The 113559-nt window shown below is 73.8% G+C and carries 92 protein-coding genes, 3 tRNA genes and 1 pseudogene (2 of these 96 only partly in view); 40 read left to right on the top strand and 56 right to left on the bottom strand.

The window, feature by feature from the left end; all coding sequences use genetic code 11:
• The 4 genes in view from ACZ4SV_RS22635 to ACZ4SV_RS22620 are tightly spaced (at most 4 nt apart) and all read right to left on the bottom strand, a layout consistent with a single transcriptional unit that may run on beyond the window.
• Positions 1-278: the 5' portion of an oligopeptide/dipeptide ABC transporter ATP-binding protein gene (locus tag ACZ4SV_RS22635; RefSeq protein WP_468006149.1), read on the bottom strand. Its footprint begins 727 nt before the window's first position; only the first 278 of its 1005 coding nucleotides appear in the window; its start codon is at positions 276-278; the stop codon falls past the left edge of the window.
• A complete protein-coding gene (locus ACZ4SV_RS22630) occupies positions 275-2245 on the bottom strand; it encodes a dipeptide/oligopeptide/nickel ABC transporter permease/ATP-binding protein (protein WP_468006148.1) in 1971 nt (656 codons plus the stop codon). The genes ACZ4SV_RS22635 and ACZ4SV_RS22630 overlap by 4 nt, the downstream gene beginning before the upstream one ends.
• Positions 2245-3201, bottom strand: a complete 957-nt coding sequence (locus tag ACZ4SV_RS22625; RefSeq protein WP_365879959.1) for an ABC transporter permease — start codon at positions 3199-3201, stop codon at positions 2245-2247. The genes ACZ4SV_RS22630 and ACZ4SV_RS22625 overlap by 1 nt, the downstream gene beginning before the upstream one ends.
• Before the next feature lie 4 nt (positions 3202-3205).
• Positions 3206-4828, bottom strand: coding sequence for an ABC transporter substrate-binding protein (locus ACZ4SV_RS22620; protein ID WP_468006147.1), 1623 nt, complete (start codon positions 4826-4828; stop codon positions 3206-3208).
• 195 nt (positions 4829-5023) lie between these two features.
• Between ACZ4SV_RS22620 and recO the strand changes: the two genes are divergently transcribed.
• The 3 genes from recO to ACZ4SV_RS22605 are packed head-to-tail and all read left to right on the top strand — an operon-like array spanning position 5024 to position 8013.
• Positions 5024-5770, top strand: coding sequence for a DNA repair protein RecO (gene recO / locus ACZ4SV_RS22615; protein ID WP_365879955.1), 747 nt, complete (start codon positions 5024-5026; stop codon positions 5768-5770).
• Positions 5771-5797: 27 nt separating this feature from the next.
• Positions 5798-6646, top strand: a complete 849-nt coding sequence (locus tag ACZ4SV_RS22610) for an isoprenyl transferase (protein ID WP_365879953.1) — start codon at positions 5798-5800, stop codon at positions 6644-6646.
• A 38-nt stretch (positions 6647-6684) separates the two neighbouring features.
• Positions 6685-8013: a histidine-type phosphatase gene (locus ACZ4SV_RS22605; protein WP_468006146.1), complete on the top strand. Its 1329-nt coding sequence runs from the start codon at positions 6685-6687 to the stop codon at positions 8011-8013.
• On the opposite strand, the gene ACZ4SV_RS22600 is transcribed toward ACZ4SV_RS22605, so the two are convergent.
• The 4 genes from ACZ4SV_RS22600 to ACZ4SV_RS22585 all read right to left on the bottom strand — a co-directional run bounded on the left by ACZ4SV_RS22600 (position 8010) and on the right by ACZ4SV_RS22585 (position 11129).
• Complete coding sequence (locus ACZ4SV_RS22600; RefSeq protein WP_365879950.1) at positions 8010-8420, bottom strand: Fur family transcriptional regulator; 411 nt, start codon at positions 8418-8420, stop codon at positions 8010-8012. The genes ACZ4SV_RS22605 and ACZ4SV_RS22600 overlap by 4 nt on opposite strands.
• 62 nt (positions 8421-8482) lie before the next feature.
• Positions 8483-9385, bottom strand: a complete 903-nt coding sequence (locus ACZ4SV_RS22595) for a metal ABC transporter permease (protein WP_397942909.1) — start codon at positions 9383-9385, stop codon at positions 8483-8485.
• On the bottom strand, positions 9385-10155 hold the full coding sequence (locus ACZ4SV_RS22590) for a metal ABC transporter ATP-binding protein (protein WP_365882492.1): 771 nt from the start codon (positions 10153-10155) through the stop codon (positions 9385-9387). The genes ACZ4SV_RS22595 and ACZ4SV_RS22590 overlap by 1 nt, the downstream gene beginning before the upstream one ends.
• A 17-nt stretch (positions 10156-10172) precedes the next feature.
• Positions 10173-11129: a metal ABC transporter substrate-binding protein gene (locus tag ACZ4SV_RS22585; RefSeq protein WP_468006145.1), complete on the bottom strand. Its 957-nt coding sequence runs from the start codon at positions 11127-11129 to the stop codon at positions 10173-10175.
• A gap of 160 nt (positions 11130-11289) precedes the next feature.
• Between ACZ4SV_RS22585 and ACZ4SV_RS22580 the strand changes: the two genes are divergently transcribed.
• Positions 11290-12672: a glycine--tRNA ligase gene (locus ACZ4SV_RS22580; protein WP_397942913.1), complete on the top strand. Its 1383-nt coding sequence runs from the start codon at positions 11290-11292 to the stop codon at positions 12670-12672.
• 64 nt (positions 12673-12736) lie between these two features.
• Here ACZ4SV_RS22580 and ACZ4SV_RS22575 read toward each other — a convergent pair whose 3' ends face one another.
• Positions 12737-13792, bottom strand: a complete 1056-nt coding sequence (locus ACZ4SV_RS22575; protein WP_468006144.1) for a chitinase — start codon at positions 13790-13792, stop codon at positions 12737-12739.
• Between the two features lie 173 nt (positions 13793-13965).
• Between ACZ4SV_RS22575 and ACZ4SV_RS22570 the strand changes: the two genes are divergently transcribed.
• Positions 13966-15003 (top strand): aldo/keto reductase, encoded by a 1038-nt coding sequence (locus tag ACZ4SV_RS22570; RefSeq protein WP_468006143.1) that lies wholly within the window; start codon positions 13966-13968, stop codon positions 15001-15003.
• Positions 15004-15028: 25 nt separating this feature from the next.
• Positions 15029-15622: a TetR/AcrR family transcriptional regulator gene (locus ACZ4SV_RS22565; RefSeq protein ID WP_468006142.1), complete on the top strand. Its 594-nt coding sequence runs from the start codon at positions 15029-15031 to the stop codon at positions 15620-15622.
• A gap of 70 nt (positions 15623-15692) precedes the next feature.
• On the opposite strand, the gene ACZ4SV_RS22560 is transcribed toward ACZ4SV_RS22565, so the two are convergent.
• On the bottom strand, positions 15693-17147 hold the full coding sequence (locus ACZ4SV_RS22560) for an MFS transporter (RefSeq protein WP_468006141.1): 1455 nt from the start codon (positions 17145-17147) through the stop codon (positions 15693-15695).
• Positions 17148-17353: 206 nt separating this feature from the next.
• Here ACZ4SV_RS22560 and dusB point away from each other — a divergent pair, with 206 nt between their 5' ends.
• Complete coding sequence (gene dusB, locus ACZ4SV_RS22555; protein WP_365941665.1) at positions 17354-18487, top strand: tRNA dihydrouridine synthase DusB; 1134 nt, start codon at positions 17354-17356, stop codon at positions 18485-18487.
• An 8-nt stretch (positions 18488-18495) separates the two neighbouring features.
• Here the strand turns inward: dusB and ACZ4SV_RS22550 are convergent, their stop codons facing one another.
• From ACZ4SV_RS22550 to ACZ4SV_RS22540, 3 genes are all read right to left on the bottom strand, one after another.
• Positions 18496-20256 carry a sulfatase-like hydrolase/transferase gene (locus tag ACZ4SV_RS22550; RefSeq protein WP_468006140.1) on the bottom strand — a complete coding sequence of 587 codons (1761 nt, stop codon included), beginning with the start codon at positions 20254-20256 and terminating at the stop codon, positions 18496-18498.
• 116 nt (positions 20257-20372) lie between these two features.
• Entirely contained in the window at positions 20373-22310 is a 1938-nt protein-coding gene (locus ACZ4SV_RS22545; RefSeq protein WP_468006139.1) for an amylo-alpha-1,6-glucosidase, read from the bottom strand.
• Complete coding sequence (locus tag ACZ4SV_RS22540) at positions 22307-23791, bottom strand: amylo-alpha-1,6-glucosidase (RefSeq protein ID WP_468006138.1); 1485 nt, start codon at positions 23789-23791, stop codon at positions 22307-22309. The genes ACZ4SV_RS22545 and ACZ4SV_RS22540 overlap by 4 nt, the downstream gene beginning before the upstream one ends.
• Positions 23792-23911: 120 nt before the next feature.
• Here ACZ4SV_RS22540 and ACZ4SV_RS22535 point away from each other — a divergent pair, with 120 nt between their 5' ends.
• The gene (locus tag ACZ4SV_RS22535) at positions 23912-25132 is read left to right on the top strand and encodes an ROK family protein (RefSeq protein WP_468006137.1); all 1221 of its coding nucleotides are present in this window, start codon (positions 23912-23914) and stop codon (positions 25130-25132) included.
• A 451-nt stretch (positions 25133-25583) separates the two neighbouring features.
• Entirely contained in the window at positions 25584-28304 is a 2721-nt protein-coding gene (gene ppdK / locus ACZ4SV_RS22530) for a pyruvate, phosphate dikinase (protein ID WP_468006136.1), read from the top strand.
• Positions 28305-28430: 126 nt separating this feature from the next.
• Here the strand turns inward: ppdK and ACZ4SV_RS22525 are convergent, their stop codons facing one another.
• The 3 genes and pseudogenes from ACZ4SV_RS22525 to ACZ4SV_RS22515 all read right to left on the bottom strand — a co-directional run.
• A complete protein-coding gene (locus ACZ4SV_RS22525) occupies positions 28431-28787 on the bottom strand; it encodes a hypothetical protein (RefSeq protein WP_365882978.1) in 357 nt (118 codons plus the stop codon).
• Positions 28788-28803: 16 nt separating this feature from the next.
• Entirely contained in the window at positions 28804-29787 is a 984-nt protein-coding gene (locus ACZ4SV_RS22520; RefSeq protein ID WP_365882982.1) for a transcriptional regulator, read from the bottom strand.
• An 87-nt stretch (positions 29788-29874) separates the two neighbouring features.
• A pseudogene (locus ACZ4SV_RS22515) lies at positions 29875-30054 on the bottom strand (helix-turn-helix transcriptional regulator); the annotation flags it as partial.
• Between the two features lie 277 nt (positions 30055-30331).
• Here ACZ4SV_RS22515 and ACZ4SV_RS22510 point away from each other — a divergent pair.
• Positions 30332-30697: an ATP-binding protein gene (locus ACZ4SV_RS22510; RefSeq protein WP_397981293.1), complete on the top strand. Its 366-nt coding sequence runs from the start codon at positions 30332-30334 to the stop codon at positions 30695-30697.
• 36 nt (positions 30698-30733) lie between these two features.
• Here ACZ4SV_RS22510 and ACZ4SV_RS22505 read toward each other — a convergent pair whose 3' ends face one another.
• Together ACZ4SV_RS22505 and ACZ4SV_RS22500 are read right to left on the bottom strand one after the other, a co-directional pair.
• Positions 30734-31177 (bottom strand): excalibur calcium-binding domain-containing protein, encoded by a 444-nt coding sequence (locus ACZ4SV_RS22505; RefSeq protein ID WP_468006135.1) that lies wholly within the window; start codon positions 31175-31177, stop codon positions 30734-30736.
• Positions 31178-31310: 133 nt separating this feature from the next.
• The gene (locus tag ACZ4SV_RS22500) at positions 31311-31862 is read right to left on the bottom strand and encodes a DUF4232 domain-containing protein (protein WP_468006134.1); all 552 of its coding nucleotides are present in this window, start codon (positions 31860-31862) and stop codon (positions 31311-31313) included.
• A 209-nt stretch (positions 31863-32071) separates the two neighbouring features.
• On the opposite strand from ACZ4SV_RS22500, the gene ACZ4SV_RS22495 reads away from it, so the two are divergent.
• From ACZ4SV_RS22495 to ACZ4SV_RS22485, 3 genes are read left to right on the top strand one after another with little or no spacing between them, the layout of a single operon-like run.
• A complete protein-coding gene (locus ACZ4SV_RS22495) occupies positions 32072-33328 on the top strand; it encodes an ABC transporter substrate-binding protein (protein ID WP_365883641.1) in 1257 nt (418 codons plus the stop codon).
• Positions 33325-34227, top strand: coding sequence for a carbohydrate ABC transporter permease (locus tag ACZ4SV_RS22490; RefSeq protein WP_468006133.1), 903 nt, complete (start codon positions 33325-33327; stop codon positions 34225-34227). Before ACZ4SV_RS22495 ends, ACZ4SV_RS22490 begins: the two co-directional genes overlap by 4 nt.
• Complete coding sequence (locus tag ACZ4SV_RS22485; RefSeq protein ID WP_397942256.1) at positions 34220-35053, top strand: carbohydrate ABC transporter permease; 834 nt, start codon at positions 34220-34222, stop codon at positions 35051-35053. The genes ACZ4SV_RS22490 and ACZ4SV_RS22485 overlap by 8 nt, the downstream gene beginning before the upstream one ends.
• 33 nt (positions 35054-35086) lie before the next feature.
• On the opposite strand, the gene ACZ4SV_RS22480 is transcribed toward ACZ4SV_RS22485, so the two are convergent.
• The 11 genes from ACZ4SV_RS22480 to ACZ4SV_RS22430 all read right to left on the bottom strand — a co-directional run bounded on the left by ACZ4SV_RS22480 (position 35087) and on the right by ACZ4SV_RS22430 (position 48393).
• Positions 35087-35854 (bottom strand): SDR family NAD(P)-dependent oxidoreductase, encoded by a 768-nt coding sequence (locus ACZ4SV_RS22480; protein WP_468006132.1) that lies wholly within the window; start codon positions 35852-35854, stop codon positions 35087-35089.
• A 77-nt stretch (positions 35855-35931) separates the two neighbouring features.
• Entirely contained in the window at positions 35932-36516 is a 585-nt protein-coding gene (locus tag ACZ4SV_RS22475; protein ID WP_468006131.1) for a TetR/AcrR family transcriptional regulator, read from the bottom strand.
• Between the two features lie 32 nt (positions 36517-36548).
• Positions 36549-36908, bottom strand: coding sequence for a nitrite reductase small subunit NirD (nirD, locus tag ACZ4SV_RS22470; protein WP_468006130.1), 360 nt, complete (start codon positions 36906-36908; stop codon positions 36549-36551).
• Positions 36905-39514: a nitrite reductase large subunit NirB gene (gene nirB / locus ACZ4SV_RS22465; protein WP_468006129.1), complete on the bottom strand. Its 2610-nt coding sequence runs from the start codon at positions 39512-39514 to the stop codon at positions 36905-36907. The genes nirD and nirB overlap by 4 nt, the downstream gene beginning before the upstream one ends.
• Positions 39515-40738, bottom strand: a complete 1224-nt coding sequence (locus ACZ4SV_RS22460) for an NAD(P)/FAD-dependent oxidoreductase (RefSeq protein WP_468006128.1) — start codon at positions 40736-40738, stop codon at positions 39515-39517.
• Positions 40739-41018: 280 nt separating this feature from the next.
• Positions 41019-41681, bottom strand: a complete 663-nt coding sequence (locus tag ACZ4SV_RS22455) for a class F sortase (protein ID WP_397981305.1) — start codon at positions 41679-41681, stop codon at positions 41019-41021.
• Positions 41682-41805: 124 nt separating this feature from the next.
• Positions 41806-42351 (bottom strand): hypothetical protein, encoded by a 546-nt coding sequence (locus ACZ4SV_RS22450; protein WP_397942269.1) that lies wholly within the window; start codon positions 42349-42351, stop codon positions 41806-41808.
• Positions 42352-42787: 436 nt separating this feature from the next.
• Positions 42788-44437 (bottom strand): M4 family metallopeptidase, encoded by a 1650-nt coding sequence (locus ACZ4SV_RS22445; RefSeq protein WP_468006127.1) that lies wholly within the window; start codon positions 44435-44437, stop codon positions 42788-42790.
• Positions 44438-44605: 168 nt separating this feature from the next.
• Positions 44606-45436, bottom strand: coding sequence for an arylamine N-acetyltransferase family protein (locus ACZ4SV_RS22440; RefSeq protein WP_468006126.1), 831 nt, complete (start codon positions 45434-45436; stop codon positions 44606-44608).
• 46 nt (positions 45437-45482) lie between these two features.
• Positions 45483-47678, bottom strand: a complete 2196-nt coding sequence (locus ACZ4SV_RS22435) for a molybdopterin oxidoreductase family protein (protein WP_468006125.1) — start codon at positions 47676-47678, stop codon at positions 45483-45485.
• 103 nt (positions 47679-47781) lie between these two features.
• Positions 47782-48393 carry a SanA/YdcF family protein gene (locus tag ACZ4SV_RS22430; RefSeq protein ID WP_365875752.1) on the bottom strand — a complete coding sequence of 204 codons (612 nt, stop codon included), beginning with the start codon at positions 48391-48393 and terminating at the stop codon, positions 47782-47784.
• 347 nt (positions 48394-48740) lie between these two features.
• Between ACZ4SV_RS22430 and ACZ4SV_RS22425 the strand changes: the two genes are divergently transcribed.
• The 5 genes from ACZ4SV_RS22425 (at position 48741) to ACZ4SV_RS22405 (ending at position 55576) form a co-directional block, all read left to right on the top strand.
• The gene (locus tag ACZ4SV_RS22425; protein WP_468006124.1) at positions 48741-49526 is read left to right on the top strand and encodes a sirohydrochlorin chelatase; all 786 of its coding nucleotides are present in this window, start codon (positions 48741-48743) and stop codon (positions 49524-49526) included.
• 82 nt (positions 49527-49608) lie between these two features.
• On the top strand, positions 49609-50886 hold the full coding sequence (locus tag ACZ4SV_RS22420; RefSeq protein ID WP_468006123.1) for a deoxyguanosinetriphosphate triphosphohydrolase: 1278 nt from the start codon (positions 49609-49611) through the stop codon (positions 50884-50886).
• 94 nt (positions 50887-50980) lie between these two features.
• Positions 50981-52246, top strand: coding sequence for an NAD(P)/FAD-dependent oxidoreductase (locus ACZ4SV_RS22415; protein WP_468006122.1), 1266 nt, complete (start codon positions 50981-50983; stop codon positions 52244-52246).
• A gap of 47 nt (positions 52247-52293) precedes the next feature.
• On the top strand, positions 52294-54204 hold the full coding sequence (gene dnaG, locus ACZ4SV_RS22410) for a DNA primase (protein WP_468006121.1): 1911 nt from the start codon (positions 52294-52296) through the stop codon (positions 54202-54204).
• A gap of 139 nt (positions 54205-54343) precedes the next feature.
• On the top strand, positions 54344-55576 hold the full coding sequence (locus ACZ4SV_RS22405) for an RNA polymerase sigma factor (protein WP_365875762.1): 1233 nt from the start codon (positions 54344-54346) through the stop codon (positions 55574-55576).
• Positions 55577-55625: 49 nt separating this feature from the next.
• Here the strand turns inward: ACZ4SV_RS22405 and ACZ4SV_RS22400 are convergent, their stop codons facing one another.
• The 4 genes from ACZ4SV_RS22400 to ACZ4SV_RS22385 form a co-directional block, all read right to left on the bottom strand.
• Positions 55626-57554: an ABC transporter ATP-binding protein gene (locus ACZ4SV_RS22400; RefSeq protein ID WP_468006120.1), complete on the bottom strand. Its 1929-nt coding sequence runs from the start codon at positions 57552-57554 to the stop codon at positions 55626-55628.
• Positions 57554-59287: an ABC transporter ATP-binding protein gene (locus tag ACZ4SV_RS22395; protein WP_468006119.1), complete on the bottom strand. Its 1734-nt coding sequence runs from the start codon at positions 59285-59287 to the stop codon at positions 57554-57556. Before ACZ4SV_RS22395 ends, ACZ4SV_RS22400 begins: the two co-directional genes overlap by 1 nt.
• Before the next feature lie 146 nt (positions 59288-59433).
• The gene (locus tag ACZ4SV_RS22390; RefSeq protein ID WP_365875768.1) at positions 59434-60873 is read right to left on the bottom strand and encodes an FGGY family carbohydrate kinase; all 1440 of its coding nucleotides are present in this window, start codon (positions 60871-60873) and stop codon (positions 59434-59436) included.
• 156 nt (positions 60874-61029) lie between these two features.
• Positions 61030-61335, bottom strand: coding sequence for a YtxH domain-containing protein (locus tag ACZ4SV_RS22385; RefSeq protein WP_468006118.1), 306 nt, complete (start codon positions 61333-61335; stop codon positions 61030-61032).
• 158 nt (positions 61336-61493) lie between these two features.
• Here ACZ4SV_RS22385 and ACZ4SV_RS22380 point away from each other — a divergent pair.
• The 3 genes from ACZ4SV_RS22380 to ACZ4SV_RS22370 all read left to right on the top strand — a co-directional run bounded on the left by ACZ4SV_RS22380 (position 61494) and on the right by ACZ4SV_RS22370 (position 61898).
• Positions 61494-61566 (top strand) — tRNA-Asn (locus ACZ4SV_RS22380).
• A gap of 6 nt (positions 61567-61572) precedes the next feature.
• Positions 61573-61645, top strand: a tRNA-Asn gene (locus ACZ4SV_RS22375).
• A 176-nt stretch (positions 61646-61821) separates the two neighbouring features.
• Positions 61822-61898, top strand: a tRNA-Ile gene (locus ACZ4SV_RS22370).
• A 402-nt stretch (positions 61899-62300) separates the two neighbouring features.
• Here ACZ4SV_RS22370 and ACZ4SV_RS22365 read toward each other — a convergent pair.
• Positions 62301-63044, bottom strand: coding sequence for an ANTAR domain-containing protein (locus tag ACZ4SV_RS22365; RefSeq protein WP_468006117.1), 744 nt, complete (start codon positions 63042-63044; stop codon positions 62301-62303).
• A 129-nt stretch (positions 63045-63173) separates the two neighbouring features.
• On the opposite strand from ACZ4SV_RS22365, the gene ACZ4SV_RS22360 reads away from it, so the two are divergent.
• Both ACZ4SV_RS22360 and ACZ4SV_RS22355 read left to right on the top strand, forming a co-directional pair.
• Entirely contained in the window at positions 63174-63557 is a 384-nt protein-coding gene (locus ACZ4SV_RS22360; protein WP_468006116.1) for an STAS domain-containing protein, read from the top strand.
• The gene (locus ACZ4SV_RS22355) at positions 63554-64507 is read left to right on the top strand and encodes an anti-sigma factor RsbA family regulatory protein (protein ID WP_468006115.1); all 954 of its coding nucleotides are present in this window, start codon (positions 63554-63556) and stop codon (positions 64505-64507) included. The genes ACZ4SV_RS22360 and ACZ4SV_RS22355 overlap by 4 nt, the downstream gene beginning before the upstream one ends.
• 63 nt (positions 64508-64570) lie before the next feature.
• Here ACZ4SV_RS22355 and ACZ4SV_RS22350 read toward each other — a convergent pair whose 3' ends face one another.
• The 5 genes from ACZ4SV_RS22350 to ACZ4SV_RS22330 all read right to left on the bottom strand — a co-directional run bounded on the left by ACZ4SV_RS22350 (position 64571) and on the right by ACZ4SV_RS22330 (position 73739).
• The gene (locus tag ACZ4SV_RS22350; protein ID WP_365942080.1) at positions 64571-65608 is read right to left on the bottom strand and encodes a rod shape-determining protein; all 1038 of its coding nucleotides are present in this window, start codon (positions 65606-65608) and stop codon (positions 64571-64573) included.
• Positions 65609-65767: 159 nt separating this feature from the next.
• On the bottom strand, positions 65768-70249 hold the full coding sequence (locus tag ACZ4SV_RS22345) for an SAV_2336 N-terminal domain-related protein (protein WP_468006114.1): 4482 nt from the start codon (positions 70247-70249) through the stop codon (positions 65768-65770).
• A complete protein-coding gene (locus ACZ4SV_RS22340; protein ID WP_365880483.1) occupies positions 70239-71300 on the bottom strand; it encodes an AAA family ATPase in 1062 nt (353 codons plus the stop codon). The genes ACZ4SV_RS22345 and ACZ4SV_RS22340 overlap by 11 nt, the downstream gene beginning before the upstream one ends.
• A 136-nt stretch (positions 71301-71436) precedes the next feature.
• Positions 71437-73236, bottom strand: a complete 1800-nt coding sequence (locus tag ACZ4SV_RS22335; RefSeq protein ID WP_468006284.1) for a VMAP-C domain-containing protein — start codon at positions 73234-73236, stop codon at positions 71437-71439.
• The gene (locus ACZ4SV_RS22330; RefSeq protein WP_468006113.1) at positions 73236-73739 is read right to left on the bottom strand and encodes a CU044_2847 family protein; all 504 of its coding nucleotides are present in this window, start codon (positions 73737-73739) and stop codon (positions 73236-73238) included. Before ACZ4SV_RS22330 ends, ACZ4SV_RS22335 begins: the two co-directional genes overlap by 1 nt.
• Before the next feature lie 221 nt (positions 73740-73960).
• Between ACZ4SV_RS22330 and ACZ4SV_RS22325 the strand changes: the two genes are divergently transcribed.
• Positions 73961-77632: a S8 family serine peptidase gene (locus ACZ4SV_RS22325; RefSeq protein ID WP_468006112.1), complete on the top strand. Its 3672-nt coding sequence runs from the start codon at positions 73961-73963 to the stop codon at positions 77630-77632.
• On the opposite strand, the gene ACZ4SV_RS22320 is transcribed toward ACZ4SV_RS22325, so the two are convergent.
• On the bottom strand, positions 77607-78986 hold the full coding sequence (locus tag ACZ4SV_RS22320) for a carboxyl transferase domain-containing protein (RefSeq protein WP_468006111.1): 1380 nt from the start codon (positions 78984-78986) through the stop codon (positions 77607-77609). The genes ACZ4SV_RS22325 and ACZ4SV_RS22320 overlap by 26 nt on opposite strands.
• Positions 78979-80424, bottom strand: a complete 1446-nt coding sequence (locus ACZ4SV_RS22315; protein WP_468006110.1) for an acyl-CoA synthetase — start codon at positions 80422-80424, stop codon at positions 78979-78981. The genes ACZ4SV_RS22320 and ACZ4SV_RS22315 overlap by 8 nt, the downstream gene beginning before the upstream one ends.
• A 219-nt stretch (positions 80425-80643) precedes the next feature.
• Between ACZ4SV_RS22315 and ACZ4SV_RS22310 the strand changes: the two genes are divergently transcribed.
• The gene (locus tag ACZ4SV_RS22310; protein ID WP_468006109.1) at positions 80644-81525 is read left to right on the top strand and encodes an ATP-grasp domain-containing protein; all 882 of its coding nucleotides are present in this window, start codon (positions 80644-80646) and stop codon (positions 81523-81525) included.
• A 44-nt stretch (positions 81526-81569) separates the two neighbouring features.
• Here ACZ4SV_RS22310 and ACZ4SV_RS22305 read toward each other — a convergent pair whose 3' ends face one another.
• Entirely contained in the window at positions 81570-82127 is a 558-nt protein-coding gene (locus tag ACZ4SV_RS22305; RefSeq protein WP_468006108.1) for a hypothetical protein, read from the bottom strand.
• 151 nt (positions 82128-82278) lie between these two features.
• On the opposite strand from ACZ4SV_RS22305, the gene ACZ4SV_RS22300 reads away from it, so the two are divergent.
• Positions 82279-83052: an IclR family transcriptional regulator gene (locus ACZ4SV_RS22300; protein ID WP_468006107.1), complete on the top strand. Its 774-nt coding sequence runs from the start codon at positions 82279-82281 to the stop codon at positions 83050-83052.
• Positions 83049-83894 carry an SMP-30/gluconolactonase/LRE family protein gene (locus tag ACZ4SV_RS22295; RefSeq protein ID WP_365879266.1) on the top strand — a complete coding sequence of 282 codons (846 nt, stop codon included), beginning with the start codon at positions 83049-83051 and terminating at the stop codon, positions 83892-83894. Before ACZ4SV_RS22300 ends, ACZ4SV_RS22295 begins: the two co-directional genes overlap by 4 nt.
• A 25-nt stretch (positions 83895-83919) precedes the next feature.
• On the opposite strand, the gene ACZ4SV_RS22290 is transcribed toward ACZ4SV_RS22295, so the two are convergent.
• Complete coding sequence (locus ACZ4SV_RS22290) at positions 83920-85143, bottom strand: MAB_1171c family putative transporter (RefSeq protein WP_468006106.1); 1224 nt, start codon at positions 85141-85143, stop codon at positions 83920-83922.
• Complete coding sequence (locus tag ACZ4SV_RS22285; RefSeq protein ID WP_468006283.1) at positions 85140-85817, bottom strand: toxin-antitoxin system, toxin component family protein; 678 nt, start codon at positions 85815-85817, stop codon at positions 85140-85142. Before ACZ4SV_RS22285 ends, ACZ4SV_RS22290 begins: the two co-directional genes overlap by 4 nt.
• Before the next feature lie 211 nt (positions 85818-86028).
• Here ACZ4SV_RS22285 and ACZ4SV_RS22280 point away from each other — a divergent pair, with 211 nt between their 5' ends.
• The 5 genes from ACZ4SV_RS22280 to arfA are packed head-to-tail and all read left to right on the top strand — an operon-like array spanning position 86029 to position 91679.
• A complete protein-coding gene (locus tag ACZ4SV_RS22280) occupies positions 86029-87387 on the top strand; it encodes an extracellular solute-binding protein (RefSeq protein ID WP_468006105.1) in 1359 nt (452 codons plus the stop codon).
• Positions 87384-88328, top strand: a complete 945-nt coding sequence (locus ACZ4SV_RS22275) for a carbohydrate ABC transporter permease (RefSeq protein WP_365879260.1) — start codon at positions 87384-87386, stop codon at positions 88326-88328. Before ACZ4SV_RS22280 ends, ACZ4SV_RS22275 begins: the two co-directional genes overlap by 4 nt.
• Positions 88325-89164, top strand: a complete 840-nt coding sequence (locus ACZ4SV_RS22270; protein ID WP_365879258.1) for a carbohydrate ABC transporter permease — start codon at positions 88325-88327, stop codon at positions 89162-89164. The genes ACZ4SV_RS22275 and ACZ4SV_RS22270 overlap by 4 nt, the downstream gene beginning before the upstream one ends.
• Before the next feature lie 17 nt (positions 89165-89181).
• Positions 89182-90144, top strand: a complete 963-nt coding sequence (locus tag ACZ4SV_RS22265) for an arabinan endo-1,5-alpha-L-arabinosidase (RefSeq protein ID WP_468006104.1) — start codon at positions 89182-89184, stop codon at positions 90142-90144.
• 14 nt (positions 90145-90158) lie between these two features.
• Entirely contained in the window at positions 90159-91679 is a 1521-nt protein-coding gene (gene arfA / locus ACZ4SV_RS22260; protein ID WP_365879254.1) for an arabinosylfuranosidase ArfA, read from the top strand.
• Here arfA and ACZ4SV_RS22255 read toward each other — a convergent pair whose 3' ends face one another.
• Positions 91680-94634 (bottom strand): glycoside hydrolase family 35 protein, encoded by a 2955-nt coding sequence (locus ACZ4SV_RS22255; protein ID WP_468006103.1) that lies wholly within the window; start codon positions 94632-94634, stop codon positions 91680-91682. It lies immediately after the preceding gene.
• Between the two features lie 75 nt (positions 94635-94709).
• On the opposite strand from ACZ4SV_RS22255, the gene ACZ4SV_RS22250 reads away from it, so the two are divergent.
• The 3 genes from ACZ4SV_RS22250 (at position 94710) to ACZ4SV_RS22240 (ending at position 96581) form a co-directional block, all read left to right on the top strand.
• The gene (locus ACZ4SV_RS22250) at positions 94710-95168 is read left to right on the top strand and encodes an RrF2 family transcriptional regulator (protein ID WP_365874311.1); all 459 of its coding nucleotides are present in this window, start codon (positions 94710-94712) and stop codon (positions 95166-95168) included.
• Positions 95169-95245: 77 nt separating this feature from the next.
• The gene (locus tag ACZ4SV_RS22245; RefSeq protein ID WP_468006102.1) at positions 95246-95458 is read left to right on the top strand and encodes a hypothetical protein; all 213 of its coding nucleotides are present in this window, start codon (positions 95246-95248) and stop codon (positions 95456-95458) included.
• Between the two features lie 166 nt (positions 95459-95624).
• Complete coding sequence (locus ACZ4SV_RS22240) at positions 95625-96581, top strand: arabinan endo-1,5-alpha-L-arabinosidase (RefSeq protein WP_398217114.1); 957 nt, start codon at positions 95625-95627, stop codon at positions 96579-96581.
• Positions 96582-96863: 282 nt separating this feature from the next.
• On the opposite strand, the gene ACZ4SV_RS22235 is transcribed toward ACZ4SV_RS22240, so the two are convergent.
• The 8 genes from ACZ4SV_RS22235 to ACZ4SV_RS22200 all read right to left on the bottom strand — a co-directional run bounded on the left by ACZ4SV_RS22235 (position 96864) and on the right by ACZ4SV_RS22200 (position 106912).
• Positions 96864-98405 (bottom strand): pyridoxal phosphate-dependent aminotransferase, encoded by a 1542-nt coding sequence (locus tag ACZ4SV_RS22235; protein ID WP_468006101.1) that lies wholly within the window; start codon positions 98403-98405, stop codon positions 96864-96866.
• A 101-nt stretch (positions 98406-98506) separates the two neighbouring features.
• Entirely contained in the window at positions 98507-99655 is a 1149-nt protein-coding gene (locus tag ACZ4SV_RS22230) for an aldose epimerase family protein (protein ID WP_468006100.1), read from the bottom strand.
• Between the two features lie 26 nt (positions 99656-99681).
• Positions 99682-100926: a multiple monosaccharide ABC transporter permease gene (gene mmsB / locus ACZ4SV_RS22225; protein WP_365874301.1), complete on the bottom strand. Its 1245-nt coding sequence runs from the start codon at positions 100924-100926 to the stop codon at positions 99682-99684.
• Positions 100923-102485 (bottom strand): multiple monosaccharide ABC transporter ATP-binding protein, encoded by a 1563-nt coding sequence (mmsA, locus tag ACZ4SV_RS22220; protein WP_397967425.1) that lies wholly within the window; start codon positions 102483-102485, stop codon positions 100923-100925. Before mmsA ends, mmsB begins: the two co-directional genes overlap by 4 nt.
• A 34-nt stretch (positions 102486-102519) precedes the next feature.
• On the bottom strand, positions 102520-103629 hold the full coding sequence (gene chvE, locus ACZ4SV_RS22215; protein WP_365874297.1) for a multiple monosaccharide ABC transporter substrate-binding protein: 1110 nt from the start codon (positions 103627-103629) through the stop codon (positions 102520-102522).
• A 5-nt stretch (positions 103630-103634) separates the two neighbouring features.
• The gene (locus ACZ4SV_RS22210; protein WP_365874295.1) at positions 103635-104636 is read right to left on the bottom strand and encodes a hypothetical protein; all 1002 of its coding nucleotides are present in this window, start codon (positions 104634-104636) and stop codon (positions 103635-103637) included.
• Positions 104637-104747: 111 nt separating this feature from the next.
• Positions 104748-105752 (bottom strand): zinc-dependent alcohol dehydrogenase, encoded by a 1005-nt coding sequence (locus tag ACZ4SV_RS22205; RefSeq protein WP_365874293.1) that lies wholly within the window; start codon positions 105750-105752, stop codon positions 104748-104750.
• Positions 105749-106912, bottom strand: coding sequence for a mandelate racemase/muconate lactonizing enzyme family protein (locus ACZ4SV_RS22200; protein ID WP_397942334.1), 1164 nt, complete (start codon positions 106910-106912; stop codon positions 105749-105751). Before ACZ4SV_RS22200 ends, ACZ4SV_RS22205 begins: the two co-directional genes overlap by 4 nt.
• 199 nt (positions 106913-107111) lie before the next feature.
• Here ACZ4SV_RS22200 and ACZ4SV_RS22195 point away from each other — a divergent pair, with 199 nt between their 5' ends.
• Complete coding sequence (locus ACZ4SV_RS22195) at positions 107112-107993, top strand: SCO2400 family protein (protein WP_468006099.1); 882 nt, start codon at positions 107112-107114, stop codon at positions 107991-107993.
• 218 nt (positions 107994-108211) lie between these two features.
• Complete coding sequence (locus ACZ4SV_RS22190) at positions 108212-109369, top strand: serine hydrolase domain-containing protein (protein WP_468006098.1); 1158 nt, start codon at positions 108212-108214, stop codon at positions 109367-109369.
• Positions 109370-109496: 127 nt separating this feature from the next.
• Here the strand turns inward: ACZ4SV_RS22190 and ACZ4SV_RS22185 are convergent, their stop codons facing one another.
• Together ACZ4SV_RS22185 and ACZ4SV_RS22180 are read right to left on the bottom strand one after the other, a co-directional pair.
• On the bottom strand, positions 109497-109916 hold the full coding sequence (locus ACZ4SV_RS22185) for an organic hydroperoxide resistance protein (protein ID WP_468006097.1): 420 nt from the start codon (positions 109914-109916) through the stop codon (positions 109497-109499).
• Positions 109917-110032: 116 nt separating this feature from the next.
• Complete coding sequence (locus tag ACZ4SV_RS22180; protein ID WP_365874283.1) at positions 110033-111067, bottom strand: NADP-dependent oxidoreductase; 1035 nt, start codon at positions 111065-111067, stop codon at positions 110033-110035.
• A gap of 89 nt (positions 111068-111156) precedes the next feature.
• Here ACZ4SV_RS22180 and ACZ4SV_RS22175 point away from each other — a divergent pair, with 89 nt between their 5' ends.
• Positions 111157-111594 (top strand): MarR family winged helix-turn-helix transcriptional regulator, encoded by a 438-nt coding sequence (locus ACZ4SV_RS22175; RefSeq protein WP_365874281.1) that lies wholly within the window; start codon positions 111157-111159, stop codon positions 111592-111594.
• 79 nt (positions 111595-111673) lie between these two features.
• A complete protein-coding gene (locus ACZ4SV_RS22170; RefSeq protein WP_365874279.1) occupies positions 111674-112468 on the top strand; it encodes an EI24 domain-containing protein in 795 nt (264 codons plus the stop codon).
• 179 nt (positions 112469-112647) lie between these two features.
• Here the strand turns inward: ACZ4SV_RS22170 and ACZ4SV_RS22165 are convergent, their stop codons facing one another.
• Positions 112648-113229, bottom strand: a complete 582-nt coding sequence (locus ACZ4SV_RS22165) for a TetR/AcrR family transcriptional regulator (protein WP_468006096.1) — start codon at positions 113227-113229, stop codon at positions 112648-112650.
• Positions 113230-113331: 102 nt separating this feature from the next.
• Between ACZ4SV_RS22165 and ACZ4SV_RS22160 the strand changes: the two genes are divergently transcribed.
• Positions 113332-113559, top strand: the 5' portion of a protein-coding gene (locus tag ACZ4SV_RS22160) for a beta-glucosidase H (RefSeq protein WP_468006095.1). 2214 nt of this gene lie beyond the right edge of the window; the window shows 228 of its 2442 coding nt (coding positions 1-228); its start codon is at positions 113332-113334; its stop codon lies off the right edge, out of view.

The following is a 113559-nucleotide window of genomic DNA, read 5'->3' as shown; positions in this document are numbered from 1 at the left end:
CCCGCGCCCACCACGGCCCGGCGTTCGGCGGCCGGCATCGTCCACAGGTCCCGGCCGCCGAACGCCACCGTCCCGGACACCGGCCGCTCCACGCCCACCAGCACCTTGGCCAGCGTCGACTTCCCGCACCCCGACTCGCCGACCACGCCGACCGTCTCGCCGGCCGCCACCGTGAGGCCGGCGCCGGTCAGGGCGTACACCCGGTCCCGCCGGAACAGGCCGCCGCCGCGCGCCCGGTGGACGACGTGCGCGTCCCGCACCTCCACGACAGCGGTCACTGCAGGGCCTCCTCGCTCTCGGCGGACGTCGGCTCCACCGCCGGGTGGTGGCAGGCGGCCGTGTGCGCGGGCGTGCCCGTGAGCACCGGCACGGTCCGGTGGCACACCTCGGTGGCCAGCGGGCAGCGGTCGGCGAACCGGCAGCCCGCCGGGAAACCGGCCGGGGCCGGTACGACGCCCTGGATCTGCGTCAGCCGCTCCGCCGCCGACTCCAGCGAGAGCACGCTGCCCAGCAGCCCGCGCGTGTAGTGGTGGGCCGGCGCGGCCACCAGGTCGGCGGTCACCCCGCTCTCCACGATCCGCCCGCCGTACATCACCGCCACCCGGTCGGTGACGTCGGCGACCAGCGCCAGGTCGTGCGAGACGAGGACCAGCGCGAAGCCCAGTTCGGCGCGCAGCCCGAGCAGCAGCTCCATGATCTGGGCCTGCACGGTGACGTCCAGGGCGGTGGTCGGCTCGTCGGCGATGATCAGCCTCGGCTCGCGGGAGAGGGCCATCGCGATGAGGACCCGCTGGCGCTGCCCGCCGGACAGCTCGTGCGGATAGCTGCGCAGGGTGCGCTCCGGTTCGAGGCCGACCAGCGACAGCAGCTCCCCGGGGCTGCGGCGGCCGCCGCGCCGGACGAGCTGCCGCAGCTGGGCGCGGATGGTCATGGCGGGGTTCAGCGAGGACAGGGCGTCCTGGTAGACCATCGCCATCTCGTGGCCGAGCAGCCGCCGCCGGACCCGGGCCGGCTCGGTGAGCAGGTCCCGCTGCCGGAACCGCACCCGCCCGCTGATCCGGGCGCCCCTCGGGGCCAGGCCCATGACCGTGAGCGCGGTCAGCGACTTGCCGCAGCCCGACTCGCCGACCAGGCCGAGCACTTCCCCCGGGTACACCTCGAAACCGACGCCGGCCACGATGTCCACGCCCCGGTGCCGGTCCGGGAAGCCGATGGCGAGGTCCTCCACGGCGAGCACCGGCTGCCCGCTCCGGTCGGGCTGCGGCCGGGCCCGGGCGCGCAGCCGCCGGGCGGCCTCGGCGAGGCCGGGCAGCCGCAGTACCCCGCCGGTGCCGGGCTCTGGCGTCCCCGGTGCCTCCCGCGCCGCCGGCACCTCCCGCGGCGCGGGCGCGGCCCACGCGTCCGACACGCCCTCGGAGAGGATGTTCAGCGCCAGCACGGTGCACAGGATCAGCAGTCCGGGGAAGACGGTCGCCCACCAGCCGCCGGTCAGCACCATGTTCCGGCCGTCGGCGATGACGCTGCCCCAGGACGGGTCCGGCGGCCGCACGCCCGCGCCGATGAAGGACAGCGACGCCTCGAAGACGATCGCCTCGGCGACCTGGACCGTGCAGAACACCAGGACGGGCGCGGCGCAGTTGACGGCCACGTGCCGCAGCACGATGTGCGGGGTGCGGGCGCCGATCACGCGCTCCGCGGTGACGTAGTCCTCGCCGTACTGCTCCAGCACGTTCGCCCGCACCACCCGGGCCACCGGGGGCGTGAACAGGAAGGCGATCGCGCAGATCAGCACGCTGATGCCGCCGCCGAACACGGCGACCAGCACGGCCGCGAGCGCGATGCCCGGGAACGCCATCACCACGTCCAGGCAGCGCATCAGCGTCTCGTCGACGGCCTTGCGGGAGGTCGCGGCGACGGCCCCGAGCAGGGCCCCGGCGACGAGCGCCAGCGCGGTCGCGCCCAGCCCGATGGCGAGCGACCAGCGGGCGCCGTACAGCAGCCGGCTCAGGATGTCCCGGCCGAGGCTGTCCTGGCCCATCCAGTGCGCGGCGGACGGCGCCCCGGTCCCGCCGGCCGGGTCCTGCTGGTCCAGCGGGTCGTCCGGGGCCAGCACCGGGGCGAGGACGGCGACCAGGACGACCACGGCCAGGAAGCAGACGGCGGCCCTGGACGGCAGCGGCAGCCGGCCGCGGGGCCGGACCCGGGGCCGCGACAGCCGTTCGGCGAGGCGCGCGCGTGTGACCATCAGCCCGCCCTCAGTCGTGGGTTGACCAGCAGATACAGGATGTCGATGACGAGGTTGACGACGACGAACCCGGTCGCGGTGGTCAGCACGACACCCTGGACCACCGCCGGGTCGCCGTTCTGCACGGCGTCGATCATCAGCTTGCCCATGCCGGGCAGCGCGAAGATCGTCTCGATGACGACGGCGCCGCCGAGCAGATAGCCGACCCGCAGCCCGAGCACGGTCAGCGGGTTGACCAGGGCGTTGCGCAGCACGTTCCGGCCGACGACGACCCGGGGCGGCAGCCCGCTCCCGATGGCCGTGCGGACGTAGTCCTTGTCCAGTTCCTCCACCACCGAGGTCCGCACGATCCGGGTGAGCTGGGCGGCGACCGGCAGGGACAGGGCGGCGGCGGGCAGGGCCATGGTGCGCAGCCAGCCGGTGACCGAGTCGGCCGGGTTGACGTAGCCGCCGGTCGGGAACCAGCCCCGGTCCACGGCCAGGTACTGGATCATCAGCAGCGCCAGCCAGAACCCGGGCGCGGCCACCCCGACCAGCGACACCACCCGGATGACCTGGTCCGGCAGCCGGTCCCGGTACACCGCCGCCGTCACCCCGCCGGCCAGCGCCAGCACCACCGCGAGGGCGAGGCCGAGGAAGGTCAGCTGGAGGGTGAGTGGCAGCGCCGTGGTGACCTGTCCGGCCACCGGGGCACGGGTCAGGGCGCTGGTGCCGAGGTCGCCGTGGAGCAGGTCGCCGACGAAGTGGACGTAGCGCACGGGCAGCGGGTCCAGCAGCCCGTTGCGCGCGCGGAAGTCGTGGAGCTGCCCGGGGGTCGGGTTGGCGCCCTGGAAGAACGCGGACGCCGGGTCGACGCGGGAGAACCGCATCACCAGGAACACGAAGAGCACGATGCCGAGGAGCAGCGGCACGAGCAGGGCGATCCGGCGCAGCAGGATCCGTACGACGGCCGTCATGCCGTCAGGCCCACGTGGCCTGGAGGAGGTTGACGCCCGGGTAGGGCTGGGCCCTTATGCCGGTCAGCTCGCGCGGGTTCCAGGCGGTCATCAGCTCGTTGTGGACGACCGGGTAGAGCACGGCCTGTTCGGCGACGAGGTCGATGTAGTCCTGGACCATCGCCTTCTTCCGCGCCGGGTCCGGCTCCCGGGTGGCCCGGTCCATGGCCGTGAAGAGCCGCCGCGCGGCCGGGTCGTCGGCCCACCGCGTATAGCGCATCCACAGGTTCCCGGGGCCGTGGTTGTAGCGCATGATCAGGTCGGCGTCGAGGCCGAACTGGTTGGGGTTGGAGGCGGCGGCCACCACCTGGTAGTCCTGCCGCTGGTCCAGCTTGGTGAAGACGGCCGTGGTCTCCTGCGGCGCCAGGGTGGTCCGTACGCCGATCGCGTCCCAGGAGGACTTGACGGTCGGCAGGCAGTCCACGACCCAGCTCACGTTCACGGCCATGAGGGTCACGCTCAGGCCGCTCACCCCGGCGGCCCGCAGCAGCGCCCTGGCCTTCGCCGGGTCGTGGCCGTAGACGGTCCGGGCCCGCCGGTAGCCGGGGTTGTGCGTGTCGAGGAACGAGGACGCGGGCCTGCCGTGGCCCTTCAGCGCGACCCGCACCATCTTCTCGCTGTCGATGGCGTAGTGCAGGGCCTGCCGCACCCGGACGTCGTCGAAGGGCTTGTGCCGGGTGTCGAACATCAGGAAGAGGTTGTTCATCCCGGCCCCGCCGGCCACCTTCATCCCGCCCTGCTCCAGGCGCGGGATGTTGGCGTAGGGGATGTTGTCGGCGATCTGCGCCCCGGCGCCGGTCCCGGAGATCCGCGCGACGCGGGACGCGGCGTCCACGATCGTCAGCCAGTTCATGCGCTTGAAGGCGGGCCTGCGGGGCCCGTTGTAGGCGGCGAACGCCTCGAAGACGGTGTTCGACTTCGGGTGGTGCGCGCTCTGCCGGTACGGCCCCGAGCCCACGGCCAGCCCCCGGACCGCGTCGTCCCAGGCGCCCGGCCGGGAGTAGACGTGCGCGGGCATGATCTTGGCCAGGGTGAGCCGGGAGAGCCCGTCCGGGAACGGGAACCTCAGCCGCAGTTCGACGGTCCGGGGGCCGGCCGCGCGGACGGATTCCAGCCAGGAGGCGAAGAAGCCCTGGGCGAGGGTCTGCGTCTTCGGGTCCAGGATGCGGTCGAAGACGAACACCACGTCGTCGGCGGTGACGGGCCTGCCGTCGTGGAAGACGGCGCCGGGGCGGAGCGTGAACCGCCAGGTGGTGGCGTGCGGATCCGCCGGCACCTCGGTGGCGAGCGCGGGATACGGCACCCGGGTGATCGGGTCGGTGTCCAGCAGCCCCTCGTAGATGTGGTGGTTGGCGGCCATCGCGAACGCCGACGCGGTCTGTGTCGGGTCCCAGCTCCCGTCGTTGCCGTACCCGATGACGGCGGTCAGTGTCCGGTCCGCGCCGCCGCCCCCGCCGCCGGTGTCGTTGGTCGACTCCGGTCCGGCGGAACAGCCGGCCAGCAGCGCGCCCGCGCCCAGCGCCCCGGCACCCGCCAGGAACGACCGGCGGCGCGGTGCCGGTACGTCGGGGATCACGTCGTCGCGCACGGGTCCTCCAGCGGGCCGGTGTGGGGAGGGGTGGGATACGACGTCCTACGTCCTACGTCCGGCCGGTAGCGCGACCATAGGAGCGGCCGTGGAGGCGGTCAAGACGGCGCACACGAATGGATCAGCCGTCCCAGGTCACACCGCCGGAGGCCGGATCCGGCGCCCGGGGCCGCGCGGGTACGGGACAATGGCCCCATGAGTCTGTTCCGCGACGACGGCATCGTGCTGCGCACCCAGAAGCTGGGCGAGGCGGACCGGATCATCACCCTGCTCACCCGCGGGCACGGGCGGGTGCGGGCGGTGGCGCGGGGCGTGCGCCGCACCAAGTCGAAGTTCGGGGCCCGGCTGGAGCCGTTCTCCCACGTGGACGTGCAGTTCTTCGCGCGCGGCAGCGAGCTGGTCGGGCGCGGGCTGCCGCTGTGCACGCAGAGCGAGACCATCGCTCCCTACGGCGGCGGGATCGTCACGGACTACGCCCGCTACACCGCCGGGACGGCCATGCTGGAGACCGCCGAGCGGTTCACCGACCACGAGGGCGAGCCGGCCGTGCAGCAGTACCTGCTGCTGGTCGGCGCGCTGCGCACCCTCGCCCGGGGCGAGCACGCGCCGCACCTCGTCCTCGACGCCTTCCTGCTGCGCTCCCTCGCCGTGAACGGCTACGCGCCCACCTTCGGCGACTGCGCGAGGTGCGGGATGCCCGGCCCGAACCGGTTCTTCTCGGTCGCCTCCGGCGGCTCCGTGTGCGCCGACTGCCGGGTGCCCGGCAGTGTCGTGCCCTCCCCGCAGACCCTGGTGCTGCTCGGGGCGCTGCTTACGGGAGACTGGGAGACGGCGGACGCGTGCGAGGCGCGCCACGTCCGCGAGGGCAGCGGGCTGGTGTCCGCCTACCTGCACTGGCACCTGGAGCGCGGGCTGCGCTCCCTGCGGTACGTAGAGAAGTAGTCGCACGGTCGAGGAGACGAGAAGCAGATGGTCGTACGCGGGATCCTGGGGCGCCGGCGGCGCGAGTACAAGGCGCCGGAGCCGCACCCGTCCGGTGCCCGTGCCCCCAAGCTGCCGGGCGAGCTGGTGCCGAACCACGTCGCGATCGTCATGGACGGCAACGGACGGTGGGCGAAGGAACGCGGCCTGCCGCGCACCGAGGGGCACAAGGTCGGCGCCGAGCGGGTGCTGGACGTGCTCCAGGGCTCCATCGAGGTCGGCGTCCGCAACATCTCGCTGTACGCCTTCTCCACCGAGAACTGGAAGCGGTCGCCCGAGGAGGTCCGCTTCCTGATGAACTTCAACCGCGACTTCATCCGCAAGAGCCGGGACCAGCTCGACGAGCTCGGCATCCGGGTGCGCTGGGTGGGCCGCATGCCCCGGCTGTGGAAGTCGGTCGCCCGGGAACTCCAGGTCGCCCAGGAGCAGACCGAGGGCAACGACCTGCTCACCCTGTACTTCTGCATGAACTACGGCGGGCGCGCGGAGATCGCCGACGCGGCGCAGCGGCTCGCCGAGGACGTGCGGGCGGGCCGGCTCGACCCGTCGAAGGTCGACGAGAAGACCGTCCAGAAGTACCTGTACTACCCGGACATGCCGGACGTCGACCTGTTCCTGCGCCCGAGCGGCGAGCAGCGCACCTCCAACTACCTGCTCTGGCAGAGCGCCTACGCCGAGATGGTCTTCCAGGACGTGCTGTGGCCCGACTTCGACCGCCGTGACCTGTGGCGGGCCTGCGTCGAGTTCGCCTCCCGCGACCGGCGCTTCGGCGGGGCCGTGCCGAACGAGGAACTCCTCGCCATGGAAGCCGCCATGCGCGGCGATTCCACCTCGTAGTCACCGGCCGTTCACCCGGGGTGCCGAGGATGCGGCTCATGAGACGTCTCCTCCCCGTGCTCGCCCTCGGCACCCTCCTCCTCACCGCGCTGCCCGCCCACGCCACGCAGGACGGCCCGGCGCACCGCGAGAGCTACGGCACGAAGGCGCCGTACGCGCCCCGGCAGGGCCGGCACGGCTACCAGCAGGCCCCGGCCGGTTTCGTTCCCGTCTTCACCGAGAACGTCTCCCGGCACGGGTCCCGCGCGGCCAGCGACAGCGACGACGCCGACCTCGTCCTCGCCCTGTGGGACCAGGCCCGCGCGGAGGACCGCCTCACCGGCCTGGGCCGGGAGTTCGGCCCGAAGGCGCGCGCCCTCCAGGCCGCCATGGCCAAGGTCGGCTACGGCAACCTCAGCGGGCGCGGCCGGCAGGAGCTGGCGGACACCGCCGTGCGCCTGGAGCGGCGGCTGCCGGCGCTGTTCACGCAGATCGCCGCCGACGGCGAGCGGATCGACGTGGTCAGCTCCGGGCAGGGCCGGGCCGTGGACAGCGGCACCGAGTTCACCGCCGCCCTCGCCGCCGCCGACCCGGAGCTGAAGCCGCTGATCGGGCCGGCCCGCACCGACAAGGACCTGCTGTACTTCCACAAGGCGGCCGGCGGCGCCGCCTACCGGGACTACATCGAGCACGACCAGCGCCTCAAGGACACCCTGGACGGCATCACCGGCCGGCCGCAGACCCGCAAGGCCGCCCACAGCGTCCTGCGCAAGCTGTTCCAGGAGCCGTTCGTCGCGCGGATCGCCGACCCGGTGGGCGCGGCCCGCGCCGTCTACAACCTGTACGCCATCGCGCCCGCGATGAGCGAGGAGAGCCCGGACGGCCGGGGCTGGGGCATGGAGCGCTTCCTGTCCCCGGCGGACGCGGCCTGGTTCGGCTACCTGTCCGACGCCGAGGACTTCTACGAGAAGGGCCCCGGCTTCGCCGGCAGCGACATCACGTACAAGATGGCGGACGTCCTGCTGGACGACTTCTTCCGGCAGGCGGAGGCCAAGCGGGCCGGCACCAGCGACCTCGGCGCCGAGCTGCGCTTCAGCCACGCCGAGGAGATCATCCCGCTGGCCGCGCTGATGGGGCTGCCGGGCAGCACCGAGCCGGCGGCGCCGGACGAGCCGTACACCTACGCCGGCAACTCCTGGCGCGGTGCCTCGGTCTCCCCGCTGGGCGCCAACATCCAGTGGGACGTCTTCGCCAAGGGCGACCGCTATCTGGTCCGCATGCTCTACAACGAGAAGGAGACGGCCTTCAAGGAGGGCTGCCGTCCGGTCGCCAAGGGCAGCGCCTTCTACGACCTGGACGAACTGGAACGCTGCTTCGGCCGGCGCTAGCCCGCCGCGCAGTCCGCGCAGGTGCCGAAGATCTCCACGGTGTGGGCCACGTTGACGAAACCGTGTTCCGCGGCGATGGCCTCCGCCCACTTCTCCACCGCCGGGCCCTCCACCTCCACCGCCTTGCCGCAGGCGCGGCAGACCAGGTGGTGGTGGTGTTCGCCGGTCGAGCAGCGGCGGTAGACCGACTCGCCGTCGGAGGTGCGCAGGACGTCGACCTCGCCGGCCTCGGCGAGGGACTGCAGGGTGCGGTAGACCGTGGTCAGACCGACGGAGTCGCCCTTGTGCTTGAGCATGTCGTGCAGTTCCTGCGCGCTGCGGAACTCGTCGACCTCGTCCAGGGCCGCTGCCACGGCTGCACGCTGGCGGGTCGCGCGGCCCTTCACGGGCGGTCCGGCGGTCGTCACCGTTGTCTCCTTAGCTGCCTCGCTCCTGCCCGGGCCATTGTGCCAGCCCGGGCGGACAGCGGTCAGGCGCCGACCTCGTCCGCGGCGCCCCGCGCGGCCGGAAGGGTGCACTCCGCCGGGTCTCCGGCGGGCTGTGCCGCCGCCGCCGCGCGGGCGCGCCGCCGGGCCAGCGGTGTGGCCAGCGCGGTCAGCGCGATGAACGCGGCGATGGTCAGCAGGACGATCGTGGCACCGGGCGGCACGTCCTGGTAGTACGACGTGACCGTGCCGCCGACGGTCACCGCCACCCCGATCGCCACCGCGAGCGCGAACGTCACGGCGAAGCTGCGGCTGAGCTGCTGCGCGGCGGCCACCGGCACCACCATCAGCGCGGAGACCAGCAGCAGCCCGACCACCCGCATGGCGACCGTCACCGTGACCGCCGCGGTGACCGCGGTCAGCAGGTTCAGGGCGCGCACCGGCAGACCGGTGACCCGCGCGAACTCCTCGTCCTGGCTGACCGCGAACAACTGCCGGCGCAGGCCCAGCGTGACCAGCAGCACGAACGCGGCCAGGACCACGATCGCCGTCACGTCGGACGGGGAGACGGTGGAGAGGGAGCCGAACAGGTACGACGTCAGGTTGGCGTTGGAGCCTCCCGGCGCCAGGTTGATCAGCATCACGCCGCCGGCCATGCCGCCGTAGAACAGCATGGCGAGGGCGATGTCGCCGCGGGTCCGGCCGTACCAGCGGATCAGCTCCATCAGCACCGCGCCGAGGACCGAGACGGCCGTCGCCATCCACACCGGGGACGTGGACAGCAGGAAACCGAGGCCGACACCGGTCATGGCGACGTGCCCGATGCCGTCGCCCATCAGGGCCTGGCGGCGCTGGACCAGGTAGATGCCCACCGCGGGCGCGGTGATGCCGACCAGCACGGCGGCCAGCAGCGCCCGCTGCATGAAGGCGTAGTTCAGGAAGTCCATCAGCTCAGCAGTCCCGTGCGGATCGGCGCGGCGCCCTCCGGCGCGTGCGGGTGTACGTGGTCGTGGCCGGGCAGGGCGTGCTGGCCGACCGCGCGCGGCGGCGGGCCGTCGTGCAGGACGCAGCCGTCGCGCAGCACCACCGCCCGGTCGATCAGCGGCTCCAGCGGGCCCAGCTCGTGCAGCACGAGGAGGACCGTCGTGCCGGCCTCGACCTGCCGCTCCAGCGTCCGGGCCAGCACCTCCTGGCTGGCCAGGTCGACGCCCGCCATCGGCTCGTCCATGATCAGCAGGTCGGGCTCGGCGACCAGCGCGCGGGCGATCAGCACCCGCTGGTGCTGGCCGCCGGACAGGGCGGTCACCGTGTCCTTGGCGCGGTCGGCCATGCCGACCTGCTCCAGGGCGCGGTGGACGGCCGCCCGGTCGGTCCTGCGGAACGGTCCGAAGCGGGTGCGGGCGAGGCGGCCCGAGGCGACGATCTCGGTGACCGTCGCCGGGACGCCGCCCGCGGCCGTCGTGCGCTGCGGCACGTAGCCCACGCGCGCCCAGTCCCGGAAGGACTTGCGCGGGGTGCCGAAGAGTTCGACCGTGCCGCCGGTGGCGGGCACCTGGCCGATGATCGTGCGGATCGCCGTGGACTTGCCCGAGCCGTTGGCACCGAGCAGCGCGACGACCTCGCCGCGGCCGACGGTGAGGTCGATGCCGCGCAGCACGGGACGGGCGCCGAGTTCGGCGGTCACCGCGCGCAGGGCTATGACGGGTTCGCTGGTCATCTCGTCTCCCGTGCTGCTCACTTGGCGCCCAGGGCCTGCCGCAGGGCCGTCAGATTGGCGTGCTGGACCGCGAAGTAGTCCTTGCCGCGGGACGTGCCGGTGATGCCCTCCAGCGGGTCCAGGACGTCCGTGCGCAGCCCGGAGTCGGCGGCGAGGGTCTTCGCGGTCTTGTCGCTGACCAGGGTCTCGTAGAAGACGGTGGAGACGCCGTCGGCCTTGGCGATCCTCTCCAGGTCCCGGACCCGGGCGGCGCTCGGCTCCGACTCGGGGTCGAGACCGTTCACGGCCTCCTCCGTGAGGCCGTAGCGCTCGGCGAGGTAGCCGAAGGCGGCGTGCGTGGTGATGAAGACCTTGGTCCGGGTGTGCGCGAGGCCGTCCGTGAACTCGGTGTTCAGCTCGTCGAGCTGCTTGACCAGGGCGGCGGTGTTCTTCTTGTAGTCGGCCGCGTGCTGGGGGTCGGCCCGCTCGAAGACCTTGGCGACGCCCTCGGCGACCTGGGCGTAGCGCACCGGGTCGAGCCAGACGTGCGGGTCCCGGCCCGCCTTCTCGCCGTCCTCGTGGCCGTCGTGCCCGGCCGCGTGCCCGCCGACCTCGTCGCCGTGGCGCTCCAGGGTGGTCAGGGTGGCCGCGTCGATCCGGGTCTTCACCGGGGCCTGGGCCACCGCCTCGTCCACCGAGGGCTGGAGGCCCTTCAGGTACAGGACCGCGTCGGACTCCTCCAGGGAGGCGATCTGCCGGGGGCTGAGTTCCAGGTCGTGCGGTTCCTGGCCGGGCGAGGTGAGGGTGGTGACGTGGACGTGGTCCCCGCCGATCCGCTCGGCGAGGAAGGCCATCGGGTAGAACGACGCGACGACGTCGAACCTGCCGGTGTTGCCCGCCGCCGTGTCCGTGGAGCAGGCGGACAGGGTGGCGGCCCCGAGGGCGGTGACCGCGGCGACCGCGGCGGCGGGTATGAGGCGTCGTCGTACGTTCATGACAGTCATTTTCAACAAAGATGGAAACCGTTGTCAACAACGCTCGTCAGACGGTCGGGACAGGGGCCGATTTGGTCGTGGGGGAGCCTGCGCCGGTAACCTGAATCATTCGCTGGAAGCATCTCGCTTCAACGCCCGTCGTCGTAATGAAGAGAGCACCGTGGCCGCCGACAAGATCGACACCATCGTCAGCCTGAGCAAGCGCCGTGGCTTCGTTTACCCCTGCAGTGAGATCTACGGCGGACAGCGTGCCGCCTGGGACTACGGACCGCTGGGTGTCGAGCTCAAGGAGAACATCAAGCGCCAGTGGTGGCGCTACATGGTGACGTCGCGCGAGGACGTCGTCGGGATCGACTCGTCCGTGATCCTGGCCCCGGAGGTCTGGGTCGCCTCCGGCCACGTCGCCACGTTCACGGACCCGCTGACCGAGTGCACCTCGTGTCACAAGCGGTTCCGCGCCGACCACCTGGAGGAGGCGTACGAGGAGAAGAAGGGCCACGCCCCGGCGAACGGCCTGGCGGACGTGAACTGCCCGAACTGCGGCAACAAGGGCCAGTTCACCGAGCCCAAGCAGTTCTCCGGTCTGCTCTCCACCCACCTCGGCCCGACCCAGGACTCCGGCTCCGTCGCCTACCTGCGCCCGGAGACCGCCCAGGGCATCTTCACCAACTTCGCCCAGGTGCAGACCACCGCGCGCCGCAAGCCGCCGTTCGGCATCGCCCAGATGGGCAAGTCGTTCCGCAACGAGATCACGCCGGGCAACTTCATCTTCCGCACCCGCGAGTTCGAGCAGATGGAGATGGAGTTCTTCGTCAAGCCCGGCGAGGACGAGCAGTGGCAGGAATACTGGATGGAGCAGCGCTGGAACTGGTACACCGGCCTGGGTCTCCGTGAGGAGAACATGCGCTGGTACGAGCACCCGAAGGAGAAGCTCTCCCACTACTCCAAGCGCACCGCCGACATCGAGTACCGCTTCCAGTTCGGCGGCAGCGAGTGGGGCGAGCTGGAGGGCGTCGCCAACCGCACCGACTACGACCTGACCGCGCACTCCCAGGCCTCCGGCCAGGACCTGTCGTACTACGACCAGGACGCCGGCGAGCGCTGGATGCCGTACGTCATCGAGCCGGCGGCGGGTGTCGGCCGCACCATGCTGGCCTTCCTGCTCGACGCCTACGTCGAGGACGAGGCGCCGAACGCCAAGGGCAAGATGGAGAAGCGGACCGTCCTGCGGCTCGACCACCGGCTGGCCCCGGTGAAGGTCGCGGTGCTCCCGCTGTCCCGCAACCCGGAGCTGTCGCCGAAGGCCAAGGGTCTCGCCCAGGCGCTGCGCCAGCACTGGAACATCGACTTCGACGACGCCGGCGCCATCGGCCGCCGCTACCGCCGCCAGGACGAGATCGGCACGCCGTTCTGCGTGACCGTCGACTTCGACACCCTGGAGGACAACGCCGTCACCGTGCGCGAGCGCGACTCGATGAAGCAGGAGCGGGTCTCCCTCGACCAGGTCGAGGGCTACCTCGCCCAGCGCCTCCTGGGCGCCTAGTCACACCGCCGGATGCCGGGCGGGCCGGTCTCGGCCCGCCCGGCATCCGTGTGTCCGGGCCCGCTCAGCGGCCCTGGAGCGCCTTGACGTTGTCGCCGAACGTCCAGTTCTTCGAGCCGTCCCAGTTGACCGACCACGTCATCAGGCCCTTGAGGGACGTCCCGTAGGTGCGCCACGCCTGGGAGACCAGCGACGGGGACAGATAGCCGCCGCCCGCGCCGGGCTGGGCGGGCAGCCCCGGGACCTGCTTGTCGTAGGGCACCTTCACCGTCGTGCCCTGCACCACCAGGCCCTTGTTCAGGCAGTCGGTCTGCGCGGTGAAGCCCTGCACGGTGCCGGCCGCGTACGAGTCGCCGGAGCAGCCGTACATGCTGCCGTTGTAGTACTGCATGTTCAGCCACCACAGCCGGCCGTTGTCCGCGTACTTCTTGACGATCGGCAGGTAGGCGCCCCAGATCGAGCCGTAGGTGACGCTGCCGCCGGTGACGTACGCCGTCTCGGGCGCCATCGTCAGGCCGAAGTTGGACGGCATCTGGGCGAGGATGCCGTCGATGATGCGGATCAGGTTCGTCTGGGACGCCGACAACTGGTTGATGTTCCCGCTGCCGACCAGGCCCGTCTCGATGTCGATGTCGATGCCGTCGAAGTTGTACTTCTTCAGGATCGGCACGATGGTCGCCACGAACCGGTCGGCGACGGCCGGGGAGGACAGGTCGATGCCGGCCGCCGCCCCGCCGATGGACAGCAGGATCGTCTGGCCGGACGCCTTGGCCTGACACATCTCGGCGGGCGTGGCCACCTTCACGCCGGCGTCCATCCCGTCCTCCCACAGGGCCGTGCCGTCGGAGCGGATCACCGGGAAGGCCGCGTTGATCACGTTGTAGCCGTGGGCGGCGATGCGGGAGTCGGTGATCGGGGTCCAGCCGAAGGGCGGGTGGACGCCGTTGGCGGAGCCGTCCCAGTTCTCCCAGTAGCCCTGGAGCACCTTGCCCGCCGGCCGTGACTTCACCGCGCAGGTGTCGGCGGCGGCGGAGGCGGAGGGCGCGGCGGCGATCGCGAGCGGGGCGAGGACGGTGGTGGTGAGGGCGGCGGTGAGCAGGCGCAGGGTGCGGCGGAGCATCGGGCCTCCCGGCAGGGGGATCGGTGGGGTGTCAGAGGCATGACACTGTCGCCATGACAGTGCGCTGGTCCAGACCTTTCGTCAAGAGGTCTGGACCACATGCGTCGGCATCGATGACAAGTATCGAATGACAGATATTGAAATCTGTCAGCCGTCATGGCAGGGTGGAGGGCATGACGACGCGAACCCACCCGATGCCCACCAGCGCCCTCGGCACCACCGGCCCCCGGGTCTCCGCCCTCGGCCTCGGCTGCATGGGCATGTCCGGCGCCTACGGCGCGTCCGACCGCGCCGAGTCGATCGCCACCGTGCACGCCGCCCTGGCGGCCGGCGTGACCCTGCTCGACACCGGCGACTTCTACGGCATGGGCCACAACGAACTGCTGATCGCCGAGGGGCTGCGCACCGCCCCGGCCGCCTCGCGCGAGAACGCGCTGCTCAGCGTCAAGTTCGGCGCCCTGCGCGACCCGGACGACGGCTGGTCCGGCTTCGACGGCCGCCCGGCCGCCGTCAAGAACTTCGCCGCGTACTCCCTCCAGCGCCTCGGCGTCGACCACATCGACATCTACCGTCCCGCCCGGCTCGACCCGGACGTGCCGATCGAGGAGACCGTCGGCGCCATCGCCGAACTCGTCGAGAAGGGCTGGGTCCGGCACATCGGGCTCAGCGAGGTCGGCGCGGACACCATCCGCCGGGCCGCCGCCACCGCCCCGATCACCGACCTCCAGATCGAGTACGCGCTCATCTCCCGGAGCCCCGAGCGGGAGATCCTGCCCACCCTCGGCGAACTGGGCATCGCCGTCACCGCGTACGGCGTGCTCTCGCGCGGGCTGCTCTCCGGCCACATCACGGCCGGCCGGCCGCTGGGCGCGGACGACTTCCGCGCCCACTCGCCCCGCTTCCAGGGTGACAACCTGCGGCACAACCTCACCCTGGTCGACGCCCTGCGCGCGATCGCCGAACGCAAGGGCGTCACGGTCGCCCAGCTCGCCATCGCCTGGGTGCTCACCCGGGGCGCGCGGTACTCCACCGAGATCGTCCCGCTGATCGGCGCCCGCACCCGCGAGCGGCTCGGCGAGGCCCTCGGCGCCCTGGACGTGACCCTGGACGCGGCCGACCTCGCCGTGATCGAGGCCGCCGTGCCGGCAAACGCGGCGGCCGGCGAGCGGTACGCGGCGGAGCAGATGGCCATGCTCGACAGCGAACGCTGACCCGGGTGCCGGGTACCGTCTAGACATGCCACCGACCAGCGAGATCCTGACCGCCGAGCGCATCCTCGAAGCCACCGAGGAGGTGCTGCGCCGGCACGGCCCGGCCAAGGCCACCGTGGTCGACGTGGCCCGCGCGCTCGGTGTCAGCCACGGGAGCGTCTACCGGCACTTCCGCACCAAGGCGGCGCTGCGCGAGGCGGTCACCAAGCGCTGGCTGGACAAGACCACGCGGCAGCTCGCCGGGATCGCCGCCGCCGAGGACCGCGACCCGGAGCAGCGGCTGCGGGACTGGCTCGCGACGCTCTTCGCCGCCAAGCGGCAGAAGGCGGGCGGCGATCCGGAGCTGTTCGCCACCTACTCCGTGCTCGCCGACGACCTCGGCGGCGCGATCGGCGACCACGTGGCCGACCTCATCGCCCAGCTCGCCCGCATCGTCGCGGCGGGCGCCGCCTCGGGCGCCTTCCACGCGCCCGACCCGGCCGCCGCGGCCCGGGCCGTCTTCCACGCCACGGGCCGCTTCCACGACCCGTGCTACGCCCGGGAGTGGACGGCGCCCGGCATCGAGGAGGAGTTCGAGGCGGTCGTGGGACTCCTGGTGCGCGGACTGCGCCCGGCGTAACCGGCAGGCGGCCACCGCCTGGTGCCGGCCGCCCGGGTGCGTCCGTACGGCCCGGGCCCCGCGCCTCGGCTCAGGCCCGCTCCGCCGCCGTTCCCGCGGCCGGGCGTAGCTCCGCGGTCTCCAGGCTCGCCGCCGTGTGTTCGGCGGTGCGGCGGGCCCAGCGGCCGCTGGTCAGCAGGCCGAGGACGAGGACGGCCAGGCCGCAGCCGGTGAGGATCCACCAGCCGGGGCGGGCCGCCGTGACGAACACCTGCCGGTACGGCGAGGCCCCTATGCCGGACGCCAGGACCGCGCCGACCACCGCGACGCCGAGCGTCTGGCCCAGTTGCCGGCTGGTGGAGGCGACGGCGGCGGCGACGCCCGCCTGGGTGCGGGGCATGCCGGAGACCGCCGTGTTGGTGATCGGCGCGTTCACGAAACCGAAGCCGATGCCGAACAGGACGTAGGCGAGCAGCAGGGTGGTGTCCGACGTCTGCGCCTCGAACGCGGCGAACAGGACACCGCTCGCGGTCATCGCCGTACCGGCCAGCAGCAGGGGCAGCCGGGGGCCGCGGGTGCCGACGAGGCGGCCGGACAGCGGCGCGCACAGGAACGTCGGCACGGCCATCGGCAGCATCCACAGGCCCGCGTGCAGGGCGTCCAGGCCCCGCACGTTCTGCAGGTACAGGGTGGACAGGAACAGGAAGCCGCCCAGCGCCGCGAACGCGCTGATCGCGATCACGGTGGCGCCGGAGAACGGCGCCGAGCGGAAGAACCGCAGGTCGATGAGGGGTTCGGCGCGCCGGGGCTCGTACCACAGCAGGGCCAGCAGCGCGGCCACGGCGAGCACGGCGAACGGCACCACCGGTCCGGCGCCCGACTCCGGCGCCTCGATGATCGCGTACGTCAGCGAGCCGAACAGGGCGATCACCAGCACCTGGCCGACCGGGTCGGGGCGGCGGGCCCGGGGCGCGCGGGACTCGGGGACGCAGCGGAAGGTGAGTAGGAGGGCGGCGAGGCCGACCGGGAGGTTGACCCAGAAGATCGAGCGCCAGCTCACCGACTGCACCAGCAGCCCGCCGACCAGCGGGCCGGCCGCCATGGAGATGCCGACCACCGCGCCCCAGGCGCCGATCGCGCGGGCGCGCTCGCGGGCGTCGGTGAAGGTGTTGGTGATGATCGACATGGCGACCGGGTTGAGCATCGAGCCGCCCACCGCCTGGATCATCCGGAAGACGACGAGCAGCTCCAGGTTCGGGGCCAGGGAGCAGAGCAGGGAGCCCGCGGTGAACACCGTCAGGCCGGCCATGAAGACGCGTTTGCGTCCGATCCGGTCGGCCGTGGAGCCCGCCAGCATCAGCAGCGAGGCGAGGACGAGCGTGTAGGCGTCGATCGTCCACTGCAGACCGGAGGTGGTGGCGTGCAGGTCGCGCTGCATGGCGGGCAGCGCCACGTTCAGCGCGGTGTTGTCGAGGCTCACGATCAGCAGGCTCATGCAGCAGATGGCGAGCACGAGCAGGCGTCGGCGATGGCTCAACTCGGGCATGCGCGTCATCGTACGCCGATTTCGATAGTGCGTCTAACTAATGAGTGGTGCACGGGTCTGCCGGCCCGGCCGGTGCGCCGGGCCGGGACGAGGGCCGGCCGGCGCGGCTCGCGGGACTTCCGGGCGGAGTGCCGGCCGAGTGGGGGACAATGGGTGACCGTAGTCCCGTGCCGAGTGCCCCCGTCCACGCCTCCGGAGTCCTGACGATGACCCACCCGCTTCCCATCGGCCCGCACGCCGTGACGCCGCCCGTCGTGCTCGCACCCATGGCGGGGATCACCAACGCGCCGTTCCGCACCCTGTGCCGGGAGTTCAGCGGTGGCCGGGGGCTGTTCGTCAGCGAGATGATCACCACTCGGGCGCTGGTCGAGCGCAACGAGAAGACCATGCAGCTGATCAGGTTCGACGCGAGCGAGCAGCCGCGCTCGATCCAGCTCTACGGCGTCGACCCGGCGACCGTCGGCAAGGCCGTCCGCATGATCGCGGAGGAGGACCTGGCCGACCACATCGACCTGAACTTCGGGTGCCCGGTGCCGAAGGTGACCCGCAAGGGCGGCGGCTCCGCGCTGCCGTTCAAGCGGAACCTGCTGCGGGCGATCCTGCGCGAGGCGGTCACCGGCGCCGGTGACCTGCCGGTGACCATGAAGATGCGCAAGGGCATCGACGACGACCACATCACCTACCTCGACGCCGGCCGGATCGCCGTCGAGGAGGGCGTGACCGCCATCGCGCTGCACGGCCGCACCGCCGCCCAGCACTACGGCGGCACCGCCGACTGGGAGGCCATCGCCCGGCTGAAGGAGCACGTGCCGGAGATCCCCGTGCTCGGCAACGGCGACATCTGGTCGGCCGAGGACGCGCTGCGCATGGTGCGGGAGACCGGCTGCGACGGCGTCGTGGTCGGCCGTGGCTGCCTGGGCCGGCCGTGGCTGTTCGCGGACCTGGTCGCCGCGTTCGAGGGACGCGCCGGGGACCGGGTGCGGCCCGTGCTGCGCGAGGTCGCCGACGTCATGGTCCGGCACGCCACGCTGCTCGGGGAGTGGCTCGGCGACGAGTCCAAGGGCGTGGTCGACTTCCGCAAGCACGTCGCCTGGTACCTGAAGGGCTTCGCGGTCGGCTCCGAGATGCGCAAGCGGCTCGCGATCACCTCCTCGCTGGCGGAGCTGCGGGCCGGGCTGGACGAGCTGGACCTCGACCAGCCGTGGCCGGCCGGCGCGGAGGGGCCGCGCGGCCGTACGTCCGGCAACAACCGGGTGGTGCTGCCGGACGGCTGGCTGACGGACCCCTACGACTGCGCGGGTCTCGGCGAGGACGCGGAGCTGGACACCTCCGGCGGCTGAGCCGGCGGTCAGCCCTTCCTCGGGTGCGGTGTCGAGCCGTAGGCCCGCAGGAAGCGGTCCCGGAAGGCGCTCATCCGCCACACCGGCGCGTCATGGGCCGGGCGCAGGCCGTCCGTCCAGTGCCAGGCGTCGGTCTTGTCCAGGATCCGCGGGTCCTTGGCGACGATCGACACCGGCACGTCGCGGCTGGCGTGGTCGCCGCTGACCCGGGCGATGGGCTGGTGGTCGCCGAGGAAGACCAGCACGGTGTCGTCGGTGCCGTACCGCTCCAGCCACTCGGTGAGCGCGGTCACCGAGTACCGCACCGACCTGCCGTACGCCTCGCGGGAGCGGGCGGTGTCGGCGATGACGTCGGCCGGGTCGTCGCCGGCCGCCGCCATGGGCCCGAAGACCGAGCCGTCGCCGAGCCGGTCCCAGTCGGTCATCCGGGGGACCGGCGCCCAGGGCTGATGGCTGGAGGTCAGGATGAGCAGCGACATCCGGGACTTGCCGGCGGCCGGCGGCCGGGCGTGCACCCGCTCCTGGTACTGCTGGAGCGCGTACTGGTCAGGCATGGTCGACCAGCTGAACTTCGGTCCCCGGTAGCCGAGTTGAAACGCGTCGTAGACCTTGTCCAGGCCGTACCACGCCTGTTCCGGCCAGCCCTTCTGCACGCCCGGCATCACCCCGACCGTCTGATACGCGCCGGTCTTCCGGAACGCCTCGGTGAGGCTGAGGTGATCGCTGGCCATGACCGTGCGGTAGCGCTGCTGGTTGCTGATCCACAGCCCGGACATGGTGGTGGAGTGGCCGAGCCAGCTGCTGCCGCCGTAGGTCGCCGAGGTCAGCCAGCCGCTCCTGGCGTGGAAGCCGGCCTTGGCCAGGGCCCGGGTGCGGGCGTCGAGCGTCCGGTCCACGCCGGGCGCGATGCCCGGGTCCTCCACGGCGCTGCGGCCGTAGCTCTCGATGAACGTGAAGATCACGTCCTTGCCGCGCAGGTCGGGCACGAGCTGGCCGGGCGGCGTGTTCCCGAAGGCGTCGGCCCGGGCCGTCTTCCGGAAGGCCGCCTCGTCCCTGAGGGTGTCCGCGATCCGGTGGGCCTGGGTCCGCAGCGCGCTCACGGTGCGGTCGGAGGCGACCGGCACGTCCGTCAAGCGCAGGCCGAGCGCGGAGCAGGTGATCCAGACGACGGCGGCGACCAGCGTGGCGCGGTGCGCCGGGCCGGGGTGCCGGGCGAGCAGGCCCGCGAGCCGCACCAGGGACAGCGCCGGCAGGACGAGGGCGAGCAGCACGAGGACGACCGCCCCGGCCACGGCGGCCAGCGCGGCCGGGCGCCCTAGGGAGTCCTCCAGATACGACTCCGCGTCACCGAACAGGCTCCAGTCGAGCACCACGTCGAACGTGCGGCCGAGGTACTGGCCGAAGCCCATGTCCAGCGCGTCCAGCACGGTCACCGCCCCGAGCAGCACCCCGGACACCGCCGCGACCGCCACCCGGGGCCGGTGCGGCAGCGCGAGCAGCACGGCGGCCCCGACGACGGCCTCCGCCGGCAGCCGCACGAAGGCGGCGGGCCCGAGCCGGGCCACGGAGTCGGGCATCACGAGCGCGGCGAGGACGACCGCCGCGGCCAGCACGGTGACGGTCACGGACAGCGCCCGCGCGGCCCCCGGGTGCCGTGCCCGCCACCGCCGCGTCCACGCCCGCCAGGGGACCCGGGGACGGCGGGAGCCGGGCGGGGCGGGTTCGGTGATCTCTTCGGCCACGTCCTCGGCCGACGGCAGCGCGCTCATGCCTCCGGGTACGGCCCGCCCCCGGGCGCCGTTCACCCCGCCCGGGCAAACACCTGGTCAACGGAGCCGGCGCCGAGGCAGTGCCCCTGAGGGATGCGGCCGGGCCGCCCCGTCCCTCAGGCGCCTCCCACCGCCGTCAGCAGGGCGAGCGGCGCCGCCGCGGACCGGGCCTCCCGCACGCAGGCGTGCGGGTAGGGCACCGGTGCCGCCTGCGGATCGCGCCCGTACCCGGCCAGCACCTCCGGCAGCCGGTGCCCGGTGACCGCCGCCGCGTCGATGAGCGCGTGCGCCACCGTGCGGGCCTCGTCGTGCAGCCCGTACCGCGCCAGCCCCAGCGTGATCAGCGCGTTGTCGTGCGGCCAGACCGAACCCCGGTGGTACGACAGCGGGTGGTACGCCGGCTGCCCGGAGGCCAGCGTGCGCACGCCCCAGCCCGAGAAGAAGTCCGGCTCCAGCAGCCGCCGGCCGACCACCTCGCCGTACTCCTTGTCCAGCAGCCCCGACCAGAGCAGATGCCCGGCGTCGGAGGCCAGCGCGTCGATCTGGCGGCCGTGTCCGTCCAGGGCCAGCGCCGGAAAGGACTGCTCCCGCATCCAGAAGTCCCGCTGGAACCGGTCGCGGAGATCGGCGGCGGCCTGCTCCAGCAGCGCGGCGTACGTCTCGTCGGCCCACACCGCGCGCGCCAGCCCCGCCGTGCGGCGCAGCGCGTCGTACGCGTAGCCCTGCGCGCCCGCCGCCATCACCGCGCCGGTGGGCCGGGTGCCGTCGGCGCAGCAGATCGCGCCGGGGGAGTCCTTCCAGTTCTGGTTGGCGAGGCCGCCCTCGTCGGCGCGGTAGACGAGGTAGCCGCGCGAGGTCAGCCCGCCGTGGTCGAGCATCCAGCCGATGGCGGCCCGGGCGTGCGGTTCCAGGCGGCGGGCGAGGGCGGGGTCCCCGGTCCGCTCGGTGTAGGCGCCGAGCAGGATCAGGAACAGCGGGGTGGCGTCGACCGAGCCGTAGTAGCGGCCGTACGGCACCTGTCCGAAGTGGGCCAGCTCGCCGTGCCGCACCTCGTGCACGATCTTGCCGGGCTGGGCGGCCGGGGAACCGGTGCCGCCGCTCGCCTGGGTGGCGGCCAGGGCCAGCAGGGTGGCGGCGGCCGGCCCGGGGCGGTACGGCAGCGTGAACAGGGAGGTGAGCAGCGCGTCCCGGCCCAGCAGGGTGAGGAACCAGGGCGCGCCGGCCGCCGGGACGCGCAGCTCCTCGCCGTCCGGACCGGCGGCCGGCACCTGGAGCGCGGCCAGGTCGGCCAGGCCCCGCGCGCAGGCCGCGGCCAGCTCCGGCCAGCCGGTCGGGAAGGCCACGCCCTCGCTGAACTCCTCCTCGCGGGCGCGCAGTTGCCGGTGCACGGCGGCCGGGTCGCGGGGCACCCGCAGGGCCCGCCGCTCACCGTGCGGGCGGGCGATCACCCGCAGCAGCAGCTCGGTCGTGCCGTGCGGCGGGAGGTCGAGCGTCCACACCAGCCGGCGGGCACCGGTGCCCGTCTCCTCCACGCCGTCCGGCGCCGGATCGGCGGTGATCGTCGTGACGGACCGCCATTCGGCCCGCCGGTAGGTGAACTCGATGCCGTCGGACAGCACCTGACGGGAGCGCACGGCGCCGGCCTTGGCGTAGGTGCGGTGGTCGGAGCGGAGTTCGAACTGGTCGGTGAAGTCGGCGTCGACGGTGAGCGCCAGCCGGACGGTGGTCGGCGCCGGCCGGTTGCTGGTCACCTTCACCGACTCCACGAACGAGCTGTCGCCCACGGCCTGTTCCCGGAACAGCGTGTGGGCCGCCGGCTCCTGCCGGCCGCCGCGCGGGACCAGCACACAGCGGGCCGCGTCCCCGTCCGCCACCGGGGCGAGCGGTTCGGGCACCGCGCCGTCGACGGTGAGCTGCCAGCGGCTGAGGTGCCGGGCGTCCCGGACGAACAACCCGTCCGGGGAGCCGCCACCGCGCACCCCGGTGATGTCGCCGCGGTCGCCCACGGCGGCGAAGGTGGCGCCGTGCACGAGCAGATGATGCCGGTCCGTCATCCCCGGTCCCCTCCTTGGTCACTTCTGACGAACGTGCTGACGCCCGGCTCGGACACGCCCCTTGGCGGGCTCTTGTCCAGCCTTTGACGCTCGTGCGGTGCGGACCGCTCGTGGTGCAGGTCGAGCGCGAGCGCCGCCGTCCAGCCGAAGCCGGCCGCCCCGCAGGGCTCGCCGGTGTACGGGTCGACGTACTCGGCGAAGCCGGTGGCGTCGGCCAGGTCCAGGAACGCGGTGCGCAGCGCGTCGGCCGCGCCGGTCTCGCCGTGCGCCCGCAGCCCGCGCTCCAGCAGCCAGTTGATGTTGAACCAGGCCGGGCCGCGCCAGTACCGGTGCGGGTCGAAGGCCTCGCCCAGGAGGTCGTAGCTCGGCACCAGCCGGGTGCGGTCGCCGAGCGAGAAGTGCGGGCCGTGGACCGTGCGCACCAGCGCGGCGGCGATCTCGCGGGGCAGTCCGGGCAGCAGCAGCGGCACCAGCCCGGACACCCCGCGCTCGGGCAGCAGTCCGCCGCCGCGCAGGTCCCGGCAGCGGAACAGCCCGGCCGCGCCGTCCCACAGCCGCTCCACCAGGGCCCGCGTCAGCCGTTCGGCGCGCTCCCGCCGGGCGGAGCCGGTCGCGCCCAGTTCCCCGGCGATCCGGGCGAGGGCGTGCTCGGAGGCGATGAGCAGCGCGTTGAACGCCGGGTCCTCCACGGCGAACTCCCCGCCGCCCCGGCCGCCGTCCGGTCCGTCCCGGTAGCCGCCGTCCCGGTAGTCGGCGGCCAGCCGCACGTACCGCCCGTAGTCCAGGTCCGTGGGCCGGTCCTCGGGCGCGCCGTGGTCGAGGTCGGCGCGGCGGAAGGAGCGGGCCGGGGCCGGGGTGATCCGGGCCAGCGGGGCGTCCCAGCAGGGGCTGTTGTCCATGCCCTGCTCCCAGGGGTGGACCACCGAGACCAGACCGCCGCCGCCCAGGTCGCGCCGGTGCAGCAGATACCGGTGCCAGGCGGCCAGCCGCGGGTACATCCGGGCCAGGAAGCCCCGTGTCCGGGACAGGTCCGGGTCGGCGCGGTGCACCAGCCAGACCGCCAGCGCGTGCACCGGTGGCTGCACGATGCCGGACGTCTGTACGGTGCGCGGGGCGCCCACGGCGCGGCCGGCGGTGGCGGAGCGCCAGAAGTCGGGGCTGGGGAAGTAGGCGTCGAGCGGTACGGAGGGGTTGAAGACGATGTGCGGGACGCGTCCGTCGGCCCACTGGGCGGCCAGCAGCGTCTCCAGCTCCGTCTGGGCGCGCAGCGGCGAGAGGTGCCGCAGCCCGATGGCGATGAACGCGCTGTCCCAGGACCACTGGTGCGGATACAGGTTGCGGGACGGCACCGTGGAGGCGCCCGTCCAGTTGGCCTCCAGCACCCGGGCCGCCCTGACGTGGGCGGACGCCGGTCCGGCGGGCGGATCGTATGCGATCTCGAACGGAGTGGGACGGGAACTGAGCTGGGCGGTGCGATCCACTCGGGACTCCCCGGAGACGTCCGGCCGCCCGGGTTCGGCTGCGGCCACCGTAGGGTTACGTCTATTTAACACGCAAAACTCACTATGTAATGCAGACTTGAGGAACACAAGGGGGTGCGCATGACCGGACGTCCGGGCAGGACCGGCAGGAGCGGGAACCAGGCGGGTGCCGGCGATCTGCTCCAACTCGTGCGCCACGGAAGGGCCGTGACCCGCGGGGCGCTCCAGCAGGCGACCGGACTGTCCCGGGCCACCGTGGGCCAGCGGCTGGACCGGCTGTTCCGGGCGGGCTGGCTGCGCGAGGGCGCCGGCGGAGGTGTCGGCTCCCCGCTGGGCGGACGCCCCTCCGCCACCCTGGAGTTCGACGGCTCGCACGCGGTGGTCCTGGCCGCCGACCTGGACACCCGGCACGGCCGCGCGGCCGTCCTGACGCTGACCGGCGACATCCTCGCCGAACACGCCGGCACGCTGGTGGTGGAGGACGGACCCGGCCCGGTCCTCGGCGAACTCGCGCGCTGGTTCGCCGAGTTGCTGGTCACAACCGGGCACCTGCCGGCGCAGGTGTGCGGGATCGGGCTCGCGGTGCCGGGCCCGGTGGACAGCGAGTCCGGCCGGGTGGTCCAGCCGCCGATCATGCCGGGCTGGGACGGCTACGACATCCGCGGCCGGCTGTCCCGCGCCCTCACCGAGTACACCGGCGCTCCCGCGGTGCCGGTCCTGGTCGACAACGACGCCAACCTCATGGCCTACGGCGAACAGCGCACCGGGTACCCCGACTGCCCGGCCTTCGTGCTGGTCAAGGTGTCCACCGGCATCGGCGCCGGGGTGGTCGTGGACGGCTCGATCTACCGGGGCGCCGACGGCGGTGCGGGCGACCTCGGGCACATCCGGGTCGGCGCCGACGCGCTGTGCCGGTGCGGCTCCCACGGCTGTCTCGCGGCGGTCGCCAGCGGCGGCGCCGTGGCCCGGCGGCTGGCCGCGTCCGGGGTGCCGGCCACCTCGGGCTCGGACGTGCGGGAGCTGCTGGCCGACGGGCACCCGGAGGCCGCCGCGCTGGCCCGGGAGGCCGGGCGCCGGGTCGGGGACGTGCTGGCGACGGTCGTGACGCTGCTCAACCCGGGCGTGCTGATGATCGCGGGCGACCTGGCCGGGACGCCCTTCCTGACCGGTGTGCGCGAGCTGCTCTACCAGCGGGCGCTGCCCCGCTCCACGGCCCACCTGGAGGTCGTCACCTCCCGGCTCGGGGAGCGGGCGGGGCTGATCGGGGCCGGTGCGCTGGTGGTGGAGTACCTGTACGCGCCGGACCGGGTGGAGGAACGGCTCGCGGAGCTGGGCGTGTGACCGGGGCACCGCAGGGGCCGGCCGGGGCGCCGCCAGGGCCGGCGGGGGCTCGGACTGGTGTCCGGGAGGTGGTCCGGATGGTGGAACGGAACGGTCTGTGGCAGCGTGATTCTCGCCACCCTTGATAAGGGTACCGCTCACATGAGCGGATCTTGAGCGGCTGCACTTCTCCAAGGGGTGGCACTGGGTGCCACCTCTTGATCGTTCATCGATCGAAATCAGTCGTGCCGGTGGTTGCTCATGTGAGCGTAAATGTGCACCTGTGGGCGCGGTTGCGTTCAAGAAGTGAAAACATAAGCCCGGCTTCGCTTGCCAAGCCTTGACTTTCGATCCGCTGGCGGACGAGTGGTTACAGGCGCATGACGGACAAGTGGACCTCCCCATGAGCCTTCGATCTGGGTATGTTCCTCGCCGTCAGGGCAGCCACCGTGGCCTCAAGGAGTCGAGACCCGTGTCGGAAAACAAAGAACCCCACGCAGCGAAGTTCGTTTACGACTTCACCGAAGGCAACAAGGACCTCAAGGACCTTCTCGGCGGCAAGGGTGCCAATCTCGCCGAGATGACCAACCTCGGTCTGCCGGTCCCTCCCGGCTTCACCATCACCACGGAGGCCTGCAAGGTCTACCTGGACAGCGGTGAGGAGCCCGCGGCACTGCGTGACGAGGTGAGTGCGCATCTCGACGCCCTGGAAGCCACGATGGGCAAGAAGCTGGGCCAGGCCGACAACCCGCTGCTGGTCTCGGTCCGCTCCGGCGCCAAGTTCTCCATGCCCGGCATGATGGACACCGTCCTGAACATCGGCCTGTCCGACGCGTCCGTGCAGGGGCTGGCCCAGCAGGCCGGCGACGAGCGGTTCGCCTGGGACTCCTACCGGCGCCTCATCCAGATGTTCGGCAAGACCGTCCTCGGCGTCGACGGCGACCTCTTCGAGGAGGCCCTGGAGAAGGCCAAGGCCGCCAAGAAGGTCACCGTCGACACCGACCTGGAGGCCGCGGACCTCAAGAAGCTGGTCACCACCTTCAAGAAGATCGTCAAGAAGGAGGCCGGCCGGGACTTCCCGCAGGACCCGCGCGAGCAGATGGACCTCGCCATCAAGGCGGTCTTCGACTCCTGGAACGGCGACCGCGCCAAGCTGTACCGCCGCCAGGAGCGCATCCCGCACGACCTCGGCACCGCCGTCAACGTCTGCTCGATGGTCTTCGGCAACCTCGGCCCCGACTCCGGCACCGGCGTCGCCTTCACCCGCGACCCGGCCTCCGGCCACCAGGGCGTCTACGGCGACTACCTGCAGAACGCGCAGGGCGAGGACGTCGTCGCGGGCATCCGCAACACGGTCCCGCTGGCCGAGCTGGAGCGGATCGACAAGAAGTCCTACGACCAGCTCATGCAGATCATGGAGACCCTGGAGAACCACTACAAGGATCTCTGCGACATCGAGTTCACCATCGAGCGCGGCCAGCTCTGGATGCTCCAGACCCGGGTCGGCAAGCGCACGGCGGGCGCGGCCTTCCGCATCGCGACGCAGCTCGTCGACCAGGGCCTGATCGACGAGACCGAGGCGCTCCAGCGCGTCACCGGCGCCCAGCTCGCCCAGCTGATGTTCCCGCGCTTCGACGAGGAGGCGAAGGCCGGGCAGGTCGCCCGCGGCATCGCGGCCTCGCCGGGCGCGGCGGTCGGCAAGGCGGTCTTCGACTCGTACACGGCCGTGAAGTGGTCCCGCTCGGGCGAGAAGGTCATCCTGGTCCGCCGCGAGACCAACCCGGACGACCTGGACGGCATGATCGCGGCGGAGGGCATCCTCACCAGCCGCGGCGGCAAGACCTCGCACGCGGCCGTGGTCGCCCGCGGCATGGGCAAGACCTGTGTCTGCGGCGCCGAGGAGCTGGAGGTCGACACCAAGCGCCGCCGGATGACGGTCCCCGGCGGACACGTCGTCGAGGAAGGCGACCTGATCTCCATCGACGGCTCCAGCGGCAAGGTCTACCTGGGCGAGGTCCCGGTCGTGCCGTCGCCGGTCGTGGAGTACTTCGAGGGCCGGATGCACCCGGGCGCCGACGACGCCGACGAGCTGGTCGAGGCCGTGCACCGGATGATGGCCTTCGCCGACCGCAAGCGCCGGCTGCGGGTGCGCGCCAACGCGGACAACGCCGAGGACGCGCTGCGCGCCCGCCGCTTCGGCGCCCAGGGCATCGGCCTGTGCCGCACGGAGCACATGTTCCTCGGCGACCGCCGTGAGCTGGTCGAGCGGCTGATCCTGGCGGACACGGAGGAGGAGCGCGAGGCGTCCCTCAAGGCGCTGCTGCCGCTCCAGAAGAAGGACTTCGTGGAGCTGTTCGAGGCGATGGACGGCCTGCCCGTCACCATCCGCCTGCTGGACCCGCCGCTGCACGAGTTCCTGCCCGACATCACGGAGCTCTCGGTCCGCGTGGCCCTGGCCGAGTCCCGCCAGGAGCCGCACGAGAACGAGCTGCGCCTGCTCCAGGCCGTGCACCGGCTGCACGAGCAGAACCCGATGCTGGGCCTGCGCGGGGTACGCCTCGGGCTGGTCATCCCGGGCCTGTTCACCATGCAGGTCCGCGCGATCGCCGAGGCGGCGGCCGAGCGCAAGGCGGCCAAGGGCGACCCGCGCGCCGAGATCATGATCCCGCTCGTCGGCACCGTCCAGGAGCTGGAGATCGTCCGCGAGGAGGCCGACCGGGTCGTCGCCGAGGTCCAGGCGGCGACGGGCACGCGGCTGAAGCTGGCGATCGGCACGATGATCGAGCTGCCGCGCGCCGCCCTCACGGCGGGTCAGATCGCCGAGGCCGCGGAGTTCTTCTCCTTCGGCACGAACGACCTGACGCAGACGGTGTGGGGCTTCAGCCGCGACGACGTCGAGGCCAGCTTCTTCACGGCCTACCTGGAGAAGGGCATCTTCGGCGTCTCCCCGTTCGAGACGATCGACAGGGACGGCGTCGGCTCCCTGGTGAAGTCGGCGGCCGAGGCGGGCCGGCGCACCCGCCCCGACCTGAAGCTGGGCGTCTGCGGCGAGCACGGCGGCGACCCGGAGTCGGTCCACTTCTTCCACGAGGTGGGCCTGGACTACGTCTCCTGCTCCCCGTTCCGCATCCCGGTCGCCCGCCTGGAGGCCGGCCGCGCGGCCACCCAGTCGGCGGGCAGCGACCACCGCTGACCCCCGGACCCCGCGGCCGTCGCCGGTCCCCGACCCTCAACCGGTCGGCGGCGGCCGCGGAGCACGAAAGAGGAAGGGCGGCATCCCAGTGCGGGGGATGCCGCCCTTCCGCGCGCCCTCACAGACTCAGACACTTCGCTCGACGGCCTCGAAGATGTCGGCGTCGGTCTCGCGCTGCCACGCGGGAAGCAGGTCCCAGCCGGCGACATACCCCGGCTTCGGGTCCTCGAAGTGCCGGTGCATCTGCGCCGCCCAGCACACCGCGACGAACTGGCCCTTCTGCTCACGGCTCAGCCGGGCGGCACGCCCCGCGCTGACCCGGAGGAAGTCGCGTACCTGGCCGCACACCACCGCGGCGGCCTCCCGCTCCCATGCGGGCGTCTCCTCCCACGGAGTGACGTAACCGGACTTCGGCTCCCCGGGAAAGTGCTTGCGCACACCGGCGATCCACGCCTCCCGGAAGATCCGGCCGTCCTCGCTCATGCAGTTCTTCCCTTCGTCAGGCGGACCCCGGCAGTGCCGCGATCCGGTGGTGCAGGTCCGGGACCCGGGCGTCGGAGGACAGCCCGGCGAGCCGGGGACGCAGACCGTGGAGCCGGGCGGACACGTATCCCGAATGCGTCCGCCCGGCCACGGCGAGGGCCTGGCCGGCGAAGTGAACCACCTGGTCGACGTCGCCCCGATGCGCCCCCAGCGCCGCGAGATCGACGAGGACGGCACCACGCCGACGAGGACTGAGGTTCTGCGCCATCGCCGACGCCAGCGCGTCTTCGGCGAGGTCGGGGCGGCCGAGCGTGAGGTAGCAAGCTCCGCGTTCCTCGGCGAGACGCGAGCCGTCGAACCGGAGCCATCCGCCGCTGTGCGCCGGGCCGCTCAGCGCGCGCACCTCCTCGGCGGCGTCCAGTGCGCGCACACACGCGTCGAAGTCGCCCAGGGCGGCGTGCACTTGGGCCTGCACTGCGGACACCCAGTGGCGGGTGGAAAGAGCGCTGTCACCACGGCGGGCGATGCGCGAGGCGGCCGACAGCAACGGCGCCGCCGACCCGGGCCGGCCCGCGTACAACTCGACGTAGGCGTGCCGCGTCAGCGCGCAGGCCCAGAGGTCGTACGCGCGCGCCTCCTTCGCGGCGCTCGCGGCCAGGGTGTAGCAGTGGGCGGACAAGGCGTCGTCCCGCGCGTCGAAGAACAGCTCGCCGGCCAGCTGGTAGAGATCGGCGATCCGCGTACTGACGTGCATCCGTCCGCTGGCACCGCGTGCGTGCCGCATTTCCTCGGCCAGCGAGCCGAGTCGCCGCCGGACCGCCGGATAGAGCGCGTGTTTGTCGTCCGCGCGGCCGTAGACCCGCCACAGGCTTTCGATCGCCGCGCCCTCCGCCTCCGGCACCACGGCGGAGCGCCCCGGGGAGGCGGATACCGGCAGATCAGGCACGGCGAGGAGGGCGCTCGTGGCGGTGAGCAGTCCGAGGAGGTCGCGGCGTCTCATATCCCCAGGATCGCTGAACGAAGCGGACACCGGGCCGTTTCCCGAGGCGACCACGACCGTCCTCGCCGAGGAGAGGAGCGCGTCGAGTTCCGCTCGGCTCACGCCCAGCAACTGCGCCATTCTGGGGCGTTGGTACGGACGTGGTGAGGAGCGCCCGCTCTCCCAGCGTACGACGGTGGAAGTGGCCACGCCCAGAAGAGCGGCGAACTCCTCCTGGGAGTAACCCCGCGCCGCGCGTTGCCCGGCGAGCCTCGGCCGCCTGCCCATCATCGCCTCCTGCGCTGGTCCGATCGGCATCGTCGCAGACCACAGCGTCCGTGCGGGGGTAGTGCCCGGAAAACGCCCGGGCCCCGCTCTGGGCGACGGTAACGCAGTGCGGTTGCCTGGTCACCATCGCCCGGGAGTGCCCGTCGGCTCCCCGGGCGGCGGTGAAGCACAGTGCCGCTCGCACCCGGAAGGGCGGCTCCTAGGTGGAGGGACGAAGTCCGTGCGCGAACCCGCTGCCAGACCCGAGTCTGTTGGCGCACCCGGATATGCCGAGACGATGCCGTGTGAGCCGGAGTCCGCCAGGCGAGCCCGGCTGCTCATCGCTTCGGCTCTGAGCGTCTGGGCCATAGAGGAACTGGTGGACGCGGCCACGCTGGTCGTCGGTGAGCTGCTGACGAACACGCTGCGACACACCCGCTGCCGTACGGCCCGGGTCACCGTCCATCGGCTCACCGGGGACCGCGTGCGGATCGGCGTCTCGGATACCGGGCAGGGGCTGCCCGTCATGGACCGTCCCGGCGAGGGCGCCGAGAGCGGCCGTGGCCTGCTGTTGCTCGACGCCCTCTGCGACCGGTGGGGATACGACCGGTACCGGGCGTGGAAGGTCGTGTGGGCCGAACTGTGTCTGGGGCCCGCTGAGTGAGGTGTGTTGCGGGACATCCGTGGGCGCCGGAGGGGGCTACTCGCAGGCCACGCCGTCTCCGTCTCGGTCCAGGTGGCCGTCGTAGCCCGGGTCGCCCGTGTGCAAGGGAGTGACGCCGGCGGCTCGGGCCTCGGTGCAGTTGGCGTAGTAGACGCCGGCCGAGGTGTCGGTGCCGGTGTCGGCCGCCGGTTCGGCCGTGACGGTGTGGGTGACCCTGACCTTGACCTTCACCGTGTGGGTGCGGGTCACCGTGGGAGCGGGCTCCGGTGTGGCCGTCTGCGTGGCCGTCGCCGTGGCGGTCACGGTCACCGTCGGGTGCGGGGCGGCGGCGGCCGGTTCGGTGCGGGGCGCGGTGTCCTCGCCCGCGGCGCCTATGCCCACGCCGACGAACAGCGTGAGGCCCAGGGCGGGGAGCAGGTAGCGCTTGCGGGCCCAGCGGGGGCTTCGCGGCGCGGGCGGTGTGGTGTACGGGTTCGTCATGGCGTCCCCCCAGACGACGGCACGTGCACCGGACGGTGACACGTGCCGACGACCGTAGGTGCGGGGCGCCGTGCGTGGGGGGAAGGTGATGGTTTCGTGATGAACAGGTGGCGTGCGGACGGGACTCAGAGGGTCAGAGCGTGCCCTCCGTGTTGACCGGGCCGACCTGGAAGACGCCGGAGCAGATCTTCCAGGGGGCCGGGACCAGGGTCGCGGTGCGGGAGGCCGGCGGGTAGACCCGCAGGTAGCTGCCGGTGCGCAGGCAGGGGCCGCCCACCGGCCCGTTCGTGGTGCGGACGACCGCCGAGGCGGAGCGGCCGGGGCTCAGGGTGACGGTGCCGTAGCGGCTGCCGCTGTGGGCGGCGGCCGGGCCGATCCGGCGGTGGGTGCTGTCCAGCGCGCTGACGCCCGGATAACCGCGCAGGGCGCACTTGGTGGTGCTGGTGTTGGTGAACCGGACCGGCCAGTAGAGCGATCCGGCCGCGCCCTCCTTGCCGCCCATGGACAGGTACAGGTCGCTCACGGCGCAGGTGCGCGCGGCGGCCGGGGCGCCGGCCGCCGCCGGGGCCGCGCTCCAGGCGGCACCGGCGGCGGTGACACCGACGAGCGCCGTGGTCAGCGCGAGCACCGGGCCGCGCCCGCGCGCGGCGCGGGCGACTCGGGGAGATGACGGATACGGAAACATGGCACATCCTCCTCCATCGGACGAATGGGTGGATGAAGGTCACTGTGTTGGATGCGTCCCGCGCCGGAAAAGTTGTGCGCCGCCACCGGGACGTCCGAATCCGGGTGCCCACCCCACGCCGGCCTACGGCCCCGAGGCCCTCTTTCGTATTCGCCCCGCATGGTTGATCGTTGGGCCGTGCATCGGTGACGACGGCAGGGGGGCACGGGATGACGATCAGCCGCAGGGCGCTGCTGGCCGCGGGCGCGGGCGCCGGACTGCTCACGGCGTGTGGCGCGAACACCGGCCGCGATGACGGCGGTTCGGGGCCACGGCTGTCGCACTGGTACCACCAGTACGGCGAGCCCGGCACCGAGCGGGCCGTGCAGCGGTACGCCGCCGCCTTCAAGAAGGCGCGCGTCTCCGTACAGTGGCGCCCCGGGAACTACGACCAGCAGACCGCCGCCGCGCTGCTGACCGACTCCGGGCCCGACGTCTTCGAGGTCAACGGGCCCACACTGGACCAGATCCAGCAGGGCCAGGTCGTCGAGCTCACCGACCTGCTGGCGGGCGTGCGGGACGACTTCAACCCGGCCGTGCTCGGACCGATGACGTACGAGGGGAAGGTCTACGGCATTCCCCAGGTCGTCGACATGCAGCTGCTCTACTACCGCAAGAGCCTGCTGAGGGACGCAGGCGTCGAGCCGCCCGCCACCCTGGACGCCCTGATCGACGCCGCCGCGCGGCTCACCGACGGCGAGACGAAGGGACTCTTCCTCGGCAACGACGGCGGAGCGGGCGTTCTCGGCGGGACACCTCTGCGCGCGGCCGGATTCGACCTGGTCACCGCCGACGGCGCGGCCGGCTTCGACGATCCGGCCGCCGCCCGCACCCTCGGCAAGCTGCGCCGGCTGTACGCCGGCAAGTCGCTGCTGCTCGGCGCGCCCGCCGACTGGTCCGACCCGTCGGCGTTCGTCCAGGGGCTGACCGCGATGCAGTGGTGCGGACTGTGGGCGCTGCCCCGGGTCCGCGAGGAACTCGGGGACGACTTCGGGGTGCTGCCGTTCCCGGCGGACGGCGCCCGGGGCCGGCCCGCCGTGCCCGTGGGAGCCTACGGCGCCGCCGTCAGCGCCCGCAGCGGCCACCGGGAGCCGGCCAAGGAGTACGTGAAGTGGCTGTGGGTGGAACGTACCGACTTCCAGACGGACTTCGCGCTTTCCTACGGCTTCCACATCCCCGCCCGGCTGTCCCTCGCCGCGAAGGCCGGCCGGCTGCGGACGGGACCGGCCGCCGACGCCGTGCGGTTCGCCGCCGACCACGGCTACGCCCAGCCGCTGCTGTGGACCCCGGCCGCCCAGACCGCCTACCAGGACGCGCTCAGCCGGATCATCAAGGACGGGGCGGACCCGGCGCGTGAACTGCGCGCGGTCGTGGCCAGGGTGACGGCCGAGCTGAAGCGCGTGCGGCACGTGAAGAAGCCGTCGTGAGGCACCGGCGCACCCTGTGGTTCTGGGTGTTCACCGGGCCGTTCGTGCTCGGGCTGGCGCTGTTCACCTATGTGCCGCTGCTGTGGAGCGTGGCGCTCAGCTTCTTCGACGCGCACAACACCGTCACGCCCACCGACTTCGCGGGGCTGGACAACTACACGGCCATGCTGCGCGACGGGGCGTTCACCGACAGCCTGCGCACCTTCCTCCTGTTCACCGCCTTCATCGTGCCCGTCACCTACGTGTCCTCCCTGGCCCTCGCCCTGATGGTCAACCGCGTCCGGTGGGCGCGGGCGTTCTTCCGGTCGGTGTTCTTCCTGCCGGCCGCGTGCAGCTATGTGGTGGCGGCGCTCATCTGGAAGATGTCGATCTTCAGCGGGGTGCGGTTCGGGCTGGCCAACACGGTGCTGGGCTGGTTCGGCGGCGAGCCCGTCGCCTGGCTGTCCACCACCGACCCGCCCTGGTACTGGCTGGTCATCGTGACCGTACGGCTGTGGCTGCAAGCCGGGTTCTACATGATCCTGTTCCTCGCCGGGCTCCAGCGGATCGACCCGGTGCTGTACGAGGCGGCGGCCGTGGACGGGGCCCGGCCCGGCTGGACGGTGCTGCGGCACATCACCCTGCCCCAGCTGCGGGGCACCTCGGTCGCGGTGGTGCTGCTGCTCGTCGTGGGCGCCTTCCAGGCCTTCGACGAGTTCTACAACCTGCTGTCCGACGCCCGGGGCTATCCGCCGTACGCCCGCCCGCCGCTGGTCTACCTCTACTACACCGCGCTCGGCCAGGGCCAGAACCTGGGGCTGGGCAGCGCGGGCGCGGTGATCCTCGCGCTGGTCGTCGCGGTCGTCACGGTGGCGCAGACGCGCTGGCTGCGGCTGGGAAGGACGGACGGCGATGGATGACGCCCTGGTGCGGGCCGGGCGGGCGCTGCGGCTGGCGCTGCTGAGCGCGCTCGCCCTGCTCTTCCTGGTCCCGTTCTACCTGCTCGTGCGCAACGGACTCGCCGACGAGCGGGACATCACCTCGCCCGACTGGACCTTCTTCCCGGCCCGGCCGCGCTGGGGCCATGTGCGGGAACTGTTCGCCGACCCCTCCGTGCCCTTCGCGCGCTCCCTGCTCAACTCCGCGCTGATCGCCGTCGCCACCACCCTCGGCACCCTGCTCCTGGCCTCCCTCGCCGGCTACGGCCTGGCCCGCATCCCCTACCGGCACGCGAACAAGGTCTTCTACGGCATCCTGGGCACCCTGCTGGTCCCGGCGGCCGTCACCTTCGTGCCGAGTTTCGTGCTGGTGTCGTCGCTGGGCTGGGTGTCCACGCTGCGCGGACTGATCGTCCCGACGCTGTTCTCCGCGTTCGCCTGCTTCGTCTTCCGGCAGTACTTCCTCGGCTTCCCGCGCGAGCTGGAGGACGCGGCGCAGGTGGACGGGCTCGGGTACTGGCGGACGTACTGGCTCGTCGTCGTGCCGAACGCCCGTCCGGTGTTCGCGGCCGTCGGCACGATCGTGTTCCTCGGTGCGTGGAACTCCTTCCTGTGGCCGCTGGTGATCGGACAGGACCAGAGCGCCTGGACGGTGCAGGTGGCCCTGTCCTCGTTCACCACCGCCCAGGTCGTACGGCTGCACGAGCTGTTCGTCGCGGCGGCCGTGTCGGTCCTGCCGCTGCTGCTGGTGTTCCTGTGCTTCCAGCGGTGGATCGTGGCCGGCGTGGAGCGGTCCGGGATCGACTGACGGGCGGCGGCCCCGGCCGGCGGGCGGTGCGGCTCAGGCCGTGGAGCCGCCGTCGATCACCAGGTCCGCGCCGACCACCGAGGCCGCGTCGTCCGAGGCCAGGTACAGCACGGCCGCGGCCACCTCCTCGACCGTGGAGATCCGGCCGAGCGGCGCCTCGGCGCGCATCCGCGCGGCCCGGCCGGCCTCCGTCTCGCCGGGCCTGAGGGACATGGCGGTGGCGGTGGGGCCGGGGCTGACGGCGTTGATCCGCACCCCGTCGGCGATGTGGTCCAGGGCGGCGCCGCGGGTCAGGACCGATACGGCCGCCTTGCTCACGGCGTAGCCGGTGGTGCCGGGCAGCCGGCTGTGCACGCCGATCCGGGAGGCGATGTTGACGATGGCGCCGCCGTCCGGCTGGGTGCGCATCCGGGCGATCTCGGCCTGGAGGGCGAGGAAGACGCCGGTGACGTTGATGTCGAGCATCTGCTGCCAGTCCTCCTCGGGCAGCTCGCCCAGGGGCCGTCCGCCGCCCGCGAGGACGCCGGCGTTGTTCACCGCCACGTCCAGCGAGCCGAACCGGTCCACGGCGGCGGCCACCAGGTCCCGCACCTCGCCGGCCCGGGTGACGTCGGCGGTGACGGCGAGCGCCGTGCCGCCCTCGCGCCCGATCAGGGCCGCGGTCTCGTCCAGGGGCTCGCGGCGCCGCCCGGCGACGACGACCCGGGCGCCCTCCCGGGCGAGGGCGAGGGCCACCCCGCGGCCGATGCCGGAGCCGGCGCCGGTGACGAGGGCGGTGCGGCCGGTGAAGCGGTGGGTCATCAGAGGTTCCCTTTTCTAGACCGATCGGTTCAGTTTGAGGGCGGAAAAGAACGCGCCTCCTGGAGGAAGCGCGTCCGTCAGTCCAGCAGGGCCAGGGCCTGTTCCGCCGCGTCCCGCACCCGGGCCGGGTCCGCCGACGCCTTGCCGACCACCCGCACGCCCTGGAGCAGCACGAACAGCATGCGCGCGAGGGCCGCCGGATCGCGGTCCGCGGCCAGCTCCCCCTGCGCCCGGGCGCGGACCAGGGCGGCGTGCAGCAGGGTCTCGACGGTGTCCCAGCTCCGCTCCACCCGGCGGGCGGCCTCCCGGTCGTGCGGGGCCAGTTCGACCGCCGTATTGGTGACCAGGCAGCCCCGCTCCCGGGTGGGCGCCGTGGCGGCCTCGGCGGCGAACCGCCGTACCAGTGCGCGCACGGCCGGCAGCACCGGGCCGGGCGCGGACAGCTCGCGCGTCAGCACCGGGTCCTGCGTCTGCCCGTACCGCTCCAGCGCCCGCAGGTACAGCTCGTGCTTGCTGCCGAACGTGGCGTACAGGCTCGCCTTGCCGATGCCCAGGTGTGCGACCAGGTCGGCCATCGAGGTGGCCTCGTAGCCGCGCCGCCAGAACAGCTCCAGGGCTGCCTGGAGGGCGGCGTCCGGGTCGAACTCCTTGGTCCTGGCCATGGGAGGCAGCCTAGGCTTACTGAAACGATCGGTCAAGAAAGTTGGAGGGTGCGCACCGCGTACACCGCCACCCGCACCGACTCGTCGTCCAGGCACTGCCCGCCGGCCAGGTCGAAGCGCTGCTTCAGCAGCGGGGAGGCCACGAACGGGCGGCCCCGGTGGGTGCCGGTCAGGCCGCGGGACAGCACGGCCGCGCCGGTGAACGGGTCGCGGTTGTCGACGGCGTACAGCCGGTCCTCGCGGTCGCGGAACAGGGCCGCCTGGCGGCCGTCCGGCAGCAGGGCGGCCACCCCGCGGCCCGGCACCAGCGCGCTCAGGTCGCAGACCGTGAACCAGCCGTCCTCCAGCCGGAGCTGGACCTTCAGATCGGTCGTCTCAACTGCCAGGGTCATCGCTGGGCGCTTCCTTCCAGGACGTCGTCGGCGGGCCGCGTGCCGATGGACAGCAGCGGCAGGTCGGGCTTGATCTGGTCGCGTTCGGGCACGAAGGAGACCACCGGGTCCGGGGTGTCCGGGGCGTTCACGAAGGACACGAACCGGGCCAGCTTCTCGGGGTCGTTGACGGTCTGCGCCCACTCGTCGCGGTAGTGCGCGACGTGCTCGCGCATCAGCTTCTCCAGCTCGTCGCAGATGCCGAGCGAGTCGTGCACCACCACGTCCCGCACGTGCTCCAGGCCGCCCGGGATGCGCTCCAGCCAGGTGCTGGTGCGCTCCAGACGGTCGGCGGTGCGGATGTAGAACATCAGGAACCGGTCGATCAGCCGGACCAGTTCGGCGTCGGACAGGTCCTGGGCCAGCAGGTCGGCGTGGCGCGGGGTGGCGCCGCCGTTGCCGCCGACGTACAGGTTCCAGCCGTTCGCGGTGGCGATCACGCCGAAGTCCTTCGACTGGGCCTCGGCGCACTCACGCTGGCAGCCGGAGACCGCCGACTTCAGCTTGTGCGGGGACCGCAGGCCCCGGTAGCGCAGCTCCAGGTCGATCGCCATCCGGACCGAGTCCTGCACGCCGTACCGGCACCACGTCGAGCCCACACAGGACTTCACCGTGCGCAGCGCCTTGCCGTAGGCGTGCCCCGACTCGAAGCCGGCGTCCACCAGCCGGGCCCAGATCAGCGGGAGCTGCTCCACCCGGGCGCCGAACAGGTCGATCCGCTGCCCGCCGGTGATCTTCGTGTAGAGCCCGAAGTCCCGGGCGACCTCCCCGATGACGATCAGCTTCTCGGGCGCGATCTCACCGCCGGGGATGCGCGGGACGACCGAGTACGAGCCGTTCTTCTGGAGGTTGGCGAGGAAGTGGTCGTTGGTGTCCTGGAGCGCGGCCTGCTCGCCGTCCAGGACATAGCCGCTCGCGCCGATCGACGGGGCCAGCGAGGCGATGATCGAGCCGACCGCCGGCTTGCACACCTCGCACCCCTCGCCGCCCCGGGCGCCCTCCCGGCCGTAGCGGTCCAGCAGGTCCCGGTACGACGTGAGGCGCAGCGCGCGGACGATCTCGTACAGCTCCTCGCGGGTCTGCCCGAAGCAGCCGCACAGGCCCTTGTCGACCTCGACCCCGGACGCCTCCAGCTCGGCGGTGACGAGCTGGCCCAGCACCTTCACACAGCTTCCGCAGCCCGTACCGGCCTTGGTGCACTTCTTCACCTCGGGCACGGTGGTGCAGCGGTGCTCGGTGACCGCGCCGCGGATCGTGCCCTTGCTGACGTTGTGGCAGGAGCAGATGACCGCCTCGTCCGGCAGCGCGGACGGGCCGAGCTGGGCCCCGGAGCCCGCCGAGGCGGGCAGGACGAGCGCCTCGGGGGAGACGGGGGGCACCGAGCCGGTGAGCGCGCGCAGGGTGCCGTACGCCTCCGCGTCACCGACCAGGATGCCGCCGAGCAGCGTGCCGTCCCGGCCGATGACCAGCTTCTTGTACAGACCGGAGCGCGAGTCGGAGTAGACGACGTCCAGGCAGTCGGCGGTGGTGCCGTGCGCGTCGCCGAAGGAGGCGACGTCCACGCCGAGCAGCTTCAGCTTGGTCGACAGGTCGGCGCCGGTGAAGGACGCCTCGTCCGCGGCGATGGTCGCGGCGGCCGTCTCGGCCTGCTCGTAACCGGGCGCCACCAGGCCGTACACCCGGCCGTCGGCGGCCAAAGCGCACTCGCCGATCGCGAACACGTGCGGGTCCGAGACGGTCCGGCACTGCTCGTCCACCGCGATGCCGCCGCGCTCGCCGACCGTCAGGCCCGCCTCCCGGGCCAGTTGGTCGCGGGGCCGGACGCCGGCGCTGAACACCACGAGATCCGTGGCGAGTTCGGAGCCGTCGGACAGCTTCATCCCGGTGACGGTGCCGGCCTCGTCCGTGACGATCTCCTGGGTGCCCACACCGGTGTGCACCGTCAGGCCCATCTCCTCGATGGTGCGCAGCAGCGCCGCGCCGCCGCCCTCGTCCACCTGCACCGGCATCAGGCGCGGCGCGAACTCCACGATGTGCGCGTTCAGCCCGAGGCCCTTGAGCGCGCCGGCGGCCTCCAGGCCGAGCAGTCCGCCGCCGACGACGGCACCGGTGACGGCCCTGGTCCGCGCGTACTCCTCGATGGCGAGCAGGTCCTCGATGGTGCGGTAGACGAAGCAGCCGGCGGCGTCCTTGTTCGGCACCGGCGGCACGAACGGGTAGGAGCCGGTGGCCAGCACCAGCACGTCGTAGCCGACGGTCAGGCCCGAGCGGGCGGTCACCCGCCGCGCCTCGCGGTCGATCGTCTCGGCCGGGTCGCCGAGGTGCAGTTCGATGCCGTGCTCTTCGAGGAACCGCAGGTCGGTCAGCGACAGCTCCTCGGGCGTGCGGCCGGAGAAGTACGAGGTGAGCTGTACGCGGTCGTAGGCCGGACGCGGCTCCTCGCAGAGCACGACCACGCGGTGCGTGGCGGTCAGGCCGCGCTCGGCGAGCGCCTCCAGGAAGCGCTGGCCGACCATGCCGTGGCCGACGAGCACGATCGTGGGGGTGGCCCCGGGGGTGGCGGACATTCAGGAGCCTCCATCGTTGGTGAGCAGGTGGAGCAGGGGAGTGTCGCCGGGGAGCGGTTCGGCTCCCTCCCAGGCGCGGGCGAGCGCGCCGACGGTGCCGAGTTCGCCGACGAGGACCCCGCCGACCAGTCGGTCGTCGCGGACGACGACCTTGCGGTAGGTGCCCCGGGTGGCGTCGGCGATCCGCACCACGTCGTCGCCGGGACGCGCCTCGGTCTCGCCGAACGCGGCGAGGTCGAAGGGGGTCAGGGGGGAGCCGGGACCGGTGAGGGTCAGCCGGGTCAGGGACCGGGTGCCGCGGTAGCGGGCGCCGGTGTCGCCCGCGAGCAGTTCGGCGAGCGTGCCGGCCTGTTCCAGGGCCGGTGCGGCCAGGCCGTAGACGGTGCCGTCGTGCTGGGCGCAGTCGCCGACGGCGTGCACGTGCGGGTCGGAGGTGCGCAGCTCGTCGTCGACGAGGACGCCCTGGCGGACGGCGAGGCCGGCCTGCTCGGCGAGGGCCGTGCGCGGCCGGACCCCGCAGGCGAGGACCACCAGGTCGGCGTCGAGGGCGTAGCCGTCGGCCAGCTCCACCGAGCGGACCGCGCCGGCCACGCAGCGCACGTCCCGCACCCGGCACTCGGTGTGCACCTCCACGCCCAGCCCGGTCAGGTGCCGCAGCACCAGGCCGGAGGCGTCCGGGTCGAGCTGGCGCTCCATGAGCCGTTCGCCCTGCTGGGCCAGGACCACCTGGGCGCCGCGCACGGCGAGGGCGCGGGCCGCGGACACGCCGAGCAGCCCGCCGCCGATGACGACCGCGCGCGTCCCGGGCCGCACGGCCCCGGCCAGGCCGAGGCAGTCGTCCAGGGTGCGGAAGGCGTGGACGCCCTCGGGGAGCCGGCGGTCCGGGGTGAACAGGCCGCGCAGCGGGGGCAGCACCGGGTTGGAGCCGGTGGCCAGGACCAGCGTGTCGTATGCGATCGACATGCCGTCCGCGCAGGCGACGGTCCGGGCTGCGCGGTCGATGCCGGTGACGCGGGCGCACAGCAGGCCGGCCGGCGGCGGCAGGGTGATCACCTCCGGCGCGTACCGGCCGGCCAGCACTTCGGCGAGCAGCACCCGGTTGTACGGCGCGTGCCGCTCCTCGCCGACGAGCAGCGCGGGCGTGCCCAGCTCGGCGAGCCGCCGGGCGAGCGTCACGCCCGCCAGACCGGCGCCGATCACCACCACACGCGTATTCGAGGTCATGTCCCGAGCGTGCGGCCCGGACGTTACCCGGCGGCATCACCCCTGTTTCCCGGGCGGAACGCTGCCCTCAGCGGCACGGGGCGACGGGTGTGAGGGGGACCGGGCGGGCGCGGGGAAGCGGGTCGAGGTCCGCGGGCCCGCGGTCATCCTGCGGGCGCTGGGCGAGGGACCCGGCGGTTCGGCGCGTCGCGTCGGCGTGCAGTTGAACGAGGCGCCGGCGCCGCTTGGGACGTGGGGGGAGAAGCATGTGCTCGGCGGGGAGCCGGTGGCGCACTGAGGGTCAGCGGCTGCCCGTCAGGCGGGCGAACACCACCACGTTGCCCTGGTAGCCGGTGGTCTTGGAGTAGCCGCCGCCGCAGGTGATGACGCGGAGTTCGGGCCGGGGCGCCGCGCCGTACACCTTGTCGTCGGGGAAGTCCCGGGCCGCGTACACCTCCACCGCGTCCACGGTGAACACGGCCACCGAGCCGTCCCGGCGGTCCACCTCGATCCGGGCGCCGCGCCGCAGCGCGCCGAGGTCGTAGAAGACGGCGGGACCCTCGGCGTTGTCGACATGGCCGGCGATGACCGCGGTGCCCGTCTCACCGGGTGTGGTGCCGGCCTCGTACCAGCCGGCCAGGTTCTTCTCCTTCGCGGGCGGCGCGTCCAGGCTGCCGGAGGGGGTGAGGGCCAGACCGGTCAGGGGCGCGTTCACCCCGATCGCGGGGATGCGGACGCGCAGCGGCGGGGACGGCGGGAGGGCGGGGGCGGCGAGCCCGTCGCCGCCGGGGTCGGGGCGGCCCTCGGCGGCCGTCGGCTGCGGTGGCGTGCGCGGCCCGGTGCCGCCCAGCAGCCACAGGCCCGCGCCGAGCGCGACGGCGGTGACGGCGGCTATGGCGGTGTCGCCGCGCCGGGAGCCCCGGCCGCGCCCGGCACCCCCGGCGCTCCTCGCCTTCCTGCGCATACGCATCCCCTCTCCCGGAGACGGGCCCCCTTCGTAACCCCCTCCCCCTCCGGGCCGCGAGGGGCGTCGGACCCGGAGGGGGCGGGATGTGCGGTACCGGCGGACGGACAGCGGAGGGTGTCCGTCAGATCCCGTCGCCTCTCGCCCGGCGATGCAGGAGCCAGGTACCGCCCGCGGCGGCGACGGCCAGGGCCGCCACACCCGCCGCGGTCTGTCCGGGGTCGCGGCCGAGTCCGCCGCCGACCCCCGTCTTCACGCTGCCCCGCGGCTGCACCTGCGCGTGCGCCGCGGTCAGCGTCACCACCAGGTCGCCCGAGACCTGCCGGTCCCCGTCGGCGCACCGGGCGACGATCTCGTACGTCCCGGGCTGCGCGCTCGGCGGCACCCGGAACCGGCCCGTCGCCTCGCCCTGCCGGGCACCGGGCGCCAGCGGGAAGGCGCCGGCGCCGAGCGCGCCCGCGTCCCCGGTCGCGGCGCCCGCGCTGCCGCACCCGGCGGTGTGCACGGTGACCTCCTCGCCCGGGATCACGGTGGCCGGGGACGCCTCCAGCCGGCCGGCGGGAACGCCCGGCGAGGCGGCCGCCGCGCGTGCGGGGGCCACGGCGTGGGCGGGCGCCGCGGTGGCCACGGCGAGCGCGGTACCGGCCAGGAGACGGGCAGTGCGTCGCATGGTGCTCCCCAGGGCTTGTCCGACTCGTCCAGGGGTGCGCCCCTGCCCTTCCGAGATAAGTGGCTCCGCGGCCGGCCCGCTTCCTGAGGGAGCGTCAGGACTACGGTGAACGGGTGCCGCCCCGGCCCTCCGCACGGGTGAGTCCGCGCGGTGTTCGGGCAGGTCGTGGGCGGGTGGGCGAGGACCGGGGGATGCCGGTACGACAAACACACGAATGGGGCGGTGGGTGGGGGTGAACGGGTGACGGCAGGCCGGCAGCCCATGGCGTGGGTGCGGGTGCGGGTGCGGGTGCGGGTGCGGGTGCGGCCCGGCGCGGCCCGGCCCAGCCCGGGCGCGGCCCGGCGCGGACCGGACTGGCCCGGCCGGCGTCCGGCGGCGGACACACCGGTGGCCGGTGCCCGCGTGCGGCACCGGCCACCGGATGTCCGGTGTCCGCTCAGGTGACGTTGACCGCGCTCCAGGCCGCCGCCACGGCGTTGTACTCCGCGCTGCCGGCGCCGTAGAGGTCCTGCGCCGCGCTGAGGGTCGCCGTGCGGGCGCCCTTGTAGTTCGTCGAGGACGTCATGTAGACGGTCAGCGCCCGGTACCAGATCTTGCCGACCTTGTCCCGGCCGATGCCGGTGACCGTGGAGCCGTTGTAGGTCGGCGAGTCGTAGGCGACGCCGTTGACGGTCTTCGCGCCGCTGCCCTCGGCGAGCAGATAGGCGAAGTGGTTGGCGACGCCCGAGGAGTAGTGGACGTCGAGGTTCCCGACCGAGGAACTCCAGTAGTCCGCCGAACTGCCGTCCCGGGACGGCTTGTCCATGAAGCGCAGGGCCGCCTTGCCGAAGCCGGGCTTCACGATCTTCTCGCCGATCAGGTAGTCGCCGGGGTCGGAGCCGTTGGCCGCGTACCACTCCACCATCGTGCCGAGGATGTCGGAGGTGGCCTCGTTCAGGCCGCCGGACTCGCCCGAGTAGGTCAGCGCGGCGGTCTTGGAGGTCACGCCGTGGGACATCTCGTGCCCGGCGACGTCGAGGGCGACCAGCGGCCCGAAGGTGGTCCCGTCACCGTCGCCGTACGTCATGCAGAAGCAACTGTCGTCCCAGAAGGCGTTGTTGTAGTTGCTGCCGTAGTGGACGCGGTTGTACGAGCCCTTGCCGTCCCCGGCGATGCCGGTGCGGCCGTGCACGTTCTTGTAGTAGTCCCAGGTCGCGTCGGTGCCGTACTGCGCGTCGACGGCGGCCGAGGCGCGGTCCGCGGTGCTGCCCGTGCCCCAGTGGTTGTCGGCGTCCGTGAACAGGGTCGCGGGGGCCCGGCTGAAGCAGATGCCGAACAGGCACAGGTCGGTCTTGTTCTCGGCGTCACCGGTGTAGGTGTTGCCGCGCGTCGGGTCCTTGAGCTGGTACGACGACCCGGACTGGGTGGTCTGCAGCGGCACCGTCCCGCCGTACAGGGACGCGCCGTCCCCGGTGGCCGTCTCGATGCTGTCCCAGGCGTCGATCCGGGCGCCGCTGCGCGCGTCGGTCAGCACGGTCCGGGCGACGGGGTTGCCGAGCGAGTCCAGGCCGGCGGCGTTGGTCCGCCACGCCAGTCTGGGGCTGCCGTGCAGGGCGTCGACCACCAGCTCCGGCCTGGCCTTGACCTGCTTGAGGGCGGTGCCGGGGTGGGCCGCGCGCAGCGCGCCGACGGCGAGGCCGGCCGCCTCGGGACCGGAGATCCGCGGGGTGACGGTGGGTACGGAGACCGGCTGCCGGGTGGCGCGGTCGGCGCCGCGGTAGGCGCCGTCCGGGGCCAGGTGGACGACGAAGTCGCCGCCGAGTACGGGGAGATGGCGGTAGGTGCGGTCGTAGCGGACGTGCTGGGCGCCGTCCCGGTCCACGATCACGTCCCGGACGCTGGTGTCCTGGGAGGCGGCGAGGCCCAGTGCGGACGCGTGCGCGAGGAGCGCGGAGGCCGCGTGCTCGATCGCGGTGGCCCGGGTCGGTCCGCCGGCGGCGTGGGCGGTGGGGGCCAGGCCGACGGCCAGCAGGGCCGCGGTGGCGGCGGCGGCACCGGCGGTGGCTGTGCGGCGGGTTCCTCGGACGTGCTGCCGTATCCGGCTCATCTGTCTCCTCGGGAAGGCGCCAGGCTAGGCGTGGGGGCGGCGCTGATTCCCGAGATTTAAATGGCCATGACATGTCGTGTCCATAGTCCCCGTGGGGAGATGTGTGGGGGGCCGGCGCGGGTATGGCGGCGTTCCCGTGCTCGCGTACGGCCGCCGGCCCCCGCCGGTTCAGCCGAGCAGCGCCAGCCCCTCGGGCACCTCGATGCCGAACTCCTGTGCCGCCAGGCGCCGCGCCGCGGCCTCGTCGGTCAGCGTGCGCTCGGTCACCGTGCCGTCGGCCGCCGTCCGCGTCAGCCGGGCGCCGTCCAGGGAGAGGTGCCACGCGGCGGTGGTCCGCTGGAGATAGGGGCGGCGGGTGAACGGGGAGCGCGGATGGGTGCCGACGAACCAGTTGAACACCTCGAAGTCGGCCGCGGTGAACGGCTCCTCGGTGAACCGGTACTGGCCGGCCCACTCGCCGGTCCGCCGGTCGTACGCCTGCAACTCCCACAGCTCCAGCGGGCCGTCGTGCGCCGCCCGCGCCAGCCGGTGCCGGCGCCCGGCGCCCTCGTGCTCGGTGCCGGGCGCCAGCGGCACCGGCAGCAGCAGCGCCCCGGCCGCGCCGAAGCCGACGTCCGCCAGGTACGGCCGCGGCTCGCCCGGCACCTCCACCTTGAGCAGCGCGTGCGTGCGCGGCCGGTTCTCCGGTGTCCCGGCGCCGGCCATCACCCGGGCGGCCAGCGGCGTCACGGGGAAGCCGAGCGCCTCCAGGGCCAGCCGCAGCAGGGTGTTGTGCTCGTAGCAGTAGCCGCCGCGCCGGCCGTGCACCATCTTGGCCATCAGGTCGGCGGGTGCGAGCGAGGGGGCCGTGCCCCGCAGCGGGTCCAGGTTCTCGAAGGGCAGCGACAGCGCGTGTGCCAGGTGCACGCCCCGCAGGGTGGCGAGGCCGGCGTGCCGTTCGCCCTTCCAGCCGATGCGGTCGAGATAGGCGTCGAGGTCGTACGGGTCGGTGTCGGACATACCGCGAACCTACGTGAGCCCCTCCGCGCCCGCCGCACCCGCCGGGTCACTGCCGGGGGCCGAGGACCTCCACCCGCACCGCGCAGGACTTGAACTCCGGCATCCGGGACGTCGGGTCGAGCGCCGGGTTGGTGAGGGTGTTGGCGCGGCCCTCGCCCGGCCAGTGGAAGGGCATGAACACGGTGTCCGGGCGGATGGTGTCGGTGATCCGGGCCGGCGCGACGGCACGGCCGCGCCGGGAGACCACCGCCACGGGTTCGCCGTCGGCCGCGCCCAGCCGGGCCGCGAGCCGCGGGTGCAGTTCCACGAACGGGCCGGGCGCCGCCGCGTTCAGCTCCGCCACGCGCCGGGTCTGCGCGCCCGACTGGTACTGGGCCACCACCCGGCCGGTGGTCAGCAGCAGCGGGTACTCGGCGTCCGGCTCCTCGGCGGTCGCCCGGTACCCGGCCGCCACGAACCGCGCCCGCCCGTCCGGCGTGGCGAACCGGTCGAGAAAGAGCCGCGGAGTACCGGGATGAACCGACCCGGGCCCCCCGGCCCCGTCCCCGGCCCCGTCCCCGGCTTCGACCGCCGCAGGGCCCCCGGCCCCCGCCGTACCCCGTTCCCCGGCCCCCGTCGAACCCCCACCCCCCGTCGTTCCCTCCGGGCAGGGCCAGAAGACGCCGTTTTCCTCGGTCAGGCGGCGGTAGGTGATGCCGGAGTAGTCGGCCGGGCCGCCGGCGCTGGCGCGGCGGAGTTCCTCGAAGACCTCCTCCGGGTCGGCCGGGAAGCCCTTCTCCACGCCGAGGCGGCCGGCCAGCTCATGCAGGACGTACAGGTCGCTGTGGACACCGGGCGGGGCGGTGACGGCCTGGCGGCGCAGCAGGACGCGGCCCTCCAGACTGGTCGTCGTGCCCGTCTCCTCCGCCCACTGGGTCACCGGCAGCACCACGTCCGCCAGTTCCGCCGTCTCCGACAGCACCACGTCGGCCACCGCGAGGAAGCCCAGCGACCGCAGCCGCTCCTCCACGTGCGCCGCGTGCGGGGCCGACACCACCGGGTTGGAGCCCATCAGCAGCAGCGCCCGCACGTCCCCGCCCAGCGCGTCGAGGAGTTCGTACGCGCTGCGCCCCGGACCGGGCAGCGTGTCCGGGTCCACGCCCCACACCCCGGCCACATGCCGCCGCGCCGCCGGGTCGTCCAGCTTGCGGTAGCCGGGCAACTGGTCGGCCTTCTGGCCGTGTTCGCGCCCGCCCTGCCCGTTGCCCTGCCCGGTCAGACAGCCGTACCCGGACAGCGGGCGGCCCGCCCGGCCGGTGGCCAGGCACAGGTTGATCCACGCGCCCACCGTGTCCGTGCCCTTGGACTGCTGCTCCGGTCCGCGCGCGGTGAGCACCATCGCCGCCTCGGGCTCGCAGAACATCCGCACCGCCTGCCGCAGTTGCGGCACCGGCACACCGGTGATCCGCTCCACGTACTCCGGCCAGTGGGCCATCGCCGCGGCCCGGGCCTCGGCCCAGCCCGTGGTCCGCTCCCGGATGTACTCCTCGTCGGTCCGGCCCTCGGCCACCACCAGGTGCAACAGGCCGAGCGCCAGCGCCAGATCGGTGCCCGGCCGGGGCGCCAGGTGCAGGTCGGCCTGGTCCGCGGTCCGGGTCCGGCGCGGGTCGACGACGATCAGCGTGCCGCCGTTCTCCCGCAGCTCCGAGAAGAAGCGCAGCGACGGCGGCATGGTCTCGGCGAGGTTGGACCCGACGAGGATCACGCACCCGGTCCGCGGGATGTCCTCCAGCGGGAACGGCAGCCCGCGGTCCAGACCGAACGCCTTGGTGCCCGCCGCCGCGGCCGAGGACATGCAGAACCGGCCGTTGTAGTCGATCTGCGAGGTGCCCAGCACCACCCGCGCGAACTTGCCCAGCGCGTACGCCTTCTCGTTGGTCAGCCCGCCCCCGCCGAACACGCCGAGCGCGTCCGGGCCGTACCGCTCCCGGGTCCGCGCGAGCTGCCCGGCGATCCGGTCCAGCGCCCGCGGCCAGTCCGCCTCGACCAGCCGGCCGCCCTCGCGCACCAGCGGCGTGGTCAGCCGTACCGCCGGGGACAGCACCTGGGCCGCCGTCCGGCCCTTGCCGCACAGCGCGCCCCGGTTCACCGGGAAGTCCGGGCGCTCGGTGACCTCGACGCCCCCCTGCGGCAGGGGCGTGATGTTCATCCCGCACTGCAAGGCGCAGTACGGGCAGTGGGTGGGCGTCGAGGTGTTCTCCATGCGGCCCAGCGTGCGCCGGCCGTGTTACGGCCCCGGGCCGTCCCGGGTTACGCGCCCGGCACGGCCGCCTCCCCGCGCCGCCCCGGACGCCGTGAGGCGGCCGTCACCGCCCGGCCGCGAGCGCCCGCGCCACCCCCGGCTCCCGCGGTCCGAGGAACCGCGGGTCCGGCCGGAACAGCGCGTCCAGCGCCGCCTTGCCCGCCGCGAACACCTCGCGCGTCCCGCCGTAGTACCAGGTCGCGTCGTGCTTCGCGGCCACCCCGACGCCGTACGAGTCCACCCCCGCCGCCTCGCACAGCGCCACCGCCCGCCGGATGTGGAAGTCCTGGCTGATCAGCACCGCCCGGTCCACGCCGAAGATCCGCTTGGCCCGGACGCAGGAGTCCCAGGTGTCGAACCCGGCGTAGTCGCCGACGATCCGCCGGTCCGGCACGCCGTGCCGGACGAGGTAGGCGCGCATGGCGTCCGGCTCGTCGTACTCCTCCCGGCTGTTGTCCCCGGTGACCAGGACGACCCGGATCCGCCCCGACCGGTACAGCTCGGCCGCCGCGTCCAGCCGGTGCGCGAGGTACGGCGACGGCCGGCCGTTCCACAGTCCCGCCCCGAACACCACCGCCACCTCGGTGCGCGGCACGTCCGCCACCGTGCGCAGCCGGTCCTCGGTGGACACCCGCAGCCAGGCCGCCGGCAGCAGCGCCAGCGCACACCCGGCCATCACCGCCCGCACCAGCCGCCGCCGCCCGGCCCGCGTACGCGGCCCGCGCGGCCGGCGGCCCTCCGCACGCCCCGTGCCCCCCGTACGACCCGTGCCCTCCGTACGACCCGTGCCCTCCGTACGACCCGTGCCCTCCGTACGACCCGTGCCCTCCGTACGACCCGTGCCCCCCGTACGACTCTCCATGTGGTTCCCCCTGACCGTCTCCGACCGGTAAGGACGTCCACGGCGCCGGTCCGGTTCGCCGCACCGGCCTCACACCGCGCCGCCGGCCGCGGTGACCGGATGGAAAACGTCCGTGACGGCCCGGCAACGGCCGCGCAACCTCGCGGGGCCACGATCCCGTCATGACGGCGTCGCTCCCCTTCCGCACCCCCGGCCGGCCGCTCTCCGCGCCCGGCCGCCGCCCGGCACCGCCCGCCCTCGTCCTGGTCGCCCACGGCAGCCGCGACCCCCGGGCGCTCACCACCGTGCGGGCCCTGACGGACCGGGTACGCGCGCTGCGCCCCGCCCTCTCCGTGCACCTCGGCCACATCGAGCTGAACGAGCCCCTGCTGCCCGACACGCTCGCGGCCCTCGGCGGACCGTACGCCGTCCTCGTCCCGCTCCTCCTCGGCCGGGGCTACCACGTCGGACACGACATCCCGCAGATGGCCGCGGCCGCCCCGGTCCCCACGCGCGTGGCCGGGCCGCTCGGCCCGCACCCGCTGCTCGCCGAGACCCTGCACGCCCGGCTGTGCGAGGCAGGCTGGCCGGCCGCCCCGGACGGCGCCGCCCGCCGGGACAGCGCCGTCGTCCTGGCCGCGGCCGGCTCCCGCGACCCCGGCTCGGCCGCCGACACCCGCCGCACCGCCCGCCTCCTGGCCGACCGCCTAGGCGTCCCCGTCCTGCCCGCCTACGCCTCGGCGGCGGCCCCGACGGTCCCGGCCGCCCTGCGCGCCCTGGCGGCCCGCGGCCGGCGCCGGGTGGCCCTCGCCTCGTACTTCACGGCCCCGGGCCGCTTCGCCACCCAGTGCGCCGAGGCGGCGCCGTGGATCGCCTCGGCCCCGCTGGGAGCGCACGAGGCCATGGCCCGCCTGGTCCTGCACCGGTACGACCAGAGCCTCGCGGCGCCGTGGGCGTCGGCCGCCTGAGCGGGACCCGCGCGGGGAGCCACGACGGGCCCGCGGCCACCCGGAAGCCGGGCCCGGCGGGCGATGGGCTTACTGTCGTCCCATGGAAGGCACCGCATACGACCCGGAGTCCGCCGAACGCTGGGCCCCCGAACCCGACAAACGGCCCGGCCGCACCGCCTTCCAACGTGACCGCGCCCGCATCCTGCACTCCGCCGCCCTGCGCCGCCTCGCCGGCAAGACCCAGGTGGTCACCCCGGGCACCCGCGGCCACGCCGGGGACGCCAGCCCCCGCACCCGGCTCACCCACTCCCTGGAATGCGCCCAGGTGGGCCGGGAACTGGGCGCGGCCCTCGGCTGCGACCCGGACCTGGTGGAGGCCGCCTGCCTCGCCCACGACCTCGGCCACCCGCCCTTCGGCCACAACGGCGAGAGCGCGCTGAACGAGTTCGCCGACGACTGCGGCGGCTTCGAGGGCAACGCCCAGTCGCTGCGGCTGCTCACCCGGACCGAGCCCAAGCGCTTCACCGGGGAACGCTCCGTCGGCCTGAACCTCACCCGCGCCACCCTGGACGCCGCCACCAAGTACCCCTGGCCGCGCGGCGCCCACCCCACCGACCCGGCGTCCCCGAAGTTCGGCGTCTACGAGGACGACCGCCCGGTGTTCGACTGGGTCCGCGCCTGCGCGCCCGGCACCCGCACCTGCTTCGAGGCGCAGGTGATGGACTGGTCGGACGACGTGGCGTACTCGGTGCACGACGTGGAGGACGGGCTGCACGCCGGCCACGTCGACCCCGGCTCCCTGCGCGCCGAGCCGGAACGGCAGGCGGTGTTCGAGGTGGCCGTCGGCCGGTACGTGCCCGCGGACACCGACCCGGCCGAACTCGCCGCCGCCCTGGACCGCCTCCAGGACGAGGAGTGGTGGCCGCACGGCTACGACGGCACGGCCGTCGCCCAGGCCCGGCTGAAGGACGCCACCAGCCAGCTCATCGGCCGGTTCTGCCTGGCCGCCGAGGCCGCCACGCGCGCCGAGTACGGCCCGGGGCGGTTCACCCGGTACGCCGCCCGGCTCGTCGTACCCCGCGCGACCCGGATGGAGTGCGCGGTGCTCAAGGCGGTCGCGGACCGGTACGTGATGCAGCGCGCCGAGCAGGAACGGCTCCGCGCCGACCAGCGGGTGATCGTCGCCGAGCTGGCCGAGGCACTGACGGCCCGCGCCCCCGAGGGCCTCGACCCGCAGTTCCGGGCGCTGTTCGACGCGGCGGACGACGACCGGGCGCGCAAGCGGGTGATCGTCGACCAGATCGCCTCCCTCACCGACGCCTCCGCGCTCTCCCTGCACGCCGCACTGACCGACCGGGCATATGTGAGCGGCACATGACACCCCGTGGCCTGATCGGGTCACACCCTCTTCCCGCAGCACGCCGAGTGCGGGACGCTCCCCTGTGGCGGCACCCTGACGAGGAGGCAAACAAGTGGTCGACGCGGATCAGACATTCGTCATCGTCGGCGGCGGTCTCGCCGGCGCGAAGGCGGCCGAGACGCTCCGGGCGGAGGGCTTCAGCGGACGGGTGATACTGATCTGCGACGAACGCGACCACCCCTACGAGCGGCCGCCGCTGTCCAAGGGCTATCTGCTCGGCAAGGAGGAGCGCGACAGCGTCTTCGTGCACGAGCCCGCCTGGTACGCGCGCCACGACGTCGAACTGCACCTCGGCCAGACCGTGGACCGGATCGACCGCACCGCGAAGACGGTCCGCTTCGGCGACGACGGCACGCTCGTGCGCTACGACAAGCTGCTGCTGGTCACCGGCGCCGAACCGCGCCGCCTGGACGTGCCCGGCACCGGCCTGGCGGGCGTCCACCACCTGCGCCGCCTCGCCCACGCCGAGCGCCTCAAGGGCGTCCTGCAGCACCTCGGCCGGGACAACGGACACCTGGTGATCGCCGGGGCCGGCTGGATCGGCCTGGAGGTCGCCGCGGCGGCCCGCGAGTACGGCGCGGAGGTCACGGTGATCGAACCGGCGCCGACCCCGCTGCACGGCGTCCTCGGCCCCGAGCTGGGCACCGTCTTCGCCGAGCTGCACCGCGAGCACGGCGTCCGCTTCCACTTCGGCGCCCGGCTCGCCGAGATCGTCGGCCAGGACGGCGTGGTCCTCGCGGCCCGCACGGACGACGGCGAGGAGCACCCGGCGCACGCCGTGCTCGCGGCGATCGGCGCGGCACCGCGGGTGGCGCTCGCCGAGGCGGCCGGACTGGAGATCGCCGGCCCCGCGGACGGCGGCGGCATCCTCGTGGACGAGCGGCTGCGCACCCGCGACCCGGACATCTACGCGGCCGGCGACGTGGCCTCCTTCCCGCTCCCGCTGTTCGGCACCCGGCTGCGCGTGGAGCACTGGGCGAACGCCCTGAACGGCGGCCCGGCGGCGGCCCGCGCCATGCTGGGCCGGGAGGCGGTCCACGACCGGGTGCCGTACTTCTTCACCGACCAGTACGACCTGGGCATGGAGTACAGCGGCTGGGCGCCGCCCGGGACGTACGACGAGGTGGTGATCCGCGGCGACGCCGGCAAACGGGAGTTCATCGCGTTCTGGGTGAAGGAGGGACGCGTGCTGGCCGGGATGAACGTGAACGTGTGGGATGTCACAGAACCCGTCCAGAACCTGATCAGGTCCCGGGCCCGGGTGAACACCGACGCCCTCTCCGACCCGCACGTACCGCTCGCGAGCCTCCTCCCCTGACCCCGGCGCGCACCGCCGCGGTCACCGCGCCCCCGTAGAATTCATCCGTGGCCGGACGGATCAACGACGAGGACGTGAAGGCGGTACGGGACGCGGTCCCGATCGACGCCGTGGTCTCCGAGTACCTCCAGCTTCGCAACGCGGGCGGCGGCAACCTCAAGGGCCTGTGCCCGTTCCACGACGAGAAGTCGCCGTCCTTCCAGGTCAGCCCGAGCAAGGGACTCTTCCACTGCTTCGGCTGCCAGGAGGGCGGCGACACCATCACCTTCGTCATGAAGGTGGACCACCTCTCCTTCTCGGAGGCGGTCGAGCGGCTGGCCGCGCAGGCCGGCATCACGCTGCGCTACGAGGAGGGCGGGTACAACCCGGCGCACCAGCGCGGCGAACGCATCCGCCTGGTCGAGGCCCACAAGGCCGCCGCGCAGTGGTACGCCGAGCAGCTCGCCACCAGCGCCGAGGCCGAGACCGGCCGGATCTTCCTCGCCGAGCGCGGCTTCGACCAGGCCGCCGCCGTCCACTTCGGCGTCGGCTACAGCCCGCAGGGCTGGGACCACCTCATCCGCTACCTGCGCGGCAAGGGCTTCACCGACAAGGAACTGCTGCTGTCCGGACTGGCCCAGGAAGGCCGCCGCGGCCCGATCGACCGGTTCCGGGGCCGGCTGATGTGGCCGATCCGGGACATCGGCGGCGAGGTCGTCGGCTTCGGCGCCCGCAAGCTGTACGAGGCGGACACCGGCCCCAAGTACCTCAACACGCCCGATACGGCGATCTACCGGAAGAGCCAGGTGCTGTACGGCATCGACCTGGCGAAGAAGGAGATCGCCAAGACCAGCCGCGCGGTGGTCGTCGAGGGCTACACCGACGTCATGGCCTGTCACCTCGCCGGGGTCACGACCGCCATCGCCACCTGCGGCACGGCTTTCGGCGGCGACCACATCAAGATCCTGCGCCGGCTGCTGATGGACAACGGCTCGGCCCGGGTGATCTTCACCTTCGACGGGGACTCGGCCGGGCAGAAGGCGGCCCTGCGCGCCTTCGAGGACGACCAGAAGTTCGCCGCCGAGACCTACATCGCGATCGCGCCCGACGGCATGGACCCCTGCGACCTGCGGCTGGCCAAGGGCGACGAGGCGGTGGCCGACCTGGTCGAACCCCGCACCCCGCTCTTCGAGTTCGCGCTCCGCCAGATCCTGGGCCGGTACGACCTGGACACCCCGGCCGGCCGCGCCGCCGCCCTGGACGAGGCCGCGCCGATCGTCGCCAAGATCAAGAACAGTGGCGCGCAGCACGAGGTCGCCGTGGACCTGGCCGGGATGCTCGGCATCCTCGACACCCAGTTCGTGGTCCGCCGGGTCGCCCAGCTCGCCCGCTGGGCCCGCGAGGGCGGCAAGGGCGCGCAGCAGCAGGACCGGCGCCGCCCGGCCGGCGGGCAGCAGTGGGCCGAGGCGCCGCGCCCCGCCAGCTCCGGGCCGGCGCTCACCTTGCGCAACCCGGTCTTCGCCGCCGAACGCGAGCTGCTCAAACTCGCCCTCCAGCGCCCCGAACTGGTCTCGCCCGCCTTCGACGCCTACGGCGTGGACGAGTTCACGGCCCCGCCGTACGCGGCCGTGCGCCAGACCATCGCGGAGGCGGGCGGCGCGGAGTACGGCCTGTCGGACCCGCAGGAGTACCTGGTCCGGGTCCGCGAGGCCGCGTCCGACGACACGGTCCGCGCGATGGTCACCGAGCTGGCCGTCGAACCGATCCTGCGCCGCACGGTGGACGAGACCTACGCCGGCACGGTCCTGGTCCAGATCCGCCGCCGCGCCGTGGAGCGCCGCATCCACGACATCCAGTCCCAGCTGACCCGCCTGTCCACCGGCGGCGACCCCGCCCAGCTCGCCGCCGTGCAGAACGAGATGTGGGTCCTCCAGCAGTACGACCAGGCGCTGCGGGAGCGGGGCGCACAGGCGCTGTGAGCGGGGGCCGGCCGCTGCCCGCCGCCCTCCTTGGCGGCCGTCCGGCCCGGCAGGTGCCGGCCGCATAGTCCGCCGGACCGCATCACCAGGCGGTCACCGCACGGATGCAAAAAGTCACCGCACGCCCCTCGTGGCGGTGTTGTGTCGTACCCCACACTGGGGGCGGTGCCCGAGTCCTCGGAGCGCGCGCTGCCGCACACCTTCAGCAGCGATCATCCTGGAGGTCGCCCACGTGCAGACCCAGACCCTCACCCAGACCGACAGCAGTACCGGCGCCACCAGCACCACCACGAGCGAGCCGGACGCACCGAGCGGTGTCCTCGGGGCCGTGCCCCCGCAGAGCCTCGCCGCCGGGCACCCGGAGGCGGCCGAGCCGCCCGCCGAAGAGGCGCCGGAGGCGGACGAGCCGGACGAGCCGCCCGACACCGGCATCCCGGCCGTCGCCCGGGCCGAGTCCGGCGGCCCCTCGGCCGACCTGTTCCGCCAGTACCTGCGCGAGATCGGCCGGATCCCGCTGCTCAGCGCCGCCGAGGAGGTGGAACTCGCCCGCCGGGTCGAGGCCGGCCTCTTCGCGGAGGAGAAACTGGGCACCACCCCGGACCTGGACAGCGAGCTGGCGCTCGACCTGGACCGGCTCGTCGTCCTGGGCCGGCTGGCCAAGCGCCGGCTCATCGAGGCGAACCTGCGGCTCGTCGTCTCCGTCGCCAAGCGCTACGTCGGCCGCGGCCTGACCATGCTCGACCTCGTCCAGGAGGGCAACCTCGGGCTGATCCGGGCCGTGGAGAAGTTCGACTACGCCCGCGGCTACAAGTTCTCCACCTACGCCACCTGGTGGATCCGGCAGGCGATGTCCCGGGCGCTGGCCGACCAGGCCCGCACCATCCGGGTCCCGGTGCACGTGGTGGAGCTGATCAACCGGGTCGTCCGCGTCCAGCGGCGGATGCTCCAGGAACGCGGCCACGAGCCCACCGCCGAGGAGGTCGGCGCCCATCTCGACCTGCCGCCCGAGCGGGTCCGCGAGGTGCTGCGCCTGGCCCTGGAACCGGTGTCGCTGCACGCCCCGGTCGGCGAGGAGGACGACGTCGCCCTCGGTGACCTCATCGAGGACGGCGACGCGGCGAGCCCGGTGGAGTCGGCGGCGTTCCTGCTGCTGCGCGAGCACCTGGACGCGGTGCTGTCCACGCTGGGCGAGCGCGAGCGCAAGGTCGTCCAGCTGCGGTACGGCCTGGCCGACGGGCGCCCGCGCACGCTGGAGGAGATCGGCCGGCTGTTCGGGGTGACCCGGGAGCGGATACGGCAGATCGAGTCCAAGACCCTCGGCAAGCTGCGGGACCACGCCTTCGCGGACCAGCTGAGGGGCTATCTGGACTGAAGGGGCCGCCGCCGCGCGGCGGCCCCCGGCGTGATCCGCACGCGAGGCCCTAGTCCACCTCGGCCACGGCCTGCGCGAACTGCGCCTGGTACAGCCGGGCGTACGCCCCGTCCGCCGCCAGCAGCTCGGCGTGCGCGCCCTGTTCGACGATGGAGCCGTTCTCCATCACCAGGATCGTGTCCGCGTCCCGGATCGTCGACAGCCGGTGCGCGATCACGAACGACGTGCGCCCGGCGGCCAGTTTGGCCATCGCCTTCTGGATCAGCACCTCGGTCCGCGTGTCCACGGAGCTGGTCGCCTCGTCCAGCACCAGGATCACCGGGTCGGACAGGAACGCCCGCGCGATCGTGATGAGCTGCTTCTCACCGGCGCTGACCCCGCTGCCCTCGTCGTCGATCACGGTGTCGTAGCCGTCGGGGAGCGTGCGGATGAAGCGGTCCGCGTGCGCGGCCCGCGCCGCCTCCTCGATCTCGCCCCGGGTGACCTCGCGCGCGGCGCCGTACGCGATGTTCTCCGCGATGGTGCCGCCGAACAGCCAGGTGTCCTGGAGCACCATGCCGATCCCGGACCGCAGTTCGTCCCGGGTCATGCTCCCGATGTCCACGCCGTCCAGGGTGATCCGGCCGCCCGAGACGTCGTAGAACCGCATCAGCAGGTTGACCAGCGTGGTCTTGCCCGCACCGGTCGGACCCACGATCGCCACCGTGTTGCCCGGCTCCACCGTGAGCGAGAGGTCCTCGATCAGCGGCTTGTCGGGGTCGTAGCGGAACGACACGTGCTCCAGGCACACCCGGCCGCGCAGCCGCTCCGGCCGCGCGCCCGGCACCGGGTCCGCCTCCTGCTCCGGGGCGTCGAGGAGTTCGAAGACCCGTTCGGCCGACGCGACACCGGACTGCACCAGGTTCGCCATCGAGGCGACCTGCGTCAGCGGCATCGAGAACTGCCGCGAGTACTGGATGAACGCCTGCACATCACCGATGGACAGCGCGCCGGACGCCACCCGCAGGCCGCCGACGACCGCCACCAGCACGTAGTTCAGGTTCGACACGAACATCATCAGCGGCTGCATGACACCGCTGTTGAACTGGGCCTTGAACGCGGCCTGGTAGAGCGCCTCGTTCTGCTCGGCGAACTGCTGCGCCGACTCCTCCTGCCGGCCGAACACCTTCACCAGGGCGTGCCCGGTGTACATCTCCTCGATGTGGGCGTTCAGTTTGCCGGTGGAGCGCCACTGCTGCACGAAGTGCGGCTGCGACCGCTTGCCCACCCGGGTGGCGACCACGAACGACAGCGGCACGGTGACCAGGGCCACCAGCGCCAGGATCCAGGACACCCAGAACATCATCACGAGCACGCCGATGATGGTCAGCACCGAGTTGATCAGCTGGCCCATCGACTGCTGGAGCGTCTGCCCGATGTTGTCGATGTCGTTCGTCGCCCGGGACAGCACCTCACCGCGCTGCCGCTTGTCGAAGTACGACAGCGGCAGCCGCGACAGCTTCGCCTGCACGTCCCGCCGCATCCGGTACATCGTGCGGTTCACGGCCCGGTTGACCAGCCGGGTGGCGACCGCCATCAGCAGACCGGCGGCCAGGAACGTGCCGAGCGCGTACAGCAGCACGTGCCCGACGGCATCGAAGTCGATGCCCTCGCCGGGCGTGAAGTCGGTGCCCCCCAGCATGTCCGCCATCCGGCCCTGGCCGTGCGCGCGCATGGAGTCCAGCACCTGCGCCTTGGTGGCGCCCTTCGGCATCTCCCGGCCGATGATGCCGGCGAACACCAGGTCGGTGGCCCGGCCGAGGATCTTCGGGCCGATCACGCTGAGGCCCACGCTGACCACCACGCACAGCAGCAGACAGTAGATCGTCAGCCGTTCCGGCCGGAACATGGCGACGAGCCGTTTCCCCGACCCCTTGAAGTCCATCGAGCGCTGGTCGGGGCCGCCCGCGGCCATCATGCGTCCCATGGGACCGGCCATCAGGCGGCCTCCGCTTCCGTCAGCTGGGAGAGCACGATCTCCCGGTAGGTCTCGTTGGCCGCCATCAGTTCCGCGTGCCGGCCGGAGCCGACCACCCGGCCCTCGTCCAGCACGATGATCCGGTCGGCGTCCCGGATGGTCGCCACCCGCTGGGCGACGATCACCACGGTCGCCTCGGCGGTCTCCCGGGCCAGCGCCGCGCGCAGGGCCGCGTCGGTGGCGTAGTCGAGCGCCGAGAAGGAGTCGTCGAAGAGGTAGATCTCCGGGCGCTGCACCAGCGTACGGGCGATGGCGAGCCGCTGGCGCTGGCCGCCGGAGACATTGGTGCCGCCCTGCGCGATCGGCGCGTCCAGGCCGCCCTCCAGCTTCCGCACGAACTCCTTGGCCTGCGCCACCTCCAGCGCGTGCCACAGCTCCTCGTCGGTGGCGTCCGGGTTGCCGTAGCGCAGGTTGGTGGCGACCGTGCCCGCGAACAGGTACGGCTTCTGCGGCACGAGCCCGACGGTCTTGGCGAGCAGCACCGGGTCGACCTCCCGGACGTCCACGCCGTCCACCAGGACCTCGCCCTCGGTGGCGTCGAACAGCCGGGGGACGAGCCCGAGCAGCGTCGACTTGCCGCTGCCGGTGGAGCCGATCACGGCGGTGGTCTCGCCCGGCCGGGCCACCAGGGCGACGGACTTCAGCACCGCCTCCTCGGCACCCGGGTAGCGGAAGCCCGCGCCGCGGAGCTCCAGGTGCCCGTGGGCGCGCAGCTCGGTGACGGGGGCCGTCGGCGGCACGACGCTGGAGTCGGTGTCCAGGACGTCCTGGATGCGCTCGGCGCACACCTCGGCGCGCGGCACCATCATGAACATGAAGGTGGCCATCATCACGGACATGACGATCTGCATCAGATAGGCGAGGAACGCGGTCAGGTCGCCGATGGCCATCTGGCCGCCGTCGATCCGGTGGGCGCCGAACCACACCACCGCGATGGACGACAGGTTCACCACCGTCATCACGATCGGGAACATCAGGGCGAGCATCCGGCCGGTGGCCAGCTGCATGTCGGTCAGCTCGGTGTTGGCCTTGCCGAACCGGCCCTGCTCGTACTCGTCCCGGACGAACGCGCGGATGACGCGGTTGCCGGTGATCTGCTCGCGCAGCACCCGGTTCACCGTGTCCAGCCGGACCTGCATCGACCGGAACAGCGGCCGCAGCCGGCGCACGATCAGCGTCACGGACACGCCGAGCACCGGCACGACGGCGACCAGCACCCCGGACAGCGGCACGTCCAGGCCGAGCGCCAGCACGATCCCGCCCACGCACATGATGGGCGCCGACACCATCAGCGTGAACGTCATCAGGGCCAGCATCTGGACCTGCTGCACGTCGTTCGTCGTACGGGTGATGAGCGAGGGCGCCCCGAAGTGGGCGACCTCACGCGCCGAGAAGGACTGCACCCGGTCGAAGACGGCACCGCGCACGTCCCGGCCGAGCGCGGAGGCGGTCCGGGCGCCGTAGTACACGGCACCGATGTTGCACACGACCTGGACCAGCGAGATGCCGATCATGAGGGCACCGAAGGACAGGATGTAGCCCGTGTCACCCTTCACGACACCGTTGTCGATGATGTCCGCGTTCAGCGTGGGCAGATAGAGGGTGGCGCAGGTCTGGAGGAGCTGGAACACCACCAGGAGGACGATGGGTTTCTTATAGGGCCTGAGATAGGTCCGCAGAAGTCGTATGAGCACGCTACGTCTCTCGGAGTCGGCGACAGGGGCGATCGGTTGCCCTTCGCCCCTATCGTCGGACACTCCACCCGCGTTACCTCAACCCATTAATCCGACGGCGCCCGTCGGCCTTGCGGTGTCGCGGTGTTACGTCCCGTCGTGTCCGCCTATGAGGCGAACGCTCCCGGGTGGGTCTGCTCCCGCACCGCCGTGAACTGCTGCCGCACCGCCTGCCCCACGGCCAGCTCCTCGCCCGGCTCCAGCACCTGCGCCGCCGCGCCCTGCCAGGCCGGCGGGGTCCGCGGATCGAGGGTGCCCTGCGACACACCGAGCGCCCAGGCGGCCTGCCGGGCCGCGCCGATCGCCGCGTAGTCCGCCGGCTGCGGTACGACGACCTGCGCGCCGAACAGCGACGGTGCCGCCGCCTGCACCGCGGGCAGCTCGGCGGCGGCGCCCAGCAGGAAGATCCGCCGCACCGCCACGCCCCGCCCGCGCAGCACGTCCAGCGCGTCCGCCAGCCCGCACAGCATGCCCTCGAAGGCGGCCCGCGCCAGGTGCTCGGGCTTCATCGACTCGCGCCGCAGCCCCGCGAGCGTCCCGGCGGTGTGCGGCAGGCTCGGCGTCCGCTCGCCCTCCAGGTACGGCAGCAGCACCAGCCCGTGCGACCCGGGCGTGGACTTCATCGCCAGCTCGGACAGGCTCTCCAGATCCGGCAGGCCGAGGAGTTCCGCGGTGCCGCGCAGGGCGCGCACGGCGTTCAGCGTGGTGACCACCGGCAGGTGCAGACCGGTGGCGTCGGCGAGCGAGGTGATCATCCCGGACTGGTCGGCCAGCGGCTCCGGGTGCACGGCCATCACCGACCCGGAGGCCCCGAGCGAGACCACCGCGTCGCCCAGGCCGATGCCGAGCCCGAACGCGGCGGCCATGGTCTCGCCGGTGCCCGCGGAGATCAGCAGCCCCTCCGGCGTCGTACCGGCCGCGTCCGCCGGGCCGATCACCTCCGGCAGCACCGCCTGGTGACCGAGGGCCAGCTCGACCAGCTCGGGCCGGTAGGCACCGGTGGCCGCCGACCAGTACCCGGTGGCGGAGGCCCCGCCGCGGTCGGTGGTCCGCCGCACCGGCCGCCCGAGCAACTGCCAGACGAGCCAGTCGTGCGCCTGGAGCAGGACGGCCGTGCGCTGCGCGTTCTCCGGTTCGTTCCTGGCCAGCCAGCGCAGCTTCGTGACCGACTGGGCGGCCTGCGGCACGGAGCCGACCGCCTGCGCCCAGGCCTCCCGGCCGCCGAGCGCGTCCACCAGATCGGCCGCCGCGACCTGGGCGCGCTTGTCGCCGCCGGCCAGCGCCGGGCGGACGGTGTTGCCCTGGGCGTCCAGCGGGACCACCGCGTTCGCCTGCGCCGACACCCCGATGGCCTGCACCCCCTCCAGCAGACCGCCGCCGGCGGCCTCGCCGAGGGAGAGCAGCCAGACCTGTGGGTCCACGTCGCTGGGACGCCCCTCCACCGGATGCGGCGCGTATCCCTGCCGCAGTACGGCACCGGTGTCCGTGTCGCAGACCACGATGCGAGTGAAATCAGGCGAGCTGTCCAAGCCGGCGACTATCCCCATGCGGAGAATTTTGCAGCATCCGCGGGGGCCGCCGGGCCCGGGTGCCCCATCGCCGCTCCGGCCCCGGGCGGAGTCCCGCGCCCGGCGCCACCCCAGGGTCTTTCGCACGGATCATGCCGGACTCCCACGAGCCCGGCATGATCCGCACGAGAGGCCCTAGGTGGTGCTGGTGCCCCAGTCGTCCCCGGGGCTGCCGTCGGCGTTGCGCTCGCGCAGGGAGCGCACCCGCTGGGCCACGGACGCCGGGACCCGGTCGCCGACCTTGTCGCTGACCGTGTGCAGGGCCTTGCCCGCGTACGAGCGGCCCTGCTGGGCGGCGGTCTCGGCGGTGTTCCGGACCGCGGGGTTCTGCGCGATCTGCCGGGCCGACTTCTTCAGCTGCTCGTAGCGCTCACGACCGGCCTTCGTGCCGAGTACGTAACCGAGAGCCAGTCCGGCGAGGAACGTGAGCCGGTAGCGCATGGCTGCCACCCTTCCGGTGCGTAGGTATCTGGTGCGGCGCTGGCGCCGAGAGTACCGATTGGCGGAGCACCCCCCTGCTTGCGCTAATGTATGTGTCGCAGCGAGCGCCCGCCCCCTGGCGAATACCCGGGTAGGTCCGTTCGATGCAGACGAAGCGATCCTCCGTAGCTCAATTGGCAGAGCAGCCGGCTGTTAACCGGCAGGTTACTGGTTCGAGTCCAGTCGGGGGAGCTTCGGTCCTCCGTAGCTCAATTGGCAGAGCAGCCGGCTGTTAACCGGCAGGTTACTGGTTCGAGTCCAGTCGGGGGAGCGCTGAACGAGGGCCCCGGGAGGGGTCCTTTTTCATGTCCCCGGGAACCGCCGGACCCCCCACGCTGTCCTCCAGGTCAGGAGCGGCCGCGACAGCCGACCAGCCGAGGCAGGAGATCGTATGAGCGGCTATGCTGCGGCAGACGGCGCGCACACTTGTACGCGACACGCCGCTATGGGGCGGTAGCTCAGCCGGTTAGAGCAGCGGACTCATAATCCGTCGGCCGTGGGTTCGAGTCCCACCCGCCCCACCAGGCGCCACAGGCGCAGATACGTTCTCACCTGCGCCGATACCGAAAGCGCCACCACGCCGAAGCGTCACCCGAGCGGTGCAAGGCCCGCTGCTCGCTCGGTGCTCGCCCGGGAGTTCTGACGGCACGTGAGAAAGACCGGGCGGCCCCCGTCCGGCGGACGCCCGCCGGGTCTCGGCGTGACACTGATCACGGACGCCGTGCGTCCGGAAGACGACGAGCGTCACCTACGCCTGCGCTGTCGTTTTGGCCGAATCGTCCGTCAACGTTCGTCTCGATGTCATGACTTGACCGCGTCCAGGCGTGAACCGGTCACGTCCTGGGCACGGACCTCCTACCGATGTGCGCAGCCGGGTGGTGCCGGCGACAAGGAGGGCGTCATGGACCGTCGCATCCGGGTACGTGTCAGCCGGCGGCCCTCCGCCCCGCGCGGGCAGGAGATCGATCGCAGGACTCCCTCGGGTCGCGTGCTGCCGTACTGACCCGGCGGACCGCGCCGGCCAGGGCGGACCGCAGCGGTTCCGGCGGTGCCGCGCCGCCGGGTGCCGCGCTCCGCGTGACCGCCGCCGCGACCTGCCGCAGCTTGGTGTTGGTCCGCTGGGACGCCTCCCGCAGGATCTCCCACGCCTGGTCCGCGGTGCACGCGTGGGCCGCCATCAGGACGCCGCGGGCCTGGTCGATGACCGGACGCGAGTCCATCGCCTGGCGTAGCTGCGCTATCTCCAGGCGCAGCACGTCCAGTTGCTCGGCGCGCTCCCGGGCCACCGCGCCCGCCGTACGGGCGGGCAGGTCCGCGGGCAGACCGCCGCGCAGCGGGTCCACGGCGTCCAGACCCGTCAGCTCCAGCACCCGGCGCGGCTGCCCCCGCCAGCCGGTGGCGGCGACCGGCACGCCCCGCCGGCGGCCGTACGCGCGCAGGGTGTCCAGCACCGCCAGGCCCGCCGTGTCCACGAAGACCACCCCGGTGACGTCCAGGTCGACCCGGGCGGTGTCCGGCGGCAGCGCGGCCAGGGCCGCGGCGAGGACGTCCGTGCAGCCCTGCACCAGTTCGCCCCGCGCGCGCAGCAGAACGCGGCCGCCCTCCGCGCGGGCGTCGACGGTCAGGGTCTCCGGCCGTCCGTCCCGCGGTGCGCGTGCCGCTGTGGTCATGCTCTTTCCGTCCCGCTGTGCCGGTCCCCTCGTCCTTACCCCGCCTGCCCGGTGCGCCACCGCCTACACCCGCCGGCCGGGCGAGGGCGCATACTGGTCAGTCGTATACCTGTGCAACCGGGAGGTGGCATGAGCGGTTCGGAGCCGGTGCGGCTGCTGTCGGTCGCCGCCGTGCCCAAGTCCGTGGTGCCGCGGCTCGACGTGTACCCGCTGACCGAGCGGACCGGATTCCGCGCGGCGGGTGAGGTGAGCCTGCCCACCCGTGGCGTCTGGGAGCGTGCGCTGGAGCGGGCCGTACGCGAGGGCGACGACGGCGAGGGCGAGGACGTGTACTACTTGGAGCTTTCCGCGGTGACATTCGTCGACGTGGCGGGCGCCGGCGCGCTGGCGGACGCCGCCCGCAGCCTGGACGGCCGGCGCCGCCTGGTGCTCGACCGGCCACCGGACGCGCTGCCCCGGATACTGGACCTGCTGTGGCCCGGCCTGCCCGGGATCGAGGTGACGGCGTCATGACCGTGACGGCCGAAACCGTGGACCCGTTCGTGCACCCCGCGCTGTTCTACGGCGACGCGGCGGAGTACGTGGCCGGCACCGTGCCCTTCGTCCGCGAGGCGCTGGCGGCCGACGAGCCGGTCGCCGTCGCCGTCCCGGAGGAGAACCTGCGGCTCATCCGGGACGAGCTGGGCGCCGACGGCGCCGGCGTGCACTTCCTGGACATGCGGGAGGCCGGACGCAACCCCGGCCGGATCATCCCCGGCGTGCTGCGCGCCTTCGCCGACCGGCAGCCGCCCGGCCGCCGGGTGCGGATCATCGGCGAGCCGATCTGGGCGGGCCGCAGCCCGGCCGAGTACCCGGCCTGCGTCCAGCACGAGGCGCTGATCAACGCGGCCTTCCAGGGCCGCGAGGTCACCATCCTGTGCCCGTACGACACCGTGCGTCTGGACGAGCGGGTGCTCGCCGACGCCTACGCCACCCACCCGGTGGTCATCCCGTCCGGCTCCGCCGCCGAGCGCGCCAGCGAGGTCTACGACCCGGACGGCGTCGTCGCCCGCTACAACACGGCGCTGCCGTCCGCCCCCGGGCCCGGTCCCGGCGTGCTCGCCGTCGCCTTCGACGAGTCGTCCCTGTCCGCCGTGCGCCATCTGGCCACCGACCACGGCGCCGGGCTGGGCCTGACCGGCCTGGGCCTGGAGAACCTGGCGCTGATCACCGCCGAGCTGACCACGAACAGCGTGGTCCACGGCGGCGGCACGGGCACGCTCACGGTGTGGTCCGAGGACGGGTACGTGCTGTGCGAGGTCCGCGACAAGGGCCGCCTCGCCGACCCGCTGGCCGGGCGCCGCCCGGCAAGCCGCGACCAGCGCGGCGGACGCGGACTGCTGCTGGTCAACCTGGTCTCCGACCTGGTACGCGTCCACGCGGGAGTGGAGGGCACCACCATCCGGAGCTACCTGGCCCGGTGAGCCGGCGCCGCGCGGCCCGGCGAGGGCGGGGGTGCGCGGCGACGCGGGGGTGACGGCCCCGGATCAGGCCGCCAGCGGGTTCAGGACCAGCGGTTCGATGCGGCCCTCCAGCATGGCGCCGAGGCCCTGGGCCGCGCAGATGTCGGGGCGGTCGGCGATGTGCACCGGCATCCGGGTGGCCTGGCGCAGCATCTGGTCGAAGCCCGGCAGCAGGGCCGAACCGCCGACCATCATGATCCCGCGGTCGGCGAGGTCGGCCACCAGATCGGGCGGGCAGTCGCGCAGCACCTGTCCGATGCCGTCCAGGACGGCGGTGAGCGGAGTCTGGATCGCGCCGCGCACGGCGGCGGTGTCCACCCGTACGCTGCGGGCCAGTCCCGTGACCACGTCCCGGCCGTGGATCTCGGCCGACGCCGGGCCGTGCGGGGTGAGACCGTTGCCGGACAGGGCCAGTTGCAGCGGCCGTACCGACTGGGTGGGCAGCATCAGCCCGTGCTGGTGCCGCAGGTGCTGCACGATCGCGTGGTCCACGGCCTGGCCGCCCACCGGAATCCGCTCGGCGGCGACCAGGGAGCCCAGCGAGAGCACCGCCACCTGGGTGGCCGCCGCCCCGCACACCATGATCATGGTGGCCTCGGGCCGCTCCACCGGCAGTCCGCAGCCCACCGCGGCGGCGATCAGCGTGTCCACCAGCTCCACCCGGCGCGCCCCGAGCCCGACCAGCGTCTCGATCGTCGCCCGCTGGGCCAGCGGGTCGGCGTCGTGCGGGGCGCAGGCCGCCGCGCGCAGCCGGGGTTTGCGGCGCAGCATACGGCGCATCTTGTCGCCCAGCAGATGCCGCAGCATGCGCTGGGCCATCTCGATGTCGACCACCGTGCCGCCGGCGACGGGCCGGACCACCTTGATGAAGTCCGGGGTGCGGCCCGTCATCTTCTCCGCGAACTCGCCCACGGCGATGAGCGCGCCGGTGCGGGTGTTCACGGCGGCCGCCGAGGGCTGGTCCACGACCAGACCGGCGCCCTTCACATACACCCGGGTACGCGCCGCGCCCAGGTCGACGGCGAAGTGGCAGCGGCGCAACTGCTCCAGGCTGACGGTCACGGCGGATCCTCCCGAGTGCGCGGGCCTTGCGGGCCCCGTCCGTGCGGCGGGCCCACTCGCATCCTGCGCGGGGCCGGAACCGGGCGCCCGCTGTGCACCGCCGGGCGGGGCGCCGCTGAACGGGCGTAATTCCCGGGCCCTGCCGGAGTGTCGCCCGCCTTACAGCGCGTGGGCGGCCTCCAGCAGCGGGTCGAGGGAGGAGACGGTGACCTCGCTGCCCCCCTCGCGCAGCCGCCGGCGGCCGGCCGGGGTGGGCGCGTAGCCGATGAAGCGGACGCCGAGCTGCTGGGCGGCGGTGAGTTCGGCGACCGAGGAGCTGATCAGCACACCGCCGCGGGCCGGTGTGCCCAGGGCGTCCAGGGCGCGCAGCAGGCAGTCGGGGTGCGGGGTCAGCAGGCCGAGGTCGTCGCGGCGGCCGTACAGACCGGCGAGGGGCAGCCGGTAGGGCGCCAGATAGCGGTGGACGGCGCCGGTGGACACGTCCGTCACCACGCTGACCCGGCGGCCGGACCGGTGCAGGGCGCGCACCAGCGCGGGGGAGTGGTGGGTGGTGGGCGCGTCGGGCACGGCCCGCAGCTCCAGTTCGTCGAGCCGGGCCCGCAGCAGCGGGCCGAGCCGGTCGTGCGCGAACGCCCGCAGCAGGTCCAGCGGATGGGCGAACGCGCCCGGACCGGTGGCGCTCGCCACGGGCAGCGGCCGGCCCGCCAGCGCGTCCTGCGGGTCGCGGTGGTCGGCCACGACCGACAGCAGGTCCAGTACGGCCTCCCGCGCGGTGTGCGCCGTGAACAGCCGGGCGAGCGGCCCCTCGAAGCCGACCAGCACCACGTCGGCGTCGTCCAGCAGGGCGGACAGCCGCCGCCGGGACGGCACGGGCGGCTCCTGTGCCGGCACGGGCGCCCACTCGGGCGCCAGTTGAACGGTGTACGACACCGTCAGCCCCGGCACCGGCCAGTCGGCCACCTCCGCGTTCACCGCCCGCTGGGCGGCGCCCGCGCGGCGCAGCGGATGGCGGCGGGTGATCGGGGCCGCCGCGGCGCACAGGTGGTCCAGCAGCAGCCCCGGCACCCCGGTGGTCCCGGCGCGGACGAAGGCGACCGGGTCCGCCACCCGCCAGGACAGCAGCACCGCGGCCTTGAACGCGCCCTTGCCGGAACTCGGCAGGGACACGATGTGCCGGGCCGTGTGGAGGGCGAGGTCGACCGAGTAGTACGTCTCCGGGCGCGGCGGCCGGGTGCCGTACGGCTGGATCGGGTCGAGCAGGGTCAGCGGGCCGTCGGCGCGGGTGTGGACGACGGCCGTGCGGCCCGGGGTGGGCACGCCCAGGGTGCGCAGGTCGTGGGTGAGGAACGGGCCCTGCACGAGGTCGGGTTCCGGCTCGGCGGCCTTCGGTCCGAGCAGGCAGTACCAGGCGGCCGGCGGGCTGCTCGGGCTGCTGTCGGCGAAGAGCGGCCGGAAGCGCTGGGAGCGCTGGGCGGCGGAACTGGCGGCGAACTCGTCGTACAGCGCGGGCGGTACGACGACCGTGACGTCCGCGGCGGTGTCCGGCGGCGGCGCGGACGGCTCCGCGAACGTCACCGTGACCCGCGGCGGATCGCTCAGCCGGGCGAAGGCCTGCGGGAGGGTACGCAGGACGGCGGCGAGGACGGGCAGCAGGTAGGCGCCGGGCGCGGTCCGCACCAGGTAGCCGTCCGGGCGGACGGCCACCTCGTACTGGTGGGGCCGGACGAGGCCGCGTGCGAGGACGTCGTGCACCGCGGCTTCCAGGGTGACGCGGGCCTCCGGGCGGCCGGTCAGCGCGCCCGCCGAGAAGCGGATCTCCGGGGCGTGGTCCCGGGCGGGCTCCCCGGCCAGGACCCCGAGCCCGCGGCGCAGCTCCTCCAGGCCGGCCCGGGTCTCCCGGGCGGCCCGGCCCGGCACGCCGTGCAGCGGCTCGCCGCGCCACAACGCCAGGGCGCTCCCGGCCAGTTCGCGGGCGCGGTCCGGCTCCCCGGCGGCTTGGGCCTCCTCGGCCTCGGCGGCCAGCCGGCGGAAGCGGAAGACGTCGATGTCGTCGGGCGCGGTGACCTCGCCGAGACGGAGGGCGTAGCCGTCGCCGGTGGTGAGGAGGTCCGGTCCGAGGGCCTCGCGGAGGCGGTCGACACACGCCTGGAGCGAGGGGGCGCCGTCCCCGGGGCCGTCCGCGAGTCCGGCGGCCAGTTCCCGCGCGGTGACGGGCCGGCCCTCCCGCAGCAGCAGCATGCACAGGACGGCCTGGTCACAGGGGTCGTCGACGTCGAGCCGGCGGCCGCCGCGCGCGGCCCGCAGCGGGCCGAGCAGCGAGAGGCGGAGCGGGCCGTGGCGCTCACCGAGGCGCAGCAGCCGCTCGACGCCGTCGCGCCGGCCCTCCGGGGTGCCGGAGAGCAGGCCGGCGGCGGCCGTGACCAGCTCCGCCCCGAGCGCGTCGGAGCGGCCGTGGACGGCCCGCGCGATCCGGCCGAGCGCCGCGAGGGACTCCTCGCGGCTCCCGGGCGTGAGGGGCGCGGTGTCCGGGCAGGTCAGGACCGGTCCGTCCGGGGTGAGGACGACGGTGTCCAGGTCCGGCAGACCGCGCGGCCCCTCCGCGACGTGCAGGGCGAGCACCGCCTCGGTCAGCTTCGGGAGCAGGGCGACGGCCTCGCCGGCGGGCAGCCCGCCCGGGGCCTCGTCGAGACGCCGGCGCAGCGTGTGGCCGGCGACGGACTCCCGGGCCAGGTAGGGGACGCCGTCGGCGAACCCGTGGCCGAGGTACCGGGCGATCCCGGGGTGGCGCAGCTCGCCGAGGGCCCGGCCCAGCTCCGTGAAGGCGGCCGGGAACGGCCCCGGCGGGTACCGGTGCAGCACGACGAGGGCATCACCCTCGCGTGTGTCCCGGGCGAGCCAGCCCGTGCCCCCGGCCGGCCGCACCAGCCGGTACCGCCCCGCGAACAGCCCGCCGGCTCCGGCGTCTTCCCCGGCCCCGGCCCCGGCCCCGGACCCGTCCGCCGACAGCCGCCGCACGCTGTCCTCGCGGACCGTGGCGAACGGATCGCCCTCCACGGCGGTTCCCGCGCCCCGCGCGGACGGCACCGACGCCCGGAACTCGCCCGGCGCCCGGCCCGCCCTGCGGTCGATGAACTCCCCGATCCGGCCGAGCAGTCCGGTGGTGCGGTGGCGTTCGGTGCGGGGCAGTCCGAGCAGCAGCAGCTCGCGTACGCCGTCCCGGAACGCGTAGGAACCGGGCGGGGCGCCCGGCACGGTGGTGAGCATGCCGCTGAGGACGACCTCGGCCAGGTGCTGGGGCCGCGGGTCCGGTTCCACCGCGGCCTGGACCAGGCGCATCACCGGCAGGTCCGGGCGGCCCACCGCGAGGTGCCCGGCCAGCCGGACCGCCTCGGGCGAGGCGGTCGCCCGGAACCGCAGCACCAGTTCCTCGGCGGACAGCAGCCCGACGTCGGTGCGGTCCTCGGCGTCCGCCGGCAGCGGGCGGCCCAGCCCGGCGGCCGCGCCGGGGAACTCCGTGCCGCCCGGCGTCGTCAGCAGCCCGGCCCAGTGCGCCAGCCACCGCGGCTCCGGTTCCAGCACGGGCACGGGCACGGGCACGGCGCCGCCGGTGCCGGGGAACCCGCCCGGCGCGCCCGGCGCGTGTGTCTCGTGCGTGTCGTACCGCTCGTACGGCGTGAAGGCGTAGGCCGCCGCGGGAGCCGCCGGGTGCGGGGCGGAGAGGGTACCGGGAGCGGCGGGCAGGGCGGTGTCCCGCCACAGGTGCTCCGGGAGCGGCTGGAGGACGGCCAGGGGCATCCAGCGGACCCAGCGGTGCAGGGTGGCGTACCAGCGCGTCCCGGCGGGGCCCTCCCGCCACTGCGGGCCCATGCAGTCGCTGACCAGCAGCGTGACGGTACGGCCGTCGGCGGCGGTGAGCGGGCCGGGGCCGCGCACCGTGCCGTCGGCGCCGGCCCGGTACAGGGCGACCGTGCGGAACATGCCCGACTGGGCCAGCACCGTGTGCAGTTCGCGGACCAGGGGCCGCCAGACCGGCATGGTGGGACCGGCGTCGTACACCAGGTTCAGGCGCAGCCAGCGCTCGCGGGCCGGGCGCAGCACCGGCAGCCACCACGCGGGGTCGGCGCCCAGCCGGGCGATGCGGTCGGCGGTCGCCCGCTCGTCCAGCTCGTGGCCCACGGGCGCGTCGGTCCGGCGGGCCAGCGGGCGCAGCGCGCGCTGCAACGCGAGCGGGTGGGACAGCATCGGGGGCGCCGGGGCGAGGAGCGTGGTGTGCGGGCGGTCCGCCGCCGGGCCGGGCCGCCGGGAGGGCAGGTGAAGGGGCACGCGGGCGGGCGGCGCCGGCGGCGGGGCGGGTGGTGGGACGGGCGCCGCCTGCCGCGGCTCGGGCGGGGACGGCGGGGCCGGCTCAGGGAGAGGTGGCGGCTCCGGGAGCGGTGGCGGCTGCGCGGGAAGGGCGGGTCCGGCGGAGCCGGCCGGGCCGGCGGTGTCGTCGACGGCGTCGGCCGCCGGGCCCGTGTGCCGGGCCAGCCAGAGCACTTCGGCCAGTTCGAGCGGGGTCGGACGCACCCCGTGGGCCGCCCCGGCCAGCACGTCGGCGAGGCGGACCAGGGGATCCGGGGAACCGGCGGCCTCAGAAGACATCGGACTGCGCGGTCTGTCCCAGGTACGGCATGAGCTGTTCGGCCAGCCGGTCCAGGGACTCGGCGTCCAGGTCGGCGGAGCGGGCCAGGTAGATCGCGTTCAGGAGCTGGTCGGTGGCCAGGTCGCCGACGCCGGACCGGGACAGGAACCGCTCGATCAGGGTGCGCGCGTAGGCGTCGGGTTCGCCCAGGTGGGCGCGGACGATCTCGGCGAGGTGCCGGTCGTCCGGCTGCCGCAGGTGCAGCGTGACACAGCGGCGCAGGAAGGCGGGCGGGAACTCGCGTTCGCCGTTGCTGGTGAGGACGACGAACGGGAAGGCCCGGCAGCGGACCCGGCCGCGGGCCACCGGGACCCGCTCGTCGGTGCCGTCGGCCAGCACCTCGGTGACGCCGTCCGGGGCCAGCCGGGAGGCGCGCACCAGCTCGGGGATCTCGTACTGGCCCTCCTCCAGCACGTTCAGCAGGTCGTTGGGCAGGTCGAGGTCGCTCTTGTCGATCTCGTCGATGAGCAGCGCGCGCGGCCGTTCGTAGGGCAGGAGCGCGGTGCCGAGCGGACCGAGCCGCAGATGGTGCTCGATCCCGGACCGGTCCTCCGCGCCCTGCGGGTCTCCCGCGCCGTCCGCGCCGTCCGTCCGGTCCCGCCGGGCGGCCTCCTGCCGGGCCGCGTACAGCCGGGACAGCGGGTCGTACTGGTAGAGGCCGTCGTGCAGCGTGCTGCGGCTGGTGACGTTCCAGCGCAGCACCGGGCCGAGCCGCAGCTCCCGGGCGACCGCGTACACCAGCGAGGACTTGCCGGTGCCGGGCGGGCCGGTGACCAGCAGCGGACGGCGCAGGTACAGGGCCGCGTTGACGAGCTGGACCGTCTCCGGCGTGGCCTGGTACGTCTCGGCGCGGTGCGTGCGGTCGGGCGAGACGGCGGAGACGTCGGCGGAGGCGTCCGGCGCCGGGAGCACCGGCCCGCCGTCGAAGGCCCGCCAGGGCGGCGGCGCGGGCAGCTCGGCGATGCCGTCGTGCGGCGCGTTCGTACCGGTGTAGACGGGCCACAGGGGCATGGGCTCTTCTTCTCCGTGAGGGCGGTCGGCGGTGCGGGTGGTCGGCCGTACGGCGGGTCGTAGGAACGGATGTGGGGACGGTCGGTCGTGTGGACGGTGGGTCGTGGGGACGGTCGGTGGTCGTGGGGACGGTCGGTCAGGCGACGGGCGAGTGCAGGCTCGCGGTGGTCTCCGGGAAGCAGCGCGGATCATCCCAGAGCAGTTGCAGGTCCGACGCCCAGTGCCCGTCCGGCTCCTCGGCGGCCTCCGCCGTCAGCCGCAACGACAGCACATGCCGCGGGAGTTCGGCCGGCGGTACGCCGGCGACGGCCGCGCCGAGCTGGTCCAGGAACACGGTGCCGGGGCAGGGCGCGTCCGGGCGCGCGGTGTCCGGGCAGGGCGCGTCCTCGTGCACGGCGCACGGCGTCCCGGTCCGGGGCCACAGCAGGATGGGCACGGGCACGTTGAGGCCGACCTCGAAGTGCCGGCGGGCCACGGTGGGCGGGGCGGCGAAGCCCGCGAGGCCCGCGTCGCCGTCCCACAGCCGCTTGCGCAGGCTCGGCGGGCGCTCCCGGGTGCCGCACTCGACCCGGTGCACCTCGGCGCCGCCGCCGGTGTCCAGTTTCTGCCACTTCTTGCGCAACTGGTGGCGCAGCCGCCCGCTGTGGTGGCGGGCGCGGTCGGTGACCACGAGCGGGTAGGCGCAGCCGAGCGGTGTGCTGTCGTCCGCGCCGCACTCCCACTGCGCCACCGCCTCGTTGAGCCACTCGCGCGGCAGGACGAACGCCACGAGTTCGTCGGCGTCCGGGGCGAGGTGGGCGACGGCCTCGTCGATGCGGTTCTGCACGTAGGCCCGCACTCCCGTGCGCGGCAGCCGGCGGGCGCCCACCGGCCGGCGCCGTCCGTCGCGGTACGCGGACACCTCCACGGTCACCTGGTCGGGTCCGGCGCCGCTGTGGTCGATCTCCACGACGACCGGGGACCAGGCGGGGGCGTCCGGCGCGGGCAGGGGAGCCTGCGGGGCCGGGGCCGGCGCGGCCGGGAACGCCGGGGGAGCCTGCGGGGCCGCCGCGTGGGGCACCGCCGGGGTCCGTAACGCCGTTCCCCCGTCCAGCAGTTCGCCGAGGCGGCCGGTGAACCGGCGGGCCGCGTCCGGGTCCGGGACCTCCCAGCGCACATAGCCGGCCGCGTGCCACAGGGAGGGGAAGCCGCCCGCGGGCAGGGGCGGTCCGAAGGGGCCCACCGCGTCCACGTACAGCCGGTTCGGATCGCACCGCCCGCGGCCCTCGGCCGTGGCCCGGCGCAGCAGGGCGTACAGCCGCTGCCGGACGTCGTCGTCCAGGCCCGGCGCGGGCACCAGTTCGCCCAGTTCGGGCCAGTACCGGGCCAGCACGTCCAGCGGCAGCATCCGGCCCTTGCGCACGTCCGGCGAGGTGCCGAGGGCGGCGGTGACCATGCCGGCCACCCTGCCGTCCGGCAGGGTCACCGCGGCCCCGCTGAACCCCTCCACGATCGGCTGGCCGTGCCCGTGCCACGCCACCAGCTCCAGCCACTCGCCGGCGATCAATTGACCGGAGACGGCCTGGTACTCGGCGAGCGTGCCCTCGTCGTAGCCGAGGGGGAAGCCGTAGGCGACCAGCCGGGGGTACGGCTCGGTGTAGACGGTGTCGGGCGGGGCGAACCGGGCCGGGGCCAGCGGGAGGTCGTCGGCCACGTCCAGTTCGAGTACGGCCATGTCGCCGGGGTCGGTGACCTCGCCCGCCCAGCCGCCGTGCCGGACCACCGTGGCGGACAGCTCGCCCAGCTCCCTGGCGTGCGGGAAGGTGACGGTGACGGCGGCCCGGTCGCGGCACCGGACGACGTGGGCGCAGGTGAGCACCCGGCGGCCGGTCACCAGGAAGCCGGCCCCCACCTCGTCGCCGCAGGCGATCCGGGCGTGCCAGGCGGCGCTGCCCATCACCGCTCGGCCGGCTCCGGGCCCGCCGCGGCCTGGCCCGGCACGGCGGGCGCCGCCGCGGACGCGGTCCGCCCGTCCGCTGCCTGCCCGTTCGGGGTTTGTCCGTCCGCTGCCTGCCCGTTCGGGGTTTGTCCGTCCGCTGCCTGCCCGGTCGCGGTCTGTCCGTCCGCGGTCTGTCCGCCCGGAGTCCGTTCCGGGGCCCAGGAGAGCTTCACGACCAAGTGGCCTTCCGTGGAACCCTTCGCGATGACGGCACCGGCCTCCGCGGACAGCCGTACCCCGAACTCGATCTCGACCGTGTCGGGGCGCAGGCTGCCGTCCCGGAAGACCCGCAGCGCCGCCGCCGCTGCCGCCCGCACCCCGTCCAGCGCTCCTTCGAAGGTGCGCGCGGCCAGCGCCGGTCCGTCGCCGCGCGAGACGAGGCGGGCGCCCGATCTGGTGCCGACGCCCTCCACCACGACGAGCGCGCCCTCCTCGGTCCTGAACTCGACCAGTCCGTCCATGGCGCCGCCCGTCCCCCTCGTCCGTGACCCGTGACAACCCCTATGGTACGGACGGTGCCTGGCACGTCACCTCGCCGAACGGCGTGGCGTACCGCCGGTGTTCCTGGCGGGAACCCGCCAGGGCGTCTTCCCGTCGGCTCCGGTCGGCTCCCGCGGCGGACACGCCCCCTCACACTCGTCCCAGCACGCGGCACGCTCGACCCGGACGAGAAGAGGCGTGGATGAGCACAGGATCCGTCGGACGCGGTACGGCACTGCTGGCGGCGGTGCTGGCGGGCGCCCTCCTCCCGGCCGGCCCGGCGACCGCCGGCGCCCCGGCCCGGGCCCCCTCCGCCCCGGCCGCCTCCTCCGCCGCGACCACCGCCGGCGCCCCGGCCCCCTCCGCCGTCCCCGCAGCTCCCGCCACGACCGTCACCCTCGTCACCGGCGACAAGGTGACCGTCACCGGCCTCGGACAGGGCAGACAGACCGTCACCGTGCGGCGGCCCCCCGGCGCCACCGGCGCCGTCCGCACGCAGCGCGCCGACGGGCACCTCACCGTCGTACCGGACGAGGCGCTGCCGTACCTGCGGGCCGGGACCCTGGACCGGCGGCTGTTCGACGTCACCGGGCTGATCCGGCAGGGGCTCACCGACGCCCGGGCCGGCGCGCTGCCGCTGATCGTGAGCTACGACCGGGGCGCGCGGGCCGCGACCCCGGCCGGCGCCGAGCGGACCCGCGCGCTGCCCAGCCTGCGCGGAGCCGCGCTCCGGGCCGCCCGGGGCCGGACGTTCTGGCGGTCCTTCACCCGGACGCCCGGCATCGGCCGGGTGTGGCTGGACGGGCGGGTCACGGCGGACCTGGCCGAGAGCAACGCCCGGATCGGCGTGCCGGCGGCCTGGGACGCGGGACTGACCGGCAAGGGCGTCACCGTCGCCGTCCTGGACACCGGCGCCGACCTCGCCCACCCCGACCTCGCGGACCGGGTGAGCGTCGCCAGGAGCTTCGTCGACGGCGAGGAGGTCGCCGACCGCAACGGACACGGCACCCACGTCACCTCCACCGTCGGCGGCAGCGGCGCGGCCTCAGATGGCAGGGAGCGGGGCGTCGCGCCGGGCGCCACGCTCGCCGTCGGCAAGGTGCTCGGTGACCAGGGCTCGGGCAGCGAGTCGCAGATCATCGCCGGGATGGAGTGGGCGGCGCGGGACGTGCGGGCCCGCATCGTCTCCATGAGCCTCGGCTCGGCGGAGCCGAGCGACGGCACCGATCCGATGGCGCGGGCCGTCGACACCCTCTCCGCCGAGACCGGCGCGCTGTTCGTGGTCGCCGCCGGCAACACCGGCGCGCCCTCCTCCATCGGCTCGCCCGGCGCCGCCGACGCCGCGCTCACCGTCGGCGCGGTGGACTTTGCCGACCAGCCGGCGCCGTTCACCTCGGCCGGGCCCCGCCACGGCGACAACGCCCTGAAGCCCGACCTGGCCGCTCCCGGGGTCGACATCCTGGCCGCCCGCTCGCACCTGGCCCCCGGCAGCGGCGCCTACACCTCCATGAGCGGCACCTCCATGGCGACTCCGCAGGTCGCGGGGGCGGCCGCGCTGCTCGCCGAGGAACATCCCGACTGGACCGGCGCCCGCCTGAAGGACGCGCTGCTGTCCACCTCGGAGCGGCTGGACACGTCCGCCTACGTGCTGGGCGCCGGACGGCTGAGCGTCTCCGGCGCGGTCGGGGCCCGGCTCACCGCCACCGGCAGCGCCGACCTCGGCTACCACCGCTGGCCCTACGGCACCGACCGGCCGGTCACCCGGACCCTCACCTACCGCAACGCGTCCGCCGAGGACATCCCGCTGGAGCTGACCGTCCAGGGCGCGCCGGAGGGGGCCGCCGTCCTCGCCCGCGACACCCTCACCGTGCCCGCGCACGGCACCGCGTCCACCACCGTCACCTCCGACGCGGCCCGGGCGCCCGTCGGCGAGACGAGCGGCCGGATCGTGGCCGCCGCCCCGGACGGCACGGTCCTCGCGCACACGGCGTTCGGCCTGGTCAAGGAGGAGGAGCGGTACACGCTGACCGTCCATGTGACCGACCGCGCCGGCGCGCCCGCGGCTGCCGACCTCACCGTGCAGCGGCTCGCGGCGGGCGAGGACGCCCAGCCCGCGCACGTCGACGGTTCCGGCACCCTGCGGCTGCGCCTGCGGCCCGGCACCTACAGCCTCGCCACCTTCCTCGACGTGCGCGGCGGCCACGGCGCCGACTCGCTCGGCCTCGGCTTCCTCGCGGCCCCCGACGTCGGCCTGGACCGCGACCGCGAGATCACGCTGGACGGCCGGGCGCTGCGCGAGATCAGGGCCGCCGTGGACCGGCGCACCGAGACCCGGCAACTGCTGATGGAGTACGACCGGCAGGCGGACGGCGCCGACCTGTTCGGCGCGGTACAGGTGCCGCTCGCCTACGACAGCGTCTTCGCCGCGCCCACCGCGAAGGTCACCCACGGCACCTTCGAGTACCGGACCGTGTGGCGGCTGGCCAAGCCCCGGCTGGAGGTGGAGGGCGTCGGCGAGGCGACCGTGCAGCCGGGCTCCACCCTGGCCGCGGGCCGCACCAGGCTGGCGCTGGCCGACGTCGGCGACGGGCCGCTGACCGGCGTGGCCGGCAAGGCGGTGCTGGCCCGGCTGCCCGCCGGCGCCGACCCGGCCGCGCTCGCCCAGGCCGCCCAGGACGCCGGCGCCCGGGCGCTGTTCGTCACGGACGACGCGCCCGGCCGGCTGATGGCCTGGTGGGGCACGGACGACAACGCCGCCCGGCCGCTGGTGATCGCCACGGTGAACCGGGCGGACGCGGCCCGGCTGCGGGCGGCCGGCCGCGCCGACATGACCGGCACCCCCGACTCGCCGTACGTGTACGACCTGTCCGAGGGGCACCCGGGCGCGATCCCCGACCGGGACCTCACCTACGCGCCCGGCCCCCGCCGGCTGGCCGCCGTGCACGTGCGGTTCCACGCGGCCGTGCCGGTGCCCGGCGCCGAGTTCCGCTACTCCCTCACCGGCACGTTCCCCCTCGGCCTCGGTTTCCAGGAGAGCGTCGCCCTGCCCGCCGAGCGCACCGACTACGTCTCCACCGGCCCCGGCCAGCTCTGGCACGAGTCCGTCACCGTACGCGACGGCGCGCTGGAGGAGCGCGGCGGGCTGGTGCGGTACGCCGGCGGGGCGCGGCCGGTGCTGGACTGGTTCGGCCCGGTGTGGCACCCGTGGCTGGGCACCGGGCTGGGCTGGGGCCAGGAGCGGTCCGGCGGCGTCATCCGGCTGAACACCCCGGGCTGGGGCGACTCCGGGCCCGACCACACCGGGTTCGGCGACGTGTGGAGCGGGGACGGCGGGATGAGCCAGACCACCGAGGTCCGCCTGGACGGCACCCTCGTCGAGCGGAGCACGGGCCCGGCCGTCTCCGTCCAGGACGCGCCCGCCGGCGAGCACACCTACACGGTGGTCACCGACACCGCCCTGGACGCCGGGCGGTGGCAGCCCGCCACGCGGGGCCACACCGTGTGGACCTTCCGCTCCGCGGCCACCGCGGAGGACCGCTGGACCCGGCTGCCACTCGTCAACCTCGCCTACGGCCTCGGCACCGACCTGGCCGGCCGGGTGCCGGGCGGCCGGCGGACACCGGTCACGGTCAGCGCCGCCTACGTGGCGGGGGCGACCGGCACCGGGACGCTCGGCGGCGGCCGTCTGGAGGTGACCTACGACGACGGCGCGACCTGGCGGCCGGTGGCACTGACCGCCGGTCCGGGCGCCTCCTGGCGCGGCACGCTGAGCGTGCCGCGCGGCGCCGCCCACCTCGGTCTGCGGGCCTCGGCCCACGACGACAGGGGCGGCTCGGTGACCCAGGAGATCATCCGGGCGGCCGGCGTCCGGTAGGCCGGGGGAGGGGGTGGTCCGCGGGCGCGACGATGCCCCGGACCACGCCCAGCTCCACCAGGTCCTGCGGCCGCAGCCGGAGCTGGTCGGCCGTCGCCCGCGCGGCCTCGGGCGGCCGCTTGAGGATCGCCGCCGCGAGCTCCGGGGCGATCACCGAGAAGTAACTGTCCGGTGTGGCCCAGGTGTTGTCCGGCGCGGCCAGCGCGAGCGCCCCTCCGGAGCCGCCCTCGCCGATGACCAGCGTGGTGACCGGCACCCGGGCCGCGGCCACCGCGCCGAACACCTCCGCGATCGCGGCCCCGGCGCCCTCCCGTTCGGCTGCCGCGTCGTTGGCGGCGCCCGGGGTGTCCACCAGCGTCAGCACCGGTATGCCGAGCCGGTCCGCGAGCCGGATCAGCCGGGCGGCGGTGCGGTACCCGGCGGGCCGGGCCGCCGTGCCGGTCTGCGCCGCGAAGGCCACGCCGCGGCCGTCCCGCTCCCCGAACCCGCACAGCATCCCGTCGGGATCGGCGCCGCCGCACCGGTCGCCGCTGACCGCGACCCGGCGGGTGAAGCAGGCGTCCAGATAGGCGCCGGCCCGCGGCCGTCCGGCGGCCCGGGCCCGGACGACGGCGTCCCACCCGGTGGCGGACGGCGCGGCCCCGCCCAGGGCCGGCGGCAGGGGCGCCGCGGCGGCCGGCCGGGTGAGCAGCCGCAGCCAGGTGCCGAGCACTTCCTTCAGCCGGTCCGGCGCCACCACCGCGTCCGCCGAACCCGCCGCGACCTGGGCCTCGGCCGTGTACGCGGCCGGGTCGGCGGCCGGCGGGCGGACCCGGGAGCCGGCGAAGCCCACCTGGGCGCCGGGCAGGGCCAGCACCACGTCCGCGCCCGCGCCGAGCGTGGCCCAGCCGCCGCCGGTCGTCGGGTCCCGCAGGACCGCGATCTGCGGCAGCCCGGCCTCCCGGGTGCGCACCGACTCGCGGGCCACCCGCTGGAGCTGGGTCAGCGCGCGCATGCCCTCCTGCATCCGGCTGCCCCCGGTCGCCACCAGCGGCACCACGGGAAGCCGCTGTTCCCGGGCGTGGGCGTAGGCCGCGACCAGCCGGTCCCCGGTGCGTTCGCCCAGCGAGCCGCCCAGGAAGCCGAACTCGAAGGCGATCAGCACGGCCCGGGTCCCGTCGACCTCGGCGGTGCCGCAGACGACCGACTCCCGCTCGCCGGTGCGGGCGGCGGCGCGGGCGCGCGCGGCGTCGTAGCCCTGCCAGCCCAGCGGGCCGTCCGGCGCGGACCGGCCGGGCGGCGCGGGGAGTTCGCGGAAGCTGCCGGCGTCCGCCAGCAGGGCCAGGAGCTGCCGCGCCGAGAGCCGGTCAGACATCGGCCAGGGCCCGCTTCATGATCTTCCCCATCTCGTTGCGGGGCAGCGCGTCCAGGTAGCGGACCACCCGGGGCCGCTTGTGCGGGGCCAGACGGCGGGCCACGTGGTCCGCCAGGTCCTCCGCGGCCGGCGGGGACTGGGGGTCGGCCGGGACGATCCAGGCCACGATCCGCTCGCCCAGGTCGGCGTCCGGTTCCCCGGTGACCGCGGCCTCCCGCACCGCCGGGTGCTCCAGCAGCGCGTTCTCGATCTCCCCGGCGCCGATCTTGTAACCGCCGCTCTTGATCAGGTCGGTGGCCTTGCGCCCGACGATGCGGACATAGCCGTCGGGTTCCCGGACCGCCATGTCGCCGGTGCGGAAGAAGCCGTCGGCGGTGAACGCGGCGGCGGTGGCGTCGGGCCGGTTCAGGTACGCGGTGAACAGGTTCGGGCCGCGCACCTGGATCTCGCCGACGCGCTCCCCGTCGTACGCGGTGATCTCCGTGCCGTCCTCCTCCGCCAGCCGCAGCTCCACGCCCGGCAGCGGCACCCCGACCGTGCCGGCCCGGGCCTCGCCGTCGGCCCGCACGCTGGTGTTCATCAGCGTCTCGGTCATGCCGTACCGCTCGATCACCCGCCGGCCGGTCGCCGCCGCGATCCGCTCGTGGTCGTGGACCGGCAGCGCGGCCGAGCCGGACACCAGCAGCCGGGCCCGGCCGAGCGCCCGGGCCAGCCCCGGGTCGCCGGGCAGCGCCTCGGCGATCCGGTGGTACATGGTCGGCACCCCGAACAGCATGGTGGCGCCCGTCTCCAGCTCCCGGGCCACGCCCTCGGGCGAGAACCGCCCCAGGTGCCGTACCGAGCCGCCGCGCCGCAGCGGGCCGAGGACGCCGAGGACCAGCCCGTGCACGTGGAACAGCGGCAGCCCGTGCACCAGCACGTCGTCGCCGGTCCACTGCCAGGCGTCGGCGAGCGCGTCCAGGGTGGCGGCCAGGGCCCGGCGGGGCAGGACCGCGCCCTTGGGCGGGCCGGTGGTGCCGGAGGTGTAGACGACCAGCGCCGGGTCGCCGTCGGCCGCCCGCTCCTCGGGCACGGACCCGGCGGCCCGGGTGTCGACGTCGATACGGGGCAGGCCGCCGAGGACGGGCGGCAGCGGGGCGCCGGGGGCGGCGAGGACCAGGGCGGGCGCGCTGTCGGCGAGGATGTGCGCGAGTTCCTTCTCGCCCGACTTCGGGTTCAGCGGCACCGCGGCCACCCCGGCGAGCAGCGCGCCGGTCACCGCGACGGCGGTCTCCGGTTCGGGGGTGGCCCACACCGCGACGCGGCCCGCCGCCGCGATCCGGGCGGCGAGCGCGCCGGCGGCGCCCGCGAGGTCGCCGTAGGTCAGGGTCCGGGCGCCGAACCGCAGGGCGACCCGCTCGCCGGAACCGTCCGCCAGGGCGGGGAAGAGAGAGGACACGCGGTGCACTCCTTACTGTCGACGACGCCGGCCGCCGGGACGACAGCACCTTCCTACACCAGGAGCGGGCCGCCGCGCGGGCCGCGGCCGGGGCTCCCCGCCCGGCGGCGGGGCCGCGGCGGGCAGCGCCGGGGGCGGCCACGGCGCGGCGGCCGGCGCCGCGCTTGTTAGCCTCGCCCCGCACCGCCCATCGAACCCGCGTACGACAGGGAGTCCGCCGTGCCCCGTATCGCCCTCGCCACCTACGATCCCGGCTCCGGGCCGAGCAAGGACACCGATCTGCCCCTGCTGGTGCGGGCGCTCGGGGAGGCCGGCGCCGAGGCGGAGGCCCGGTACTGGGACGACCCGGCGGCGGACTGGGGCGGATACGACCTCGTGGTCATCCGCTCCACCTGGGACTACAGCTGGCGGGCCGCCGAGTTCACCGCCTGGGTGGAGCGGACCGGGACGCTGACCCGGCTGGCCAACCCGGCCTCCGTGGTGCGCTGGAACGCCGACAAGCGCTACCTCGGCGAGCTGGCGGCGGCCGGCGTGCCCACGGTCCCGACCCGCTACATAGCGCCCGGCGAGGCGGCCGTGCTGCCCGCCGGTCACGAGTTCGTCGTCAAGCCGGCCTCGGGCGCGGGCGCCCGGTTCGCGGCCCGCTACACGCCCGCCGAACACGCCACCGCGCTACGGCAGCTCGCCCGGATGCACGCCGAGGGCCTCACCGCGATGGTGCAGCCGTACCTGCCGGGCGTCGACGTGCGCGGCGAGCGGGCGCTGCAGTTCTTCGGCGGCCGGCTGCTGCACGCCAGCCGCAAGGGCGCCGTCCTGACCCCCGGCACGCCGTACGACGCCCCCAAGGTCGCCCACCCCGCCCTGGCGCCCTGGCAGCCGACGGAGGCCGAACTCGCCGTCGCCGAGAAGGCGTTGGCGGCCGTGCCGGGCTCCTCCGGACTGCTGTACGCGCGCGTGGACCTGGTCGACGGCGACGACGGCGCACCCCGCCTGATGGAACTGGAACTGGTCGAGCCGAACCTGTTCCTGTGGCTGCACCCGGACTCCCTGCCGCGGGTCGTGGAGGCGATCCTGACGGCCGCGCGGACCACCCGGCCGTGACCGCGGGCGCGGGGCGCGGGCGTCCGGCGCCCCGCGGGCCCGGCTCAGCCGACGACGGCCGTCCGCTGGAGCAGCCCCCAGGTGAACTCGGCGACCACCTCGCGCCGTACGCCGTCCCGGTCCGGCGCGGTCAGGGCCAGCCCCCACCGGGTGGGCGCGGTGCCCTGGAGCGGCCGGGCGGGGGCGAAGGCGCGGGCGGCCTCGTCCACCGTGCAGGACCAGGGGGTCAGGTCCTCCAGGGTGCGCAGGCGCGGGGCCGGCGCGCCCGGCGCCCGCACCAGCCACGCGTTCCACACCCCGCCGTCCGGCCCGGCCAGCACCTCCAGGCGCAGGTCCGGCCAGAGCGGCAGCGCCCAGTACCGGGCCTCGCAGTCCAGGTCGCCCAGGCGCCGGGGCACGACGGACTCCGGTGCGCCGAGGACGGACCGGTACCGCGCGGCGGCGCCCCGGGCCCGCGGCGAGCGGACCATCGCCTGCCACCGCTTGTTGGCCTCCCGCATGTCCGCGGCCGACGCGCCGAGCCGGCGCCGGGCGTCCTCGACGAGGTCCGCGTTGTGGTCGGCCATGCGGCGCAGCAGCACCAGTTGGAAGTCCAGATCCATGGCGTCCATGGTGCCCGGCCCGCCCTGGCCATTGCCCGCGTCACCTTCCCTGACTAGCCTGTGTTCGTCATGCCGATCGCCTGTTGAAATCTCGAACGTCTCGACGGCCGGGATCGCGAACGGGCGCCTAACCCAAGGGAGGGGGCCGGACGTGGGACGCCTCGTGCCTGCCGTGACCCGGGCTCTCGACATTCTGGAGCTGTTCCTCGACGGGGACGGGACGCTCTCCGCCCCGGACATCGTGCGCAGGCTCCGGCTGCCGCGCACCACCGTGCACGAGCTGGTCACCACGCTCGCCGCACGGTCGTACATCGTGCAGGTGCCCGGCCAGCCCGGACGGTACCGGCTCGGCGTGCGCCCGTACCAACTCGGCAGCCGCTACGCCGAGCAGCTCGACCTCGCCGCCGAGGGCCAGCAGGTGGCCCGCTCGGTCGCCGAGACCTGCGACGAGACCGTCCACGTGGCGATCCTGGAGGGCACCGACGTCATCTACATCGCCAAGGTGGACTCCACCCACGCCGTCCGCATGGTCTCCGCGGCCGGCCGCCGGCTGCCCGCCCACTGCACCTCCGTCGGCAAGATGCTGCTGGCCTCGCTGCCCGAGCCCGAGCTGACCGCCCGGATCCCCGACGGGAGCGCGCTGGCCGCGATGACCCCGAACAGCATCACCACGCCCGCCAGGCTGCGCGAGGCCCTGACGGAGATCCGGCAGCGCGGGATCGCGGTCGAGAACCGCGAGTCCAACCCCGACGTCTCCTGCGTCGCCGCACCGGTCCGCGACCGCACCGGCCGGGTCGTGGCCGCGCTGTCCATCTCCGTCCCTATGATTCGCTGGAGCGAGGAGCGCCGGGCCGAGCTGGAGCAACTGGCGGCGAAGGGCGCGGCGGACCTGTCGGAGCGGCTGGGATACAGGAGCGCGGCATGACGGCGTACGAGGTGGCGGTGCGGGCGGAGGCGACGCTCGGCGAGGGCCCGACCTGGGACCCGGCGACGGGCCGGCTGCTCTGGCTGGACATCCTGGGCATGCGGCTGCACACCTACGACCCGGTGACCGGCCGCCGCACGGTCCGCACCACACCCCAGCACGTCGGCGCGGCCAAGCCCCGCGCCGGCGGCGGCCTGGTGCTGAACCTGCGGGACGGCGTCGGCCTGCTGGACCCGGACGGCACGTTCCGCTGGCTGCGCCACGAGCCGGTCGCGGGCCGCCGCGGGAACGACGCCGCGGTGGCCCCGGACGGCTCCCTGTGGGCGGGCACCATGCGCTACGACGAGGCGGCCGGCGGCGGCACGCTGGCCCGGCTGACCGGGGACGGCACCGCGCGGACGGTGCTGTCCGACGTCACGGTCAGCAACGGCACCGGCTGGAGCCCCGACGGCCGCCTCATGTACTACACCGACACCCCGACGCGCCGCGTGGACGTCTTCGACCACGACGCCGGCGCCGTCCGCGACCGCCGCCCGCTGGTGGAGATCGAGGAGGGCGCGGGCTATCCGGACGGCCTGACGGTCGACGCGGACGGCTGTGTGTGGGTGGCGCTGTGGGACGGCGGGGCGGTCCGCCGCTACACGCCCGACGGCGAGCTGGACCGGGTGATCGCCCTGCCCACCCCGCGCACGACGGCCTGCGCGTTCGGCGGGCCGGACCTGACCGACCTCTACATCACCACGGCCCGCACCGGCCTGGCCGCCCCCGACCCCCTGGCGGGCTCCCTGCTGGTGGTGCCGGGCGCCGGCAAGGGCCTGCCGCAACCGGCGTTCGCGGGCTGACCGGCCGCCGGCCGGGGCACGGCGGTCAGCCCCGCACCTCCGCCGGCACCCTGCCCACCCGCGCCCGCACCGCCTCGACGTCGGCCGCCCGGCGCAGCGCCCGCGACACCGGGCCGATCTCGCGGAGCAGATCCGTGGTGTCGGCCCCGGCGCCGAGCGCGGCGGCACCCGGCGTGCGGCACGCCGTCTCCACCGCCTCCAGCACGCACACCGCGCCGGCCAGCGCCCGGGCCCGCTCGGGCGGATGGCCGAGGCCGAGCGCGGCGTCGTAGGCGCGTCCGCACAGCCCGGCGTCCATACGCCGGGCCAGCGGCAGCAGCACGTCCCGGATGAACGTCTCGCGCCGGGTGAGCCGCAGTTCGGGCGTGGCGCGCAGCGCGAACGGCGGCCCCCCGCCGCACGCGCCGCGCAACAGCCGGTACAGCGGCCGCAGTTCCCGCAGGGCGAGCCGGACCCGCCAGCGGTCGCGCAGGTACTGGCCGGCGTGCGGCAGGATGAAGCCGGCGGCCAGCAGGACGGCGGCGAGGGCGGCGACGGGCGGCGCGAGGCCGGTGCTCAGCCAGTCCGCGTCCCGCCCGCACCAGCGCGCGGTGACGGCGGCCAGCTTGGCCGCGGCGAAGCCCAGGCTGAGCGCGTAGCCCGCGCCCAGCAGCCGCAGGCCCCGGCGCAGCCAGGCGTCCAGGTGCCCGGCGCGCACCCAGGCGCGGATCAGCCGGAAGGTGAGCAGGCAGGCCGCGGCGTGCGCCACGAGGTAGAGCAGGATCTCCTCGCGCATGAACGGCGTGCCGGCGTAGTAGGTGTCCAGGTCCCGCAGCCGCTCCACCGGCGCGTCGGCGAGCGCGAACAGCACCCACAGGGCGACGATCACGGCGGAGTACACCGAGATCACCCAGCGCCGGGCGCGGCGGGTGCCGGCCGGGCGGCCGGAGGGGCCGTTGCGCCAGGTGATGATGAGCACCAGGGAGCAGCCGCCGAACGCGGTGACCAGCGAGTAGCACCAGGGCGCCGCGAGGTTGGGCACGCCGGTCAGCCGGTTGGCCAGGGCGATGGCGGACGGGGCGCAGGAGACGAACACCGCGCAGGCGAGCAGCAGCAGCGCCCCGACCGCGCGCAGCAGCGGGTCCCGCCACAGCCGGATGATCGAGGGCAGTTTGATCGCCAGGGCGGCGGCGAGCACGGCGGTGGGGATCCAGAAGGAGACGTGGAACCCGCCGAGGAAGGCCGGGGGGCTGTGCGCCGGCGGGGTCACCGCTCGGCTCCCTCCCGCCCGGACGGCCGGCGGGCCGCGGGGCCGCCGGCCGCCGGTGTGCCGCGCCCGCCCGGCCGACCCGCCCGTTCGCGTCCGCGGTAGCCCAGGGAGCGCTGCACGGGGTCCGGCGGGCCGCTCCGGGGGGTGTCCAGGTGGCCGCGGAACAGGGTGGCCAGCCGGTGCCCGAAGTCGTCGGCCTCGGCCTCGTCGGTCTCCCGGGAGCCGTCGCGGGCGGCCACGGTCAGGGCCGCCTCCCGCCAGCCGGGCGCGTCGGCGAGGGCGCGGGCCGCCGCGTCACCGGCGAGGTGGTGGTGCCGGTGCCCGGCGTGCAGGTGCCACAGTTCGTGTCCCAGGATGACCAGTTGCTGCACGGCCTCGGCCCGCTCCTCCACGATGACCAGGTCGAAGTCGGCGAACTCGACCCACAGCCCGGTGACCTCGATCTCGTCCGGGAACCGCTCGAACCGCAGCTCCACCGGCCGCCCGGCGCGCAGCGCGGTCATCTCCTCGCACAGCGCGTGGCACAACTGCCGTACGTCGTCGGGCGGTTCGGGCCGGGCGCGGACGGCGGCGGCGAGCCGGTCGGACAGCGAGCGCATCGCCGGGCCGGGGCGGGGCCGCAGCAGTCGTGAGGCGAGCCCGGAAGCCCGCTGTCGCACGCCCGCGATGCCCATCCGCACCCTCTTCTCCGCCTGGTCCCGCCCGGTCACGGCTGGGTCCGAGGGTACGCGTCCGCACGTGCCCGCGTCATGCCTTATCCGGGCGTCGTTCAAAGGAAAACGATCTACGGACTTCGTCCAACCCATTGACGCGCGGGCGCTTCGAATCTACGGTCCCGTTCGAAGTTACGAGCAGCATTCGATATATCGAACGTGGGGGCAAGGGATGGGACGACCTGGCCTGAATCGCAGGCAACTTCTCGGGGCCGCGGGCGGATTGGCGACGGCGGCCGCCTTCGGCTTCGCGGCCCTCGGCAGCGGGGCCGACGCGCTCGCCGCCGGCGCCCGCACCCGGGTGCGCTACTGGAACCTCTTCCAGGGCGGTGACGGCGCCAACCAGGTCGCCATGGTCGACGCCTTCCGCGCGGAGCACCCCGGCATCGCCGTGAAGGACTCCACCCTCACCTGGGGCGGCCCGTACTACACCAAGCTGGCCATGGCCGCCGCCGGCAACCGCGCCCCCGACCTCGCCGTCATGCACCAGGGCCGCATCCCCGGCTTCGCGCCCGGCCGCCTCCTCGACCCGTGGGACACCGGGCTGCTCGCCGAGTACGGCGTCCGCGAGGCCGACTTCAACCCGGTGCTCTGGAAGCGCGGCATCGTCGACGGCAAGCTCTACGCCCTGCCCCTGGACATCCACGTCCAGCTCTGCTTCTACCGCAAGGACGTCTGCGCGAAGGCCGGACTGCTCGACTCCGCCGGCCGGCTGCCCGCCGCCACCTCCACCGACGACTGGTTCGCCCTGCTGAAGGAGGCGAAGAAGCGGCTCGGGGACGGCCGGCAGACCCTCGGCCTGCACACCAACGACCAGAACTTCTGCTGGTGGTTCTTCGTCGCCTTCTACCACCAGCTCGGCGGGACCTACTTCGACGCCGGCCAGACCCGCGTCACCTTCGACACCGGCAAGGCCACCGAGGTGCTGGAGTTCTTCCGCAAGCACGTCACCGACGGCTACGTGAAACCGGGCGAGAGCGACTCCGAGGCCTTCCTCGCCGGCTCGCCCTTCACCTGGGAGGGCAACTGGTCGGTGCCCTACTTCAACGGCGAGAAGATCGACTACGGCGCCCAGCCGCTGCCCCCGGTGTTCGGCACCCCGGCCACCCACGCCGAGTCCCACTCCTTCGTCCTGCCCCACCAGGCCGGCCGGGGCGGCGCCGCCGACGAGGGCGCGTACCGGCTCGCCGCCTACATGGTCACCCACGCCACCACCTGGGCCCACGGCGGCCACGTCCCCGCCTACCTGCCCACCTTCAAGGACCCTGCCTACCTCGAACTGGCCCCGCAGAACGAGTACTCCCGGCCCGCCATGGACCACCAGGCCAACGAGCCGCACATCTGGTTCGCCGGCTCCACCGGCATCCTCGCCCAGCGCCTCGGCCCCGTCATCGCCTCCTCCAACCTCGGCTCCACCGCCCCGGCCCAGGCCGCCCGCCGGATGAAGTCCAAGCTGGAGCGGCTGCTCGCGGCGAAGAACCCGATGACCGGCCGCACCGCCGCCCAGGAACTGACGGGAGCCGCCGCATGAGCAGCACCGCCCTCACCACGGCCGGCACGGCCCGCCCGCGCGCCGCCACCGACGCCGGCTCCGCCCGGCTGCGCTGGAGCCGCCGCCTCCAGCACGGCGGCTGGTTCGTCGCCCCGTTCTTCGTGCTCTACGGGCTCTTCGTCCTGCTGCCCGTGGTCCGCGGCCTGTACCTCAGCTTCACCGACGCCAACATCTCCGGCGACCACACCGGCTTCGTCGGCCTGGCCAACTACCGCGAGGCCCTGCGGGACCCGCTGGTGTGGGACTCGCTGTGGCACAGCGCGCAGTTCACGCTCTGGGTCGTCCCGCTCATCGTCGTGGCGGCCCTGCTGATGGCGCTCATCGCCCACCACACCCTGCACTTCACCTGGCTGTGGCGGCTGTGCTTCTTCGCGCCGTTCCTGCTGCCCTCGGCCGTCGTCGGCAACCTGTGGTGGTGGCTGTTCCAGCCCACCAACGGCATGGTCAACCACGTCCTCGGCCTCGACACCCCCTGGCTCACCCAGAAGTCCACGGCCCTGCTCGCCGTCGTCGTCGCCACCCTGTGGTGGACGGTCGGCTTCTCCTTCCTGCTCTACCTGGCCGCCCTCCAGAACATCCCGCAGCACCTCTACGAGGCCGCACAACTGGACGGCGCCAACGCCTTCCAGCGGATGCTGCACATCACCGTGCCCCACCTGCGCTCCATCACCGGCCTGGTGATCGCCCTCCAGGTCCTCGCCTCGCTCCAGGTCTTCGACCAGGCGGTGGTGATGTACCAGTTCGGCCCGGGCCCGGAGGAGTCGACCCGCACCTTCGTGCAGTACACCCTCGAAGAGGGCTTCACCAGCTACCGCGTGGGCTACGCCTCCGCGATCTCCTTCGTCCTGTTCGTCATCGTCGCCGCCGTGGCCCTCGCCCGGATGTGGCTGCTCAAGAACCGCGAGGAGGCCACCCGATGACCACCCGCTCCGACCGCCGCTGGACCCCCGCCCAGATCGCCCTCACGGCCGTGGCCGCGGCCCTGTCCCTGCTCTGGATCGCCCCGCTGGCCTGGGCCCTGTCCACCTCCCTGAAGACCCCGGCGGAATCCGTCACCTCGCCGCACTGGATCCCCCGCCACGTCACCTTCGACGCGTGGAAGAAGGTGATCGAGGCGGGGAACATCCCCAACTGGTTCGTCAACTCCGTGGTCGTCTCCGTCTGCGTCACGGTGATCGTCCTGCTGGTCGCCTCCCTCGCCGGATACGGCTTCGCCCGCACGGAGTTCCGCGGCAAGAACGCCCTCCTGGGCCTGACCATGGCCGGCCTGATGTTCTCCCCGGCGATCCTCGGCGTGCCGCTGTTCACCACCGTGCAGTCGCTCGGCATGGTCGACACCTACTGGGGCATGATCCTGCCGCAGTGCGCCCCGGCCGCGATGGTCTACATCCTCTACAAGTTCTTCCAGGGCCTGCCCCGGGAGCTGGAGGAGGCCGCGTTCATCGACGGCGCCGGCCGCTGGCGCATCTTCTTCACCATCGTCCTGCCGCTGTCCAAGCCCTCGCTCTCCGCGGTCGGGATCTTCACCTTCATCGCGTCCTGGAACAACTTCCTGTGGCCGTACATGGTGACCAACAACCCGGACCTGATGACCATGCCCAACGGCATCGCCACCGTGCAGAACGCCTTCGGCATCGTCTGGCCCCAGCTCATGGCCGGCGGCCTCGTCGCCGGACTGCCGCTGATCATCGTCTTCGTCTTCTTCCAGAGCCAGATCGTGCGGGGCGTCGCCCACACCGGCCTGGCCGGCCAGTGACCCGAGGAGACCACCGCGTGCTGCGCAGACTCGCCGCCGTCCTGGCGGCCGCCGCCCTGGCCCTGCTCCCGGCCACCGCGTCGGCGGACACCGCCTACCCCGACCCGCTGCCCCTGACCGGACAGCAGATCGTCCACGATCCCACCGTCCACCGGCTGGGGGACGGCCGGTACGTCGCCTACTCCACCGGCGGCGTCCTCGGCGCCCGCCTCTCCACCGACCTGCGCCACTGGACGGACGCGGGCGACGCCTTCGCCACCCCGCCCGCCTGGTGGTACGACTACAGCGCCACCGCCGACCCCTGGGCCCCCGACCTCGGCTACCGCGACGGCCGCTACTGGCTCTACTACGCCGTCTCCTCCTGGGGCACCAACCACTCCGCGATCGGCGTCGCCACCTCGCCCACCGGACTGCCCGGCACCTGGACCGACCACGGCCCGGCGTTCACCTCCGGCACCAGCGATTCCTGGAACGCCATCGACCCCGCGGTCATCCGGGCCGACGGCAGACTGTGGCTGGCGTTCGGCTCGTACTGGACGGGCATCCGCATGACCGAACTGGACCCGAGGACCGGCAAGGCGCTCCCCGGCGCCCCGGTCCACCACCTGGCGACCCGCCCGGACGCCCCGTACGCCGTGGAGGGCCCCGCGATCGTCCGCCACGGCGGCTACTACTACCTCTTCGCCTCCTACGACGCCTGCTGCGCCGGCGCGGACTCCACCTACAAGATCCGCGTGGGCCGCTCGGCCTCGGTGACGGGCCCGTACACCGACAGCACCGGCACCCCGATGCTCGACGGCGGCGGCGACCTCCTCCTGGCCGGCCACGGCCGCTTCGCGGGCCCCGGCGGCGAATCCGTCTTCCGCGCCCACGGCACGACCTGGCTCGCCTACCACTACTACGACAAGGCCGACGGCGGCACCCCGAAGCTGGGCCTCAACCAGCTCCGGTGGCGCGCGGGCCGGCCCGTCCTGAACTGACCCGGAAGGATCCCATGAGCAAGAGCACCGCCCGCTTCACCCTCGACCCGGCCTTCACCGTGGGCGAGGTGAACCCCCGCCTCTTCGGTTCCTTCGTGGAACACCTCGGCCGCTGCGTCTACACCGGGATCTTCGAGCCCGGCCACCCCGCGGCGGACGCCGAGGGACTGCGCACCGACGTCCTGGAACTGGTCCGCGAACTCGGCGTCACCGCCATCCGCTACCCCGGCGGCAACTTCGTCTCCGGCTACAAGTGGGAGGACTCCGTCGGCCCGGTCCAGGAGCGTCCCCGCCGCCTCGACCTCGCCTGGCACTCGACGGAGTCCAACCGCTTCGGCCTGTCCGAGTACCTCGCGTTCCTGAAGAAGATCGGCCCCGAGGCCGAGCCCATGATGGCCGTCAACCTCGGCACGCGGGGCGTCGCGGAGGCCCTGGAACTCCAGGAGTACGCCAACCACCCGGCCGGCACCGCCCTGTCCGACCTGCGTGCCGCCCACGGCGACAAGGAGCCCTACGGGATCAGGCTCTGGTGCCTCGGCAACGAGATGGACGGCCCCTGGCAGACCGGCCACAAGACGGCCGAGGAGTACGGCCGGATCGCCGCCGAGACCGCCCGCGCCATGCGGCAGATCGACCCGTCCGTCGAACTGGTCGCCTGCGGCTCCTCCAGCCAGGCCATGCCCACCTTCGCCGAGTGGGAGGCGACGGTCCTGCGGGAGGCGTACGACCTGGTCGACTACATCTCGCTGCACGCCTACTACGAGCCCGTCGACGGCGACGTGGACTCCTTCCTCGCCTCGGCCGTCGACATGGAGTCCTTCATCGAGAACGTGGTCGCGACCGCCGACCACGTGGGCGCCAGGCTGAAGTCCGACAAGAAGATCAACCTCTCCTTCGACGAGTGGAACGTCTGGTACCTCTCCCGCTGGGAGGAGTACGCCCGCACCCTGGAGCGCGCCGACTGGCCCGAGGCCCCGCGGCTGCTGGAGGACAGCTACAGCGTCACGGACGCGGTCGTCTTCGGCTCGCTCCTCATCGCCCTGCTGCGCCACGCCGACCGGGTCACCGTCGCCTGCCTCGCCCAGCTCGTCAACGTCATCGCCCCGATCATGACCGAGCCGGGCGGCCCGGCCTGGCGGCAGACCACGTTCTACCCGTTCGCGCAGGCGTCCCGGTACGGCCGGGGCCAGGTGCTGGACGTCCGCGTGGACTCGCCGACGTACCAGACGCAGAAGTACGGCGAGACGGACCTGCTGCACGCCACCGCCGTGCGCGCCGCCGACGGCACGGTCACCGTGTTCGCGGTCAACCGCGGCCGCACCGAGCCGCTGCCCCTCGAAGTCGCGCTCCACGGACTGGAGCTGACCGCCGTCACCGAGCACACCGCCCTCGCGGACGCCGACCCCGACGCCCGCAACACCCTGGCCGACCCCGCACGCGTCACCCCGCACCCGGTCGAGGGCACCGCCCTGGCGGACGGCACCCTCACCGCCGTACTGGAGCCGCTGTCCTGGAACGTGATCCGGCTCGCCTGATCACACCGGCCGGACCGGCACCCCGCCGGCCGCCGTGCCGAGCAGCGCCAGCCGGACCGACCCGGGGCCCGACAGCGTGGTGAACTCCGACAGGACCGCCAGCGCCAGGGTGTTGGTGCCCCGGGTGCGCAGGATGCCGTTCGGCAGCACGAAGGTGTGCTGCGGACCGACGTCGTTGATGTACTGGCCCAGGTTCCAGCCGTTGAGGAAGATCTGGGCGCGGTAGGCACGGTACGGGTCGTCGTCCAGGGTCAGCCCGACCGAGGCGTCGACGTCGGCCGGCACCGACAGCCGGAACGTGGTCCGGTACCAGGTCACGCCCTGGTACCGCTCCGCGCGCGGGAAGTCCGCCCGCTCCCAGTCCCGGTCCCGGAAGCCGGGCAGGTGCCAGCCGTGCCGCTCGCCGTACAGGCCGCCGTTGTTCAGCGGCCCGCGCACCGGATCGGCGGGGCCCTCGCCCTGGATGCGCCACCGCACCTGCGGCGAGGCGCCCCCGAAGGCGACCGACGTCAGCCCGCGGGCCGCCTTGTGCGTGTCCAGCGCCTTGCCGTCCTGGTCGTGCTGCATGCGCCGGACCAGCACGGACAGCACATGCCGGCCGGGCGAGCGCAGCCGCTCGCGGACCGGGAAGACGGCCGTCGCCGCCCAGGTGCCCTGGCGGACCGTGGTGTCCTTGTCCGGCACCGGCATCCGGTGCGTGCCCAGCGGCTCGCCGTCCAGCCAGGCCATCAGCAGACCCTGGGTGCCGGTGCTGTAGGCGAGCGAGACCGACTCCAGCCCGGCCGCGCCGGTGAAGCTGCCGCGGTACCAGACGTCGCCGTAGTGGAAGCCGTAGTCGTCGGCGAACAGCACCGGCCGGCCGGCGGGGACGGCCGTGGTGCTGAACGAGGAGGTCTTGTCGGCCTTTTTCCACGCCGAGTCGTCGAAGCCCGGGCCCGCCTCCGGGTTCTCCCGCCGCGTCCGCCAGCCGCCCAGCTCCGGCAGCCGCACCTCGGGCACCCCGGGCAGCATGCCGGTGGTCATCAGACTGCCCGAGAGGGTGACCCGGGTGGCCAGCCGGCGCCCGTTCCACACCAGGGTGTCGATCCCGCGCGGCGCCCACACCTCCAGCCCCGTCTCCTCCTTGAGGTCACCGGTCAGGTGCGCCTCCGAGCCGCGCAGCTCCACGTGGCGCAGCAGCGCCGGGCCGTACACCAGGAGGGTCCCGGACGGGGTGTCGTACGGGAAGAGGCGCACGGAGGTGGCGTCGTCGGCGAAGAGCAGCAGCAGCGGGGTGTCGGACTCGCCCTTCTGCACCAGCACCCGGGTCAGCCCGGCCTCGCCGAGCGGCGCGTTCACATGCAGCTCGCCCCGGTCGTAGGCCCAGCCGCCCTCCGGGTCCAGCCGCTGCACGAACGGCTCGGCCGGGCAGTCCAGCACCAGTTCCGCCATCTCGCCGCGGCGGCCCGTGAACACGGCGATGTCCTGCCGGCCCGCGTTCACGCACAGCATGGGCGAGGCGGTGGAGTACTTCAGCGTCCGCCTGCCCAGCGACAGCCCGGTGGTCAGCAGCTTGGCGTCCTTGCCGGGCACGGTGACGCGCAGCGGGCCGGCCTCGGTCGGCAGGCTGGTGGTGACCGCCTCGGTGCCGTCGTTGCGGGCGATGTACACATGCGCGCCGGTGTCCGGGTTGGTCAGGTGGTAGACCTTCAGTCCCTCGGCCCGCACGTCCGCCGCCCGGTCCAGCTTGGCGAAGTCGGGCACCCGCTGGAGCAGATGGCCGAGCTGGTGCATCGGGGCGATCTTGTCGGTGACGTTGCGGGCCTCGTCGATCGCGGCGCCGTAGTCGTACGACGTGTAGACGACCGGCGCGGGCAGCCAGCCCCACGAGGTCCCGCCGAACGTCATGTACACGTTGTGCAGGGTGAGCCCGTTGGCCAGGTTGGTCAGGTAGAACCGGCGCTCGTAGGCCGCGTCCCGGGTGCGCCGCGACTCGGCGTACCCCTTGCCGTCGAACCAGGCCCCGCCCCACGGGTCGAACCAGCCGCCGCCGAACTCGGGCACGAACCCGGGCGTGTCCGGCGAGGCGGTGGCCCCGCCCCGGGGCCCGCCGGGGCCGTAGTGACCCCAGTCCGGCGGGGTCTGGGACGGCGAGGGGTAGCCGTCGAACCCGTACAGCCAGCCGCCCTTCTCGCCGCCGGTGCCGAACGAGCCGGGCACCCAGTAGCCGTTGCGCCCCTTGTCGTTGTGGAACAGCGGGACGTCGATCCCGTCGGACCGGACCTTCCGGTACAGGTGGGACATGTAGGCGCGGCCGGTCGCGTCGCCGGCGTGGGCGTCGTACTCGTTCTCGATCTGGTACAGCAGGACCGTGCCGTCGCCGCGCGTGAACAGGTGGCGGCGGGCGATGCGGTCGACCTGGGTCAGCCACTCGTCGACGTGCGCCAGATAGTCCGGGTCGTCGGTCCGCGCGGTGCCCCGCGTCGCGGTCAGCCAGCCGGGGAAGCCGCCGCCGTCGACCTCGGCGTTGATGTACGGGCCCGGCCGCAGGATGACGTACAGACCGGTCTCGGCGGCCATGCGCAGGAACAGTCCGAGGTCCCGGACGCCGGAGAAGTCGTAGCGGCCGGGGGCGGGGGAGTGGTAGTTCCAGGCCACGTAGATGCTGACGGCGTTGTAGCCGTGCGCCCGCATCTTCTGCAGCACGTCCCGCCACAGCGACGGGCTCGGCAGCCGGAAGGGGTGCAGCTCGCCGGACCACAGCACCAGGCGCCGCCCGTCCACGAGCAGCGAGTAGCGGTCGTAGCCGACCGTGTGCCGGGCGCCGTCGGCGCTCGGCGGGCCGGGTGCCGGACCGGTCGGCGCGCTGCCGCCCGCGTACGCGGAAGGGGCGCCGGGGCCGCCGCTGCCGCCCAGGGCGAGCCCGAGCGCGGCGGAGCCGGTCAGGGCACTGAAGGTACGTCTGCTGAGCGCCAAGGTGGATCCTCCCGGGCGAGCTTACGGGGCGCGGGTCCGGCCATTCTCCATGGCGGAACGCCCCACAATGGACCCATGAGGATCTCGGCACGGGCGGATTACGCGGTACGGGCGGTACTGGAGCTGGCCGTACGGCAGGGTAACGGCCCGGTGAAGGCAGAGGAAATCGCCGCCGCGCAGGACATCCCGCACAAGTTCCTGGAAGGCATCCTGGGCGACCTCAGGCGGGCCGGGATCGTGGACAGCCGGCGTGGCGGGGGCGGCGGCTACCGGCTGGCGCGGCCGGCGCCCTCGGTCACCGTGGCGGACGTCATCCGGGCCGTCGACGGTCCCATCGTGTCGGTGCGCGGCGAACGCCCCACCGGCCTCGCCTACACGGGCACGGCCCGGCCGCTGCTGCCCCTGTGGATCGCCCTGCGGGCGAACGTCCGCCGCATCCTGGAGGGCGTCACCCTCGCCGACCTCGCGGCGGACGCGCTGCCCGGACCGGTCCGGGCCCTGGCGGCGGAGCCCGCGGCCTGGGAGAACCCGTAGCGAGCCCCGGCGGGCGGTGCTCGGCCGGCCGGGGGACCGGCGCGTGCCCCCGGCGGGCGCCGGTCGTTAAGGCGAGCATGATCAAGAAGCTCGCCCGTGTCTCCGTCCTGGCCGCCGCGCTGCTGGCCGCCGCCCCCGCCGCCGAGGCCGCGGCCGCCGCCCCGCCGCCCGTCCCGTCCGCCGGCGCGCCCGGCGCGGCGCTGCTGGCGGGTCTCCTCGGCTCGCTGGAGGCGGGCAACCCGGCCACCTCCCTGAACGCCCTGCTCCCCGCGGGTGTCCAGGGCGGCTGAACGCCGGCCCGCCGTGGGCGGGGACGCCGGTGAATTCGTGTGAGAACCGTTGACTGGTGAACCGTTCGCTTCTACGGTCCGTCCGAAGTCACGAGCATTGTTCGAAATCTCGTACACACTCGGTGCTTTCCACCGTTCGGACCGACCCAGATCGAGGGAGCCCGCAATGAAGCGCACCGCACTCCTCGCCGTCCCCGCCGCCGTCCTGCTCGCCCTCGTCCCGGGCACCGCCTCCGCGTACCCCGGTCCGGGCAGGGTCACCGGCAGCGTCGTCGTCCACGACCCGACGATGATCCGCACCTCCGCCGGCCGCTACCTGCTCTACGGCACCGGCGGCGGCCTCGCCTACAAGACCTCCACCGACCGCGTCTCCTTCACCGCCGGGGCCGACGCGTTCACGGTCAAGCCGGCCTGGTGGTCCTCGTACGCGTCCGAGGCGTGGGCGCCGGACATCTCGTACCACGGTGGGAAGTACCTGATGTACTACGCCGTCTCCCGGTTCGGGGAGAACACCTCCGCGATCGGACTGGCCGGTTCGACGACCGGACTGCCCGGCTCCTGGACCGACTACGGCGTCGTCTACACCTCCACCTCCGCCAGCGACTACAACGCCATCGACCCGAACCTCTTCGTGGACGACGACGGCACGTGGTGGCTGACCTTCGGCAGTTGGTGGTCCGGGATCAAGATGATCCGCATCGACCCGTCCACCGGGAAGGGCTACGCCGGCGACACCACCCGCTACTCGCTCGCCTCCCGGCCCACCGGCAGCAAGGCGGTCGAGGCGCCGTACCTCGTCAAGCGGGGCGGCTACTACTACCTCTTCGCCTCCTACGACGTCTGCTGCCAGGGCACCAGCTCGACGTACAAGGTGAAGGTCGGCCGGTCCTCCTCCGTCACCGGCCCGTACCGCGACAAGAACGGCGTGGCCCTGACGGACAACGGCGGCACGCCGGTCCTGGAGTCCCACGGCAGCGTCATCGGACCCGGCGGGCAGTCCGTCCTGCACGACAGCGACGGCGACCTGATCGTCTACCACTACTACGACGGCGGCGACGGCGGCACCCCGAAGCTGGGCGTCAACCTGCTGGACTGGTCGACGGGCTGGCCGGTGGCCTACTGAGCACGCCCGGAGACCGCTTCGGCCCGACTCCGCGCCGGACCGTCCCCCGCCCGCCCGCCCGGACCGTGCCCCGGCCACGGGCCCGGACCGTGGGCCGGCCACCGGCCCGGACTGTGCCCCAGCCGCCCGCCCGGACCATGCCCCGGCCACGGGCCCGGAGCGTTCCTCGGCCGCCCGCCCGGACTGTGGCCCGGCCGCCCGCCCGGACCGTGGCCCGGCCACCGGCCCGGACCGTCCCCCGCCCGCCCGGACCATGCCTCGGCCACGGGCCCGGAGCGTTTCTCAGCCGGCCGCGCGGCTCGGGCCGGCCGTGTCCGGCCAGCTCCGGGCGCCGGGCCAGCCCGTCGCGGGGGCCGGAGCCGGGGCCGTCCTGCCGCGGACCTGGGCGGCGGTGAGCCCGCCCCGGGCCGGTACCCCGGGCGGCGTGGGAGCCGTAGCCTCCGGAGGCGGTGGCAGGGGGACCGGGGCGAGCGGCGGGCAGGCCGGTGCGGGCAACGGCCGGGCCGCGGGCAGGGGCATCCCGCCGGCCGCCGGGGGCACGGCCGCGGGGGGCACCTCGGCGGGGAGCGGCGCGCCGGTGCCGGCGGACGGGGCGGGGCAGGCCGGGGTGAGCCGCAGCCCGGCCCCGTCGGTCTCGCCGACCAGCCGGTCCACCGCCGCCGTGCCCGAGCTGTAGCCGGTGCCCGGCGCGGCTGCGGCGGCCTTCCCCGCGGACCCGTAGAGCACCTGTTCCAGGCCGGACACCAGGCGGCGCACATCGGCCCCGGGGCGCACCGCGAGCCGCAGGAAGCGGCTGGAGGAGCCGAGCGTGTCGCCGCACTCGCGGACCAGGACGCGGTGCTCGGCGAGGAGCCGGTCGCGGACCACCGGGCCCTCGGCGCCGACGGGCAGGCGCACGAAGAGGAAGTTGCCCTGGGAGGGGTAGACGGTGAGGCCGGGCAGCGCGGACAGCCGGCCCGTCATGTCCCGGCGGTCGCCGCGGACCCGCGTCAGGCTGTGCGCGTACTCGGCCCCGTGCTCCCTCAGCATCGCCACCACGGGCCCGGCGAAGGAGTTGAGGTTCCCCTCCGGCAGCATCGAGCGGACGTGGCCGGCGAGCGCCGGGTTGGCGACGAGGCAGCCGAAGCGGACGCCGTGCAGACCGAGGTTCTCGCCCAGGCTGCGCAGGACGATGACGTTGGGGCGGAGCACGGCCTCCCGGACGACGCTCGGCTCGTCCTCGGCGTCGGCGAACTCCAGGAACGACTCGTCGACGACCACCAGGTCCAGGTCCGCCATGGCGTCCAGGAAGCGCACCACCTGCCGGCGGGGCAGGAAGCCGCCGTCGGGGTCGTTCGGGTTGCAGAGCACGGCCGCCCGGGTGCCGCGGGCGCGCAGGAAAGCGGCGTACCGGGCGAGGTCCAGGCCGAAGCCGTTCGCCTCCTGGAGCGGGAACATGTCGACCCGCTTGCCCGTCCCCATCGCCTGGCCGGTCCAGCGGCCGAAGGAGGGGACCGGGACGGCCAGGGACCGGCGGACGAGGAGGTGGTCGATCCAGGTGATCAGCTCGGTGCAGCCGTTGCCCAGGGCCACGCACCCCGGCGGCAGCCCCAGCAGCGAGCACAGCTCACCGGTGACGGTGCCGGCGTCGTCCGGGCGGCAGGTGACGATCTCGCGCAGCCGGCCCGCCAGTTCCTCGAACAGGGCGGGCGTGGGGAAGTACGGGTTGCCCGGGACGCGGAAGTCCACCGGCCCGCTCCCGTCGCCGTCCTCCCGCGCCGGCGCCGCCCGGGGGAGGCGGTGCGCGGTGCCGCCGCGGAACAACGAGGTGACGCTGCCGGCCAAGGGGACCTCCGTTCGGGGCGGCCCGTGCGGGGGAGCACGGGCCGCCCTGGGATACGGAGGTGACGGCCGTGGTGTTCAGCCCGCCGGTGCGGCGGGCGGTCTCACGCGCCGAACGTGTGGAGCGTCGTCGTCCGGTACGTCTGCCCCGGCCGGAGCACCGTCGACGGGAACTGCGGGTGGTTCGGCGAGTCCGGGAAGGACTGCGTCTCCAGGCACAGGGCGTCGCCCTGCCGGTAGGTGCGGCCACCGGTGCCGGTGAGCGTCCCGTCGAGGAAGTTGCCGGAGTAGAACTGCAGTCCCGGCCGGTCGGTGGCGATCTTCAGGGTGCGGCCGGAGCGCGGGTCGCGCAGCGTCGCGATGTGCTCGGGCCCGGCCGTGGTCCCCTTGTCCAGCACCCAGTTGTGGTCGTAGCCCTTGGCCGCCACCAGTTGCTCGTGGCCGGCCCGCAGGTCCCGGCCGATCGGCTTGGCGCGCCGGAAGTCGAACGGCGTGCCCGCGACCGGGGCCAGCTCACCGGTGGGGATCAGCCCGGAGTCGGTGGGCGTGTAGCGGGACGCGGCGATCGACAGTTCGTGGTCCTCGACGGTGCCGCTGCCCTCGCCGGCCAGGTTCCAGTAGACGTGGCTGGTGAGGTTGACGATGGTGGCCTTGTCGGTGGTGGCCGTGTAGTCGATGCGCCACTGGCCGTGCCGGGTGAGGGTGTACGTCACCGTAGCGCGCAGCGTGCCCGGGTAGCCCATCTCGCCGTCGGCGCTGGTGTAGTGCAGGCGCAGGCCGACGTCCGTGCCGTGGGTGAACGGCTCGGCCTGCCACACGCGCTTGTCGAAGCCCTGGGCGCCGCCGTGCAGGCTGTTGTCGCCGTCGTTCACGGACAGTTGGTAGGCCGTGCCGTCCAGGGTGAAGCGGCCCTTGCCGATGCGGTTGCCGTACCGGCCGATCAGGGCCCCGAAGTAGGGGCTCTTCGCCGTGTAGTCGGCGAGGTCGGCGAAGCCGGCGACCACGTTGGCGTACCGGCCGTGCCGGTCGGGCAGCTCCAGCCGCTGGACCACGCCGCCGTACTCCAGCACCTTCAGCCGGGTGCCGCCGTTCTCCAGCGACCAGCGGTGGACCTTCGTGCCGTCGGCGAGCGTGCCGAAGGGTTCCCGGACCGGCCCCCGGCGGGAGGCGGCCTCGGCCGTACCGCCGAGGGCGGTGGCGGCGAGTCCCGCCGCCGCGGCTCCCGCGATGACCGTGCGTCTGTTCAGTTCCATGGGTGCGGCTCCGTTTCCTGGACGCTCTACGAACCGGACTTGCGCTTGTTCCACACGTCGAACCCGACCGCCAGCAGCAGGGCCAGGCCCTTGATGACCTGCTGCCACTCGGTGCCGACGCTGAGGAGGTTCATGCCGTTGTTCAGCACGCCGAGGACGAGACCGCCGATGATGGCGCCGAGGACGGTGCCGACACCGCCGCTCATGGACGCGCCGCCGATGAACGAGGAGGCGATCGCCTCCAGTTCGAAGTTGACGCCCGCCTTCGGCGAGGCCGCGTTCAGCCGGGCGGCGACCACCAGACCCGCCAGGGCCGCGAGCACGCCCATGTTGAGGAAGACGTAGAAGGTGACCCGCTTGTCCTTCACACCGGACAGCTTGGCCGCCGGCAGGTTGCCGCCGATGGCGTAGACGTGCCGGCCGAAGACCGCGTTGCGCATGACGTAGCCGTAGCCGACGACCAGCGCGCCGAGGATGATCAGCACGATCGGGGCGCCCTTGTAGCTGGCGAGCAGCAGGGTGAGGACGAGGATCGCCGCCACCATGGCCGTCAGCTTCAGCAGGAACAGCCGGACCGGGACGACGTGCAGGGAGAACTCCTGCTGGCGCCGGCGGTTCTGGAACTCCTGCCACACCACGGCCGCGATCAGGACGAGTCCGAGCAGCAGGGTGAGGTTGTGGTAGTTGGTGTTCGGACCGGCCTCGGGCAGGAAGCCGTTGCCGATCTTCTGCAGGCCCTCCGGGAACGGGCCGAGCGTCTGCCCCTTGAGCAGGATCTCGGTCAGACCGCGGAAGATCAGCATCCCGGCGAGCGTGACGATGAAGGACGGTATGCCGAGGTAGGCGATCAGATAGCCCTGGACGGCGCCCGCGACGGCGCCCACCAGCAGGCACAGCACCAGCGCGACCGGCCAGGACACCCCGTGCTGCACGGTCAGCACGGCCGAGAAGGCCCCGGTGAACGCCGTGAGCGAGCCGACCGACAGGTCGATGTGCCCGGCGATGATCACCAGCATCATGCCGATCGCGAGGATCAGGATGTAGCTGTTCTGGAGCACCAGGTTGGAGACGTTGCGCGGCAGCAGCAGGTCCCCGTCGGTCCAGACCGCGAAGAGGGCCACGATCAGGCCGAGCGCGATCAGCATGCCGTACTGGCGCATGTTGCGGCGCAGACCGGTCAGCACGAGGCCGAGCAGTCCGCCGCCGGCGGCCGGTCCGCTGCCGCCCGGCGGCGCGGGGGCCGGGTTCTTGGCGGTCACATCCGTGCTCATGGTGTTACCTCTTCGTCCTTCGCCTTGTCTTTCGTCATATGGCGCATCAGCACTTCCTGCGTGGCCTCGGACCGTGGCACCTCACCGGTCAGCCGCCCGGCGGCCATCGTGTAGATGCGGTCGCACATGCCGAGCAGTTCGGGCAGTTCCGAGGAGATGAAGACCACCGCCTTGCCCTCGGCCGCCAGCCGGTCGATGACCGTGTAGATCTCGTACTTGGCGCCCACGTCGATGCCGCGGGTCGGCTCGTCCAGGATCAGCACGTCCGGCCCGGCGAAGATCCACTTGCTGAGGACGACCTTCTGCTGGTTGCCGCCCGACAGCTTGCCCACCGACTCGAACACCGTGGGCGCCTTGATGTTCATGGAGGTGCGGAAGCCCTCGGAGACCCGCCGTTCCGCGTGCTCGTCCACCACGCCCCGGCGGGCGACCTTGTGCAGCGCGGCCAGCGAGATGTTCCGGTTGATGGTGTCGATGAGGTTGAGGCCGTAGTGCTTGCGGTCCTCGGTGACGTACGCGATGCCGTGCCGGACGGCCTCCGCCACGGTCTTGGTGCGGATCTCCCGGCCGTCCTTGAGGACCGTGCCGCCCGCGTACCGGCCGTAGGCCCGCCCGAACACGCTCATCGCCAGCTCGGTGCGGCCGGCGCCCATCAGGCCCGCGATGCCGACGATCTCCCCGCGGCGGACCTGGACCGACACGTCGTCCACGACCTTGCGCTCCTGGTCGACCGGGTGGAACACGGTCCAGCCGCGGATCTCCAGCGCCGGTGCCGCGCCCTCCTCGGGTTGGTGCGGGGTGCGTTCGGGGAAGCGGTGGTCGAGGTCGCGGCCGACCATGCCGGCGATGATCCGCTCCTCGGTGGTCCCGGGCGCCCGCACGTCCAGGGTCTCGATGGACCGGCCGTCGCGGATGATCGTCACCGAGTCGGCGACCTTGCGGATCTCGTTCAGCTTGTGGGAGATGATGATCGAGGTGATGCCCTGGTGCTTCAGCTCCAGGATCAGGCCGAGCAGCTTGTCGCTGTCCTCGTCGTTCAGAGCCGCCGTCGGCTCGTCCAGGATCAGCAGCTTCACCTCCTTGGACAGCGCCTTGGCGATCTCCACGAGCTGCTGCTTGCCCACGCCGATGTCGGCGACCCGGGTCTCCGGGTGCTCGTCCAGACCGACCCGGCGCAGCAGCGCGGTGGCGTGGCGCAGGGTCTCGCGCCAGTCGATGCGTCCGCGCCGGGCGTGCTCGTTGCCGAGGAACAGGTTCTCCGCGATGGACAGCTGCGGCACCAGCGCCAGTTCCTGGTGGATGATGACGATGCCGTGCTGCTCGCTCGCCCGGATGTCCCGGAACCGGCAGAGGTCGCCCTCGAAGAGGATGTCTCCCTCGTAACTGCCGTACGGGTGGACGCCGGAGAGCACCTTCATCAGGGTGGACTTGCCGGCGCCGTTCTCCCCGCAGATGGCGTGGACCTCGCCCTGCCGGACGGTCAGGGTGACGTCCGCCAGTGCCTTGACACCGGGAAAGGTCTTGACGATCGAGCGCATTTCCAGGACGGGTCCCGCCATGGTCGTGCCTTTCACTCCGTAGGAAAAGGGCGGGTCACTTCAGGTCGGCCTCGGTGTAGTAACCGCCGTCGACCAGCACCTTGCGGTAGTTGCTCTTGTCGACGCTCACCGGCTGGAGCAGATAGGCGGGCACGACCTTGGCCCCGTTGTCGTAGGTCTTGGCGTCGTTGACCTGCGGCTTCTTGCCCTTGAGGGAGTCGTCCATCATGGTGGCGGCGATCTCCGCCAGCTTGCGCAGGTCCTTGTAGACGGTCTGCGTCTGCTGCCCGGCGATGATCGACTTCACCGAGGCCAGCTCGGCGTCCTGGCCGGTGAGGACCGGCAGCGGCTTGCCGGCCGAGCCGTAGCCGTCGGACTTCAGCGCGGACAGGATGCCGATGGAGATGCCGTCGTACGGCGAGAGCACCGCGTCGACCCGGCCGCTCTTGTACGACGAGGTGAGCAGGTCCTCCATCCGCTTCTGCGCGGTGGTGCCGTCCCAGCGCAGGGTGGTGACCTGGTTCAGCCGGGTCTGCCCGGACTTCACCACGAGCTGCTTCTTGTCGATGTACGGCTGGAGCACCTTCATGGCGCCGCCGAAGAAGTACTTGGTGTTGTTGTCGTCGTTGGAGCCGGCGAACAGCTCGATGTTGAACGGGCCCTTCTCCCCCTTGCCCAGCCCCAGCTTGTCCACGATGTACTGGCCCTGGAGCGTGCCGACCTTCTCGTTGTCGAACGAGGCGTAGTAGTCGACGTTCTTGGTGCCGAGGATCAGCCGGTCGTAGGAGATGACGGGGATGTGCGCGTCCGCCGCCTCCTGGAGCACGTTGTTCAGCGACTTGTTGTCGATCGCCGCGACGATCAGGCCCTTCACGCCCTGCGTGATCAGGTTCTCGATCTGCGAGACCTGGGTGTCCGGGTCGTCCTCGCCGTAGACCAGCTTCGCCTTGTAGCCCTTGGCCTCAAGGTCCTTGACGACGTTCTTGCCGTCGGAGATCCAGCGTTCGGAGGACTTGGTCGGCATGGCGATGCCGATGGTGGCGCCCTTGACGTCACCCGGCTTCTCCTCGCTGCCGCCCGCGCTGTCCCGCCCGCAGGCGGACAGGGCGAGCGCGAGGGAGGCGGCCATGGCGGTCGCGGCGAGTGCGGTTCTGCGGTGGGGCATGGGGATCAGTCCTTGTCGTTCTGGTCGGGGAGAGGAGCGGACACTTCGGCGGGGAAGCGGTGGAGCGGCCCGGGCAGCCGGGTGCCGAGCGGCGCCATGTCACCGTCCGCGCCGTGCCGGGCGAGCAGGTCCAGGGCGAGCCGGCCGCGCCGCACCCGCTCCCGGGCGGTGTCCAGCGTCAGGTCCCGCAGATGCGTGCCCCACGGGTAGATGCCGGGCGCCTTGGACAGGCCGAACTTCAGGTAGAGCGGCGCGCCGCGCCGGATCAGCTCGGCGACCTCGTACATCCGGATGTAGCCGCCCAGGTCGTCCGGTGCCTCGATGTACATGTCCATCGGGGCGCCGGACACCCGCCGGATCTCGGTGAGGTGGTCCAGCGTCAGATCGCTGGGCACGTTGACGGAGTCGGCGCCCAGCCGCTCGTACACGGCGTACGAGGCGGGGTTGACCGGGCCGATCAGCGCGGAGACCTTCAGCGTGGTGTCGGCCGGGATGATCCCGGCCGTGCGCGCCCGGTGCAGGGTCCACAGCACGCCCTCGTCCGCGACGAGCAGGCACTTGACGCCCAGTTCGGTGGCCCGGACGGCGTCCTCCAGGCAGCCGGCGACCGCGTCGTGGCCCCGGGCGCGCAGTCCGGCCCCCCGCGAGTCGGACCGCACCGAGCCGCCGATGTCCCAGGTGCCGCGCGGGCCGGTGAAGAGGCAGAGCTCGATGTCGCGTTCGCCGGCGGCCTCCACCATCTCGGTGATCTCGGCGTCGGTGAGCATCCACACACCGCTGCCCTGGCTGATCCGGTGGATCGGCACATCCAGGCGCGAGGCCTCCTTGAGGACGACCGCCAGGGCTTCGGGACCCTCGCACGAGGGGATCTCGGTGCGCCAGCGGCCGCCGCCGGGGAAGGTGTGGGCGGAGGCGTCGGCGGGGTCGAGGGCGGGCGCGCCGAGGCCGAGTGCGGCGAGCACCTGCTCGCCGGGCCTGCGGGCTGCCGGGGCGGAAGCGTCGGTCACAAGCTGTCCTTCGTGTTCGGTATATCGGACGAGGTTCGCGGCTCAGGGGAGGGCAAAGCGCTGGAGTACACCGGCCGGGGCGCCGTCAGGTCCGCCCCGGCCGGCGTACGGTCAGGGGCGGAGCAGCACCTTGCCCACCTTCGGGTCACCGGCGCCCACCAGCTCGATGGCCTGCGGGAACCCGGTCAGCGGCAACTCGTGCGTGACCAGCGGCAGCGGGTCCAGCAGCCCGGCGCCGAACACCCGCACGGCGTACGACCAGGCGTCCGGCGGCGCCCCGAAGACGGTGTGCACCTCCAGTTGCCGTACGACGAGGGCGGCCGGGTCGAGCCCGTCCGCGCCCGGCGCCGGGATGCCGGTGAGGACCAGCCGCCCGCCGCGCCGCAGCAGCCCGGCGGCGGTGCGCGCGGCGGACGCGGACCCGGCGGTCTCGATCACCACGTCGATGTCCTCGGGCAGCTCCTGGTCCCGCAGCCGGAAGTCGCTCGCCCCGAACCGCCGGGACAGCGGCTCCCGGTCGCCCCGGGTGCCCACCACCAGCAGCTCGGCCGGCGAGACGGCCGCCAGGAACTGCACGGCGAGCATCCCGAGCGTGCCCGTGCCGACCACCGCGACCCGCTCGCCCGGCCGGGCGTTCGCCTTCAGCGCGGCGGCCGCGATACAGGCGGCCGGCTCCAGCAGCGCGGCGGCGGTGAGGTCGGCGGTGTCCGGCAGGACGTGCAGCAGCCGGGCGGGCAGGGTGAGCGTGGCCGCCATGGCACCGGGCCGGGTGAACCCGGTCTCCTCGTACCCGGCCGTGCACAGCGTGGTCTCGCCCGCGTGACAGCGGTCGCAGACCTGGCAGTTGTGGAAGCCCTCGCCGACCACCTTGCGGCCGGTGAGCGAGCCGGGCACCCCGGCACCCACCGCCGAGACCGTCCCCGACCACTCGTGGCCGGGGGTGAGCGGGTACGTCACATAGCCTTCGGGCCGGTTGCCCTGGTACACCTCGCGGTCGCTGCCGCAGATGCCGACCGCGTGCACCGCGACCAGCGCCTCGCCGGGCCCGGGCGCGCGCGGCGTGTGGGTCTCCACCCGGTGCGCCCCCGGTGCCTCGACCAGGATCTGCGAACTCACTTGGTGCCCTTCGGCTTACGCTGCTCCCAGCCCTCGGCCCACAGGTCGAACCGCGCCTGCTGCTGCGGGAACTCGGCCGCCGCGTCCACGTCCAGCTCGACCCCGAGACCCGGCGCGTCGGACAGGTGGAAGCAGCCGTCCTCCGGGTCCACCTGGGGCGCCCCCTTGACCACCTTCTTGATCTCCGCGTCGGCGAAGTCGTTGAAGTGCTCCAGGATCTTGAAGTTCGGGGAGGTGAAGCCGACCTGGAGGGAGGCGGCGGTGAGCACGGACCCGCCCACGTTGTGCGGGGCGACGAGCATGTAGTGCGTCTCGGCGGTCGCGGCCAGCTTCCGGGTCTCCCAGATGCCGCCGATGTGGCCGACGTCGGGCTGGATGATGTCCACGGCCTGGCTGTCGAACAGCTCGCGGAACTCGATCCGGTCGTGGATGCGCTCGCCGGTGGCGACCGGGATGTCGACCTTGGCGGCGACCTTCTCCAGCGCCTTGAGGTTCTCCGGCGGCACCGGCTCCTCCAGCCAGGCCGGCTTGAAGGGCGCCATCTCCTTGGCCAGCCGGACGGCGGTGGCGGGGGAGAAGCGGCCGTGCATCTCCAGCATCAGCTCGGCGTCGGGGCCGATGGCGTCCCGTACGGCCTCGATGAGCGAGACGGCGTACAGCGTCTCCTGGTGGTCCAGCTCGAAGTGGCCGGTGCCGAAGGGGTCGATCTTCAACGCCTTGTAGCCGCGCTCCATGACGCCCTGCGCGGCCTTGTGGTACGCCTCCGGGGTCCGCTCGGTGGTGTACCAGCCGTTGGCGTACGCCTTGACCTTGTCGGTGACCTTGCCGCCGAGCAACTGCCACACCGGTACGCCCAGCGCCTTGCCCTTGATGTCCCAGCACGCCATCTCCACGACGGCGATGCCGGACATGACGATCTCGCCGGCGCGGCCGTAGTCGCCGTACTTCATCCGGCGCGCCAGGTCCTCGACGGCGAACGGATCCGACCCCAGAATGTGGTTGGCCTCTGCTTCCCGCAGGTAGCCGATGAGCGCGTCGGTGTGACCGAGCATCCTGGTCTCGCCGACTCCCGTGATCCCCTCGTCGGTGTGCACCTGGACGTAGGTCAGGTTGCGCCACGGCGTGCCGACCACGTGTGTGCTGATTCCGGTGATGCGCACGGCTGTTGCCCCTCGGTGTTCGAGATTTCGTCACACGTTCGAAATGCTGGCGTGACAGTAAGGATGGTGCGGCAGGGGTGTCAATGGGTCGAACAGGTAACGGTTTCGGCACGGCTTTCGAGAACTCTTTCGGTCCCGCACCAAACCTTCACGAGCACACCTGGAACCGGGCCCGCGCGGACTCTAGTCTTCCCGCGTCATGGACTACTGCCCCCCGTGCCGACGGCACCTGAACGGCGCCCTGGCCTGCCCCGGGTGCGGCACCCCGGCCGACCGCCTCGCCTCCACCCCGGCGGCACCGGCCGGGCCCGGTGCCGGCCCGGACGCGGGGCACGGGGACGCGGGGTACGGGCAGGAGGGCGGGCGGATCTCCGGAGGGTACGCGGACCACGCGGACCACCCTGACCAGTCGTCGCCCTCGCCGCCTGGCACGCCGTCTGACGGGCTGTCTGACGGGCTGTCGTCCATATCGTCGTCCACGTCGTCGTACGACTCGGGCGAGCCGGGCGGACCGGTCGTCGCGGGGAGCCGGCGGGACCGCAAGGCCGCCGTGCACCGGCGCCGCCGGCGCCGCGTCCTGCTGGTCGCGGCCGGCTTCGTCCTCGCCGCCGGCGGGCTCAGCCTCGCCGAACTCGGCACGGACGCGCCCTTCTCGCCGTTCGCCGGCGACACCCGGACCCCGGCCGGCGACACCTCGGCGGACGGCGCCTCCTCCACCGCGCCCGGTCGCACGGCCGGCCCGGGCGCCGTCACCTCCGCCGCCTCCCCGGGCGCGGCCGGCTCCACGGCGCCGGACGCCTCGTCCGCCGCCTCCTCCGCGTCCGCCTCCGCCTCGTCCTCCGCGCGGGACTCCGGCTCGCCCTCCGCCCGGGACACCGGCGCCTCGCGGGCGCCGGCCACGTCGGGCTCCGCCCCGGGGGACTCCGCTCCGGCGTCTTCCGCCACGACGGCGACGAGCCCCGCCGCCCCGCCGCCCAGCGCGCCCGCCACCAGCCCCACGGCCGCCCCGACGACGGTCGAGCCCACGGCCGACCCCTCGCCCGTCAAGTCCTGCGACCGCTTCCTGTGGTGGTGCACCTGAGCGCACCCGCGGCGCATCCGAAGCACGCCGGGCGCACCCAGTGCACCTCAGTGCGCCCCGTCGCATCGGCCATCCGGGGCAACCGTGACACCCGGCGGCCCTCTTGACGGTTGAGTCGAACAGGCACCTCTCGCCGTACCGGTCCGCGGAACGCCCCCGGGACGGCGGGGACGTCGTGCCGAGGGGGCAGCGAGCAGCGGGTCAGCCGAGGAGAGTGGATGACGCAGGGAATCACCGTCCAGGGCACGGTCGCCGAGGGCTTCGAGGCGGTGCGCGAGGAGTTCGCCGCCGTCGTCGCCGAGGAACGGGACGACTACGAGGGCCAGTTGTGCGCCTATGTCCACGGACGCCGGGTCGTGGACCTGTGGGCGGGCGCCGAGGTGACGGGTGACTCGCTGTACGGCGTGTACTCGGCCACGAAGGGAGCGGCCCACCTGGTCGCGGCGCTGCTCGTCCAGGACGGCACACTGGAACTGGACCGCAAAGTCACCTACTACTGGCCCGAGTTCGCCGCCGAGGGCAAGGGCGCGCTGACCCTGCGCGAACTGCTGGCGCACCGGGCCGGACTGATCGGCGCCGACACCGGGTTCACGCTCGCCGAGCTGGCCGACGACCGGATGATCGCCGAACGCCTGGCCGACCAGCGGCCGTTCTGGCGGCCGGGCGCGGCCTTCGGCTACCACGCGCTGGTGATCGGCGCGCTGACCGGCGAGGTCGTCCGCCGCGCGACGGGCCGCACACTCCAGGAGGTCTACGAGGAACGCGTCCGCGCCCCGTACGGCCTCGACTTCCACCTGGGCCTGCCGGCCGCGCACGAACCCCGCTTCCGCACGGTCCGGCCGATGCTGCCGACCCCCGCGCAGCAGGCGGAGCTGGACGCCGTGCCGGCCGGCCCGCACACCCTCGCGGCGATCGCCTACAACCGGCACGGGGAGGAGCCCACGGACCTGGCGGGCCTGCCGAACGAGCGGCTGATCCGGGAGAAGGGCCCGGCGTCGGCGGGCGGCGTCGCCTCGGCCCGCGGCCTGGCGGGCATGTACGCGGCGATGATCAGCGAGAGGGACGGCAGAACGCCGCTGCTGAAAGGGGACACCCTGGCGGAGTTCGCCCAGATCCACTCCGTGGGGTACGACCTGGTGGCCCGCGCCCACAAGTCGTACGGCCTCGGCTTCCAGGCCACCGCCGACACCTGGCACCCGTTCCTGGGGGCGGGCGCGCTCGGCCACAGCGGCGCGAGCGGCGTGCAGTCCTTCGCGGACCCGCGCGCCGGCCTCGCCTACGGCTACACCAGGCGCCGCTTCGCCTTCCCGGGCGGCGCGGCCCCCGAGAACGGCCGGCTGGCGGCGGCGGTGCACCGGGCGGCCACGGCAAGCTGAGCCGTGCGCCGGCGGGACGGGGCGGGCCGCCTCCGGCGGAAACGGGGCGGGCCGCCCTCTGGGGGACACGGCGCCGCAGCCGCACCCCGCGTCCGGGATGCGGCTGCCGCTGTGCCGGTGGCGCGGGTCAGACCAGCGTCACGGTGACGTCGCCGCGCGTCGCCTTGGAGTACGGGCACACCTGGTGCGCCTTCTCCAGCAGCTCCCGGGCGGTGGCCGCGTCGGCGTTCGGGATGTGCGCGGAGATCTCCACGATGATCCCGAAACCGTCGTCGTTCTTGCCGATGCCGACCTTGGCGGTGACGGTCGAGCCGGTGATGTCGGCGCCCTCCTGCCGGGCGACCACACCGAGCGCGCCCTGGAAGCAGGCGCTGTACCCGGCGGCGAACAGCTGCTCCGGATTGGTGCCGGCGCCGCTGCCGCCCATCTCCTTCGGCGGGTTCACGACGACGTCCAGCCTGCCGTCGTCGGTGGCGACCCGCCCGTCGCGGCCGTTCTCGGCGGTGGCGACGGCGGTGTACAGCACGTCGGACTGCGTGATGGGCATGCGGTGGTCCTCCTCCTCGGTCCACCGCGACTCGCGCCCACGATCGCGATGGATTTCGGAAAGAAGTTACCGCATGCCGAAAACTCCGGGAAGCCCGGAGCCCGCCGGCGGGCGCCCTACAGCTCGACGACCATCTTCCCGATGTTGTCGCCGCGCAGGACCCCGAGGAACGCCTCCAGGGTGTTCTCGATGCCCCGGACCACGGTCTCGCGGTACTTCAGCGCGCCCGAGGCGACCCACGGGCCGACCTCCTCGACGAACCGGGGCTGGAGGTCGTAGTGGTCGCTGACCAGGAAGCCCTCGATCCGGCCGCGGGTCTGGATCAGCCGGGCGAGGTTCCGCGGGCCGGGAGCGGGCCGGGTGTTGTTGTAGACGGAGATCATGCCGCAGACCGCGATCCGGCCGCCCTCGTTCAGCGAGCCGAGGGCCGCCTCCAGGTGGTCGCCGCCGACGTTGTCGAAGTACACGTCCACGCCGTCCGGCGCGGCCTGCCGCAACTGCTCGTCGACCGGGCCGTTCTTGTAGTTGAACGCGGCGTCGAAGCCGTACTCGTCCACCAGCAGCTTGACCTTCTCGTCGGAGCCGGCCGAGCCGATGACCCGGGAGGCGCCCTTCAGCTTGGCGATCTGGCCCACCTGGCTGCCCACGGCCCCGGCCGCGCCGGAGACGAACACGCTGTCGCCCTCCTTGAAGGCGGCGGTGTGCAGCAGGCCGACGTAGGCGGTCAGGCCGGTCATGCCGAGGACGCCGAGGTACGTCGACAGCGGCACGTCCAAGGCGCCCGCCTCGACCTTGACGGCGGGCACGGCCGCGGGGCCCACCTTGACGGCGTGGCGCGCGTCCACGACCGCGTACTCGCGCCAGCCGAAGAAGTGCAGCACGTGGTCGCCGGCCGCGATGCCCTCGGCGCGGGACTCGACCACCTCGCCGACCGCGCCGCCCTGCATGACCTCGCCCAGCTCGAACGGGGCGACGTACGACTTCGCGGCACTCATCCGGCCGCGCATATACGGATCGACCGAGAGGTACTTGTTCCGCACCAGCACCTGGCCCTCGCCCACGGCCGGGACGGGCGTCTCGACGAGTGCGAAGTCCTCGGGCTTCGGCCAGCCGACGGGACGGCTGAGGAGGTGCCACTCGCGGTTGATCATGACGGTGCCTTTCGATGGTGCTTCACTACCTGAAACAACGATGCGTCTGAATATTTCAGGATGTCAAGTAAGCGGGTATTCTGGCGGGCATGTCCACTCCATCGAAGCTCCGCCGCCCCGACGCCCTCACCATGGAGGTCGTCGAGCTGATCGGTGAGGTCGTGGCCCGGTTCTACGCGGACTACGAAGAGGCGGCGGCCGAGCACACGCTGACCGGCCCGCAGGCCCGGCTGCTCAGCCTGCTCTCCCTGGAGCCGCTGCCCATGCGCAAGCTGGCGCAGAAGCTGAAGTGCGAGCCGTCGAACGTGACCGGGATCGTGGACCGGCTGGAGTCCCGCGGCCTGGTGGAGCGCCGCCCCGACCCGGCCGACCGCCGGGTGAAGGTGGCCGCCGCCACGGAGGAGGGCCGCCGGGTGGCCCGGGACCTGCGCGAGGGCCTGCACTTCGCCCGCGAACCCCTCGCCGGCCTCTCCGAGGAGGAGCGGCGCTCCCTGCGGGACCTGCTGCGCCGCATGCTGGAAGCCTGACCGCCCGCGGGGACCGGGGGCCTCGGCGGTGGCCGGGCCGGGCTCCGGCGCGCTGCCGCCGGGCCGGTAAAGTCCTCGCATGCGCGATCTCGGGGTGGGGTTCGGTTATCTGCTGAAGGGCCAGCGATGGGTGGCCCGGCACGGCCGCCGGTACGGCTTCGGGCTGCTGCCCGGCCTGATCACGCTGGTGCTGTACGCCGCCGCGCTGGTCGCGCTCGCCCTGTGGGGCGAGGACGCGGTCGGCTGGGCGACCCCGTTCGCGGACGACTGGTCCAGCCCCTGGCAGGGCCTGTTCCGGGGCTTCCTGACCGCCGTCCTGTTCGCCCTCGGCCTGCTGCTGGCCGTCCTGACGTTCACGGCCGTCACCCTGCTGATAGGCCAGCCGTTCTACGAGGCCCTCTCGGAGCGGGTCGACGCCGACGTCTCGCCCGACGGCACCGCTCCCGAGTCCGGCCTGCCGCTCTGGCGCGAGCTGTGGATCTCGGCCCGGGACAGCCTGCGCATCCTGGTCCGGGCCGGCCTGTGGGGCGTCCTGCTCTTCGCCCTCGGGTTCCTGCCGTTCGCCGGGCAGACCGTCGTCCCCGTGGTCGGCTTCTTCGTCACCGGCTTCTTCCTCACCGAGGAACTGGCCGCCGTGGCCCTCCAGCGCCGGGGCGTCGACCTGCGTGCCCGCCTCGCCCTGCTCCGCTCCCGCAAGACCCTGGTCTGGGGCTTCGGCACACCTCTGGGCCTGGCCTTCCTGGTCCCGTTCGTCGCGGTGTTCCTGATGCCGGGCGCGGTCGCGGGCGCCACGCTCCTCGCCCGTGACCTGCTGGGCGAGGAGAACGCCGGCGACGGCACGGACACGGCCGAAGCGGCGAACGCCGCGCGCTGACTGCGACGCTCGCCGTGACGGAAGCGCTCGCCGTGACCGAGACGCTCGCCGTGACCGCCCGCACCGTCCGGTGGCCGGCGTTCCCGGCGCCGGCTTCCCGGTGACCGTCCGCCACCGCCGCCCCGTACGCCCGCCGCACCGCCCCGGCCCCCTGACGGCCGGGCCGTTCCCTGGCGTCCTCAGTCCACCGGTTCGCCCAGCAGCCGCAGGAAGTCCCGGAACGCCCCCGGCATGTCCACCGACCCGGGGTCCAGGAGCCACTGGTACTGCAGCCCGTCCATCACCGCCACCAGCAGCGGGGCGGCCCGCTCGGGGGTGAGCCCGTTCGGCAGCCGGTCCCCGTACCCGGCCCGCAGCGCCCCGGCCATGGTCTCCCGCACCCGCGCGTACCGCTCCGTGAAGTACCCCCGCGCCGGATGCCCCTCCGTCACGCTCTCGCCGAGCAGCGCGCAGAACGTCTGGATGATCGCCGGACGCATCGCGTTGTACTCGACCAGCGAGGCCAGCAGATCCATCCGCCACCGGGTGTCCGGCACCGCGTCCCACCGGTCCCGCTCCTGGAGCACGGCCACCAGCAGGGCGTCCTTGGCGGGGAAGTGGTGCAGCAGGCCCTGCTGGGTGAGACCGACGCGCTCGGCGACCGCCGCCAGGCTCGCCCCCCGGTAACCACGCTCGGCGATCACCTCCAGGGCAGCCCCGACGATCTCCGCGCGCCGCTCCGCGCTCCTGGCCCTCGCGTTCATGACGTCACCGTACGACATGCCCGCCCGGTATTTATAACGTAGAGGTAACGGAACCTACCGTGTCACAGGTAACTCGGGCACGATGGGTACTCCGGCACGGACTCGACGAGGAGGACCCCGATGGCGGCAGACCGGCTCACCCCGGCCGACCAGGCCCGCGAGGCGGTCGTGGAGGCCGCCCTGCGCCGGCTCGACCTCGACGCCAAGACCCGGCTGCTGGCCGGCCAGGACATGTGGACCCTGCCCGCGCTGCCCGAGATCGGACTCGCGTCGCTCGTCATGTCCGACGGCCCGATCGGCGTCCGGGGCGTGCACTGGACCGCCGACGACCCGTCCGTGGCCCTGCCC

Source organism: Streptomyces sp. NPDC027672 (genome assembly GCF_055566335.1).
This window is presented reverse-complemented; position numbering and strand designations above follow the sequence as displayed.

What these genes read in the sequence shown, in the direction of transcription:
- ACZ4SV_RS22630 (WP_468006148.1), bottom strand. Translation starts at nt 2,245, where the DNA reads ATGGTCACACGCGCGCGCCTCGCCGAACGGCTGTCGCGGCCCCGGGTC.
- ACZ4SV_RS22625 (WP_365879959.1), bottom strand. Translation starts at nt 3,201, where the DNA reads ATGACGGCCGTCGTACGGATCCTGCTGCGCCGGATCGCCCTGCTCGTG.
- recO (WP_365879955.1), top strand. Translation starts at nt 5,024, where the DNA reads ATGAGTCTGTTCCGCGACGACGGCATCGTGCTGCGCACCCAGAAGCTG.
- ACZ4SV_RS22610 (WP_365879953.1), top strand. Translation starts at nt 5,798, where the DNA reads ATGGTCGTACGCGGGATCCTGGGGCGCCGGCGGCGCGAGTACAAGGCG.
- ACZ4SV_RS22605 (WP_468006146.1), top strand. Translation starts at nt 6,685, where the DNA reads ATGAGACGTCTCCTCCCCGTGCTCGCCCTCGGCACCCTCCTCCTCACC.
- ACZ4SV_RS22595 (WP_397942909.1), bottom strand. Translation starts at nt 9,385, where the DNA reads ATGGACTTCCTGAACTACGCCTTCATGCAGCGGGCGCTGCTGGCCGCC.
- ACZ4SV_RS22590 (WP_365882492.1), bottom strand. Translation starts at nt 10,155, where the DNA reads ATGACCAGCGAACCCGTCATAGCCCTGCGCGCGGTGACCGCCGAACTC.
- ACZ4SV_RS22585 (WP_468006145.1), bottom strand. Translation starts at nt 11,129, where the DNA reads ATGAACGTACGACGACGCCTCATACCCGCCGCCGCGGTCGCCGCGGTC.
- ACZ4SV_RS22575 (WP_468006144.1), bottom strand. Translation starts at nt 13,792, where the DNA reads ATGCTCCGCCGCACCCTGCGCCTGCTCACCGCCGCCCTCACCACCACC.
- ACZ4SV_RS22570 (WP_468006143.1), top strand. Translation starts at nt 13,966, where the DNA reads ATGACGACGCGAACCCACCCGATGCCCACCAGCGCCCTCGGCACCACC.
- ACZ4SV_RS22565 (WP_468006142.1), top strand. Translation starts at nt 15,029, where the DNA reads ATGCCACCGACCAGCGAGATCCTGACCGCCGAGCGCATCCTCGAAGCC.
- ACZ4SV_RS22560 (WP_468006141.1), bottom strand. Translation starts at nt 17,147, where the DNA reads ATGCCCGAGTTGAGCCATCGCCGACGCCTGCTCGTGCTCGCCATCTGC.
- dusB (WP_365941665.1), top strand. Translation starts at nt 17,354, where the DNA reads ATGACCCACCCGCTTCCCATCGGCCCGCACGCCGTGACGCCGCCCGTC.
- ACZ4SV_RS22550 (WP_468006140.1), bottom strand. Translation starts at nt 20,256, where the DNA reads ATGAGCGCGCTGCCGTCGGCCGAGGACGTGGCCGAAGAGATCACCGAA.
- ACZ4SV_RS22545 (WP_468006139.1), bottom strand. Translation starts at nt 22,310, where the DNA reads ATGACGGACCGGCATCATCTGCTCGTGCACGGCGCCACCTTCGCCGCC.
- ACZ4SV_RS22535 (WP_468006137.1), top strand. Translation starts at nt 23,912, where the DNA reads ATGACCGGACGTCCGGGCAGGACCGGCAGGAGCGGGAACCAGGCGGGT.
- ACZ4SV_RS22525 (WP_365882978.1), bottom strand. Translation starts at nt 28,787, where the DNA reads ATGAGCGAGGACGGCCGGATCTTCCGGGAGGCGTGGATCGCCGGTGTG.
- ACZ4SV_RS22520 (WP_365882982.1), bottom strand. Translation starts at nt 29,787, where the DNA reads ATGAGACGCCGCGACCTCCTCGGACTGCTCACCGCCACGAGCGCCCTC.
- ACZ4SV_RS22510 (WP_397981293.1), top strand. Translation starts at nt 30,332, where the DNA reads ATGCCGTGTGAGCCGGAGTCCGCCAGGCGAGCCCGGCTGCTCATCGCT.
- ACZ4SV_RS22505 (WP_468006135.1), bottom strand. Translation starts at nt 31,177, where the DNA reads ATGACGAACCCGTACACCACACCGCCCGCGCCGCGAAGCCCCCGCTGG.
- ACZ4SV_RS22500 (WP_468006134.1), bottom strand. Translation starts at nt 31,862, where the DNA reads ATGTTTCCGTATCCGTCATCTCCCCGAGTCGCCCGCGCCGCGCGCGGG.
- ACZ4SV_RS22495 (WP_365883641.1), top strand. Translation starts at nt 32,072, where the DNA reads ATGACGATCAGCCGCAGGGCGCTGCTGGCCGCGGGCGCGGGCGCCGGA.
- ACZ4SV_RS22485 (WP_397942256.1), top strand. Translation starts at nt 34,220, where the DNA reads ATGGATGACGCCCTGGTGCGGGCCGGGCGGGCGCTGCGGCTGGCGCTG.
- ACZ4SV_RS22480 (WP_468006132.1), bottom strand. Translation starts at nt 35,854, where the DNA reads ATGACCCACCGCTTCACCGGCCGCACCGCCCTCGTCACCGGCGCCGGC.
- ACZ4SV_RS22475 (WP_468006131.1), bottom strand. Translation starts at nt 36,516, where the DNA reads ATGGCCAGGACCAAGGAGTTCGACCCGGACGCCGCCCTCCAGGCAGCC.
- nirD (WP_468006130.1), bottom strand. Translation starts at nt 36,908, where the DNA reads ATGACCCTGGCAGTTGAGACGACCGATCTGAAGGTCCAGCTCCGGCTG.
- nirB (WP_468006129.1), bottom strand. Translation starts at nt 39,514, where the DNA reads ATGTCCGCCACCCCCGGGGCCACCCCCACGATCGTGCTCGTCGGCCAC.
- ACZ4SV_RS22460 (WP_468006128.1), bottom strand. Translation starts at nt 40,738, where the DNA reads ATGACCTCGAATACGCGTGTGGTGGTGATCGGCGCCGGTCTGGCGGGC.
- ACZ4SV_RS22455 (WP_397981305.1), bottom strand. Translation starts at nt 41,681, where the DNA reads ATGCGCAGGAAGGCGAGGAGCGCCGGGGGTGCCGGGCGCGGCCGGGGC.
- ACZ4SV_RS22450 (WP_397942269.1), bottom strand. Translation starts at nt 42,351, where the DNA reads ATGCGACGCACTGCCCGTCTCCTGGCCGGTACCGCGCTCGCCGTGGCC.
- ACZ4SV_RS22445 (WP_468006127.1), bottom strand. Translation starts at nt 44,437, where the DNA reads ATGAGCCGGATACGGCAGCACGTCCGAGGAACCCGCCGCACAGCCACC.
- ACZ4SV_RS22440 (WP_468006126.1), bottom strand. Translation starts at nt 45,436, where the DNA reads ATGTCCGACACCGACCCGTACGACCTCGACGCCTATCTCGACCGCATC.
- ACZ4SV_RS22435 (WP_468006125.1), bottom strand. Translation starts at nt 47,678, where the DNA reads ATGGAGAACACCTCGACGCCCACCCACTGCCCGTACTGCGCCTTGCAG.
- ACZ4SV_RS22430 (WP_365875752.1), bottom strand. Translation starts at nt 48,393, where the DNA reads ATGGCCGGGTGTGCGCTGGCGCTGCTGCCGGCGGCCTGGCTGCGGGTG.
- ACZ4SV_RS22425 (WP_468006124.1), top strand. Translation starts at nt 48,741, where the DNA reads ATGACGGCGTCGCTCCCCTTCCGCACCCCCGGCCGGCCGCTCTCCGCG.
- ACZ4SV_RS22420 (WP_468006123.1), top strand. Translation starts at nt 49,609, where the DNA reads ATGGAAGGCACCGCATACGACCCGGAGTCCGCCGAACGCTGGGCCCCC.
- ACZ4SV_RS22400 (WP_468006120.1), bottom strand. Translation starts at nt 57,554, where the DNA reads ATGGCCGGTCCCATGGGACGCATGATGGCCGCGGGCGGCCCCGACCAG.
- ACZ4SV_RS22390 (WP_365875768.1), bottom strand. Translation starts at nt 60,873, where the DNA reads ATGGGGATAGTCGCCGGCTTGGACAGCTCGCCTGATTTCACTCGCATC.
- ACZ4SV_RS22385 (WP_468006118.1), bottom strand. Translation starts at nt 61,335, where the DNA reads ATGCGCTACCGGCTCACGTTCCTCGCCGGACTGGCTCTCGGTTACGTA.
- ACZ4SV_RS22365 (WP_468006117.1), bottom strand. Translation starts at nt 63,044, where the DNA reads ATGACCACAGCGGCACGCGCACCGCGGGACGGACGGCCGGAGACCCTG.
- ACZ4SV_RS22360 (WP_468006116.1), top strand. Translation starts at nt 63,174, where the DNA reads ATGAGCGGTTCGGAGCCGGTGCGGCTGCTGTCGGTCGCCGCCGTGCCC.
- ACZ4SV_RS22355 (WP_468006115.1), top strand. Translation starts at nt 63,554, where the DNA reads ATGACCGTGACGGCCGAAACCGTGGACCCGTTCGTGCACCCCGCGCTG.
- ACZ4SV_RS22345 (WP_468006114.1), bottom strand. Translation starts at nt 70,249, where the DNA reads ATGTCTTCTGAGGCCGCCGGTTCCCCGGATCCCCTGGTCCGCCTCGCC.
- ACZ4SV_RS22340 (WP_365880483.1), bottom strand. Translation starts at nt 71,300, where the DNA reads ATGCCCCTGTGGCCCGTCTACACCGGTACGAACGCGCCGCACGACGGC.
- ACZ4SV_RS22335 (WP_468006284.1), bottom strand. Translation starts at nt 73,236, where the DNA reads ATGGGCAGCGCCGCCTGGCACGCCCGGATCGCCTGCGGCGACGAGGTG.
- ACZ4SV_RS22330 (WP_468006113.1), bottom strand. Translation starts at nt 73,739, where the DNA reads ATGGACGGACTGGTCGAGTTCAGGACCGAGGAGGGCGCGCTCGTCGTG.
- ACZ4SV_RS22325 (WP_468006112.1), top strand. Translation starts at nt 73,961, where the DNA reads ATGAGCACAGGATCCGTCGGACGCGGTACGGCACTGCTGGCGGCGGTG.
- ACZ4SV_RS22320 (WP_468006111.1), bottom strand. Translation starts at nt 78,986, where the DNA reads ATGTCTGACCGGCTCTCGGCGCGGCAGCTCCTGGCCCTGCTGGCGGAC.
- ACZ4SV_RS22305 (WP_468006108.1), bottom strand. Translation starts at nt 82,127, where the DNA reads ATGGATCTGGACTTCCAACTGGTGCTGCTGCGCCGCATGGCCGACCAC.
- ACZ4SV_RS22295 (WP_365879266.1), top strand. Translation starts at nt 83,049, where the DNA reads ATGACGGCGTACGAGGTGGCGGTGCGGGCGGAGGCGACGCTCGGCGAG.
- ACZ4SV_RS22285 (WP_468006283.1), bottom strand. Translation starts at nt 85,817, where the DNA reads ATGGGCATCGCGGGCGTGCGACAGCGGGCTTCCGGGCTCGCCTCACGA.
- ACZ4SV_RS22280 (WP_468006105.1), top strand. Translation starts at nt 86,029, where the DNA reads ATGGGACGACCTGGCCTGAATCGCAGGCAACTTCTCGGGGCCGCGGGC.
- ACZ4SV_RS22275 (WP_365879260.1), top strand. Translation starts at nt 87,384, where the DNA reads ATGAGCAGCACCGCCCTCACCACGGCCGGCACGGCCCGCCCGCGCGCC.
- ACZ4SV_RS22270 (WP_365879258.1), top strand. Translation starts at nt 88,325, where the DNA reads ATGACCACCCGCTCCGACCGCCGCTGGACCCCCGCCCAGATCGCCCTC.
- arfA (WP_365879254.1), top strand. Translation starts at nt 90,159, where the DNA reads ATGAGCAAGAGCACCGCCCGCTTCACCCTCGACCCGGCCTTCACCGTG.
- ACZ4SV_RS22250 (WP_365874311.1), top strand. Translation starts at nt 94,710, where the DNA reads ATGAGGATCTCGGCACGGGCGGATTACGCGGTACGGGCGGTACTGGAG.
- ACZ4SV_RS22245 (WP_468006102.1), top strand. Translation starts at nt 95,246, where the DNA reads ATGATCAAGAAGCTCGCCCGTGTCTCCGTCCTGGCCGCCGCGCTGCTG.
- ACZ4SV_RS22240 (WP_398217114.1), top strand. Translation starts at nt 95,625, where the DNA reads ATGAAGCGCACCGCACTCCTCGCCGTCCCCGCCGCCGTCCTGCTCGCC.
- ACZ4SV_RS22230 (WP_468006100.1), bottom strand. Translation starts at nt 99,655, where the DNA reads ATGGAACTGAACAGACGCACGGTCATCGCGGGAGCCGCGGCGGCGGGA.
- mmsB (WP_365874301.1), bottom strand. Translation starts at nt 100,926, where the DNA reads ATGAGCACGGATGTGACCGCCAAGAACCCGGCCCCCGCGCCGCCGGGC.
- mmsA (WP_397967425.1), bottom strand. Translation starts at nt 102,485, where the DNA reads ATGGCGGGACCCGTCCTGGAAATGCGCTCGATCGTCAAGACCTTTCCC.
- chvE (WP_365874297.1), bottom strand. Translation starts at nt 103,629, where the DNA reads ATGCCCCACCGCAGAACCGCACTCGCCGCGACCGCCATGGCCGCCTCC.
- ACZ4SV_RS22195 (WP_468006099.1), top strand. Translation starts at nt 107,112, where the DNA reads ATGGACTACTGCCCCCCGTGCCGACGGCACCTGAACGGCGCCCTGGCC.
- ACZ4SV_RS22190 (WP_468006098.1), top strand. Translation starts at nt 108,212, where the DNA reads ATGACGCAGGGAATCACCGTCCAGGGCACGGTCGCCGAGGGCTTCGAG.
- ACZ4SV_RS22185 (WP_468006097.1), bottom strand. Translation starts at nt 109,916, where the DNA reads ATGCCCATCACGCAGTCCGACGTGCTGTACACCGCCGTCGCCACCGCC.
- ACZ4SV_RS22180 (WP_365874283.1), bottom strand. Translation starts at nt 111,067, where the DNA reads ATGATCAACCGCGAGTGGCACCTCCTCAGCCGTCCCGTCGGCTGGCCG.
- ACZ4SV_RS22175 (WP_365874281.1), top strand. Translation starts at nt 111,157, where the DNA reads ATGTCCACTCCATCGAAGCTCCGCCGCCCCGACGCCCTCACCATGGAG.
- ACZ4SV_RS22170 (WP_365874279.1), top strand. Translation starts at nt 111,674, where the DNA reads ATGCGCGATCTCGGGGTGGGGTTCGGTTATCTGCTGAAGGGCCAGCGA.
- ACZ4SV_RS22165 (WP_468006096.1), bottom strand. Translation starts at nt 113,229, where the DNA reads ATGTCGTACGGTGACGTCATGAACGCGAGGGCCAGGAGCGCGGAGCGG.